Genomic DNA, 115343 nt, shown 5'->3' on the forward strand with positions numbered 1-115343 from the left:
TATGTCCGTCGTCGATCAGAATATTTGCGTGGGCAATAATGTCTCTTTTAATACAAAAAAAACTATTATTAATTATTTTTCTATTCCCTTTATTAAATGCGTGTGGTGGTGATGATACTGTCAAAGATACCGCGTTTGATGTGGATGAAGCTAACTTACTAATTTCTGTTAATGATGGTTTGAAAAAGCGCTTCGACAATGACTTAGTGACTATTAATATCCCCAAAAATGCGGTAAATACCGATACCAGTTTTGTATTTAGTAAATCAGCCCTAGATAATGAAAACAAAACGATTGGCATCACTTCGGCAATTTACATTTTCAGTCCGAGTGATTTAACGTTTAACACACCTATTACTTTATCGATCGTCGCTAAAAATCCAACAGACAACCAGATGTTTTCAATCGTGCAGCTGATTAATGGCCAATGGCAATCACTAGCCAGTACAACATCAGAAAATAACCTGATCAGCGCTCAAATTACAACGTTTGGTACTTTTGCTATTAAATCGCGAACAGAAATGCCTATTGCTAAAACAATTGGCCCAAGCTGCCCAAGCACAAACACCGAACAAAAAATACGCTTTATCCATGTAGCTGACTTACATGCTCGGTTTGGTTTTAAGGAGCATTATTTTAGTCGTATTAAAGGCTATTACGAGCAAGCCATAGAGGAGCAACCCTTCACTGTTTTTACTAATGGTGGTGATGATTATGAAAAAGGCACTGTAGCTGAGCAAACATCAAAGGGCTGGGCTACCGTAGAGGCAATAAAAGCAATGAAATTCGATGTTCGTGTTGTTGGTAACCATGACTATGCATGGGGAGCAGAGCAGTTACTCGAGTACGTAAATGATCAGCATGCAATTGTATTAGCTAGCAATACTCGCTATGCAGGTGACAATACACAAGGCTTTGACGGTGTTGATTTCTCTATTGTGCAAGTTGGTTGTCTTAAAGTAGGTTTTTTCGGTATGACCTCTGTACCATGGAATGAGCTGGATGAGCCAATTGAAACAGACCCAATTCCTGACTTCATTGCTAATTTCAAAATGAATTGGCAATGGCAAGAAGTAGCTCAAAATATTGTCGATCAATATCGCCAAGATGTCGATTATATGGTGATGTTAAGTCATTTAGGGGAAGGTACCGACACCCGTATCGCTGAGAATGTCGAAGGCATTGATCTGGTCCTTGGTGGGCATACTCATGGTGGAGAAAGTTACCAGCAACTTAATAATGGCAGTGTTGTGATCCAGCCAAATTTCTTTGCCCAAGGTCTTACTGACTTGACCCTTACTTTTAATGTAGCAACAAAAACACTGAGTAATATTGACTATAACACTGTTGCAACTAGTACAATTAGCACTACAGACGTAGAAACCCAGCAACAAATTGATTTAATTATGGGTAAATATGCGCCAGATGCACAAACTGAAATAGCCCTTTCGCAAAATTACCCTACAGTTAAAGAACTTAGCAAAATAACCGCGCTTGCCACTGTACACCAATTTCAAAATGTTGATGCAGTATTATTTGACGCAAGCCAAGTTCAAGAGCGCTGGACACCAGGCACGCTAACCCAAGAAGATTTCCACAACGCATACCAAGTCGAAAGGCAACCGTCTAATACCGCAGGTTTTAACGCAATTTATCAAGTATCCGTTACGGGAGCTGAACTCAAAGCAATGACAGCAAGCCAACCTAACTGGGTATATATTGCACCTAGTGATATCTTAGAATCGCAGACATACACGGTTGCTTTACAAAAAGGACCAGCATTTAATAGCGAACTATTTTTTAATAATGTGAACTTAAATACCCCAACCCTACTAGCAGAAGCATGGGCAATACTGGATAACTATGCCCGCTTTCGTACCAGTCAATGCCTATACATAGATACCGACAGTCAGCTTAATGTATGTAAAGTAGATGACGGAATTACCGTGTGGAATTTTAATGATGCCAATACTCCTTTTAAAGCCGATAGCGGCCCAGCAACATTAACTTATTTTGATCCTGAAGATAAAAACTGGGGGGATGAAAAAACACAATTTAAAACAACTACGGAGTTAAATATTAGTGATTTAAGTAATGGCTCCTCAGGTGTAATGGCTTTTTCACGCCACAGCCCTGTAGAAGGGATAACTTTAAACACCAATGTGCCCCCTAATGGCGACTTTGCAGATCAAAATTTAATTTCAGATTATACCTTAGTTATGGATGTTTTATGGCCGACTGATAGTACTCAAAGCTGGCGAGCATTATTGCAAACAGACTTGACTAACCTTACTGATGCTGAACTTTATTACAATACCGATAATGGCATAGGAATAGCAACTTCTGATAGTGGTTACTTTGGTAATTTAGCAAGTAATGAATGGCACCGTATTGCATTTGTATTTTATGCAGCCCCTAGTAACGGCGTACTTAAAATATATTTAAATGGTGATCTCATTGGCATAAAAGATGAAGGGGAAATTGATTCCCGCTGGGCTATTGATAAAACCGCTCTATTGTTTACTGACAATGATTATGAAACCAAACCTGGTTATTTAAACGCAATGCTTTTTGCAGGACGCGCAATGACCGATAAAGAAATTGCATCACTTGGCTCTGCACAACAAACACTGTCTTTCACACCGACAATACGTGAACTAAACAAAGCAGTTGAGCGCCACTATAAAAGCGCACCAACCATTACTCCAAACCCTTGGTTACAAAAACGTAGCAAGTTTTTTAACAAACAAGCCTCTATCGTAAATAATTAATTACAGTCGCATCAGGTATTTTAGCATGAAAAGTACCTATTTTACTTATACCCTAAAAGGTAAATACATAATTATAACATGGACTTAATGTAACAAATTAGGAGCCATTTTTATCTATCCTTATTTCAAACACTGAATCATGGCTACTGGTTATAGAATTTATGAAAAACCGTCCCATTTAATTTACAAAGAGCCGTTTGCCTAAATAGCTATCGGCTCTTCCCCTGCCGCTAATTATGGTTAATTATCTGCGCATCAGACACAACAAGACGCAGTGTTTATTGCGGGAGAATTATAATGAGTGAAGTAACTAACCCTTTAGGTTTGGTAGGTATCGAGTTTACTGAATACGCTACACCTGATGCAGATTATATGGATAAAGTATTTACCGATTTTGGTTTTTCAAAGCTCAAAACATTTAAAGGTAAAGACATTGTTTATTACAACCAAAACGATATTCACTTTTTACTAAATAATGAACGTGGTGGTTTCTCTGCAGAATTTGCAAAAAGTCATGGTCCTGCAATTTGTTCTATGGGTTGGCGTGTAGAGAATGCTCAACAGGCATTTGACACCGCAGTAGCGCGTGGTGCAAAACCAGCGACTGATTCAACTCATAAAGACCTACCATACCCGGCAATTTACGGTATTGGTGACAGCTTAATTTATTTTATTGAGCAATTTGGTGACAAAGGTTCAATCTATGAGCAAGACTTTGAAGACTTAAGCGAACAAAACATTGTTGATGATAAAGGCTTTATTCGCATCGACCATTTAACTAATAACGTTTATAAAGGCACTATGGAAACATGGGCTAACTTTTATAAAGACGTCTTTGGTTTTACTGAGGTTCGTTACTTTGATATCAAAGGCCAAAAAACAGCCTTGATCTCTTATGCACTTAAATCACCGTGCGGCACCTTCTCGATTCCAATCAATGAAGGTAAAGGCAACGATAACAACCAAATCGATGAATACCTTGGTGAATACAATGGCCCAGGCGTGCAGCATTTAGCATTCTTAACAGATGACCTAGTAAGCTCACTAGATAAGCTTGATAAATCAACCATTGCCACGCTTGATATTATTCCTGAATACTACGATACAATTTTCGATCGTGTACCTTGGGTTGCAGAAGATAAAGAAAAGATCCGTGAACATCAGATCTTAGTCGATAGCCAAAGTGAAAATTGCTACTTATTGCAAATTTTCTCGAAAAACTTATTTGGCCCAATCTTTATCGAGATGATCCAGCGCGTTGATGACGGCGGTTTTGGAGAAGGTAACTTCCAAGCTCTGTTTGAATCAATCGAGCGCGACCAAGAGCGCCGCGGCGTTTTATAAGCACCGTATTGTAAATTTAAAAAGCAGCGTACTTCGCTGCTTTTTGTCGTTTCATCAATATTATAAATGACAATCTGAATTTCACTGTTTAAATCGCGCTATTCATCACCATATCCACTGTAAAGCGCGACTGACTAAACCAAAGGAAATGTAATGAGTTTAATTAACGAAACCCATGATATAAATTTAACTAGCTGGGTTGCCTCAGCGAACGTTGCAAATTGTGACTTCCCAATTCAAAACCTACCATTTGCAGAAGTACGTCGTAAGAACTCTGACGAAGCTTTTCGTGGTGCCGTTGCCATTGGCGACCAAGTTATCGACCTTGCCAAAGTAAACGAGTTAGCTATTTTCTCAGGCGATGCACAAACAGCCATAGCAGCAGCAAGCCAAGCTACATTAAATGAATTTATGGGTCTTGGTCAGCAATATTGGTCAGCGCTACGTTTAGCATTATCTAAAGCATTACGCGAAGGCGCCGCTGAACAAGCTAAGTTAAGCGACGCATTAATTGCCCAGGCGGACATTGAGTTTGCATTGCCCTGTCGTATTGGCGATTACACTGACTTTTACACATCTATCTATCATGCAACAGCAGTCGGTAGCTTATTCCGTCCTGACAACCCGTTACTGCCTAACTATAAATGGGTACCCATTGGTTACCATGGCCGTTCTTCATCAATTGATGTGTCAGGTCAAACCTTTCATCGCCCAAATGGTCAAACTAAGGCGCCAGACGCTGAAGTACCATCGCTTGGTCCGTGTAAACGTTTAGATTATGAGTTAGAGCTAGGCATTTATTTAGGTAAAGGTAATGAATTAGGTGATGCCATTGCTATCGAAAACGCTGAAAACCATGTATTTGGTTTTTGTGTATTCAATGACTGGTCAGCACGTGATTTACAGGCATGGGAATACCAACCATTAGGTCCATTCCTTGCGAAAAACTTTGCTTCAACTGTATCACCATGGATTGTAACCACCGAAGCATTAGCACCTTACAAAACATCGTGGACTCGTGATGAAAATGACCCTCAGCCACTAGATTATTTAGAATCAAGCCAAAACCGTGAGCTTGGCGCCTTTGATATAAAAATGGACGTGCAAATTGAGACCGCTAAAATGCGTGAACAAGGTGCTGCACCTTCATTAGTATCTAAATCAAGTTTCAAACATTCATACTGGACAGTGGCACAAATGGTGACTCATCACACAGTAAATGGTTGTAACTTTATGCCAGGTGATATGCTGGGTTCAGGTACGCAATCAGGTCCAACTCATGAAGAAGCCGGTTCATTACTTGAACTGTCTCGTGGTGGTAAAGAAAAAATCACCCTTAATAATGGTGAGCAGCGCAGCTTTTTAGAAGATGGCGACAACGTTATTATGCGTGGTTGGTGTGAAAAAGCCGGTTTTGCTCGTATCGGTTTTGGCTGCGTAGAAGGAACGGTTCTTCCTGCTAAGTAACTAAGTTGTAAACATTTATTAAATGTATTTATTATAAGGAGGCGACCAACGCCTCCTTTTTTAAGATTAATTACAATTTTTTACTGGCTTTTTCAGCTCAGATTGCTATCTTAATCCGGTTAATAGCCAGTGTTTATAAGCCATGTCAGCATTTATTAAGTCTTTTTATCACAAATTATTCCCAGCTAGACAGCTGTTGATCCGCCAAAATGGTGAGGTTAAACATGTGATATTAGCACCTTGGTTACAAATATCAGCTGTAGCGATTATTTTAATTGCTTTAGTATGGTTGGCTGTTTCGACCCTGCGAATATACTCTCAAACCAACAAGATTTCCGACATCGAACAAAGCCAATTATCAAAACAACAACAGTGGCAGCAACAAAGTAAAGAACAACAAGCACAATACGATAAACAGTTAGCCCAGCTTGCGGTGCTTGAGCAAAAGCATGCTTTACTGCAGAGTATGATCGATTCTTTACCTGAGTCGATGAGCAATCCCACACTGCCAGCAGCGCCGCCAGAAGGTGAACTCGGTGAGCAACAAGAAGAGTTCCACGAACCATTAGTTGATGAAAACCCTAACAACGCACACACTCTTTCACTCTCTGACTCTGTTAATATCGAGCAACGTTTTGCACTACTCGATAGCCAATACCAACACAGCTTTTTACAAATAGAGCAACAAATAGAACGCCGCCAGCACGATATTTTAGCGATGCTCAAAGGTGCAGGACTTGATACCGCCTTGGCGCGTCGTCTAGATGGTGATATGACAGAAACCGCGCAAGGTGGTCCGCTGGATTTATTTGATGAATCAAAGATCCCAGCTGAATTTTTAGTCATCGCAGATAAACTATTGGCGTTGAATAAGCTTGAAAATTTACTCAGTGAATTACCGCAAACTCTGCCTGCAGCAAATTACTATATTTCGAGTAGTTTTGGCCTGCGTAAAGATCCAGTGAATAACCGTCATGCTTATCATAAAGGTGTTGATTTAGCAGGTTGGCATAAAACCGAAATATTCGCCCCCGCTGATGGCACTGTATTACGCGCAGGACGCAACGGTGGTTATGGTAATTTTATCGAACTGCAACATAAAAACGGCTTTGTAACTCGGTTTGGTCACTTAAATAAAATCAACGTTAAAAAAGGCCAAACGGTAACCAAAAATGATGTTATCGGATTAATGGGCAGCACTGGCAGAAGTACTGGCACTCACCTACACTATGAAGTATTACTTAACGACAAACATGTCAATCCAGTCAAAATTACAAAGGCGCTTTCTCGTGTTCGGTAAAAAAAAATCAACAGTAAGTAGTTCTGCAAATTCTCAACTAAAAAGAACTAGCCACACTCCTTCGATCATTTCTGAAGATGTTCGCTTAACGGGCAGCCTAGTGAGTCAAGGTGAAGTACAGCTTGATGGTCGCATAGATGGTGATGTTCGTGTTAACCATTTAGTTATTGGTAATACCGGTTGTGTTGAAGGCTCAGTGGTCGCTGAAAGCGTGATTGTAAAAGGTAAAGTAATCGGCTCACTCAACGCCAGCAAAGTAGTTATTGAACGTTCAGCGCAAGTGCACGGGGATGTTTATCAAGATACTTTAAGTATTGATGCTGGTGCAATTATTGAAGGTAACTTAAAACAACGCCATGAAGCTGAAACGGTTGAATTAATTACCAATAACGCAGAATCAAAGCCGGAGCTTACATCTGCGCTCAGTGAAGGTGATAATGACTTGTCGTTTTTCAACAAACAAGCCGCAGAGAAAAAATAATCGCTTTATTTTTCTTTTACTTTTTCTTAGTAACGTACATCGTAATATCAGCAGTGAAGACCAATTCACTGCGAGTATTGTAAAGCTTCACTGGCACCACTAAATCCTCTTTATCTAGCCATTGTCTTGGCATTGCAATTTCTGCCACAGCTGTGACATCAGTATCAACCTTCGCTAAGTACTGCACCGTCATTCCTTTAGGGATCCAGCGATGAGTTTTATACGGCACGGTAGCATCAACCATCACACCGGCACATAACTCAGCTAAATTACATTGCGCAATAGCATGGATAGTCCCAATATGATTGTGCACACTCCGTCGGTTTTTAACCATTGCGCTGCAATGTCCGTCACGTAAATCTAAAACAGTGGGTTTCATTGAGCCAAAATAAGGGGCTTTAAAACACACGACTTTAGTAAATAACCAATTGCCAAATGGTAGACGCTTAAAACTATGCCATGCTGTTAAAACTGCAGATTTATTACTCATTATTATTTTCCATTGAATGTCGCTATTGCAAAATTAGCACATCAGACCAGTTAGCAAAAGTGCATTTATACTTATAATCTTACTAGCTATATTCTTATAGATGGGTCATATGCCCTTTCTTTTTTATCTTTGCAGACCTAAAATACGCGGCAAAAGGAGCACTCATGCCAACAACCGATCGCCGCAATCATCTTAGTGTTATTTTAATTCTCGCTCTTCTGGTTATATTCTGCCCATTAGCGATTGATATTTACTTACCCGCATTTCCTGATATAGCGCAAGCATTGGCTATTGATGAGCAGCAAGTGCAACTTACCGTCGCTATTTTTATGCTGACGGTTGGCTTAGGTCAGCTTATAGCAGGTCCTTTAGCCGACAAGTTTGGCCGCCGTCCAGTCGCACTATTTGGCATCACACTGTATGGATTTGCTGGGATGTTGGCTTTTTTAGCGCCTAATTTTAGCATTCTGATGCTTGCGCGTGCACTACAAGGTTTTGGGGCTTGTGCCACTTTTGTGGTTGCATTTGCGATTGTTCGTGATACCTACGGCAGTGCTAAAAGCGGCCAAATGATCACTTACCTAAATGGTATTGTGTGTTTTATTCCCGCGTTAGCGCCTATTTTAGGCGCTTGGCTGACTGTGCAATTTGGCTGGCGGATAAACTTTTTATTTTTGGCGGGGTTTGCTTGTGTTGGACTAATGATCACTGCCATATATTTTAAAGAAACACGCCCTGCGGATAGCCACTATGAGGGCCACATACTCGATTTACGTCGTTTTATACCAATCATTAGCACGCCTATTTTTCTTTTTAATAGCCTAATTTGTATGGTGGCAATGTCGGCTATTTTAGCTTTTGTAACATTAGCACCTGGATGGATCATGACCGAGTTAGGTGGATCGGTCAGCGATTTTACTTTTTGGTTTACTCTCAATGCCATTGTTAGCATTGTAGCCAGCTTTATTGCACCATTGTATATCAAACGCCATAGTCAAAAAGCGTTACGCATAGGTATGAGTTTATTAATTTTCTCTGGTGTACTGATTTTAATTCTCGGCCAGTTTAAAAGTGCCTTTGCTTTTATGCTACCAGTGTTGATTGCTGCGCTAGGCTTTGCACTTAGCTTAGGCTCAGCGGCTGGAATGGCATTGTCACATTTTGCTAAACAAGCAGGTACTGCATCTGCGTTAATCGGTTTAATGCAAATGAGCGGCGCTGGAGCATTGGTTATGCTCACCCAAGTGCTCCCTTTCAATGCGCCCGAGTTTATTGCTTTTCACTTATTATTATTGCTGCCACTGTGGGTTATACTGCTCAGTAATAAAGCACATGCTTATCACCCTAAAAACACATAAAAACAATGATCAATTTTGAATTTTTACTGTCATTTTTAGCCGCCAGTTTTTTAATCGCTGTTGCACCAGGTCCTTCCAATGCTTTTTTAATGGCGCAAACTTTTGCCAATGGCCGCGTAGCAGGCTTACAAAGCGCATTTGGTTTTGCTTTAGGCGGAGTGGCGCATACTTTATTTGCCGTTGTCGGTCTTACGGCTATCCTTAAAGCCTCAGAAGTGGCTTATACCAGCGTACAATACGCTGGTGCTGCCTACTTATGTTATTTAGGTGTAATGATGTTTAAAAGCACATTTATCCAGTCAGAGTGCAGTAGCGAAGATAAACCCCATGTAAGCACCAAGAAAAAAACTAATGTTATGTTTCAGGCTATGATGACTGAAGTGCTCAACCCTAAAGTAGCGTTATTTTTTATTGCGTTTATTCCGCAGTTTGTTGATCCAACCCTGTCATCATCAACTACATTTCAATTAGCTTTCTTTGGCTTACTGTATCCACTTTTTGCGTTTCCGATTGACTGCACGTATATTTACTTTGGCGATAAAATTGCAGGCTACTTTCGAGAGCACCCGCAAAGCCAAATTTGGATTGATCGTATAACAGGTGTAGTATTTGTAGTTCTTGCGGTTAATCTACTCATCTAAAAAAAAAAAGAGTCAACATGGAACAAAAACAGCAAACCCTTCCAGCGCAAAAAAATATTGCTTTAGTTGCACACGATGGTAAAAAAGCAGCCTTGCTAGCCTGGTGTAATAAACATCGCGATAACCTCAGTAAGCACACATTGTATGGCACAGGCACCACAGGTCATTTAATTGAGCGAAATACTGGACTTGAAGTTATCAAACTACTTAGTGGCCCTATGGGGGGCGATCAGCAGTTAGGCGCTAAAATTGCGGAGCATGAAATTCATGTGTTGATTTTCTTTTGGGACCCCCTTGCATCTCAACCTCATGATCCGGATGTTAAAGCATTATTACGCTTAGCTGCGGTATGGAATATTCCAGTGGCGTGTAATGAAGTCAGCGCAGATATGATTTTAAGCTCGCCTTTGATGCATAACGAGCTTGAACGGTCATTGCCAGATTACGAGAAATACCTCGCAACCCGACAAGTAATTCTATAAGCACCCTTTAACGATAAAGCATACTTGCCCATTTAGTGAGTCCGGCGGTTACACTACCAAAGTGATCGCCGTTTACCATTTTAATATCACCTAAGTGCTCAACTAATGCAGCTTTTATTAGTGGCGATTGCGCGCTGCCACCGGTAAGGTAAATCACATCAGGAACGGTCCCTGCATCTTTAATCGCTTGTTTTGCTAAACTTACTATTTGCATAATCGAATCATCAACCGCCACAGCTAAATCAGCTCGTGATAGCACTTTATGTAATTGCGGTGCTAAAAACCCTAATTCACAGTCATACTCAGTCACTGACGAAAGCGCAATTTTTGCCGCCTCCCCTTGCTGTACCAGCTGATGACCTTGCTTATTTTGCTGCAAATCGATCAGTCGTTGAAATAACTCAGGTGCTTGTACTTCACGTAACTGCGTAAGTAATTCTCGATGATGGCTTTGACTATAAAACTGGCTTTGTAAGTTCACATCGTTAATTTTACATGCTTGCCAAAATGCTTGATTAGGCAGTGGTAAACCTGATTTAAACTGACTGCCTAAACCAAGCAATGGCATTAATGCGTGATAGCTTAAAGCAATGTCTAAATCATTACCGCCAACACGTTTACCTGTATGCGCTAAAAAGTCATGATCTCGGTCACTACTATCACGAAAGCTAGGTCCCATTTGCACAAATGAGCAGTCACTGGTACCACCACCAATATCAATAACCAATACTTTTTGATCGTGATTTAAGTCACTTTCATAATCAATTCCCGCTGCGAGTGGTTCATATAAAAAAGCCACATCTTTAAAGCCAGCTCGTTTTGCTGCACGCTCTAAAATACCAATTGCTTGTTGGTTTGATTGCTCTCCACCCACGGCTTGGAAATTTACCGGGCGGCCAATAACCGTTTGTGTTAACTCTTTTTGTAGTGATGTTTCAGCACGCTGTTTGATTTTTAAAATCATCGCGGTGGCAATATCTTCAAAGAAGTTGATTTGCCCTTGCTTTAAACCTATTGCGCCAAAAAACGATTTAGGGGATTTAACAAAATAGCCTTCTTCAGGAAATTGCACATATTCGTTAATTGCTTCACGGCCAATAAAAAGACTTTCATCACCGGGGGCTAGATCTAAGTCAGACTTGATCCGCACCATACTATTGAGCAGGGCTTGGCGCTGGGTTTTAAAATCAGTTTCATAATTTGTACCTGTTAGATGCTGAGCAACAAAATCGACAACTAAAGCACTGTGATGTGTGTATAAGGTTGAAGGGAGGTAAAACTTACCTTGCTCTAGGGGCACCAGCTCAACAGTATTTTTAGCATTCATTACACCCATTGCGCAATTAGAACTACCATAATCAAAACCAACTACCATTACTTCACCACAACTAACATCAAAAGGCCGCGCAATTTAGCATACTTACGGCTTTTTTTAAATGTTAATCAGGATCGCGTTGACGTAAAAAACTAGCAAACCGTGGTAAACCGTTTTTAGTAAAACCATGGTATCGGTATGTCACCGTCGCTCCTATTGCGGGTGGATTTTGGCGCTGTGCGTTACTAAAGCCAGTACCAATTGAAAACTCTTTTCCTTGTGGTGTAACTACTTTTAACGCACCTAGCATGCCAGCAAATTTGCCTTTTCCTGGAAGATGAGCAATGACGACCGCTTCACTATCAAAATAAGGTTTTAACTTTAACAGCGCATCAGAACGGCCACTTTTATGCATTGCCGAGGCTAAATGCAGCATTACACCTTCACCACCTTGCTGAGTTACTTTATCAAAGTACGCAGATAATGCCTGCTCAGTGGTAAACTGATACTGCTGTACTGCTTGGATGTGAGGCTTATTTAATGTTTTTACTAAACGTAGATAATTTTCATAGCGTACTGCAAAGGGATTATGTTGATCTGGCATGTCAAATATCTGATAGGTGACTTTTTGCCAGTCACTATCCAACGGCTGTAAAGTGCGCACAATACCACTGAGGTCTGCAAAATCACCGCGCTTGGTCCACAACTCACCGTCTAACCTCAAATTAGGTAAATCAGCAATAAACCAGCCTGGCGCATGAATGGCATTGCCATTACGGGTTATCAACTGTGTTCCCGTCCAAATCGCACGGACCCCATCAAACTTCTCACTAACGAGATAGTTTTCAATGGCAAGCACTTGATCTTGTTGGTAAACCTTGGCAAGTTGGGCATCTGCGGTGATCTGTGTATCAGTTGCTAAGCAAGTAAAAGTACTGATCAGCAACCATAATACTGTTAGTCCTTTAAGCATATCGGTCTCCTTGTTTATCACCAAGCAGACTAAACTATAGCTTAGTTTGTACCCATTGCCATAGCTGCTGTAAATTATCCATGCGAGAAACAGCTAAACTTAAATCGTGGCCTAGGGTGTGTTTATTCGGTATTGCAACCACAGGTACGTTTGCATTAGTTGCTGCTGTAACGCCGGTGTGTGTATCTTCAACAGCAATTGCTTGCTCTGCAGAAATCCCTAATGTTGTCAGTGCAAGTAAATAAGGGTCTCCCGCAGGTTTTGGATTTTGCACGTCGTCTTTAGTCACTACGCAGTCAAACCATTCATAAAAGCCATAGCCTTTTAAGATAGGTAACGCCTCATGGCGTGAACTACCCGTCACTAATGCCATCTTAAGATCGCTTTGCTTCACTGCCTCTAATACCTCTTCGGCAAAAGGCATTAAAGGAGGTAAATTAGTAGTAACAAATTGCTCGAATGCATCATATTTAGCCTGCGCTAACCACTGCGGTGAAACCGATAAGTTATATTGCTCAACCACTTCAATTGCCGCATCTAAGGTCGGTCGACCTGAAAAACGTTGGCAAAAATCATCTTCTTCATAGCGCACGCCAAACGGTGCTAAAACATCATTCCAACAGTTAAAGTGGACACTTTCTGAATCAACTAAAGTGCCATCCATATCAAATAATACTGCTTTTAATGTCATCCTCATTCCTTTATTTTTCAGCAACAAAAAAGGCGCTCATAGCACCTTTTTGGTTTAATACTTATGCTGTTAAACCTGCTGGAGGCTCTGCAAATGCTTCTTCACCCGTTTCAACATCTACCAACTCGTAGCCACGTTCTTTTCTAACAACTTTTAGTACAGGTTTTTCAAATGCTGTTTTTAAACGCTCTGCGTCATCTCGTAACGCATCTAAGGTGTTGCCAAAAGGCGCTGCGCCCGTTTCTGACCAATTCGTTACTTTACCATTTAGGTTATATTCAACCTCATGTATTTGATATTGCGCCGCTTCATCTTTAGTTGCTTCACAAAAAATCACTCGGTAGTTCCAAAATCCAGCCATTGCTCTTCTCTTGTTAAATTTAATTGTCGCTACTTTAGCAGCTCTAATAAGGCTTTTCACTAGCGTAAAAAAAAAAGCCCGCAAATAATGCGGGCTTAAATCTACTTAACTAAAATGGAGTTTAGTAAAACTTCACTTTAAATTCTGCACCGATATAGCGTTCTTCATTTACCATACCAGTGTTATTATTGAAGTCGATTGCACCGATTACTTGTTGCTCGTCAAATAAGTTACGTACAAACGCAGATACTTCATACTCATAATCACCTTCAGCCCAGTTATAACCAGCACGTAGGCCAGTTTCTAATAGTGATTTACCTTCGAATTCAACTGACTCATACAAGAAGAAGTCAATTTCGCTGCGGTATGAAATATCGGTATAGGCGAAGAAGTCACCACCAGCTACTTCTTTAGTATAACGAAGCGTTAAATTAGAGATCCATTCCGGCGCATGCGGAAGGCTATTGCCATCCAAAATAGCGCGATCTTCAGGGCCAAATGCGCCAGGAACTTGGAATGTAGGATCTTTCACGGTGCACTGCGCACATACAGCAACAGCAAGGTCATTATCTTTAAGCTCAGTTTTGTTGTAGCTTAAGTTAAATGTGGCATTCAACTCATCAGTTAATACCCACTCAGTGTCTAGCTCAAAACCATAACCGGTCGTTTTATCAGCATTTACTAAACGGTTAAAATTAGCGCCACCACCTACAGCCGTTAACTGCTGGTCATCCATTTGATAGTAAAAAACAGTCGCATTTACACGGCCGCGGCCATCTAACACATCTGATTTGATACCTGTTTCGTATGATGTAACAGTCTCTGACTTAGCAATCGTTACTTCATCGCCAAATAGAATACGGCCCTGAATGCTTGGCGCTCGGAAGCTATTCGCAATACGTGCATACCAGTTAACATCGTCGTTAATTTTATAGCTTGATGAAATATCCCAGCTGATGTGATCATCACTAGGGTTTTCAGTTAAAAACAGTGCACCACCGCCAGCAGGACTTAATGTACGATTTGCAGAGAATTCTTTATCATCATCAGAATAACGAAGGCCAGCAGTCACTTTAAAGTCATCTGTTAGTGTGTAGTCAACCGAACCAAAGACTGCCCACGCTTTAGTGTCTTGCTGTTGAATAACATAACCATTTAGTGCTCCATTAGCAGCAGTATCATAGCTGTAGTTCTCAATGGTTAACGCTTCATCAAAGTAAAATACACCTACTTGATAATTTAAGTCACCAGTGAAGTTACTTGATAAACGAAGTTCTTGCGTATACTGGTCGTGCTCAGGAATACCATCAGCACTTTCTGAAGAAAATGGAATAAACCCAGGTCCCATTGCAACAGCTACGTCATTAATTGAATAACCACCGTAACCACCATCGATGTCTGCGCGAGAATAAATTTCTGCGCTTTCCCATGCTGAGATAGAGGTAATAGTATGGTTAGCCAAATCCCACTCAAGTTTTAGATTGGCACCTTGAGATTCAACCTGCTGTGTCGCACGAGAAGCTGCATCATGAAAAACTACATCATGATCATAGCCATCAACTAAATCATTACTGCCTTTTTTAATAACATTGGCACGAAAAGCAATTGGTGAACCGTCCATATCACGCACATGGTAGTTAAATAAACCGGTAAAATCATTGCCTTCATACAAGAATTGGATACGTGCGGCTTGGTCAGTGTAGCCACCCAGAGCATCTTTTTGTTCAAAGCCTGGCGCACGATTATCAATATAATCGTCTTTATCCTGCCAAAGTACTGATACACGTGTTGATAAACGGTCTGTTAATGCACCACCAACTGCACCTTCAAAGTCTACTGCACCTCGGCTGCCGTAAGATACAGAGCCATAGCCATCAAAATCTTGGCTTGGTTTAACTGTATCAAATTTAACTAAACCTGCCGGCGTATTACGACCAAACAAGGTGCCTTGTGGGCCACGTAATACTTCAACACGTGCCACATCAAATACAGGGAAGCCCTTTAAAATAGCATTTTCTTGTACTACTTCATCAACTACCAATGATACTGGTTGCGAGGCATTTAAATCAAAATCAGTATTACCTAAGCCACGAACATAAAAGCGTGGGAAAGAACGGCCAAATGAAGACTCAATCGATAAGCTTGGGATTTTCGCATTCATAAAGCGAATATCCATGCCAGCAGAGCTGTAAGCATCTAAATTATCGCCTTGCAATGCAGATACTGCGACAGGTACTTCCTGTGCATTTTCTACACGCTTGCGCGCAGTGATTTGAATAACTTCTAATTGCTTGCTTTGCGCAGTTGGAGCTTGTTCATCAGCAGCAAGAGTTGTAAATGAAGTACCTGCTACGGCAGAGAACAACGTTGCATTGATTAGGGTTGCTAACGTAGATCTTTTCATTGCTTTCATGTCGGGGTTTAACCTTTTTAGTGCACTCTTATTCAACGGTTGATGTGTTGCGCCAAATTCACTCGGCGGGCTCGGCCAATTTTTCGCGCCTTAAGTTAAGCTGCGCGGACCTCTTTGTCGAGAGTGCAAAACGAAGTAAAGAGGCTGAACGAACGCTGAAGATTATAGCATTGTGTGACACTTTTGCTGCATTAATATGTACAATAATATAAACTTTTTACAACAAATAACGGCACGATAAGCGAACTTGAGAGATTTTATGCAATTATATTTGTTTTATGCGGACATTTGTCCTGTCAATAAGATCGTTGTAAATGTATTGAGCATCACAAGTGGGAGCCGCTAAGTGACTATAATGCTCATTGAGTAAACCTAGCATAGCCAAATTTAATTCTGCTATACAATGCTTCTGCAAAGTTAATCGATATATTTTATTGATAAATCATACCTTATGCTAATGTATATAAACACGACAGAGCTAATCATTAAGGATTAAGATGGATCTAACCACCACACTTTCAAAAAACTGGTCAGTACTGTTAGTACGCGGCCTCATTGCAATTATTTTTGGCGTTATTACTTGGTTTGCACCCAATGCATCTCTGAGTATTATGTTGTTATTTTTTGCGGGCTATTTTTTATTTGATGGCATACTAAGAACATGGGTTGCTTGGAACTCTAAGCAACACAATCCCTATTGGCGCTGGTTATTGGCCGGTGGGGTGTTATCAATCATCGCAGGACTAGTTACCCTATTTGCACCAAACGTTACCGCGATACTATTACTTTATTATGTCGCTGCGTGGGCCATAGCGATTGGCGCTGTTGAAATTTTAATTGCGCTTAAATTAAGAGCGGAGATATCTAATGAGTGGATATTAATTATTACTGGGGCAATATCAGTATTGTTTGGTTTATATTTAATCTTTAATCCTAGCGCAGGGATCCATACTTTACTTTGGTTAGTCGCCACTTACGCCGTACTATTTGGTGCTTTAATTGTATTATTTTCATTAAAGCTAAGAAAGATGGCACAACAGCAATAACTCATCAATAAAAACGAAGTAATTTGCTACTCGTTGCAGCAAATTACTTCTGCAAGACGATACCGGTACCGCTGGATTTATTTCGTTGCTCGTCCCCGCCTTAATGCAATTTCACCATCAATATGTATATCACGTTGTGGGAAAGAAATAACGACATTATGCTCAGCAAATATTTTATATACGCTAAAACGAATATCACTGCGGACTTGGCGCAACATGGTTTCTGATTCAGCACAAACCCAAAAAATAGCATTGAACACTAAAGAGCTTTCTGCAAAATCATCAAATAACACTGAAGATGCCGGCGTCGGGAGTATTGCAGGATGTTCGCTCAACACTTGTTTGATCAGTTTTTCAACTAACAATACATCTGATCCATATGCCACACCAACACTGACAGACGAACGAGCATTGCGGTCAATCAAGGTCCAATTCGTCACTGTGTTTTCGAGTAGTTGACTGTTTGGTATAAGCATGTGTACACCATCGTTGCGACGAATGCGCGTGGAGCGAGTATTAATCGTTTCAACCACCCCTTTGGCGTTGCCCACTTCTAAGAAATCTCCAATACGAATTGGCCGCTCCCACATTAAAATCCAGCCACTAATAAAGTTATTAATGATATTTTGTGCCCCGAATCCTACACCAATAGCTATAGCGCCAGAAACAAAGGCAAATGCTGTTAACGGAATATTTAACACTTCAAGGGAGGTAAATATTAAAATTGCGATACTTAACACTAAATAAATACGGGTAAATAAATGCACCGCATCAGGGTTCATTTTACGTGCGAGCAGAGTTTTTCGTATTAATCGACCAATCCATGTAACCACAAACCACATGGCAAAGAGTATCAAAGGCACTTGAATAACTTTAGCTACAGTAATTTCGATATTGTTATAGCTAAAAATTACATACGATAAATAATGAGAGATTGACTCTAACGTCATACTTTTTCCAAAATTAATAAAACAAATAGCTATTCAGGGTTAAGTAAGTTTAGCACGCCATAATGGCATTTACGGAGAAGTTAAAGTTCAATATGTTTTTTATGAACAAATCATTAACATTTTCTTACAGGTAATGCTATATAAGTACTGTAAGCTTAAATAAAGCACGAGGAACGAATGATGTCACAACTGACCTTAAATCAAAAATTAGCCACGCTACAACCTTTAGTTGATTTGCAACTGTTTGAATCAAGTATTGAATACCGCAATAAAATTTTGTCTGTGCTTGCAGAGCAAGAACATACTCTTAATTGCATTAACAAAGAGTTTGGTCACCAGCAACCGGCAAGTTTTGGTAGCGAAAAAAAGTTTGTTTTAGGTTACAACTAATTTTGCTACTTCGCGCATGCAATATAAACCAAAATTCTCAATTAAGTACCAACCTGTAGTAGCTTTAATACGTCCTACTGTTTAAGGCTACTATTTCTCGATTTGCACTATTTTTACCTAAAAACACGTTTTTTGCGCTCAATCCCCACCTTAAACCGATAAACTTAGTTGTATATACATGAAAATTTGCTAAGTTATGGGTGTTTTATGTCTCGCCTGTTTTTCAAGGCTCACCTATTTTATGGAGTTCTCATGCGTAAGACCCTTATAGCAACTACAATTGCTAGTGCATTATTATTATCTGCTTGTAGTTCGCAAAACGATGCAGATACAAAAGAGCAAACGACTCAAGTACAAACAGCCAATGTAGACAACGTATTAATGAAACCAAGTCCATTACAATATATGGCACCAGAATTTGATAAATTTGGTACCAGTGATTATGAACCGGCATTTGATGCAGGTATTGCGCAGCAAAAAGCGCAAATCACGGCTATCGCTAACAACCCAGCTCCAGCTACATTTAAAAACACCTTAGTTGAATTAGAACTATCTGGCGAATTGCTTGATCGCGTTTCAACCGCTTTCTATAACTTATCTGGTTTGATCTCTAATGATGAGTATCAACGTATTGCAGCAAAAATGGCCCCAGTGTTATCTGCGCATTCTGATGACATTTATCTTAACAAAGCCTTATTTTCACGTGTTGAAACCATTAATGGCAATAAAGCGAAGTTAAATGCCGAAGATCAGCGTTTAGTTGAGTTTTACTACACTAAGTTTGTTAACGCAGGTGCAAAATTAGATGAAGCACAAAAAGCCAAAATGCGTGAAATCAACGCAGAGCTTGCTAAGTTATCAACAGCCTTCTCGCAAAACGTATTAAAATCGTTTAAAGAGGACGTTGTATTAGTAACCGATAAAAGCGAACTTGCTGGCCTTTCTGACGCTGAAATAGCAAGCCTTGCCGCTGCCGCTAAAAAAGCAGGTAAAGAAGGCTACATGATCACGTTGGTGAACACCACGCAACAGCCGATTCTCAGCAGCCTAGAAAACCGTAAGTTACGTGAACGTATTTTTAAAGCATCAACGACTCGTGCGCAAAATACCAATGGCCCTATCATTATCAAAGAAACCAATTTGCGCGCTCAAAAAGCAGCACTACTTGGCTACAAAAATTGGGCTTCATATGTAATGACCACACGTATGGCTAAAACCACTGAAAACGTTTATGGCATATTAGATGACTTAGCACCTAAAGCCGTAAATAAAGCAAAAGCTGAAGCTGCTGAAATTCAAAAAGTAATTGATGCATCAGGCGAAACGTTTACTGTACAACCATGGGACTGGGCATTCTATTCTGAAAAAGTGCGCCAAGCTAAGTACGACCTAGATCCTGCTTTAGTTAAGCCATACTTTGAAATGCAATCAGTGATCCATAACGGTTTATTCTTTGCGATGGAAAAACTATACGGCATTACTTTCAAAGAGCGTAAAGATTTACCACTTTATCACGAAGATGTAATGGCGTTTGAAGTGTTCAACGCCGATGGTAGTTCTATTGGTTTATTCTACATGGACCCTTATGCTCGTGAGGGTAAACGTGGCGGTGCTTGGATGAGTGCATATGTTAGCCAAAGTGGCTTAAAAGGCACAAAACCTGTAATTTATAACGCGCAAAACATTCCTAAACCTGCAGATGGTCAGCCAACACTGATGACTTTTGACGAAGTTACGACTATGTTCCATGAATTTGGTCATGCGGCACACGGTTTGTTCTCAGACGTAAAATACCCAAGCCTTGCAGGCACTGCAACAGCTCGTGACTTTGTTGAATTCCCGTCACAAGCGAACGAAGATTGGAACATCGAACCAACTGTACTTGCTAACTACGCGAAGCATTACAAGACGGGTGAACCAATTCCTAAAGAATTACTCGACAAAGTACTTGAGTCACAAAACTTCAACCAAGGTTTTGGTACCACTGAGTATTTAGCTGCAGCATTACTTGATATGGAATGGCATTCATTTGGTGTTGATAAGAAAATAACTGATGTACAAAAATTTGAGCATGACGCGTTAGAGAAACACGGCATTGCTTACTACCCAGTACCACCGCGTTATAAGTCTTGCTACTTTAGCCACACCTTTGCTGGTGGCTATTCAGCAGGTTACTATGCATACCTTTGGACTGAAGTATTTGCAGCTGATGCCTTTGCGCATATGACAAAGCAAGGCGGCTTAACTCGTGACAACGGTGATAGCTTCCGCAAAGAGATTTTATCAAAAGGTAACAGCCGCGACTTAATGCAAAGCTATATTGAGTTCCGTGGTCAAAAGCCAACTACCGACGCTCTACTTAAGCGCCGTGGTTTAGTTAAGTAAGCCAAACTAATTATAATGGGAGTCCGTAATGGGCTCTCATTTTTTATCGCCATTATTCATCCTAACCTTGTTACCTTCTAACTCAAATCAACACCTTACAGAAGATATATATGCTAATCTAAATAAAAAATTTAGGTTACACAATGCAAAATATACTTTTATTTTCAACTTGCTTACTACTGACTGCATGTGCTACAGGGCCAACTGAGCACGCCGATATAGTGATCGCTAATGCGACGATCATCGACGTAACAACCGGACAACTCAGCGTTGAACAATCCCTTGCTATTCGCGATGGTGTGATCATAAAGCGCGCTAACAACTCACTAAAAAATAACTACATTACTGATAATTACATTGATGCTAATGATCAATTTTTAATGCCAGGCCTTTGGGATATGCATGTCCATTTTGGCGGCGGTGAAGCGCTTATAGCCGAAAACAAAGCCCTGTTACCACTTTACCTCGCGTATGGCATTACTACAGTACGTGATGCTGCTGCTGATTTAAGTGAGTCAGTTTTAAGCTGGCGAGAGCAAATTAATAATAACCAATTAGTTGGCCCGACCATTTATACATCAGGGCCCAAACTCGAAGGTAAAGACTCTATTTGGCCTGGCGACTTAGAAGTTGAAACAGTCGAGGAAATGAATGCTGCTATTGATACGCTTGATGCTATGAATGTGGATTTTGTGAAAATCACCGATAGTGCATTAACACCTGAACTTTATTTAAAAGCAGTTAAAGAAGTGAAAAAACGTGGCTACCAAATATCTGGTCATATTCCGTTTTCGCTATCAGTTACAGATGTATCAAATGCAGGGTTAGATGCCATTGAGCATATGACCTACTTGTTAAAAGCCGCAGCAATTAATGAACCTGAAATATCAGCAAAAGTGGCTTCAGGTGAACTGAGTTACCGCAGTGCTTTGCCAATTATTACAGCAAATATTGATAACCAAACAGCTTTAAATAAATACGCCGTGTTAGCTCAAAATAACACGGCCGTAGTACCTACTTTAATTGGTGGTCAAATCACCGCTTATATTGATGAAGATAACCATCAAGATGATGAGTTTTTAAATTATTTAGGTAAAGGTCTTAAAGCCACTTACCAATGGCGTGTAGACAGAGCCAATAAAGATACCCAAGATCAAATCAAACAACGTAAAGAACGCTTTGTTAAAACAGCTCAATTACTACCTTTAGCACAACAGGCTGGCGTATCAATTATTGCTGGGACCGACGCTGGATTTTTAAATTCGTATATTTACCCAGGTTTATCTCTTCATCAAGAGCTGGCTATTTTTAGTGATTATGGCTTAACGCCATTACAAACATTGCAATCAGCAACACTTGCTGGACCACAGTTTTTAGGTAAAACGGCGCAGTTTGGAGAACTTACAGAAGGCAAAACCGCCGATATCATTTTCTTAACTGATAACCCATTAATTGATGTACGTAACACGCAAAAGCTCACTGGGGTTATTTCTCATAGTAGTTATTACAATCAAGCAGCACTTGAACAGCTAAAAGTAGATGCCAAGCAATTCGTTAGTTCACAACAGTAAATTAATCACCGGGCTCAGGTTACTTCACTGAGCCACTCCCTTTAATACTCTTTGTAGTATACACTCGCGCTTTTAGTTTGGAGTAAGCACTATGGGCTACTTATTTGCCGTCACTCTATTATGGGCGTTTTCATTTAGTTTAATTGGCGTATATTTAGCAGGTCAAGTTGATGCTTGGTTTAGTGTATTAATTCGCGTAGCCCTAGCCACACTGCTATTTTTACCGTTTTTAAAACGAACACCTCCCCAACTTGCTTGCAAACTCATGCTGATAGGCGCAGTACAACTCGGTATTATGTATAGCTTTTATTACCACTCATTTTTGTTCTTAAGTGTGCCTGAAGTACTGCTATTTACTGTAATGACCCCGCTTTACATCACGTTATTAAACGATGCGTGCAACAAGTATTTTAACCCACAGTTTTTTATAGTCGCTTTTATTGCCGTGCTGGGTGCAATTACTATTCGCTATGAAAACTTAGACAGTAACTTCTTAGTCGGATTATTACTGGTACAAGGCGCTAATATTAGTTTTGCTGTAGGACAAGTAACCTACAAACGTTTAATGCTAGGTAAGCAGCTTGATGATAAAACTGTATTTGGCTGGTTTTTTATTGGTGCACTGATTGTTGCAAGTAGCTGTTATGTCTTATTTGGTAACTCAAACAAATTACCAAGCACCTCAACACAATGGGGCATATTGATTTATTTAGGAGTTGTGGCATCTGGTGTTGGCTATTTTATGTGGAATAAAGGCGCCACGCTTGTCAATGTGGGCGCACTGGCGGTGATGAACAACTTGCTTATTCCTGCAGGCATTGTTGTTAATCTACTTATTTGGAATAGAGACGCGGACATACTCAGATTAAGTATTGGCGCGGGGGTTATGCTATTTGCCTTAGTGATAAACCAAATAATGGCTAAAAGAGTAAATTAGTTACCCTGTAGTTAAACTGTCACTAATAATTAGTAAGGTAGCGTCCACTTTGATTTTTAAGGACAAATAATGAAGCACACACCTTTACTAACTAGTTGTTTATTATTAATTACACTCGCTGGCTGCGATGACGATGTAGAAATAGTCGAAAAAGAAGTGGTTGTTACCAACACTGAGGTTGAAATTGTTAAAGTTCCTACCCCGGTTATTGTTGAAGTCGCGCAAGGTACGAATATTCAACTCGGTGCTCGCCCCGACTACTTAATTGACGATATGGCCACCAGCGCACTAAAAACAAAATTAGAATCGTGCAAAGACGGCCCTTTTTATCGTACTGATTTTTCAATTGGTCACCGCGGTGCACCTATGCAATACCCAGAGCACACTAAAGAATCTTACATTGCAGCAGCTCGTATGGGCGCTGGCATTGTCGAGTGCGATGTGACGTTTACAAATGATAAAGAGCTGGTATGCCGCCATTCACAATGCGATTTACATACCACCACTAATATTTTAGCGATCCCAGAACTTGCCGCTAAATGCAGTGTGCCATTTACGCCAGCGGATCCTAACAGTGGCACACCCGCTGCAGCTAAATGTTGCACCAGCGATATTAGCCTGGCGGAATTTTTAACCCTTGAGGGTAAAATGGATGGCGCGAACACCAATGCCACCAATGTTAACGATTATATGAATGGAACACCGAGTTGGCGCACTGATTTATACGCCACCTCAGGTACACTCATGACCCATAAACAAAGTATTGCGCTATTTAAAGAGCTGGGTGTAAAAATGACCCCGGAGCTGAAATCGCCTCAAGTGAGCATGCCTTTTAATGGTATGACTCAAGCGCAATATGCACAAAAGATGCTGGATGAATACACGCAAATGGACGTACCCGCAAACCATGTTTATCCGCAATCATTTAACCTAGCCGACGTAGAATATTGGATTAGCACTAATCCTGAATTTGCAGCGCAAAGTGTGTATTTGGATGGTCGCGACAGCAATGCAGGGTTTGATCCTAATAACGCAGCAACATGGCAGCCAAGCATGGCAGAGCTAGCTACTGATGGCGTTAAAATTATAGCGCCCCCTATTTGGATGCTGCTAACCATAGATAGCGACAGTAATATTGTACCCTCACAGTACGCTATAGATGCTAAGGCCGCAGGGCTTAATATTATTGCATGGAGCCTTGAACGCTCTGGCCCTCTAAATGAAGGCGGCGGTTATTATTATCAATCTATTAGTGATGTTATAGATAACGATGGCGACATGTTAACTGTGGTTGATGTTTTAGCACAAGAAGTGGGGGTCATGGGGATATTTTCCGATTGGCCAGCAACCGTAAGTTACTATGCTAGCTGTAATAAAATGCCTGCAAGTATTTAAACTTTAAGGCGTGTTTATTTTATCGCGCTCAGTTACCATATATTTTATATTATTTAACTGAGCGCTTTTATGATCATCCAACACCACCATGCAGACTTGCCTACCCCAACAGGTTTAATGCGCACCACGGTTTACCGCCCCGAAATGTCAGGGCAATTTCCCGCGATTATTTTTTATTCTGAAATATTTCAGCAAACCGCGCCTATTGCTCGCAGCGCTGCACTTTTAGCAAGCCATGGTTTTGTAGTACTTGTGCCAGAAGTGTTTCATGAGCTAAACCCTATCGGGACAGTGCTTGCTTATGATGATGCGGGTAAAGATAAAGGCAATAACGATAAGTGGGCAAAACCGCTTGAATCCCACGACAGCGATACCCAAGCGTTAATCGACTTTGTACAAACACAAGACTATTGCACCGGCTCTGTAGGTACTATGGGTGTCTGTATTGGCGGTCACTTAGCTTATAGAGCCGCATTAAACCCACACATAAAAGCCGCATTTTGCTTATATGCCACCGACATTCATAGCGATACACTCCCCGCACAAGCCGGTAATAACTCGTTTGAACGCATGGCTGATATACAAGGTGAGATTCACTTTATTTGGGGAAAGCAAGACCCCCATGTGCCACAACAAGGTCGCGACAAAATTTATCAACAAGCTGTTAGTACGGGTATTAATTACCAATGGCAAGAAGTTAACGCCCAACATGCCTTTATGCGTGATGAGGGTGAGCGATACGACGGCGCACTCGCAATCACCATGTACCAGCAAGCCGTTGCATTATTTAACCGTACTTTGTAAGCCATAAATTAGACATTTTTAAGCATACCCAATGCGGTATGCCTTTTTATGAAATAATCTTTTAAATAATCGATAAATAAGCGCAGCTTCTTAGAATCGGCGCCGCCGGGTGGAAATACGCCGTAAAGTTCTATATCTTTACTTTTATAGTCATCGAGTACAATTTCCAATAGCCCAGCTTGAACTTTTGGCCATGCATCGTAAAGTGGAATACGCCCGATGCCATGGCCTGCTTCAACAAAAGCAGTTCGCGCCGCAGCGTTATTAGTCCTTAAACCACCTTGCATAGTTAAGTTATGCTTTTTACCATCTTTTTGTAGCGTTAATGTTTTACTGCCGAGCTGATACACCACCCATTGATGTTCGCTTAATTGCGCTGGAGTTTTAGGTTTACCGTAATGGGCAAAATAATCTGGCGAGCCACAAATACAGGTACTCATAGTAGTGAGTTTAGTCGCTTGTAAATTGGAGTCACTAAGCGCCACACCGCGAATTGCAAAATCAAAGCCATTTTTAATAATATCAATCACTTCGTCACTTAACTGTAAATCAATATCGATTTTGGGATACTGACGTTTAAAATCATTGATTGCAGGCACAACTAACTGCATACCGACATTCACCGGGCAGCTAATTTTAAGTAAGCCTTGTGGTTCGCTTTTTATATTTTCTATTTGCTGTTTAGCCGCATTAGCTTGCTCAGTAATAATTCTGCAGCGCTCATAATAAGCAATCCCCGCTTCGGTAAGTGCCATAGTTCGCGTTGAACGATTAAGCAGCGTCACTTCCAGTTGGGTTTCTAATTTTTTTAAGTGATAACTTGCCACTGCACGAGTAAACCCCAATTGTTTGGCGGCCGCCGTTAAACTGCCCTGCTCTACAATTTGTGCAAATACCACCATACTTTTGAGTTGCTCAAACGATACCTTCATAAGATCTCCTATACTGACTTACTTTATTGTATCAATTATTAAACCAATAAAGTTGAATTTATCATCGTTGTTTAAAGTGACCTTAGTGCATATAGTAGTTAGTAAGATAAATTAAAAATTTAAATCATCAGAAGGAATATGGTTATGGCTAAAAAAATACTTATGGTTCTTACCTCTCATGCAGAGCTTGGCAATACCGGTCATAAAACGGGCTTTTGGGTCGAAGAATTTGCGGCTCCTTATTATGCATTTATTGATGCCGGTGCTGAGGTTACACTCGCATCAGTAAAAGGCGGGCAACCACCGATTGATCCAAATAGCGCCGCACCTGATGCCGCAACAGATGCTACAAAACGTTTTGATAACGACAGTGCAGCACAAACATTGATGGCCAATACAAAAGCGCTTGGTGATGTAAATGCCAGCGACTTTGACGCCGTATTTTACCCAGGCGGTCATGGCCCATTATGGGACTTAGTTGACAATACAGACTCAATTTCATTGATTGAAGACTTTATCAAAACAGAAAAGCCTGTTGCAGCTGTTTGCCACGCAAGTGCCGTGTTTTTAAATGCTAAAAATTCAGATGGCAGTGCATTGGTTGCAGGTAAGAAAGTAACTGGCTTTAGCAATAGTGAAGAAGCCGCAGTGCAACTTACTGACATTGTTCCATTGTTGGTAGAAGATGAGCTAATCAAAAAAGGCGGTGATTACCAAAAAACGGATGATTGGGGTGTGCTCGCATTAGTCGATGGCTTATTGATCACCGGTCAAAATCCTGCCAGTTCTGAGCTTGCAGCGCAAAAACTGCTAACCCAATTAGGCTAATTCTTTAATATTGTATCTAAAGCCTTGCTTAACCCAGCAAGGCTTTTCAATTAAGCATCAGGATAGGTATACTCAGTCAAACATATTTAAAATTAAGTGATGTATGGCAAACCCAAAAAGCTCTTTGAGCATTCCTCCTCTAGTCAGTAAACGCTTTACGCTTATTGGTATTATTTTATTGTGTGTTTTACTGCAAATTATTAATAGCTTACCAGGCGTTAACTTAAATGGATTAGGTATTTACCCTCGCAGTCTAAGTGGCTTAACGGGTATTTTTTTCGCGCCTTTTTTACATGGCGGCTGGGCACATTTACTTAGTAACTTAATCCCATTTGCAGTGCTTGGCTGGCTAGTCTGCCAATATAGCGTCAAACGGTTTTGGGCTGTATTTATCTTTACGGCTGTGGTTGGAGGATTACTGGTTTGGCTATTTGGTCGCGCTAATATTCACGTTGGCCTGAGCGGTGTACTTTATGGCTTGTGGGGCTTTTTAATTTGCTACGGCATTATGCATCGGTCATTTAAGGCCATTGCTATTAGTGTCGCGGTGGTATTTTTATATAGTGGTTTAATTTGGGGCGTTTTGCCACAGCGTCCCCATGTGTCATTTGAAAGCCACCTGTTTGGCGCACTCGCTGGTATTCTTATTGGCTATTATTTAGCAAAACAAGATAAGAAAAGCGCAAGTTACAAGCTTTAAAGTTAGCAAGGTTAAAGATAAAATATTAACCGTCATTATCTCGGATTAATTCAATTTGCGCTTTCTCAATTTCGGTTAGCGCTTTATATCCAAAAGGATAAGGCCAACCATAACCCCATCTAAATGTTGTTGGAGAATATGGACTACCGCCAACACGCACACCGCGAGCATGAGTTGTGCTATTTACGCCTCGCTTACTTCAGCTACACATTCACGAAGTCCATTATCAACAATATGCCTTTGCTCATACGTACCATCTTGGCAATAACTATAATCGTGGGCGGTACAGCAAAATAACCATAATTATTGCTGAGCAGGTAACAAACTTCGAGTAAATTAGGGGCGATCAATCGATATGGAACCAACTTTAGCTGCAGGTTTGTTTTATCCAGGGTCTGAAACCGCAATCTTGTATTAGTGATTTCAGCATTTTGCTAGCTATTAATCAGATATTGATACTGCTAAATTATTATACTTTGCCAATAATGTTGAGCCTTTTTAATGATTAAGCTACTTAAATTTACTTAATAACTAACTACACTCGGTTATAGAACCTATAATTAAAGCAATACCTTAACAAGAAACTATTTCTTCGTGTATAACTCTCAAAGTATGATTATGAATCGAAGCTGCTATTTTCCTAGCGTAAACGATGGCTCAACAGGTAAATAACTACAATCAAGAGTAGCTATTAGCTGATTATTACTCTTTTTAAGAATTATTTAGCCATAAAACATAGTAGATCGGAGTCCTATTTTTGACAAAGATAATTAAACACCTGAGCATAGTTTTGTTAGCACTCATATTTGCAATGTCATTTGCTTTTGCTAACGCGCCATCAGTTCATTTTGAACGTCTATCTATCAAAGATGGCTTACCTCAAAGCAGCGCGAAAGCGGTGTTACAAGATCGTAAAGGGTTTTTATGGGTTGGTACTGAAGAAGGTTTGGCCCGTTATGATGGTTATGAGTTTAAAGTTTTCAAAAATAGTTTAGATAATCTCCACTCACTCTCAAATAATTATGTAACTGTTCTTTTTGAAGATCAACAGAGCGATCTTTGGATCGGCACCAGAGGTGGTGGCCTAAATCGCTTTAGCTCTACAACTGAACAATTTACGCATTATCGCCATCAAGCAACAAATCTAAACAGTTTAAGTAATGATACCGTGCATGCTGTTACGCAAGATAAACAGGGAAATATTTGGGTGGGGACAGACGGTGGAGGCCTTAACCGTTTTAATCCTGTCACCGAACAATTTACTCATTATCGTCATCAGCAAGCAAACTCTGCAAGCTTAAGTGATGATGCTGTTAGTGTTATTACTGAAGATCAACAAGGAAACCTATGGGTAGGCACGTGGAGTGGCGGCTTAAATCGTTTTAATCCTATCACTGAACAATTTACTCATTACAAACACCAAGCAACAAACCCTAATAGTATAAGTAATAATGCTGTAAGTGCCATTCTTGAAGATAAACAAGGTAACCTATGGGTAGGAACAAAGGGTGGCGGCCTTAATTATTTTAATATCACTTACGATAAATTTACTCGCTATATCCATAATGCAACTGTGCCCAAGAGTCTGAGCCATAATGAAATAGCAGCCATTACCGCAGATCAAGAAGGTAACCTTTGGTTAGGAACTTTAGGTGGTGGACTCAATTATCTCAACTTAAAAACCCAAAAATTTACCCACTATCGCAATCAGACAACAAACCTAAATAGTTTAAGTAATGACAATATTCGAGCCATCACTTATGACCAACAGGGTAATCTTTGGATAGGAACCGATGGCGGCGGACTTAATCGCTTAAACTCACTTACTAAACAATTTGCTCACTACCATCATCAAGCTAATAAACCCAACAGTTTAAGTAATAATATAATACGCGCTATTACCGAAGACAGTCGAGGCATACTGTGGGTAGGAACTTGGGGAGGCGGTTTGAATCGCTTTGATTCCGTCACCGAGCAGTTCTCTCATTACCGTTATAATGAAGATGATCCCAACAGTTTGAGCGACGATAAAGTCTATGCCATCACTGAAGATCGCCAAAATAATCTTTGGATAGGCACTGATGGTAATGCCCTTAATCGTTTTAATCCAATGACAGGGGAATTTACTCACTATCGTCATGATCCTAGCAATGTTAACAGCCTAAGTGATAATGCGGTTAGTGCCATTACTGAAGACCAGCATGGCGATCTTTGGTTTGCCACGTGGAAAGGTCTTAATCGCTTTAATCCAATTACGGAGCAATTTACTCATTATCGCTATCAAGCAGATAACCCTAATAGTATAAGTAATGACAGTATTCGGGTGATCACTGAAGATCAACAAGGTGATCTTTTGCTAGGGACTTGGAAGGGCCTTAATGTTTTTAATCCAAACACCGAAAAATTTATTAATTACAAACATCAGCCAACAGATCCTAGCAGCTTAAGTAATGACACTGTCTACGCGATTACCGAAGATCGAAAGGGAAATATTTGGATAGGTACCGCCAGTGGCCTTAACTTATTCAACAAAACTACCGGTAAATTCACTCGTTTTCTGAAAAAAGATGGCCTACCTAATAACGTTATTTATAGGATTGAAGAAGACAATAAAGGCAGTCTTTGGCTGAGCACAAATCTTGGTTTATCTAACTTTGATTTTAATACAAAAACATTTAAAAATTACAATATGGATGATGGATTACAAAGTAACGAGTTTAATGCTGATGCATCATTTAAAAATAAACGCGGTGAATTATTTTTTGGCGGGATCAATGGTTTTAATCGTTTTTTCCCCGATAAAATAATCAGTGATACCCAACAACCAAAGGTTGTTATTACTGATATGTTACTATCTAACCAATCCGTACCTATCAGCAATGTAGTGCCATTAGATAAAAAATCAGACATAATTAAAAACACGCCTAATAGTAGCTATTCTTTAGAAAAACCAATTCACTCCACTTCTGCAATCACCTTAACTCATCAACAAAACCTTGTAACATTTGAATTTAGTACACTGCATTTTTCCAATCCCAAAAAGAATCAATATGCCTATAAAATGGAAGGTTTTAATGAAAAGTGGATCACAACTACTTATAAAAACCGCCGCGCAACATATACCAATTTACCAACCGGCAATTATATTTTACGCGTTAAAGCCAGCAATCCATATGGCATTTGGAACGAAAAAGGAGTAGCCCTTAAAGTCACTGTATTACCACCGCCATGGCTATCATGGTGGGCATACTCATTTTATTGCACGTTACTCCTGTTCATTATTTGGTTATTTGTGCGCGCACAACGCAAAAAAGTCATATTTATAAAGAAGCTAAATGAGCAATTAGAAATTAAAGTGGCTGAACGGACACTAGGTTTACAAAAAGCGAATGACGAATTAGCTAAAATTACTGTAACCGACGAACTCACAGGATTAAATAACAGACGATTCGTCGCTAATAATTTGCAAACAGACATTGACTTAGTGCTACGAAAATATCGCACTCATGATCAAAATAATGATATTGAAAATCATAGTGAATCAGACTTAATCTTTTTTATAATCGACCTAGATCACTTTAAACAAATAAATGATCTTTATGGTCATGCCGCAGGTGATAGCGTATTAATGCAAATTAAACCTATTTTAAAACACGTTTTTAGAAATACCGACTATCTTGTGAGGTGGGGAGGTGAAGAGTTTTTAGTAGTTGCCCGCTTTACCGACCGAAAAAATGCACCGCTACTTGCGGAAAGATTAAGAGCATCGTTTGAAATGCATAATTTTGTCATAGATGACGGAACTATTATCAAAAAAACATGCTCAATTGGCTATGCTAGTTTTCCTTTTTCAATAAATAATCCCGAAAGTTTAAATTGGGAACGAGTTGTAGATATTGCCGATCACTGTTTGTATGCAGCGAAAGAATCAACAAGAAATGCTTGGGTAGGACTAAGCGACATTGATTGTTACGATGATAATTTATTTGTAGCCATCACTGAAAAAACGCAGCAATTGATCAACCTCGAGCAAATAAAAGTAGAGTCTTCAATTCTTAAACCGGATAAAATAAAGTGGCATTAATACACTTTTGTTTACTCCATTAAATAGAGTTAAGTAGTTGCAGGTTTATCTTCTAATTATACAAAAAACACTTAAAAAATAGCCGCGATGTAAACCAATAAACACACGATATGCTTATTACGTGGCGTGGCAGTTTATATTATACCTTATGATCTCAGCGTCATTGTCACTAATACAACGGCGTGATCAGTGCTTTGGTGGTCATGCTCAATCAAGGGATGGTCGTAGTTGTACGAATGAGCTCTGCAGCTCTGCTTAGCTCATATTTAATAACATTACTCATTGATATGTGGTAACGCAATTGTCGTTCAAATTCATAGAAAGTATTCAGTGGCTCAAAGATTAAATGTCGTAATTTAAAGCTGAGTAACGGAGACAACATAAACATTGCATCATCTAAATGATCTTCATATTACTCATGAAAGTTATCTTTGCTTCCCTTGCTCTAAATGATCAACTAGGATGGGTTGTTCGTAACCTTAATTAAAGTAACCAACGTTTAAGGAGTTTTGATGAGTAACAGCGAAAACTATACCCCGCCTAAAGTATGGCAGTGGGACGCGGAAAGTGGCGGTGACTGGGCAAAAATAAATCGACCAATTGCAGGCGCTACGCACCAGCAAGATTTACCCGTTGGTGAGCACCCTCTTCAGCTTTACTCACTGGCAACCCCTAATGGCCAAAAAGTCACCATCATGCTTGAAGAACTGTTAGAGCTTGGTATCACTGAAGCCGAATATGATGCGTTTTTAATTAAAATCGGCGATGGCGATCAATTTGGCTCAGGCTTTGTGGGTGTTAACCCTAATTCAAAAATTCCAGCGCTGATGGATCACAGTACGACCCCTATAACGCGAGTGTTTGAGTCAGGTGCTATTTTACAATACTTAGCAGAGAAGTTTGATGCGCTAGTGCCAAGCGACCACACCAGTAAAACCGAATGCCGTAACTGGTTATTTTGGCAAATGGGATCAGCACCTTATTTAGGCGGTGGTTTTGGTCATTTCTATGCCTATGCACCACACAAAATGCAATATCCTATTGACCGATTTACGATGGAAGTTAAACGCCAGCTAGATGTATTAAACCGCCATTTAAGTGATCATGATTACATGGCTGGTAGTGACTATTCAATCGCAGATATTGCTATTTGGCCATGGTATGGCTCGCTGGTATTGGGATATTTATACGACGCCGCCGAGTTTTTAGATGTTGAATCATATACCCACGTGATGCGCTGGGCAAAACAGATTGAACGCCGCCCTGCAGTAAAGCGTGGTCGCAGAGTTAACCGGACTTGGGGCCCAGAAGATGAGCAACTAGCCGAGCGCCACAGTAAAAGCGACTTTTAACGAAAACCTAACAGCGCGATTAGTATGACTAACCGCGCTGTTACTTATGCTGGCTGTAAATCTATTTGGTTATCTCGCGCCTGCAGGATCTGTAAGCCGCGAGCTAAGAATATGCCACTTAAAATACCGTAAATCGCGCTGACAATAACCATAAATTCTGTACTTTGCGTAACTGCTAGTTGTATTGCCAACATCACTCCAACACAATATTTAGTAAAGAAAATGGCCATTATTAGTATAAATGGTACTTTGCTACCAGGTATATGAAACACATGCTGCTCACTTATGTAGCGCACTCCCTTTGGCAAACCGAATTGACGAGCGACTCCCCAACCAAGTACTAAACACACAAACCAAACAGCTAATGCAATTACACCAGAAAATGCGGAGTACACCCCAAAAACTGACAGGCCAGCCATTGTGACAGGTAACACACAAACACTGCGTAACGTGACCTCTCTTGCTCGGGTTTGTTTGACACCAAGCACAATCAGGCCGGCAAATAACGCGAACACCCACAGCGGTGTATGTTTAATTATATCAATCACTAAACTTCCTTTTTATTGTTGTTATTGCTTATTGTATTAGTGCCTTGAGCTTAATCTTATTTAAATAATTAATAAAGTTACAATTACATTTTTTTAACCTTTATATACGTAGCAAGCTTAATGGGCCATCTCGATGCTAACTTAGAGAATAGTAAAAGGCGACGACAAACAAATATCGCAGAGTGTAATCGCCATCATTTCAGTCGTAGCAAAACAACAGCGCAATTTGATAACCAAAAACCACTCAGCAGCAAACTAAAACATTCTCTTAAATCGAATGGTTAAGCCATTAAATTGCATTGTTAATTTGTAATATAAAAGGATATGCTCTTATTAGTAATTTACAATTAAAGGAACGGCTATGAAGAACGTATTATTAATCAACTCATCGCTCAACGGTGAAAACGGTAATTCACATCAGCTTAGTGAGCAGTTCATTGCTGAGCTTACACAAAAAACTGACATTACAGTGACTCGTCGTGATGTTGCCGAAAACCCATTACCACACCTAACTCAAGCTGAAATGGGCGCATGGATGACAGAGCCTTCAGAGCGTAGCGATGAGCAAAACAAACTGGCTGCTATTTCTGATGAGTTGGTCACTGAGCTGCAAAATAATAAACTCATCGTGATGGGCGTCCCTATGTATAACTTTGGTATTCCATCTACATTAAAAGCGTGGATCGATCGTGTTGCTCGCGCTGGCATTACGTTTAAATACACTGAAACAGGCCCAGTTGGGTTAGTTGAAAATACTAAAGTAGTTATTCTTGCTGCTCGTGGCGGTATGTACTTAGGTACTGATATGGACACGCAAACTAAGTATCTAAAAGACTTTTTTGCATTTTTAGGCATCAAAGATGTGGACTTTATTTATGCTGAAGGCCTAAATATGCCAGGTGGTGATGACAGCAAAAACGCCGCTAGTAAAGAAATTTCAGATTACGTATCGGCACTTTAATTTTTTGATAAACAAGCGGTCAGTAAGGATCGCTTTTTAGTTAGCCATGCTGATTTCATTTATTACACATTCTTATCGTCAGTGGATCCGTGTAACTCAACATTCAATACTTTTGTAAACTTGGTGCTTATGTTGCAACACTCTCTATAAACCGCCCATTTCGCTATGCAAAGGTGAAATCTTTTCACAGTTAGCGAAATTATTACAAAGGAGATGAGTATGACGATTAAGAAATCTGCACAATCACATTGGTCTGGCGATATTAAATCTGGTAAAGGTCAAATTAGCACCGAAAGCGGCGCTTTAGATAATCAGCCCTATGGTTTTAATACGCGCTTTGAAGATAAAGCGGGCACTAACCCAGAAGAACTAATAGCTGCGGCGCACAGTGCTTGCTTTAGTATGGCGCTATCACTTGCGTTAACTGAAGCAAATTACGTTGCTGATGATATCACCACCAGTGCAGTGGTTAGTTTAGATGAAGTGGATGATGGCTTTGAGGTTAGTCATATAGCCTTAAGTGTAGAGGCAAAAATTGCCGGTATTGCTGAATCAGAATTTAAAAAACTGTGCGAGCAAACCAAACAAGGCTGCCCTATCTCAAAATTAATGAATGCTGAGATATCTCTCACTATGGCACTCAACTAAGCTAAAAAATTAACCGTATATAAGCCAAGTAATTATTACTTGGCTTTTTACTGCACGGTTTTTACTATACGTAAAAGGTATAAACATAAAATAACGTAAAATTTCAGCTAAATCTCTGGCCTAGCCAAGCTAAATAAATCATGCGTTGTCGTAAAGTAATCTCCGCCCATTTTACCAACGGTATTTAAAGCTCTTGGGTCAATATAGCCGTTAACAAGTACACTTTCATCAATATAAATACCAACTACATTTAATAACAACATTTGCCCGCCACCTGCTTGTTCAGAAATAGTGACCACGTCACGTAAGCTACATTCATAACGAACCTTAGCTGCTGCCACCCCCAATGGAGTTACTGATTGACTTGCACATGATGCGATCCCCACAGCCGTAAATTCACTAGTTTGCGAAGAAAAATTACCGCAGCTTTGATTCATTTGCTCCACCAAATTATGACTGACCACATTGATAACGCACTCTTTTGTGGCCAGTAAATTGTTTAAGGTATCCTTGTTTTGATTCTCAGCTGGATTTACCTGAGTCACACTCAATACCGGTGGATTAACACTTGCCACGGTAAAAAATGAATACGGCGCAATATTCGCCACGCCATCACTACTTAACGTGCTTATCCACGCGATAGGCCTTGGCGTGATCCCACCAACCAATTTACTGTATGCCCCTTTTTGCTCGTCAGGATCAGTTAAATCAAAATACATCATCACCTCATTAAATTTAAACTCATTAAACTAAACGCCTTTTCACTTTGTTACGTATTAAAGACAAAGTAAATGAAAAAAACGCTTTATTACTATGACACACTCTTTGTACTGGTTTACTAACGATTTACGACTAAGCGATAACGCACTAATCTCTCTTGCTGCAAAGCAAGATACTGCACTTAGCTTTGTATATTGTGTTGACCCTCAATGGTTTAAAAGCAATCACCATGATTGCCAATCAATGGGACAACATCGCTGGCAGTTTTTAGCGCAATCTTTACAACAGTTAAACAATACTCTGAAAGACTATGGGCAACATTTAGTGATCTACCATCAAGCTGCTCATGAGGTGATTGAACATTATTATCACCATCACAACGTGCGTACTCTATATTGCAGTGAACAAATTGGTTACGATGAGCAGCAAACGCTACTCAATGTAGCGAAAAATCATGCTGATCTTGTTATTAAACAAGCTAATACATTTACCTTATATGACAACCAGCAACTTCCTTTTACTATTAATGAACTGCCAGCAACATTTAGTCAATTCAGAAAACTAATTGAGCAAACAACGCCCACTATCAATACACTTTTAGATCCTCCAGAGTACATAGCCAGACCTTTAATTGCTCCAATGCCTTGGCCAACTACATTGCCTAATGTCAGTAAAGAACGAGCGTTATTCGCAGGTGGTGAACAAAGTGCGACTGATCACCTAGCTGATTACTTTTCAAGTGCTAATCCATCTACCTACAAAGAAACTCGCAACGCTTTAGCTGGTATTGAAAACTCAACCAAGTTTTCTCCTTGGCTTGCTAATGGCTGCATTAGTGCTCGGCAAATAGTCAACGCTTTGCGTAATTATGAGCACATTCATGGCGCAAACGACTCAACTTACTGGATTTATTTTGAATTACTGTGGCGTGAATACTTTCAACTATACAGCCTGCGTTATGGCAATAAGTTATTTTCTTTTGCCGGAATTACAAAGCGTAAGCCACTAACCAGTTTTTACCCACAGCGATTTAAGCAATGGTGCACAGGCACAACACCGTATCCCATTGTCAATGCATGTATGAAACAGCTGAATAAAACCGGCTATATGTCAAATCGTGGCCGGCAATTAGTTGCAAGCTGCTTGGTAAACGAGCTCAAGCTAGATTGGCGCTTTGGCGCTGCTTATTTTGAACAACAACTGATTGATTACGACGTGGCATCTAATTGGGGAAATTGGCAATACCTTGCAGGTGTTGGCGCGGATCCTCGTTCGGGTAGGCATTTCAATTTAGTAAAGCAAACCCAAACCTACGATGCTAATAATCAATTTATTAATCACTGGCAAGGTGATGAGGTACACGCCATAGACTCGTTAGATGCCGCAGATTGGCCGTTAAGCAGTTAATAATGCTTAAAGAATAGCGGTGGTGAGAATAAAAGTTGTAGCACACAAAACCGAGCCTTTAAGACTCGGTTTTGTGCATTTTAGCAAGGTGCAACATTATTAAATGTTCTAATTTTTGTTTTTAAATCAAATGCTGCATAACCAGCCACAATAATAAAACAGCCTGCTGGCACAATATAAGAAAAAGCGACACTGAAGGTATCAATAAATACAGCCTGTACCACGGGTACTATTGCTCCACCTAAAATAGCCATTACTAATCCGGCAGCACCTAACTTTGCATCATCACCTAAACCATGTAATGAAATTGCGTAAATAGTGGGAAACATTAACGATAAACAAGCCGATATACAAACTAAAGCCCAAACGCCACTTATAGTTGGCATTTGCACCATATATAAACATAATAGCGTCGCAATTACAGAGGTTGCCATTAATAGTTTTGCTGGTCTAATAAATCCCATAAGCCATGTCATCACAAACCGAGAGAACAGAAAAGTGATCATACTGTATTGCAAAAACGTTCCACCGGTCACTTCGTTTGTATCAAGTGCTTCCATAACGTATTGAATGGTAAAGGTCCATACACAGGTTTGCGCTGCAACATTAAAAAACTGCGCAATAACGCCAAAGCGATAATGTGTATTTTTAAATAATCGTTTAAAGGTTGCACGAAAATCGACATGCTTAGATACCTTTTTTTGCTTGCAAAAGTTAGGTGTTTTAGTAAATGCAATTGCCAGCCAAATAAGCACAAGTACGCAAGCCATACCCACATAAGGCACCATAACCGCATCTAGTTCAGCTTTTATTACCTGAGTTAGTTGCTCAGCGCTCATAGCTGCACGCTCATCTGAGGAAGCTATATTTAGGCTAGGTAAAATAAGGGTTGCGGCTAAAAACACACCGATATTAGTACCAACAGGATTGAAAGATTGCGCTAAATTTAATCTACGGGTTGCACTTTGCTGATTTCCCATTCCCATCACATAGGGGTTTGCTGAAGTTTCTAAAATAGATAGACCACCAGCTAACACAAATAAAGCGGCTAAAAAGAAGCCGTAAGTCATTGCTTGGCTTGCGGGATAAAACATAAATGCCCCCATCGCAGCCATGCCTAAGCCTGTCAATACTCCCGTTTTGTAAGAAAAGCGTTTATTTATATAAGCGGCAGGAATGGCTAAGCAAAAGTAGGCGCCATAGTAGCTAAACTGTACAAGTGCCGATTGCACTGAAGACATAGTAAATATTTTACTAAATACTTTAACTAACGGATCAGTCATATTTGCTGCAGCACCCCATGCTGCAAAGCAAAGTACAAGCAAAATAAAGGGAACCACCATCTCCTTAGAGACAAGAGGTGTTTTTGTATGTGTGTGTGTGGTCATTGCCATGTCTCAGTTGTTAACTTTGAGTAAAGCATTTAAACAGGTAAATATCACCTCGTCAATAAATCAACTATAGTTATTTATTACATTTAACAATACTTAATTGTACTCTGTCGTTAATTTAATATTAAATGATCAGCACAGTAATAAAACCAATGCTGTCGCCAAGTATGTCCGCTCAGTGTACAATTAGTTAAGTTATTCAAGACAATAACAGATTAGACAGGAATCATTATCAAAGCTAAAAACCCACGACTCGTCTCACAAGAAGGCCGAAGCCAATCCGGCTTGCGTGCTCACAATGAACGTCGAATTATGTCTTTAATTCGTCAACAAGGGAGTGCGCCAAAAGCCGAGATAGCACAAAAAACGGGTCTTTCTGCACAAGCCGTTACAGTTATTATCAATAGCTTAGAAGCCGAGTCGTTATTAATAAGAAAAGAGCCACAGCGTGGCCGTGTTGGCCAACCCACGATTCCGTTTGCCTTAAATCCTGATGGTGCTTTTGGCATCGGCTTAAAAGTTGGTCGCCGAAGTTATGATTTAACCTTAATTGACTTGGTCGGAAATATTCGCGCAACCTTAAATGAATACTGTGCCTACCCTACTGTAAATAGTCTGCTCACTTTTCTAGAAAAAGGTATCAGCGTACTTAAAATGAGCTTAAGTGACGAGTTAGCCGAGCGTATTCTAGGTATTGGTGTTGCAACTCCTTTTGAAATTTGGAATTGGACTGAAGAAGCTGGCGCACCAAAGAAAGTAATGAATGAGTGGAAGTCTTTCGATTTTAAACAAAGAATCAATCAGATCATCTCTCTTCCTGTCTATGTATGTAATGATGATACCGCAGCATGCTCAGCAGAGCTGAGCTTTGGCAACCCAGCTCGCTTTACTGATTTTTTATACATTTTTATTGGCACTTTTATTGGTGGTGGAGTCGTTATAAATGAAACCTTATTTACCGGTAAAAAAGGCAATGCGGGAGCTATTGGCTCATTACCAAGGCCTGTACTCAATAGTGAAGGCCAACTAACATCGCAACAGCTGATCATGCAGTCTTCGCTGTATATCCTTGAAAAAATGCTTAAAGATGATGGCTACAATACCGACATAGTGTGGAGTTCAAAAGAATATTGGGGAGATTTAGGCCCTGTTTTAGATAAATGGATAGATCAAGTTGCAGATGGCCTTGCCTATGCAGCACTGTGCTCACTGGCTATTTTTGATTTTGAAGCCATTGTGATTGATGGTGCAATCCCTATCAATGTAAGAGAGAAAATAGTATTAGCAACAAAGTCAAAATTAAGCCAAGCCGATCATCGTGGCATTTATCGCTGTGCCGTACAAAGCGGCTCTATTGGTGCTAAAGCTCAATCAATAGGTTGCGCTAACCTACCGTTAATTATAAACTTTTCTCAAGATAACGTCAGCCTTTCCCACAACTAGCTTCCAATAAATTTATCAAGCAGCCGGCGCTATTCGCCGGCGCTTTAATATCCTGGATTACCCGCAAATAAATTCAATTAAATAACTCCATAAACTTGTACAAAAAAATAAGTAATAATAGTTGATTTATTACTTTTAGTTCTCTACATTCTATTTACAAATTTGCCCAAACTGGTGAGGCGGGTTGATAAAACAGCAAGTTTTTAATCACACGCAACAAAAGCAAAAAATGGTTTAGGATTTGGGCACATAATCGTAACGGGTACATCTGCTCAAGAAAGAGTGAATCTATCAATGCCATTAACCCAGCTAAGTTAGCTGGCTTGATTCGAGAAGATACATAAAGCGACGTATTTTTTGACACCAAAATCAATAACTGTCTTGGTGGTCAAGGCTTAGATTTAACCAAAGGTATCGTTTAAAACGAGACGACACCCTGACAATTTTTATAGGAATAACGTAATGGAAGTAGTTGCAATTGGTGAAGCCTTAATTGATTTACTCTCAAATGATTGTATAGATAAAACAGTATTAAACAGCGAGCCAGGATTCACTCAATTTGCAGGAGGTGCGCCCGCAAATGTAGCTGTCGCCGTAGCAAAGTTAGGCGGTTTGAGCTCACTGCTTGGTAAGGTAGGCGATGATCCGTTTGGTCGTTTTTTAATAAAGGCACTCGATACACATAATGTTAAAACATCACATGTTAGCTTTTCTAAAAAGGGTAAAACAGCACTAGCCTTTGTCTCATTAGATGAAAGCGGTGAACGTACATTTGATTTTTACGATAAAGACGCCGCGCATTATGATTTGCAGATTTCCGATTTAACCCCCTCTTTATTTGCAGCCCCTAAAATAGTGAGCTTTTGCTCAGGCTCTTTAGCTAAGGCTCACATATTAAATACTACGTTAAATGCACTAAAACACTTTAAAGAAGCAGACTCGGTTACATGCTTTGATATTAATTTTCGACCTGCCTTTTGGGATGAACCACTTACAGCCCCATCCATTATTAATGATATAGCTAAAACGGTTGATGTTATTAAAGCAAGTAAAGATGAGCTGATAGCCCTGTATGGCATTGAGCATATTGAAACCACAATAAAAAGCTGGGTAGACAATGGCGTGTCATTGGTTTTAATGACTGATGGTGGCGAGCCAATTACATTTTCCTCATGCTCATTTAGTGGTACATATCCTTGTCCACCAGCGAATGTCGTAGATACCACAGCTGCCGGTGATGCTTTTGTAGGCGGTTTTTTATACCAAGTAGCTTCGCTAGTAAGTGATAAAAACGAATTTATTGATTGGGCCAATAATTTTGAAAAAGTATTAAAAGCAATCGACTTTGCAGCTAAGTGTGGCGCCTCAACTGTCGCAAAGTTTGGTGCATTCGACGCTTTACCAACGCAGCAAGACCTGTCTGCCTGAGCACTTACAATCAACCAGCCTATTTGTAACCTCTATTCTAACGACTAAAACTCATATTTTTAGTTTTAGTCGTCTAACAAAATCGCTTTTAAACTACTTTTACATTTAATACGTATAAAACTATTTATGCCTAATTATTTATAAACGATACGGTTTTGATATCACCAGTATGAAAGAAAAAATAAACATAGTCTGGTTTAAACGTGACTTACGCCTAAGCGATCATCAGCCTTTAAAAAATGCGTTTAGTAATGGCCTGCCCACACTATTAATTTATAACTTTGAACCTTTACTGCTTGCCGATGGGCATTACAACGAGCGGCATTGGCGCTTTGTCTATCAATCTATTGTTGATTTAAATACCCAACTAGCTCGCTATAATAGCCGCGTGTATATATTTAATGAAGACATGCAAACCCTACTTGAATCGCTTCACTCGCAGTTTGCAATCACAAACATGTTTAGCCATCAAGAAATAGGGCTAAACAACACTTTTGAACGTGATAAAACCATTAAAGCATGGTGCCAACACCATCATATTAACTGGTTAGAGTCGCCAACCGGGGCTGTGATACGTGGCAAAAAAAATCGCCACAATTGGAACGAACGCTGGCAACAAACCATGAAAGCACCTATTGCTATACCTAATTGGAAGCAAATAAAGCCACTCATCCTTACTGACTATAAAACCCCCAAGCTGCCTAGTGCCTATACGCAAGATAATGAACATTTTCAGCATGGGGGACCACGACTTGCCCGTGAAGTAATGCAAAGTTTTTTTGCTGAACGCGGTAAGGGTTATCAAAAAGGAATATCTAGCCCTAGTTTAAGCCGTACTCATTGCTCTAGACTATCGCCCTATTTAGCGTGGGGAAATATCAGCCTGAGGCAAGTGTATCAAATGGCGATTGACGCATACCATAGCACTTGTGCTGATAAAAAAGGTTGGCAGCGCCCGCTTGCTGCATTTGTATCTCGCCTGCACTGGCATTGCCATTTTATGCAAAAGTTTGAAAGCGAATGCAGCATGGAATTTAAAGCATTAAATCCGGGGTACCATGCATTTCCATATCGCGATGACGCACAAGTTACTAGCGATATTGAACGCTGGGCACAGGGGCAAACCGGTATTCCTATTATTGATGCCTGCATGCGCTGTTTAAAAGCCACCGGTTATATTAATTTTAGAATGCGCGCTATGTTAGTTAGTTTTGTTACGCATCATTTAAATATTAGCTGGCAACATGCAAGCCTGCCGTTGGCTAACTATTTTTTAGACTTTGAACCGGGGATCCACTACCCGCAAATACAAATGCAAGCATCGGTTACGGGCATTAATACTATTAGACATTACAACCCGATTAAACAATCTGAGGATCAAGACCCGAGCGGTGAATTTATAAAAAAATGGTGCCCAGAGCTTGAAAAGCTGCCTGTAGAATACTTGCATGAACCTTGGGAGCAAACACCCATGGAAGCATTATTTAACGACTTTAAACTAGGTGACGATTACCCTGCACCGATGATAGATTTAACCAAAGCGTCTAAAGAAGCGAGAGAACGGCTTTGGCAATATCGCGAACGTATTGAGGTTAAGCGCGCTATTCCTGCGATTTTAAAAAAGCATGTAAGCATCGCCCCTAGAACAAAAAGTACCAAGACAAACCATCACAATGGCTCATAAAAAACTAACTTTACCGCAAAAAACCTGCCCCACTTGCAAACGTGATTTTGCTTGGCGTAAAAAATGGCAGCGCGACTGGGATAACGTTATTTACTGCTCAGAGCGTTGCAAACGCAATAAAAACGAAGAGTCAACGCGCTAGCTAAAATTTGCAGTTAAACAGAACAAAGCTTTGTTATTGATTCTAAAAATACGGTAACATCATTGTTATTATTAATAATAAATAGCAATAATTAAGGGATACTATGAATTGTACAAGTTGTGGTAAAGGGTTACTTAAACCGAGTTTTATTGAAGGTCAATTTCGTTCGCACACATGCACGCACTGTAATGGCCACTGGATACTAATCGAAGACTTTGCAGCTTGGAAAGAGCGTAACCCAAACTTTGCATTTGCTGACAATATCTCATTCGAAGCCGACGCTAAAGACACTAAAAAAGCGTTAATTTGCCCAGTATCGGGGGTCATTATGCGTAAGTTTCGTATTTCATCATCAACTGACCACCGTATTGATTACAGCGCACCAGTAGGTGGGATCTGGTTAGATGCAGGTGAATGGGAATTACTAAAAGAAGAAGGCTTAGCTGGTACATTGAATGCAGTAGTAACACAGCAATGGCAAAACCAAATTAGAGAGCAAAGTACCAAGCAAAACTTTAGTGACATATATGCTGATAAATTCGGCGCAGACACTTATACAAAAGTGAAAGAACTCAAAACATGGCTTAATGCACAACCGCAAAAAGCAGATTTGAGAGCCTACCTAATGGCTGAAGACCCATATTCTGCAGAAAAGTAAGCTGCTAAAAAAGTGGGACTCGCTGTATCGAGTCCTTTCATCACAAAATACACCACAGTCATTGTACTTGTTTAATTTTCTTATTGCTGTGTTAACCGCATGCGCCACTGTTTTACTGTTATACTCAAATGCTAATACGCAGAAGCCAATCGCGGCGATGTCATATTTACTTTCAACTTGTCATTCTATGCAAGTTAACCACCTGATTTAAAACCGCTTTACATTAAAAATACTAATTTAGTAAATAACAAAACCCTTTACTGAGACCATTGTTTACAGTCAAGTGTTTCGCTTGCCTGAAAAACAGCCCACAGTTTGTTGGCGAAGTAGCATCATTCGTTTATGAACTCAGCATACTTTAAACAAGGCGATAGCATGAGTGAATTAACTATTGGCGTAATTGGTACGTCACGCAAGACAGATGAACGACGTTACCCTGTCCACCCAGACCACCTTAAGCGCATTCCAGAACAACTTAGAAAACAACTGATCTTTGAACAAGGCTACGGCGAAGCTTTTAATGTGAGCGATGCGCAAATAGCCGCATTAACCGGTGGTGTTGCAAGTCGCAGTGATATTTTAACCAAAATAGGCACCGTGATCATCGCCAAACCGGTGCTTGCTGATTTACAGGAGCTACGTGAAGGTGGAACCCTTTGGGGCTACGTACATTGCGTACAACAACGCGAAATAACCCAAGCTGCACTTGATAGAAAACTCACTCTCATTGCGTTTGAAGATATGTTTGTATGGTCGCCGCAAGGCAATGTTGGTCGTCATACTTTTTATAAAAATAACGAAATGGCCGGCTACTGTGCGGTGTTACACGCACTGCAGCTCAAAGGTATTGATGGACATTATGGTGATCAGCGTAAAACCATCATCTTTAGTTTTGGTGCTGTTAGTCGCGGTGCAATTTATGCACTCAAAGCCCATGGTTTTAGAGATATTACGATTTGCATCCAGCGCCCCGATCACGAAGTACGCGAAGAGATCCTCGACTGCCATTACGTTAAAGTTCGCCAAGGCCAACACGATGAAGCACGGATGATGGTGGTTGAACACGATGGTACGCAACGGCCACTAACGGAGCTCATTAGCGAAGCCGATATTATCGTCAATGGCACTTTTCAAGAAACTGCAAACCCAGTTAATTTTGTTATTGAATCTGAAGCGGACTGCCTAAAAGCAAATAGTTTAATTATAGATGTAAGCTGTGACGAAGGTATGGGGTTCTTTTTTGCTAAACCCACCACATTTGCAAATCCGATGTTTCGCTATAAAACCGTTGATTATTACGCGGTTGATCATACACCTAGTTATTTATGGGAAAGCGCAACACGTTCAATCTCAGCCGCCATGATTGTATACTTACCTACAGTATTAGCAGGCAAGGCACAATGGCAAAAAGATGAAACCATCCGTCGCGCGATTAATATTGAAGACGGTATAATCAAAAATACTGCGATTCTAGCGTTTCAAAAGCGCCAATTAAACCCGCCTTATAATGCACTTTAGTTAATAAACATAATTAGTTTTTCAAACATCAATAAACACGCCGAGCAGTTAATCCTGCTCGACGAGTTCAACTGTAAGAGTCATTGTTCTGATGTTGTTTGCTCACCAGCGACTTTTTCTCTCAGTTGCATCACCACTTGATCTGATATAGCTAAATCTCCTTGCTTGGCACTAAAGCTATGAACAACCCCGGCAGTGGTAGCAACCACTTCCAACACCACTTTATCAAAATCAACATCAAATAAAGTTTGGTCTCGTACTACGGCATCCCCCTCATTAACGTAAATTGCCGAAATCGTAGCCTTACCCATCATTCCTTGTAGTTCAGGTACTTTGATATCCATATTGCTTCCTTTGTGGTTAATTTAAATGCTATTTCGCGCCCCATGCAGCAATCAATTTTTCAAACTGAGCCTGCACATTGTTATTATTGATACCTTGAGTTTGTTGGTTAATTGCATTAACAAGCTCAGTAAATGACGTTTGGTTATTGTTACTGGTAACCGCTGCAGTTAGCGCATTCACAGCCTCTTTATTATCAAGGGCTGCAAGTTGCTCAATTAACGCCAGCAAGTGTGGCTGACAGTTATTACCAGCTATAGCACGGCTTAATTGCTCTAAACTTGCCATATAAGGCGTTTTCACAAAACCATTATCAAGCGATTGCGCTATGCTACTAATTGCTTGTTTATTATCTAAACCTTGAATATTCACACCAACACTTTGTAATAACTGGCTGTAATCGTGGCTTAGGTTGTTTTTACTGAGTTTACCGGCAATCTCTTCCAGTGATTGATGCAAATAGCCCATTTGCTCCACCGCCATCATCACCGGGCTGCCTGCGCCATCAAGTTTATTTAAACGTACAAAGTCACCTTTAATTTGACTAAAGCGCTGCTGCTGCTCTGCGCTTAAGGTGCCACGCAGTTCACCGAGTTTAAGTAAGTTCTCTTCAGAGCCTTTACTGAGTGTTTGCGCTTCACCACGATAATGGTCACAAATTAAGTTTTCTAGCTCTTCGTCATTCATGGCAGCAACGACTTTTTCTGCCATTTTATTCATATTACGGTAGCTGCCTTGCAATTTAAATGGCGGCTCTGTGCGATAATTATTATCTTGCGCGGCTGAGGCAATATACTGGGCGTTCACTTTTAGTACGGTATTACGAATAGTGATTAATCGGCTGAGTACCGCTTTAATTTCGTTAACTTCCGCTTGTGAATAGCCGTGTTCAAGCTCATTTAATGAAATATCTTCGCCTTGACACATCCGCACTAACTTATATAAATCTTCCATGTTACGGTTAGCCAATGGCGCTAATACTGCATTAGATGTTAGCGCATTTTCTATAAAGCTCATGGCAAACTCTTGCTCACACCCGGCTAAGGTATCGCCAAGATTATAAATATCGGCGCGGTTTGCCAACATATCAGGAATTTTAAAGCTCTCTCCAGATTCTGTATACGGGTTACCTGCCATCACTACGGCAAACTTTTTACCGCGTAAATCATAGGTTTTACTTTTACCGTTCCACACCCCGTCAATACGTCTTGAGCCATCACACAAAGAAATAAACTTTTGTAAAAACTCAGGGTTAGTATGCTGAATATCATCTAAATACAGCATCACGTTATTGCCCATTTCAAAGCTCTGATTGATTTTTGCAATCTCTTTTTCAGCAGTAGCATTAATGGCTTGAGCAGGATCGAGTGACACCTGATCGTGCCCTATCGACGGGCAATTTACTTTTACAAAAGTCAGCCCTAAACGGTTAGCAACGTATTCAACTAAGGTGGTTTTACCGTAACCTGGCGGCGAGATCAGTAATAGCATGCCCATTAAATCAGTGCGTTTGTTTTTACCTGCTGAGCCAATTTGTTTTGCTAAGTTATCACCAATAATTGGGAAGTACACTTTATTGATCAGCTGATTACGTACAAACGAGCTAAGTGGCCTGGCTTTAAATTCATCAAGTTGCAGACGCTCTTTTTGCGCCGCTAAAATATCACTGCGCAGTGCATGATACTGCTCAAAAGCCGGTACTTGCTCAGTGATGTATTTACGAGTTCTGGCATAAAACTCTGCATAATCAACATGTAAAGTTTGCTCTTGCACTCGTTTATGCTGCCCCATTAAACGCTCAACTTGGGTGTTTGGGGTGACGTCCAACACAGTGTATTTTAATGTTGTGGTGGCACTGAGATGCAAGTAGTTAGCCGCTTCCGCCTGCACCATCGCCGACACTTTAGGATTTTGCATGCAGTACGCATTAAGCCAACTTAAAAATAATAATGCCCGCTCATCAGTTTGCTTTACGTTTTCACAGGCCTGAGCAAGCTCGTTGCTATAACCTTTGGCTTTAGCGTCACTACTAAACTGTTCAGCTAAATTTTTAGCTTGCTGAGAAACGATAAATAACTGTTGCTCTGCCGTTTTTTGTTGCGCTAATTGTTGCACTAAATAAGCTGCGGCCAAGTCACTGGATAAATCAGCAAAACGTGCAGATAATTTGCTAACTTGAGTTAAAAAGACATTGATCTGTTCACTTAACTGCGCGGTTAACGTGCTGATAAAACTGGTTGCAGCAAAGTGTTTATCCATCAAAATAGCATTGCTCGCTTGATGGAAATATTCGTTCAGTTGTGCAGATGACAATTGCGCACTAAATAACTGCGCAATAATACGACAACTAGCCGGATAAATAAGTAAATCCAGACTATTTTTTTGCGTCAATAAGGTGTCAATAATCGCAGATGCGTCGTGATCGTGAATGCCTTTTTCATAACCTTCTTGATAGCGTGGTTCAGCAAATTTTTGCACCAGCTGCAATAACTGTTTATCTCGTTGTGCTTGCTCTAATTGCGCAAAAGTCAGCGAATGCTCACTGTTTTCACAAGCGAGCAATATTTGCGCCGCTAAATACTCACCACGATAAACCACCTCACTTTCCGAAACTAATGTTTGTTGCCACAAATGACGGCTTTGCTGTAACGTTTGTAAGCTTTTCTCATCTGTTATTGGCTCAAAATAATCAGTACCCGTTAAGTGCAGCATCAGCTGCTCGTCACGCGGCAATAAGGTTAAATCGAGTAATTGCTTATTAACACTAAAAGCGTGCTTACCAATACTGACTGTATTGCCGCCATCAGTGAAAATATCTTGTTTATCACGTAACGAACGTATGCCCTGATCTTTACTGGCTTTTAGCTTTGATTGGATATCATCGGCACGAATTTCATCGCCTAACTCTTTAAGCTCACTAGTCAATGCACGAAGCTTGCTGATCATAGGATCGGCGGCAAAATAAGTATTTAATGCATCAAGCTCAGTAAAGCTTTGCGCACGGCGGTTAACGCCTTGCAATATACGCTCGGCGGCATTGGCTAAATTCAATGCGCGGCGCTGACGGGTATCAATTAAGCTTTGTTTATGCGCTTCAAAGCTTTCATATACGTCATCACGTTTGGCAATGATCTCTGTAAGGTATTCGTCAAAATCACTAAATTGCGATTCCAGCTCTTCAAGCTGAATAAGCAAACGTGAAAGTTGCTCGTCACACGCCTCTGGGGTTTTAGCATTATTTAGTGCGTTGGTAATACTTTGCGAAAAAAGCTTAAAGCGTGCGGCAAATTCAGCTTTAGCTTCAACACTGCCAAGGCTCTTTTGGCGGATTTCAATACTCGCTTTAGCACGGTTAACCAACGCATAAACAGCACTGATATCTTCGAGGATTTGCGTGCGCACACGGCTGTCGTCGATGTCTAAATCAAGCATAGTGTGGTTAAGTAAATCCAGCTCTACACTTTGCGCATCTAACTGTGCGATATAGGTCTTCAGCTCGCTAACGCTTTCGCTTTTACTGCTTAGCTCTTCAAGCTCTTTAAGTTTTTCGTGGTACGGCGCCAGCGCGCTGTCTTGTTGTAAAAACGCAGCAGTTGCTTGGCTTACTTCCACCAACCGTGAATCAATCTCACTTTGTAAGTTATTCAGTGCAGCAATATCTATATATTTAATATCTTCAAGGCTTATTACTTGGCCTTTGAGCATTTTTAATGCATCAATACCTTGCACAAATTGCGGTGCGACTTTAAAGCTATCAGGACGTACTTCTCGGGTTACATCAGTGTATTGCTTATTAATATCCACCAAGGCTTGCTTGGCTTTGTTTTGAATCTCGGTGACTTTTTCAAACTCATCAAGTACTTGCTCAGCGGTTTCATTGATGCTGTGCAGGTTTTGTGCGATTTCCGCAAATTCGCTTTCGTTAAGCCAATGATAACGATCAAAGATATTCCGGCTAAGGGCAATTAAATCTTCGTAATGAAATAAAGTCGGGCTTTGCTCGCTAATGGCTTTACAGACACTGTATAAATCAGAAATACCGCGAACTAAATCGGGGTTACCTATTTTACCAAAAAAGCTAGTAAGTGGCGGTGCATTGGCTGCAAATTCAGCCGATACAAACGGGCTTTGCCAAATTTGAATCGGGTGTACTCGCTCCGCTTGGTCTTTATCGGCTTTAAAAGTCAGCGTTATACCATCGTTGTAAATAGCATAACCGTGACAATAAATTGGATTTTGCAGGTTTTTATCAATAATATTATAGGCAAATAGCGCGTAACGGCCTTCACTTGGCTCGTAAAACACGTATAAAACATCTTCGCCGTTCGGTGACTTTATATGTCGGTGAAATTCTAAATCTTCTATTTGCTCTTCAAACGAGCGTGCTTGCCCTGATTGTAAGTAGTAACCACCAGGAAAAATAATGCCGTGATCTTCAGGTAAAGTTACACATGCACTGCCGATTGCATCTTGGCGCATGACCTGCTGAGTGCGAGTGTTATAAATAAAGTAACGCCATGTTTTTTCGCGGTATGGGAGAATTTTTAGCAGCACTAAGTCGCCTACCAGCGCGTACTCAACTTCGCTGTCAGCAAGGGATTGGTTTTTATCATCAACAGCTTCTTGATAAATCCCTTCACCGGTGTCAGTGCTGTTTTCTATTTTAATGGTCAGTGAACCGCCTATGGTTTCAACAAACACTTGGTCGGCGATGTTGATATGAGCGTGGCGCCCTTCTATGTGGTTACTTCGGTCAGTTTTGAGCCATTCAAAATCATAGTCATGTGCGTGTTGAATATCACGCTCACCGCGGTTATCGATATAATTAATGGTGTTGTCTGGGTGAATTTCCCAGCGAAAAACCCGCACATCCGATAACTTGTCACCGATTTGGAATAGCGCAAATAGCTTGCCATTTTGTTGATATAAATGCTGTAGGCTGGTTTGTTTGTAGTAGGTATACAGTTCTTCAAAATCACGAATAAAACGACTATCGGTTAAAAAACGCGTTGTCTCTGGGTAAGGCTCAATTTCGTAATGGTCGTCTTGCTCCACCAACTTTTGTACACTAAATACATCACTGATTGCGGTTTCTTTTTTTAATCCCAGAAATACGTTGTAAGCAAAAATAACTTTATCGCCAATAATCACGATATCGCGCGGGGTACAATTTTGCTCCGTACGAACGCGAACACGCCCTTTTACTTGTAGATCAGTGCTACCAAACTCGTTAATACGCTGTGTATTTACATCATCTATTTGCGTTTTTAAACTAGCACCAAAATTATTTAAGCGGCGTTTAATTAAATCGTACGAGCCTTGTTCTAGCGCTTGTTGAGTTGCGTCCGTCATGAAACCTATCCTGAAATTTAATAGAAGTTAGCCGCAATAGTTAAACTATTGCGGCTACAACGAGAGAACTTAGAAATTAAGCTAGTCTTTTGGATCTAGTTTAATTTTCTCATCTAACCCACCACCTAAGTTACCGCCTAACATGCTTAGTAATTGGCTTTTTTCAGCCGCAGAGGTATTACTTAACTGCTTTAATAACTTACTCATGTTGAAGTTTTTAAGTGTTTCTGCTGAGCCATTCGCCCCAGCTAACACCCCTTTTAGGTCTTCAATTAAATTACGATCACCATTTAAGTGATCTTTAAATACGGTTTGTACGGTTTTACTTTCATCAACTAAGCCATCAATTGATTTACCTAAACTGATTGCACTCATAAATTGATTAAAGAACTGACCATCGCCGCCCATAATATTGATATCAGCATTACCTAAGGCTTTCGCCATAATGTGTGCTTGATGCTCGGCAATATCTTTGCTGGCTGAAATTTTTGCCAGTACTAGCTCTTTTTGTTGGTTAAGCTGCAGCGTAAAGCTTTCGTAATCGCGAGCATCTTGATCCATCGCATTCAAGGCTTGTAGCTTCTCTTCAAGGCCTTTTGCTTCGGCGCGCATCTTACGCTCTAGGTTAATCGCTTCCACTTCACCTTGTTTCTCATTCGCATCAGCCATGGCTGTTTGTACTTGCGCCTGAGATAAACCAATTTCACGGTTACCTTGTGCTTCAGCTTCAAGTTTTTGACGCATTACTTTAGCATCAGTTTCACCTTGAATTGCATTTGCTTGCGCCTTCGCTTTAATAACATCCGCTTCAGCAAGCCCTTTAGCAGCTGTTTCAACTTGTTGCGCATGCGCCAAAATCTTTTTCGATTCAGCTTGTTGATTAGCAATTCTAAGCTCTGCGTTGGCCATTGTTTCAAGCTCACGCGCTTTATATTCTGCGGCTTGCTCTTGCGCTTTTGCAGCTTCGATATCTTTTACTAATGACTGTTCGGCTTCGGCTTTGGCACGAATGATCATCGCACTCTTCTCGCGCTCTGCACCTGCGAGTACTTTCACATCTTTAATGCGCTCTTCTTCTTCAGCCACTGATTTTTCAACAATCACGCGATCACGCACTACATCGGCAATTTCTTTACGTTCTACTTCCAGTGCTTTTTCTTTATTGATGCGCAGGATTTCGGTTTCTCTTTCACGTTCGATCACTTCAATTTCACGTGAACGAGCAACTTTCTCTTCTTCAATACCCAAAACGCGTAATCGGTTTTGTTCGGCAATATCAAGCTCACGTTGCTTATTTTGCTCGCTAATGCCAATCGCTTCTTCTGTTTGAATGCGGGCCTGCTCTGATTTTAAGCGCTCTTCTTGGCGTACTTTTTCAGCTTCGGAATATTCGCGGGCTTTTACAGTTTCAATTTCGCGCACTTGACGTGACATGGCATCTTGCTTTTGGCGCTCAATTTCCAGTGACTTTTCGGTGGCTTCTTGATTTTGGATCTCAATTTTAGCGCGTTCATCACACTTCAATTGATTGGTAGATACATTTTGTACTGCGGTCATTTCAGTGATGCGGCGAATACCTTCGGCATCGAGAATATTTTGCGGATCGAGCTTATCAATTGACGTTTGTTCAAGGTAATCAATAGCAACATCTTCAAGTGAATAACCCGATAAATCTTGGCCAATCACTTCTTTAATATTATCGCGAAATTCATTTCGGTGAGTAAATAACTCAACAAAATCCATTCGCTTACCAACGGTTTTAAGTGCTTCTGAGAATTTCGCTTCAAACAATTCTTGCAATGTGGCGTGCTCTGATGCACGGGCGCAACCGACTTGCTTAGCAACGCGTAAAATATCTTCTTTGTTTTCGTTAACACGAATATAAAAAGTAATGGCGATATCTGCGCGAATATTATCTTTACAGATCAAACCGCCTTTATCTTTACGCTCAAGCACCATGCGCTTGGTTGAAATGTCCATCACTTCCATTTTATGGATCACAGGATAAACAATTCCGCCCGTAGTGGTGACATCGGGCTCGTTCTTCATTTTATTAATGATCAGTGCTTGGCCTTGCTCTACCTTGCGATAAAACTTGCCGATAATTAGCAAAATAGCAAAAATAACAGCGATTGCTATACCTACAAATGTCAATATAGGTATGAGATTATCTAAAAATTCCATGTTATGTCCTAACGTGATTATCGATTTATTATGTGTTACTTACCCCTAAATAAACTAGGGTATTACCAAGGTTTGGCGGTAATAATGTAACAGTGTTGCTCTTTGAGGTGTTCAAGCAACACCGCAGTGTCACCTGATGTAAATTGCTCGTCATTTTCAGCTCTAACTTCAAGTAACTGCTCAGTACCTTGAAATTTAACCCGTGCTTGGCCAAATGTATTGGTTACTTTGCCAGTGACAACAACACATTCTAAACCCAGTAAATCTGAACTTTGCGAGGTTTGTGCGCTGCTAAAAAAGCGCTGTAATGGCCGAGAAATAATGGCCGCAATTGGCATAGCTATCAGTAAACAAACGCCCTGCATTAGCACGCCAAAAATATAAAACCACATACCATCGCCTAACAAGTAGGCAAAAAACTTATGGGCATAGATGCTGATCAACCAGCTACTCATAACTACGAGACTAATAGATACAGTAATTGGGATGCCACCAAACCCCATGCTAAACCATGAACTCAAGCCTGAGCTTTGCGACGCATCGGCTTCAATTTCTAGATCTGATTCAAACATGTCAATATCAGCAAAGCCAATAAGGGTTATTAGCCAAAACAACATCACAACTAACAACAGGGCTGAAAAAATAACGGTGGGGAAAGTAAGCGCTAAGTTTAAAAATTCCATCATTACAACTATCCAATTTATTTTAAACGCAGTAGGCGATAAAACTTTTTATCATTTAGTCGCGTAAATGTTAAGTGTTTTATGGAAAATCAACGTTGTTAATATAAAAAATTGTAAATGAACGACTACTTTGAAACGTTAACTTAGCTTAATTAACGACTTAAGGGCTAAATTAATAGTCGAGTAGAACTAGCAATCAACATTAATTGGCTATAACATTCGCGCTTTATTTTTGTACCCATAGCAACGAAACTATATATAAATCGTCAAGAAAGGACACAAATGCGTTATTTTCTGCCTATTTCATTACTTGCGTTATCTTGCTCTGCCACTGTTAATGCGCAGCAGTCTGAAACTCGTCAATGGTTCAACTCAATTCAATACACAACCTTAGAAAATACAGGTTATGACTATGACACTATGTACTTATCGAGCCATTATTATTTTGCGCCGCAGCAAAACTCTGGCGTATGGGATGATTACGGCTACTTAGACACTGATTCAAATATCAAATTAGATTATTCCAATAATGATTTAGCCAACAGCTTTGGCGTATTTGGCGAAGGTTTTTACGGTAACTGGTTTGCAAACTTAGAATTTTCTGATTTGAGTGAAACAGATGATTACTCTGTAGGTGTTGGTTATTTATTTGCTGACGATCTAAAAGTATCTGTGCAAATGCAAGAGTTTGAAAATATCGACACGATCTATCGGTTTACAGCGCAATATAACTATCAACTTAATGATAGCGATTACCTAGGCCTTACAGCTAACACTGACGATGAATTAGAAATATGGAGCTTATCAACTCGCTATTTTGCACATCTTAATGCTGATAGTTATTTAGCTGTAGATGTTGCTTATCACTATAATAACTTTAATCCTTATATAACTAGCCTTGCAAATTATTATTTTAATCGCCATGTTGCGGTTGGTGCAGGTGTTGCTGATTCTAAATTATTACTTGAAGCTAAGTACTTCATTGATAGTCAATATTACTTCACTGCTAACTTTTTCGACAGAGCGGACGGTGAGGTATATAGCATTAAATTTGTCGCACAGTTTTAATAAGTAAAAAGTCAAAAACGCCGCTATTTAGCGGCGTTTTACTTTGTGTGTATGACAACCTAAGTTACATATTACCCAGCTTTATCATCATTGCTGTATACATTTTAAGGTTTAACTTAAGTTGCTCTAAGGTAATAAACTCATGCTCTGAGTGACCGGTGTAGCGCTTGCCTGGCATTGATGGCCCAAACGATACTGCATTATCAAATAGCTTGGCATTGGTACCGCCACCAATAGATACAAACCCAGCCTCTTGATCACCGGTAAAGTGTTTAAAAATATCTAACAATGCTTGTGCATGAGGTGCGCTGTCGAGCAACATTGGCGTGCCAATCACCACATCAACACCAGATAACTTTACGTTATTTCTCACCTGCCAATTACTCAGTGCGGTATCAATTTGCGTACGTAATACCGCTTCATCTTTACCCATTGGACGACGTAAATTCACTGCAAGTGTGAGTTCATTACCATCACGTTCAATAAGCGTTGGAGCTACTGTCATAGGTCCCATAAAGTCATGTTTATAAGCAATATCACCAAACTGTTTACCATGTATATCAAGACCAATTAGCTGATTAATAAACGCAATTGCTTGGCCATCACTGTTATTCTCAAGCTCAATACCTTTAAAAACTTCTGCTAAGTAAGCAATAGCGTTAACCCCAGATTCTGGCTCTGATGAATGAGCAGACAACCCTTTTACGCTGATAACAACACCATCAGCTTGCTCGCTAAAGTTAAATTCCACAGCGTTAAGAGCACTCGCTGCATGTTTAAGTTTGCTGACTAACGCAGTATCGGCGTTATGTAACACCACACTCGCATCTTCTGGTATTTGGCTTTTAAAAGCGCCGCCAGTAAGTTCACTTACATACACTCCTGTTTGTGCTGAGGTAGCATTAAACGTTGGTGCAATTAAGCTCCAACCTTTTTCCGCGACAACCACCGGGTATGACGCATCAATAGTAACCGCATATTTAGGCTGCTGATAGCTTTTCATAAACTCTTCAAGCGGACCCCAATCAGATTCTTCAGCTAAGTAAATCATCAACTCAATACGATTATTAAGTGTGATCTGTTGATCTTTTATAGCTTTCATTGCATATAAGGCGGTCGCGATAGCACCTTTATCATCTTCTGTTCCTCGCGCAATTAATTTACCTGGCTCTGAGGTACTATCTATTTCAAACGGGCTTTTTTTCCACTTACTTGCGTTGGCAGGTTGCACATCGCCATGGGTTACTATGGTTACTTTATCTGTTTGCTGACCCATACCAATTAACACTGTATAACCTAAATCTTGGTAATCAAAACCAAGTTCAGCAGCTTTCATTTTTAATAAAGCTTTAAAGCCAATAAAGTCGGTATTATCAGGAGTATTGATGCCGTCTTTATTAACCGTCGGGAATGATACTAAATTAGCTAAGGTATGAATTTGCGCACTTTGGTAGGTATTTACAGCATAATCAGCAACGCTGTCATTAATCTTATTTAATTTTGCATGTGCGTTAAAGGCCAATAAAGCGATACTAGCTAAAGCTAATTTTTTCAAAACAAGTCCCATTCAATTAACAACTAAGAACCACAATTATAACGCTCTGGCTTAATAACGAACAATGCTTTGCGATAGACCGACAACTTATTATTAATAAAACATAGAGCAAAGCAGCTAGGTAAAAAAAGACTGTAAGAAACTTAAGGTTTCATCTGATCAACCATTTCAACAAAACGTTTAACCCCTTGCGTAATTTCACTTAGCCCTTGAGATACTTCTAAAATACTTTCTTGCCCTTCGTTTGCAATACCAGTGACAGATCCTAAAAGTTCATCCATTTGACTTATCAACGCTTGAGTTTGCTCAACGACACGGCCTATCTCTGCTGTCGATTCTGCGGTATTACTTGCAAGTGTGCGCACCTCATCAGCAACGACAGCAAAGCCACGTCCAGCTTCACCAGCTCGAGCAGCTTCAATTGCAGCATTAAGTGCAAGTAAGTTTGTTTGATCTGCAATAGATCGAATAGTAACCACAATATCAACTATACTTTTAGACTGTATTTTAAGCTCTTTCCCTGTTGCCGTTGCATTATTAACTCGTTCAGCAATGTTTTTTGATGTTTCAACAGCTAAGCCTAAAATATTTACTGCATTGGAAGTTACTTGACTGGTTTCCTCTGAAATAGTCGCAGCTTGATCAATCGTGTTAAATGCTAAGTTAACGCGCTCTGTTATGTCTGATGCAAACTTAATAACTTTATATACTTTACCGTTTTCATCAAAGATTGGATTGTAAGTTGCCTCAAGCCACAAAATGCGACCATCTTTGCTAAATCTCTTAAAACGACCTGAATTAAATCGTCCCTTACTAAGGCTCTGCCAAAACTCTGGATTTTTAAGATAAAACTCTTTATCACAAAATATTTTATGATGTTTTCCTTTTACTTCTTCAAGTGAATAATGAACGGTTGATAAAAAGTTTTCATTAGCATCTAAAATATTCCCTTGTGTATCAAACTCAATGACTGCTAACGATAGATCTAACGCATTAAGAATTGCATCTTTGTTTTTCAACACATTATTTATAGTCGTGATGTCATTGGCAATTTTAATAACTTTACTTACGCTGCCATCATCTTCAACAACTGGAAAATAATTTGCTTCTAAATAAATAGGAACCTTAGTTTTTGTAAAACGTAAAAAAGTACCACCAAATGATTTACCCGCACTTAAATCTTGCCAGAAATGGCGATAGTCCTCAGAATTTACATAGTCTGAATCACAAAATATTTTATGATGTTGGCCAACAATCTCACTAAGCTTAAACCCCATTACATCTAAAAAATGTTTATTTGCATCAACAATGATGCCATCCACTGTAAAACTAATAAAAGCTATATTAGATTTAATTGCATTTAGCTCTTTTTGAGCCTGAGAGGTCATTGGGTCAGTTTGTTTAGGTTTATCTAAAACAGCATTCTTTGACTTAAAAAACATCATTTTATCCTTTGACTATATCATTCTTATTAGCTATTTAAATCATAGAATTAACAACACTACTCTTTAACAGCCACACTTTAATTGTGACTACTATTCACTACCATTTAGTAACAAAACTCAATAATATCTAATAGTTGAGAATTTTAAAAAGAGCAAGATTAGTCATCAAATTAGTAAGGGGTATTACAGAAAACGCAGGAGATATAAACGATAATATTATAGGGATAGTTGAGTTTCTAAAATAAATGAGCTATCAGTAAATCTTGTTACTTTTGAGCAACTAAATTTTTAATGTGTTAGAGCATTTAAAATGCCCACATAACAAACATTTTATAAATTTATTAGTCATATTTGCATACAACGAAGTATAATGCGCATCTTAAAATTATGGGGTCGATCATGAATCGCAGAAAGAAAATCGTTACAAAGTTTAATAACAAAGATAAGCGCGCAAATGCAAAATTACATAAAAGTAATAAGCCTGCTTATGTGTCTAAAGCTGAACGTGAAAAATTAGCATTACTGGCTCAAGAACAACAAATAGAGTCTATAAACGATGAAACATGTTTATAAATCAATAAAAACAAAAGCTTGGAATGAAAGTAAAATAAAAGTTAATAAATGGTTGCAAGTTGAGCACCTAACTGTAATATTGAATATTCAGCAACAATGCTGAAACACACCAATAATCACTTAGGAGGCATAAATGAACAAACTATTTATTATCACTCCTAGTGCTCCTCAAGAATGTTCTGTCAACTATCATTTAAGTGAATGGTTCGACGAATAAAAAAACCTGAATAATTTAAAAGCAATAATGCCTCGCAGTAGGAAGGCTTCTATGTAATTAAAATTCAGGTAACAATAATGAAAAGAAAACTCTCAATTCTTAATGGATCACTAGCCGCGTGCATGTTTTTTTCGTTTGCAAGTAATGCTTGTTTAACAAACGAAGTTGAATCAAACGACACTGAAAGCAATGCAAATACCCAACTTTGTAGTAATACCACCGTTGCAGGCTCGTTGAGTCGCAATGATACTGATTGGTTTAGATTCGAACTAACGCAAACCGGACCTATTGAGGTCAGCCTTGAGCACAATACTAACGATGATTTTGACTGGGCATTATACCAAGAAACAGGATCTGCTGTTGCCGAAGGGGCGACCAGTAATGTTCCAGAAACAGGCAGTTATAACGCGCAATCAACGGGTACTTATTATGTAAAAGTAACGCGTTACTCCGGTACAGGTTGGTACGATTTAACGGTCAATTTTGGTGAAGGTAGTAACACCGGTGGCGGAAGTGGCAGCGGTGATTGTGGCTATAGCTCTCGCCCTGCAAAGCCAGGTTCATTACAAGCATATTTACAAGGTGGCAGTGCTGATTCATGCAGCACATTAACAGCTGATCAAGGTGCTGTATTACTGATGGGTGGTGGCAGCGATGTTGATCAAGCATTTAGTAATCGCGTTGCTAACCATGTTGGCAGCGGTGCCGATGTTGTTGTGCTTAGAACCTCAGGTACTGACGCCTACAACGATTATTTACTGAACTTAATGAATGCCGACTCAGTAGAAACACTGATCATTGATACTCGCAACAAAGCGAATGATGACTATGTTGACTGGGCTATCCGCAGCGCCGAATTTGTATGGATTGCAGGCGGTGACCAATCAGATTATCTTAATCAATGGCAAGGTACAAAAGTACAAACCGCTGTGCAACACGTTTTTGATAAAGGCGGTGTCGTTGGCGGAACGTCTGCAGGCATGGCATTAATGGCAAACAGCGTGTACGACCCAGATGGCGTTGCTGGCGCAGTATCAGATGAAGTAGTCACTGACTTTTGCCACGAAACACTTAACTTCAGCAGTCGATTTATTGATGTGCCTGTATTAAACAACAGCTTAACCGATACGCACTTCCAAGAACGTAACAGAATGGGGCGCGCCATCGTGTCTTTAGGCCATCACAGCAATCAGTATTTTTCTATTGCAGCCAGTGAGGCAACCTCACTGTTCATCGATGCCTCTGGTACAGGTGTTGTTGACGGCAGCAATGAAGTTTACATCTTTAAAGAAACCGCTAATACGCAAAGAGTGACATTGCAATGTGGCAGTGCTGTTAACTATCAAAATATTAATAGAGTAAAACTACTACCTGGTGATAATTACAATGTGGTTAGCCACGCTCATAATGGTGTGCAACTAGACGTGAGCATTAATGGTAATAACAACAACTTCTATTCCCCTATCAATCCTTATTAATCCCCCAGTTAAGAGCCCTTTGGGCTCTTTTTTATTTAAAAAGCAACTTGAGCAATTTCAATCAGGCAGGCATTCTCTTACTTTGTCACACTGACGCCACTTCTGAATAAAAGCATAACGAGTAACTATGAAAAACACGCACCTACAGCGCATCCATCATGTCTGTGATTATATAAACCACCATATTGATGAGCCACTTACATTAGATAGTTTAAGTGCCGTTGCCTATTGTTCTAAATTTCATTTTCATCGTTTATTTATCTCAATAATGGGGGTAAGCGTTACTAAGTACACGCAATTTGCTCGCTTAAAGCGCGCCTCTTATCGGCTTGCTTTTGAGCATCACAAACGCATTATTGATATTGCATTAGAGGCAAGTTTTGAAAGTCCTGAAGCTTTTAGTCGTGCTTTCAAACGTGTTTTTGCTCAATCCCCAACTCAATTCAGAAGCACACCAAACTGGCCACATTGGCATGCGCAGTTTGACTTTAAAATACCTGAATTAAAGGTTAGTAATATGAAAGTAGAAATTGTTCACTTTGCACCGCAAGCTGTTGCGTTGCTTACCCACAACGGTTCGGCCACTAAGCTTATGGAAACAGCCGCGCAGTTTATTAAATGGCGAAAAGAGTCAGGCTTATCACCGGTAAAAACCAGTGATACTTATGGCATCCCTTATAGCGATCCTGCGGTGACTGACGACAACGATTTTCGCTTTGACTTCGCCGGCAGCGTCAAGCAACCAATTAGCGATAATCAATATGGCGTAAGAAATGGTGAGATCCCGGCAGGTCGCTGCGCTTTAGTCAAGCACTTTGGCAGTCATGACACTATCAGCGACACTGTTTATTATCTATATCGTCAATGGTTACCAAACAGCACTGAAGAAGTTAGAGATTTTCCGTGCTTCTTTCATTACTTAAATCTCATTCATGAAGTAGATGAGTGTGATTTAATAACTGATATTTACTTGCCGCTAAAATAATAATTAACCGCAGAGGCAAAATCTCATTATTGCCTCTTCGTTCTGTATTCATACTATTACAATTTCACACCTTCAAGCCGTTTAAAGCCAAGGAACTAAAATAATGCGTATAACGGATCGCTACATAGCCAACCACAGCGCTTGCTACTAGCAATTCAACTACCGCTAAATGATGTATTTGGTTTATAAACTGTACATCAACATTCATAGTTAGCATCCAATCCGCGAGTTTAAATAACGCCGTAGCACCAATGACCATGGGAAAGGTAAATGCAGCAAACCCAGGGCAAAACCTGCGGCGTAGTAATTTAAAAAATGCCGTATAAATAATTAATGTCATTAGTATGGCAATACCAAATAACCCTCCAATTATCACTGGCGACGGCTGGGTCACTACAGTGAAATACCCCGCCAACGATAAGCTTGCCGGCGCCGCTAATATAGCTAATGTGGGCTGTGCAGCATCAGGAATTTGCTCAGCAAATATTATCCGATAAATCATTAACGGCAACATAACTGCGTACATTAACATGCCAAAATAAAGTGCCCCTTGTGCTAAAAACATCAGTGCTGGGTTACCCGAGAACGCGACATCGGCAACAATAATACCCACAGGTGGTACAAACCAACTTGGCACCATGTGCTCAATTTTAAATTCACGAACACGATGAATAACAAAGCTCAATAAAAATCCTAAGTGCAATAAAAATGCGCCTACCCAAAGCACATCCCCTGCTAATGGATTACAGTGCCCTAACGAATTAGATACTACCAACGTTGCCATAGCAAAAGTAGGCACAACGCTACCTACAACAGGGTGCGCTAAATCGGCTTTTAGTAATTGCGGGTGCAGTAAAAATTTTAAGCCAAGTATTAATAATAATACGCTCGCAATTGCCGCCCCAGTGTATTGCGCTGCGCCATTTGCATTAAACATGTTTTCCCAAGCCCAACCAAGGCTGGCTATGCCTAATGCTAATCCACCCATTGGAGTAGGTGCGGTTATTACTTTGGCTTTTATATAATTAAACATGTTTATACTCCACACTCACTGTTTATCTTATAAAGAAGTTTAACCTTGCATTTTGTTTAGTTAAATCTAATTATATAGAACACATGTTCATAAAAACTAAACATAAAACTCATGAATATTTCTCTTAAACAACTTAAAGTGTTTGTAGGTATTACTCAGCATGCAACACTTACCGCAGCCTCAGAGCGGCTTTATCTATCTAAAGCGGCACTCAGTATGGCGCTTAGCGAGCTTGAAAAGCAGTTAGGTCACCCACTGTTTGACCGAGTAAATCATCGCTTAATTTTAAATCAAGAAGGGCAAAAATTACTGCCCTTAGCCGATGAATTACTGCACAGAGCAAATGATATTAATACGCTTTTTTCGCCCCAAGCAAAAGCCAGCGGCACCTTAAAAATAGGTGCCAGCGATACCATTGGTAATCATGTGTTGCCCTTTATACTCAGTGGATTTCGCCAACAACAGCAGCATTATTCACAGCAGGTTTTTATTTCAAATTCTGAACTTATTTGCCAAAAACTGCGCGATTTTGAGCTCGACATTGCACTAATAGAAGGCCAAGCCCAGCAAAGCGACTTAGTCTCAACCGTGTTTAGTCAAGACACCATGTGCATTATTGCACCGCTATCCCACCCTTTAGCTGCAAAATCACAGCTTAGTTTTAATGATTTAACAAACAGCGAATGGGTATTAAGGGAAGCTGGCTCTGGTTCACGCTCATTCTTTTTACAAAACCTTGCTACGCATATCGATAATTGGAGCCAAAGTTTTGAACTCAACACGACAGAAGCACTGATCAACAGCGTTGCTGAAGGGTTAGGGCTGGGGTGTTTATCGTCACTCGCGGCACAGTACGCTTTACAAGATGGCCGCGTTACGCAGCTTAACTTAAACCACCCCATGCAAAGGCAGTTTTGGTTGGTGATGCATAAAGACAAATACAAAAATCCGTTGTTAACGCAGTTTATAGATTTTTGTGTTCAGCTGTAATTTAGCCATGCTAAACATCATGGCTACATTTAGTTAATTTACTTAAAATGCGTAGCTGATACCGGCATTAACCGAGCGACCTTGTCCTGCTAATTGACTGAAGCCTTGGCTCATATCTGTTTTAAAATCAGCAATACTGACCCCACCTAAAGGCTGCTGGTAGTATTCGTCAAGTAAGTTAGTAATTGCCAACTTAACTGTTAGCTTATCCCATGTCGCCTTGGTTGCTAAATTCACTAAGCTATAGTTGGCTGATAGATTTTCAATACGACGTGGATCTACACGCGTTTTGCTATCTACCCACTCCCAGCTCAATGAGTTTTGCCATTTACCGAGTTGTTGCTCAAGGGCTATTTTGCTATGCAGTGGCATTATTTGATATAACGGCTCATCACTGTCATCACGCTCGCCATGGGTGCTAGTAAGCGCGGCGGTTAAATCCCATGTGCCTGCATTTTTACTATCAACAACACGGATAATACCTTCAAGCTTAGTGCCATAAAGTGTGGCGTCTAAATTGGTAAATTGCAGGGTATTACGCTCAGTTAATGCCTTATCTGTGCGGTTAGTACTGCCAACAACAGTAACATCAATATAATCATTTACTTGGGTATACCAAGCGTTAGCTGTTATTTGCCACTGACCATCTTCTGCCGATTTAGTGTAACTGGTGCTGATGGTATGCGCGGTTTCGGCTACTAAGTCTGGGTTACCAATATAACCATTACCATCACCAAACCAACCAATCATACTGGTCGACATTGTGCTGACACCCCAGCTATAACGTTCATATAAATTAGGCGCATGATTTTTACGTGCTAAGCCAAATTGTAGTTCATCTTCATTAGTAATTTGGTAGCGTAATAATAGGCTGGCATCCACAAGCGTGTCACTGCGCGCGCGATCCATGGCATTAAACTCTTTTGCAGCATCTTTATTTGGATCTGCCATATTCATTGCAGGCATACTTCCCATACCTGACATTCCATTCATGCCATCACCCATGTCTGAATATGGCTGCACTTCACCGGTATCCGTTTGCACATATTCAATACGCGTACCAGCAGAGACCCACCACTTGTTATTTAGCTGCTTTTGCAGCTCAGCAAAACCGGTGTAGCGGTCACGTTCACCGTCATTAATATTTACATAGTCGTTAGGCCCCATCATCATTGAGCCTTCAATCGCAGGCCACCAATCATCAATGCGGTAACCATAGTATTCTTGGCCGAGCAGTAATACAGTGTCAGCATCAAAGTCTAAACGCCAATTAAGTTGATAACTGATATCTTGCGCGTCGGTATTCATCGGCATCATGCCGGTTTTTTCAGCGCTGAAAAAACCCATTTCGTGCTTTACATCATTAAAGTTTATTTGCGCTCGAAACTCACCACTTTCAAGCTGGCGTTTATACTGAGTGACTATGCCATAACTGGTGTTATCCGTCATATCCATATATTGATTAGCAAAGCCCTGAAAGGGTATTTTTTGATGCGTTAATTTAACCACTAGCTGTTGTTTTTCATCTCGCAGCGCTGCAGTTAATGCATGATTTTGCACGCGATATAGAGTATCTAATACTAAATCACCATTACCATCGTCATAACTATCAGCGTCTTCAAAGGCACCTTGATAATTTAAACTAAAGCTGTCACTGGCAAGTCGTGCGCCAACACCAACCGCTTGCGCATTATTTACACTGCGATACTGCGCCGACACATAACCTGAATGCCACACTAACATATCACTCTCACCATATTGCGGAGCAATGGTGTTTACTACAATAACGCCGGCAATGTTATCTCCACCAGCGCTTACTGGCGAAATACCTGCAATCACTTGATAAGACGATAGCTGATTAGCCGAAATATAAGATAATGGTGGGTTCATCTGATTGCCACAGGCCGCAGTAATATCTGCGCCATCGACCAGTACTTTAACTCTATCGCCCATCATGCCATTTAATATAGGTAAACTAGAAATTCCACCTGCCGCAGAGAAATCCACCCCCAACTCAGTTAAAAGCTGTTCAGCAGAACCTAAATTTGCATGGCTGTTAACGTTTTGGCCCTGTACTTCAATCACTTCAATTGAATCATCAGCCAGTACATAAGGAGAGACTAAACTCGCAATGCAAAGTGCTAACGGAGAAAGTGCATAACGTGAATTGATAGGTGGATTGTGGTTGCTCATTTTATTCTTTAATTACAGCAGGTTTAAGATAAGCAAAGTATATAACTTGACGACAACACTGAACACGCGACAAATTGTCGCACCCCAAGCTCTGACTCGATGTTTATTGTTCTTATTTTAAACACGCTAATAACTTTTAAAAGGCTGTTAGAACACTAAAAACATAAAATAGCCACAACCACTGAAAATTTATTTTTCATCAGCATGCCGCTTAATAACCAAGGTGAATATATCAAGTCATTGAAAATTAGAACGTTCCTATTCAGCCAAAAACACTGCAATCTAAAATCGTATTTTCTGCTCTAAATACACTGTTTTTAGTGCAAGACGCTGACTTATTTTTATCATACAATCGCGGTTTAATTGGTTCTTCAAAATTGCAGTTTCCTGCTTTTTATTAAATAAATCATTCATATTTTGTCGTCAGTCTTTTTACAAGGGTTATCTATGTCACCTGAACCTAGCGTCGTGAACAATACGCTAAGCACTACCGCTATTTTGTTAGTACTTGCACTGGGTACTTTTATTTTAGGATTATCGGAATTTTCGATGATGCCGATGCTGCCATTGTTCAGCGAAACATTTGCCTCAACACCAGCACAAAGCGGTTATACCATTAGCGCCTATGCGATTGGCGTAGTGATCGGCGCACCGTTTTTTATGATCACCACAGCAAACATGCGCAAGCGTAATGCTTTGCTATTATTTGTGTCGATGATGTTTATATTTAACGGCTTAAGCGCATTTGCTAATTCGTTAGAGCAGCTTATATTATTTCGCTTTTTAAGTGGTTTACCCCACGGAGCTTATTTTGCTGTTGCCATTTTATTAGCCGCAGATATAGCACCTGCCAATAAACGCGCCAGCTTTATGTCTAAAGTATTTATGGGCCTTACCATAGCAACGATTGTTGGCGTACCTATGGTTACTTTAGTCGGTCAAAATTTTAGTTGGCGTTATTGTTTAGCGGGCACCGCAGTACTGGCACTTGTTGCGTTAATTCTAATTGTAAAGTTCATACCAAACACAAAAAATTCAGCCCCTTCGTCGTTATTAAGCGAGTTGAGCGTACTGAAAAATAAGCTGGTTTGGTCAATTTTAGGGATCATTATTGTTGGCTTTGGCGGGGTGTTTTGCATTTATACTTATATTGCCGATACAATTTTAGTGGTCACCCACACACCAGCCTACACTATATCAATTGCGATGGTTATGTTCGGTATTGGTTGTACGCTGGGCAACTATATTTTAGGTAAAGCGGCGGATCATTCGCCCCTTAAAACCACTGGTATAGCACTTGTTGGCGCAATCGTTTTTGCTACAACTTATGTAATGGCAAGCCATAACATTTGGTTACTTTATGCAGTTATATTTTTTATTGGTTTTAGTGTCGGACTTGGCACAGTTATCCAAACTATGTTGATGGATGTATCTCCGCATGGGCACGCAATGATTGGCGCACTTGTACAATGCGCATTCAATACTGCAAATGCAATAGGTCCTTGGGTTGGCGGCTTAGCAATTGCACAAGGCGCGCAACCTAATCAAACCGGCTATGTCGCCGCAGTGTTATTTGCTGGTGGATTTATTATGTGGTTACTGAGTGCATTGCAAATGGGTAAACAAAAACCGCAACTAGTTGCCCCATAAAACAGCACTACACTCTGCGTACTTTAAGCACGCAGAGTGTAGAATTTATACCTCTTCATCTTGAAAGATATCTTCAATTTTTAATTTAAATAAACGAGCTGCTTTAAACGCTAATGGTAAACTAGGATCGAACTTGCCTTTTTCGATAGCATTCACCGTTTGCCTTGATACATCAAGTAGCTCTGCTAATTTTGCCTGAGTAAGGTCATGCTCCGCGCGCAATACTTTAAGGCGGTTTTTCATTCTTCGTCCTCAGCGCCAAGTTGTTTATTCATCACTACCACAGACACTAAATAAGTTATCCCCATAAACATCACTAAATGGGAAATCCCTTGTCGAAACGAAATTACCCCGCTCGTTTGTAATACCGAGTATGCTAAACCAAATACTAAACTCCCTCCTAAGGTAATCGCCATCGCATTTAAATGTAACCGTTGCTGCAATTCATCTAAGCCAGCTAAATGGCGTTTATTTGCCATAATCATCATAATACCTGCGAAAACATTAACCATAATTGCCACTATACTAAGTAGCGTGTTCTGCTCGTCCCACAGCAACAATGGCCCGAATGACGCAAGCGCCAAAGTTAAAACCCACGCCAGAGTCCACTTTGCTAAATAAACAGTGTTTAGTTTGTTGCGTTGTTTGAATGTTAATCCTGTTTGTTGTTTCATGCTCTCGCCTTTTTAGTCAAGTAAACTTGACTAAGTATTGTTGAGGCTCACAGAAAAGTCAAGCAAGCTTTACATAAAGTAATGTATATCAGACATAGCTTGTACCGTGACTGTTTAATAAAGCTTTTTAACGTTTAACTCAGAATATTGTATTAACTTATTGCTTGCAGTAGGATAAAACAAAGCTGTTTAAAGCAACCTCAATTTTAACAATAACAATGATGAGCCCTGCATGCGTAAATCTGTTTTCTTTGTCGGTGAATGGCAAGTAACACCTGCCACCAATAGCTTACGACGAGGTGCGCAAGTCAAACAACTTGAGCCCAAAGCGATGGATGTTTTATTGTTATTATGCGAAAAACAAGGAGAATTAGTTAGCAGTGACGAGATCATTAACCATTGTTGGCGCACTGTTGCGGTGGGCGATAATCCATTGCACAAAGTTATCACGCAATTACGTAAAGCATTTGACGACAAAGCCAGTGATCCGCAATACATAGAGACAATCCGCAAGCGCGGCTACCGCGTTATCGCCAAAATAGAGCTGCCTCTCGATGAAGAACAAAAAGCCAGCCATATAAAATGGCAAGGCAGCTCACCCTTTGTTGGCTTAAGCGCGTTTACTCCCAATGAAGCCGATGTTTTTTTTGGCCGCAGCAAGCAAATAAACACACTATTACAACGGGTATCGGCACAAATAAGTTTTGGCCGTGCTTTTAGCTTATTGCTCGGCTCTAGCGGCTCAGGTAAATCATCTTTGGTCAATGCAGGTATATTACCGGCATTAATGAGTGAGTCAGGCTTTGATGGCTTTCGGGTTGAGTCATACTGCCAACTTGATTTTGCTGATATAACTAAAGATCGGTTATTTCTCGATTTAGCCTCTACCCTACTTGATTTAGAAATAAACGACGCCCCGGTACTTAGCGATATGAGTGCCGACACTTTGAGCGAGTTATTACAAAACGCGCCCGAGCAAGTTATTGAGCGTTGCCAAATGGCTTTAAAGCAAAGCCAAACACCCCATATAAAACCGTATTTATTTTTATTTATCGACCGCCTTGAAGTATTACTGTCGTCGCCAGTATTTAGCGAGCAAGAGCGCAGCCAGTTTTTAACAATTATAGAGTTACTGGCCACCAGTAACTGCATGATTATATTTAGCGCCTGTCGAAATGACTTTTATCCGCAAGTGGTTAATCAACCTAGCTTAATGGCGGGCAAAGCCAATGGCGCCCATTTTGACTTACTGCCGCCCACTCGCACTGAATTAAAACAGATGATCCGCCTGCCAGCTTTAGCCGCAGGGCTTAGTTGGCAGCTTGACCCTGAGCACCAAACCCCACTGGATGAAATGCTCTGTAACGACACCGCCAATAACCCCGATGCCCTGCCAATGCTGCAATACACGTTGCAACAACTGTACTTACAGCGCAGCGAAAACGATGAGCTATTAGTCTCACAATACCAAGCATTGGGCGGTATTGAAGGCGCGATTGGTAAAAAAGCCGAGCACGTTTTTACACAACAGCCCAAGCAACAACAATCCCAGCTGAGCTTGGTATTATCAAAACTCATTACCCTGCACGCTGATGGCGAAACCCTCACCAGCCGCGCAGCCCGTTGGGATGAACTCACCACCCCGGCACAAACACAACTTGCACAAGCGATGGTCGATAGCCGCTTATTTGTATCGCACCTTAAAAACGAGCAAGCCTGTTTTAGTTTGGCACACGAAGCGCTACTACGTCAGTGGCAACGCGCCATAGACTGGATAAACCAACACCAACAAAGCTTAGCCATTAAAAGTCGCTTACAAATCGCCACCGAGCGTTGGTTAAACGAGCAAAAACATGCCGACTTTTTATTAGCCCAGGGCAAGCCGTTACAAGAAGCACAAAGCCTGATAAATAACGCTATGTTTACCCTCAGCGCTGCTGAACTGAGCTTAATTAAAGCATCAAACCGCAGGGCAAAACGCAAAAAAAGAGTGTTACAAGCCACCGCGGTTGCACTTATTTTACTCAGTTTTATAGCCACCTTTATGAGCGTACGCAGCTACCACGCCGAGCAAGTCGCGCAGCAAAAACGCTTAGAAGCCGAAAGCCTACTTGGTTTTATGGTGGGTGAATTTGCCGATAAACTGCGTAGCGTTAAACGTATGGATTTGCTCGATGGTATTAGCAATAAAGCGCTGGAGTATTTTACTAATCAAGCTGATGAGGACAACTCTCTCTTTCGCTTTACAGACCAAAAAACCGAATTTAACAACCGCTTTCAATATGCACAAACCCTTGAGGCAATGGGAGAAGTGGCCTATTCCCGCGGTAAAACCGACGAAGCATTTACCGCGTTTGAGAGCGCCCGCACCCGACTTGAGGCATTATTAAAAACCCAACCTAGCAACTTAGAGTTACTTACGCTTGCGGGTGCCAATGCCTTTTGGTTAGGGCAGCTTCATTATGATAAAAGTGATTACGCTGCCACAGAGCCAATGTTTAAAAAATACCAAGCCTATAGTGAAACAATGTACTCCCTAGCACCCAATGACTTTAACTCCATTATGGAGTTGTCTTATTCACATAACTCTCTCGGCTCGTTATATTTAAAACAATTTAACTACACTGCTGCAAAACAAAGCTTCACAGAGTCGCTAAATCTTAAAAACAAAGCACTCGAGCTTAAACCCAACAATAAAAACTTATTACGTGATAAAACAGATACAATTAGCTGGCTTGCCAGTACAGAAGAAAATTTGGGTAATTTTAATACGGCATTAACAATGTTAGAAAATGCATCTAATGAATTGAATAATATTTTGGCACAATACCCCAATGATGCCAGTTTATTCAACAGTCTTGCTAACACTTATATACAACAGAGTTACTTGCTCAGCTATTTTCCTAATAAGCTACGTGCCTATATAAAGGCAAAACAAGCCACAGAGGTAATAAATAAAGCCCGGCTTCAGGATCCAAAAAATAATAAGTTTCAACGTATGTATCATCAATTTTTAGCGCATCAATTGTTACTATCTGATGATGTAAACATAGACATGCGGATTGAAGGCATTATTAACTTTATTAAGGAAAAAAGCTTGTCTGATAAAAAGATTGTAAATACACAGATTAGCCTTATTCACTATTTCATAAAAATAAAATCATGGCAAAAAGCACAAGAATTATTAGAAAAAATTGAAGGAAAAGTTGAAAATAAAATAGTTATAATAAATATAAGCTTAATAAAAGCAAAATTAGCTGTTAATAAAAATGCACAAGTAAAATTATGTGAACAAGCTATTACCATCATGTCCGAAATTACAAAAACAACCCAAAGCGTAAAAATCACTTACCCGCTTGTACAAGCATATACATGCTTAAACAAAGAAAACGAAATTTCAGAAATAAAAGCAAGCCTAGTAAACTTAGGCATTAACAATTTTCAACTATGAACATTAATAAAAAAGGAAATAATATGAATAACAATCAAGAGCTAATTCACTTTACAGTAAAAATTGAACTAGACAGTAACGACAGTGCCAATTTCACATACTTTAGAGATGGGAAAGAAGTATCTGGCGGTGGAGTTGTAAGAACTGAGACTGCAGGTATTTACACATTAGAACCAACGACTATTACTAGCGGCTTTTTATTTACCGGAGCCACTATCACCAATAAAAAAGGTGATTGTGCCGGCGACTTTAGCTATAAAGTGAGTGATGACAGCCAATCAATCATCATTATAGACAGCAATGAAAATAATGGCACAGTGTGCTTAATTTTTAACGTTGAGTGTAATGGCAAAGCGTACGAAAGCGCTGACCCTCAAGTTGAAAATGAAGATATATTTTAATTAACAACACCTAAACAATTACTACAATATACTTCGCAGACTCTTAAACTAGAGTCTGCGAATAAATAAAAACAATAAAAATCAACACCTTAAAACCAGAAGATTACCAGAAGGTTTGTTTGCACTTTTTTAAGTAAATTTATAGACACCAAAAACGTATAGCAAAGCGTAAGGATCAAACGTGTCTAAGCAAACAAATAATAATAACCAAGCACTTAATGCAAATAAGCAATCAACCGCTGCCGGTAAAACTCTGTCGACCTGCCTGTCACACATACAGTTTGGCGCATTAATAGAGCTATTTAATGGCACTGCTGAAGGCATTTTTGTTATTGATGAACAAGGCACGTTTGAGTTTGTTAACCCGATGGCGGCGCAGCTTTTAGGCGACTCACAACAATCGTTAATTGGCCAAAGCTTACTGCCGTTTTTGCACGAAACAGATCGTGACAAATACATGTATACGCTATTAAACTGGCTTGATATAAAAGACACTCGCCTTAACTTTGGCCCAAATGAAGTTAAAATAAATAAACTCGATGGCAGTATAATCGAAGCCGATTTATCTATTTCTAACATGCCACAAAGCATTGCCTGTGCACAAAAGCTATACGTTTGTATATTACATGATTTAAGCGCGCATAAAGCGATATTTAATCGATTAAAAATACAAGCCTCGACTGATCACTTAACCGGCCTTGCTAACCGTTTTACGCTTGATGAGTCATTAAATAAATTTTGGGCAGAGAGTATTCAAAGCCATCAGCCTTTAAGCACAATACTGATTGATGTCGATCATTTTAAGAGGTTCAACGATACCTACGGCCATATTAAAGGCGATAAGTGCTTACAAAAAATAGCCAAGGTTATTTTGCAATGTATACCGTCAAGAGATTGTTTAGCCGCTCGTTATGGCGGTGAAGAATTTGCTGTTATTCTGCCACGTTGCAACCGTGATAGTGCCGCCGTTGTTGCCAGACATATTCAACAACAAATTAATGCGATGTCATTTACTGACATTGGCCTACCGCCAGAAGTTAAAGTAAGTGTGAGCCAAGGTATTGCCTGCGAATTTGATAACCAATACCGCACCTGCGAAGCACTAATATGTGCCGCTGATACGGCTTTATATAGAGCAAAATCTGACGGCAGAAATAAAATTAGTATTAGTGCTTAATACGCTATAACGGTAAATAATTTGTCTATCAGTTACAGCTCGCTATTACTTTTTGCAGACAGAACTGCAACTTGTAAATAAAACACACTAACAGTTACATAAGACGCAAAATATTAACAATTAAGGTGCATTGCTACTATGGTATTCTGATCTATTCTTTGTTGAGTAAACATTTTATTAGTAAAATGTTGTTGGTTAAAATCAACATACTCAAGGGATTACTATATGGCTAACTTAAAAAAACTGCCCCTACATTTAGCAATATGCAGTACATTTGCTTTTCAAGTAAGTGCCATTGCAGCAGAGCAACCAACTAGCGAAAACGAAGTAAAAGATATTGAAGTTATTTCGGTCACCGGCACACGTCGTAGTTTACGCAGCCTGTCGGAAAGTACAGTTCCTGTAGACTTGCTAACCAGTCGTGATCTGGCAACCACAGGCCAGCTAGAAATAAGCCAAGTGCTTGCAGCCCAATTACCTAGCTTTAACTACCCAAGTGCCACTCTTGCCGATGGTACTGACCATGCAAAACCTGCAGTATTAAGAGGCCTAGCTCCCGATCACACCTTAGTACTTGTCAATGGTAAACGCCGTCATTCTGGTGCTTTATTAAACTTAGGCGGCACCGTTGGCCGTGGCTCTACGGCTGTTGATTTAAATAATATTCCAACCTCTGCGATTAAGCGCGTCGAAGTATTACGTGATGGTGCAGCGGCTCAATATGGCTCAGATGCCATTGCTGGTGTGATTAATATTGTACTCAAAGATGCCGATGAAGGCGGTAGTATAAGCTACACTTACGGTCAATATGATTCGCAAATGGCAGGCTCTGCACAGTTAAAAGAAACAATCATCGACTCGCAAGGTAAGCTTGGTTTTGTTAAAGGTGATGACCGCCGCGTTAACGATGGTATTACCCGAACTGCAAGTGCCAATGCGGGCTTTTCGCTTAGCGAGAATGGCTTTATCAATATCTCAATTGAAACCCGTAACAACGAGCCAACTAACCGCTCAGGTATTGATGAGCGAGAACAATATAATCGTGATGAAAACGGCGCGCTTGATCCAAAAGAGCTGACGTTTGACCGTTATAATCACCGCTTTGGTAAAGCCGATGTTGAAGATATCGCGCTATTTTATAATCTTGGCTACGACTTTAGTGATGACTTATCACTTTACTCTTTTGCCAGTTATTCAAATCGTAAAGGTAACTCAGGCGGTTTCTATCGTCGTGCCAAAGACAACCGTAATGTGCCAAGCGTTTATCCAGATGGGTTTTTACCAAACATTGACACTGATGTTGACGACTATTCGTTTGCTATCGGTTTAAATGGGGTTAGTAATGATTGGACATGGGATATCAGCACTAATTATGGTCGCAATGATTTTGCCTTAGGTGTTAGCAATAGCATCAATACCTCTATGGGTGCTAACAGTCCGACAGAGTTTGATAATGGCGCATTAGTGTATGAACAATTCCTTGTTAACATGGATGCCAGCAATAGCTTTGACTTAGGCTTGCCTGATGACGTGTTTGTTACCATTGGTACTGAATATCGCCATGAAAACTACCAAATCAAAGCCGGTGAACAAGCTTCTTATTTAACGGTACTTGATGCACAAGGCGTACCTGTTGCCGCCGGTGGCGCACAAGTTTTATCAGGTTTTTCACCGGATAGTGCAACTGATAAAAGCCGCCATAACATTGCCCTATTTGCTGAATTTGATACCTACCTCACTGAAAATTGGAATGCTGTGCTAGCGGGTCGATTTGAAGACTATAGTGACTTTGGCAGTACTTTTACAGCGAAACTTGCCAGCCGCTATAGCATTACTCCTTCATTATCGTTACGTGGTGCTATCAGTAGTGGTTTTAGAGCACCGTCTCTTGCACAAACGTCTTATAAATCAGTCAGCACTGTATTTGAAAATGGTGTACCTAGAGAAGTCGGATTATTTCCAAGTAGTGAGCCTGCTGCCAAAGCGCTTGGTGCAAAAGATTTAGACGCTGAAGAGTCTGTCAATATGACCGCTGGTTTTATCTTCACAGAAGGTAATTTTAGCTTCACGCTTGATGCTTATCGTATCGATATTGATGATCGCATTGTGCTCTCTGAAAACTTAGAAGGCCCTGCTGTTGAAGCTATTTTACAACAAGCCGCTGAGCTTAATACCCAAAGTGTGCGCTACTTTACCAATGCGATTGATTCGCGTACACAAGGGGTAGATATTGTTGCCACCTATTTACTTGGTTTAGCTGACTATGGTGACTTACGCTTAAGTGCCGCTGTAAACTTTAACGATACAGAAGTTACTCATGTGAAAGACAATCCACCGGAACTGGAAGCGTTAGGTGATGGATATCAATACTTTGCACGACGTGAAATTTCTCGATTCGAAAAAGGCACACCAGCAGATAAATGGAACCTGTCTGCAACATGGGATTATGAAAATATTCAAACCACGCTTCGTGCAACACGCTATGGTGAAGTAGTTGATACCTCAAGTAGTGCTGAGGGTGATGAACTTCTCAAAGCAAAGTGGCTCACCGATATTGAAGTAGCGTATCGTCCAACTGAGCAATGGAAACTTGCTTTAGGTGCTAATAATCTATTTGATCAGTACCCGCAAGATACGGTAAGTAATATTGGTTATAGTGATTTTAACCAAATTTTCACTTACACCGGGTTCACGCCATATAGTTTAGATGGCCGCTTTGTTTATGCGAATGTAGCGTTTAGCTTTTAATTAAACAAATAACTACGGCCCATATAAATATGGGCCGTCTTATCGAGGGTGCATAGTTACAATCGCTACAAAGTTAAGGCTTTAGCTAATTGTTCATAGACTATTTTATGGTTACGATTTAAGTCACTCACTTTAACCGCTTTAAACCACTTAATGGCCTGCTGATTATCTTTTGCTTGCCAGCATATTTCTGCCAGCCTTAATGTATGCGAAGCTTTGGTAATATCATCGCTGCCATCGACCATATAACTTAACGAGTCAACATAATACTTAATGGCAAGGTCATACTGTCCGAGCAATTGATATGTACGCGCTAAATTCCCTTGTGCAACAATAATTTTGCCTTGATGCTGAGTTGGAAGTATCCAATCGAGTGCTTTTTTTCTACTATCTCTGGCATTTTCTAAATCGCCAAAAGCATGATAAATATTTGCTTTATTGGAATGTAATTCAAAATTAAAAATTGGGTCTTTACTCTTGCCAAACTTTCGTTCGGTTTTGAGCAGCATTTGAAAAGCGGATTCTTTATTACCAAAAACATACTGCAAATTGGCTAACTCAAGCATTCGCATTGGATCTGCAAACGCGTCGTACATCAACTGTATATCTGTAAGAGCCTTATTAGCATATATTTTTGCACGCTCAATATCCCCATAATAACGTAAGGCTTTGGCGTAATAAAAGTAAGCTTGGACTTTAAATACTTCAGGTAGATCATCTCGTTCTGCGAATGGCTCTACAATGGTTTTTAAGGTTTCATAATCACTTTTATCGTAATAATAATCAAATAAGTAAGACTTGGCTTTATACCACCGAGTTGAATGAAGCTCTGATTTCTCTATACGTTCATTGATATAAACTAAGCAGTCTTTCTCTGGCTGCTGTAAGCAGAATTGTTCGTGATCACTAAAGTGTTCAGACGCATTAGCTAGCGTAGAGAAAATAAAGATAAAAATAGCGATTATTAAGTAATTTTTTATCATAAAATTTAAGCAAACGCTTAATGCTGTAAAGGATATACATAGATTAAAACATATTTGCATAAAATTATTAACAAATATTACGCACTAGCAGAGCATGATGAACAAAAAGTGGGATAAAAGACTGGCTTGGCAATTACAAAAATATTTTATAATCGCCTAAGCATTTGAAAAATATATTTATATACCTTTACTGATGGCACTAAATAACTAGCCGCACAGCAGTATTTTTGTATGCTAAATTAAGCTGCTTTTTTCAGCGCTTTTTTAAGCTTACCTATTTTGGCTTTTTGTTTTGCGACTTTATCTTTACGAGCGCTGATTTCTTTTTTAATCGATTTTACTTCTTTACTGATTGCTTTAGCTGGTTTCTTTGACATTGAGTATTTCCTTTTTAATTATGTAGCTCGCTACTGCGAGAGTTGTACTTTATGATAAAAAAGAACCAGATGATACGCGCCAACCAGTTCTTCACTAAAGATTCACATAACAGAAATAAAAATGAAATTAATTAAATGCCTGTAAAAAGTTATCATACTGCGTACACTAAAATACTAAAGTAGTAATAAACTACCTAACCCTAAGAAAGTGACAAAGCCAACGATATCGGTCACTGTTGTCAAGATTACTGAACCTGACAGTGCCGGGTCGATTTTCATTTTATCTAAAATCGAAGGGATCACCACGCCAGACAAAGAGGCTGCAATTAAATTAAGCAAAATAGCCACTGTAATAGTAATACTGAGCATTACATCACTAAACCAGAAATAGGTAAGCACACCAATTACCATAGCCCACACACAGCCATTTACAGCCCCTACCCTAAGCTCTTTTTTAAGTAACGCCTTACGGTTTGAGTCGGTTACCTGACCAAGCGCTAAACCGCGCACGATTACGGTAAGTGTTTGACTACCGGCAATACCGCCCATTGATGCAACTACCGGCATTAATACTGCCAATGCAACTACTTGCTCAATGGTTGCGCCAAATAAGCCAATAAACCAGGATGCTAAAAATGCGGTTGCTAAATTAATGCCTAACCAAATACCACGGTTTTTCGCACTTTTTCGTACGCTGGCAAATAGATCTTCATCTTCACGTAAACCACCCGCTTTTGCCGCCGCTTCATCGGTGACCTCTTGGCGTAATTCATAAGCTGAGGTAACTTTTAATCGCCCCAGTAACTTGTTATCGACATTGACAACAGGCATTGCCATTTTTTCACTGTGGATCACCACTTCCGCGGCTTCGTATAAATCATCGTCAGCATGCAGTGAGGTGATATCGTGATCAGCAAAACTTAATAAGGTATCTGAATCCTTAGCTTTAAATAACGTGTTAACCGATACCTCACCAATTAGCGTACCTTTGCGGCTTACTAAATAAATAACCTCAGTATATTGCGGTAAGCCTTTTTGCAGGATTTTTCGTGCGCCACCGACCGTTAGTTTGTCTGAAACCTTAAGTGAATCAAAATCAAGCCAATGACCCAATTGCTCAGGGTTATATTGCTGCGCTAATTCATATTGCTTGGTTTGTACTTCATCAAGTTGACGGCGAGCGTATTCAACAAAGCGCTCAGGGATCACTTCTTCAAGTTCAAGTAACTCAGCAACGCTTACTTCATCAAGTAATTTAAAACCGTCATCTTCATCGAGTGTTTGTAATAGCCAACGACAGCTATCGGCGCCTAAATTAATGAATATTTCGTGCTGGGTGTCTTCATCTAATAATTGCCAAATATCAATACGCTGATCTTTTGGTAAGGCTTCAAATAATAACGATAAATGTTCTGTCGAGAGTATTTCTTTGGCGTCAGCTAACAGCTTATTTTTACGCTCTGTAGTATCACATTGTAAAAGCTCATCAATAAGCTGTGGGAGTTGATCAATCGGGTATTCAATCATGTTGAAGCCTTTGAATTTAACTACTTTGTGTTTAGTTTACCTCAGCTTGAAAAAATAGTTTGAGAAATTTTGCATCGTATTTCGTATTCCCCACAGCCTAATTAGCTGTGGGGAAAGTTGTTTATTTAAACCAGCCTTGTACGCGCTCTACCAACATATAATTAACGGGCACCAGTAACAAGGTGATAAAGGTTGCAAAAATAATCCCAAAACCAAGGCTCACTGCCATGGGGATCAAAAATTGCGCTTGCGTTGCTTTTTCAAATAACAACGGCATTAAACCAATAAAAGTGGTGATACTGGTTAACATTACAGGGCGAAAACGTGACGCGCCTGCTTGTTTTACTGCCTCTAATAGTTCACCACCCTCGGCACGCTTTTTATTGATAAAATCAACCAGTACTAATGAGTCATTTACCACCACGCCAACTAAAGCCAGCATGCCGAGTAGGCTCATGATGCTCAAATCCATACCCATGATCCAATGCCCCATTACAGCGCCAATCATGCCAAACGGGATCACGCTCATAACAATAATTGGCTGCATATAAGACTTAAATGGAATAGCCAATAAGGCATAGATAATAAAGAACACAAACAGTAGTCCCCATGCGAGTGAACCAAAAGATTCTCTTTGCTCTTTGGCTTCACCTTCGAGTGAGTGAGTTACACCAGGATACTGCTGCACTAATTCATCAAGATATGCTTTAAGATCCGCTTGCAGTACTGTCATGTTGGTATTGCCTTTTTCAACGTCTGCGGTCACATTGAGCGTTCGATAACGGTCTATCCGATTGATTGTTGAGGGGCTTTTACCGGGTACTAACGTGGCTATATGCGACAGCGGCACAGTACCACCTGCTGGCGTTTTTATAAGAATATCTCTTAAATCGGCAACTGAGCGACGCTCCTCAATGGGCAAACGTACCATAACACGTACGTCGTCGCGCCCACGTTGGATACGCTGCACTTGCGCACCAAAAAATGAGTTACGCACTTGCTGCGATACATCAACTCTGTTTAAGCCAAGCGCAAGACCTTGATCGGTCAATTCTATTTCAAGCTCTTCTTTACCGTCTGACATGCTATCAGCAATTTCATACACTGTTGGGTAAGTCGCTAACCGTTGTTTTACTTTATCAGCTACTTTTTCTAAGGTGGCAATTGAGCTACCATTAAGCTGTACATCAATAGGACTTGAGGTACGACCAAATTCAGCTCTAAAGGTAACACTTTCAGCGCCAGGTATAATACCAATTAACTCTCGCCACTCACTTACCAACTCTTGAGAAGTGATACTTGAGTCCCGCGTTTCTGCCGGTGTAATTTCAAATCTTACGCTGCCTGAGTTTGACGAGCCCCCACGCCCCCCCGTGGTTGCCAAAATATTTAAAATTACACTTTGACCATCTTCATCACGGTATTTTTCTTTTAAATCCTTAGCTTTATCCGACATATCAATAATGTATTTATTAGTCACTTCAAAAGGAGTACCAGCAGGAAAGGTTAAAGTTGCACGTACTGTCTCGCTTGGAATGCGTGGGAAAAACACAAACTTAGTCCAACCACTGGTGATCAAGGTTAGAATAATTAAACAGACTCCAATAAAAAAACTAATAGTGGCTAACTTGTTACGCAGTGCTAGATTTAATAGTGGTTGATAATATTTTAATATCGCATGTTCAAAGCCGTCGGCAAACCTCTGCTGAAACCGCTCTAGTTTTGATGGGTCATTTTTTTCATTTCGTAATTTTAAATACTTTAAGTGTGCAGGTAGTACAAACTTTGATTCAATTAATGAGAACAATAATACAGGGATCACTACTACCGGAATTTGTGCGAATAAAGCTCCGCGCGGACCTTCAATAAATGCCAGCGGTAAAAATGCAGCTACCGTAGTTAACACACCAAAAGTAACCGGTGTGGCTACTTCTTCGGTGCCGCGAATAGCGGCTTGTTCGCCTGATTCGGCAGTTTTCATATGGGTATAGACGTTTTCACCGGTAACAATGGCATCATCCACCACGATCCCCAGCACTAAGATAAAGCCAAATAAACTCATTACGTTTAAGCTCACACCAAAAAATGGCATAGCTAAAAACGCGCCCATAAACGATACAGGAATACCTATAAACACCCAAAACGCAATGGCTGGTCGCAAAAATAACGTCAGTAAGGCTAAAACCAAAATTCCGCCTTGTAGTGCATTCGTAGATAGAGTCGCTATACGCGCTTTAACAAGTTCTGACTCATCATCCCAGTAGCTTAGTTCAAACCCTTCAGGAAGCGACTTTTGCTGAACATCAATATAGTTTTTAACGGCATCGGCAACATCAATAGCACTTTGTGGGCCGATACGATAAACATCAATAAATGCCGCTTGTTTGCCATTAAAGCGAGTGCGAACTGGCGTTTCTTCGAAGCCATCATTAATTGTCGCAATATCACCTAACCGAATAATCGAACCATCTGCTTGGTTTTTAATGACAATTTTAGCGAACTCATCTTTACGATAAGCTTGCCCTTTAGAGCGAATTAATACATCTCCACCTTCGGTTTTTAAATTACCTGCCGAAACATCAGAGCTTGAACTGGCAATTGCTGATGATATATCGGCTAAGCTTAAACTATATTGGCGCAACACGTCTTGGCTTACTTCGATAGATAGCTCATAGTCACGAACACCACTTAGCTCAACTTGGGTAATACTTGGATCCCTTAATAGTTCATCGCGTACCGTTTCTGCATAAGCGAGGGTTTCTTTCTCGCCATAGATACTCGATACGGTGACGGCGATCACTTCGCTTTTCCACTCAGCGAGCGATACGATTGGTTTTTCAGCATCCACAGGAAAGGTATTAATCGAATCAACTCGGCTTTTTATATCTGCAAGCAACTCTCGCGGATCATAACTATTTTCAATTTCGATACTTACCGATGATGAGCCCTCTGATGAACGGCTCGAAATACGTTTAACGCCTTCTAAGTCTTGTACCGCTTCTTCGATACGAATGGTCACGCCTTTCTCTACATCTTCAGGTGTAGAACCTCGCAGTGATACACTCACGTTCACCCGTTCAGTTTGAATCGTTGGAAACACTTCCAACGGGATCTGCGTGAATAAGCTAAACAATCCGGCTAATAATATACTGATCAATAGCAGGTTAGCTGCAACATGATTTTTGGTAAACCAAGCGATCATTGCTTCGCTCCTTGTTTAGCGCTGTTTGGCTTTTGACTGCCTCCATCAAGTATAGCTTGGTATTGCTCTTCGCTCATGACGCTTACTTTGGTGCCTGAACTCACTTGACCAAGCGGGGTTAATACAAGGTCATCACCATTATTTAAACCAGTAGCAATAATTGCTTTTTCTGCATTTTGCCAAGCTAGTGTAATGTCTTTACGATTTAAAACACCATTTTTTACTGTATACACATAGCTGCCTTGATAAATGGCGCTATTGGGAATTACGAGAGCATTGGGTAATATTTTACCGGTAATTTCAGCCTTGATATATTGGCCAATTTTGATCGGATACTGCTTATCTGCGGTGGCTTTATAAGGGTCATTTATTTTTGCGACTACATATAATTGTTGGGCGGTTTCATCAATAGCGCCCTCAGTGCGCACAACTTGTCCCTGCCAATGTTGATGACCAACAAGTTCTGACGTTAAGGCCACATCAGCACCCTGCTCAGTGTTATCTTTATCTCTAAATTGCATGGGTAAATTGATAAACCCTAAGTCTTTGTTTTTAATTGGCAAACGAATTTCGACACTGTCTATTGCATAAATAGACGCTAGTTCAGTGTTGTTACTCACAACTTGCCCTAAATCAACACTGCGACTGAGTACTCGCCCAGCGTAAGGTGCTCTGATCTTAGTACGTTCTAAATCAAGTTCTGCTTTTTCTAGTTGTGCCTGTGCTGATAAAACCTCAGCTTGCGCCGCAGCTAGTTGTGGTTTGCGCAGTACTAAAGAACTGGCTTGTTCGCCATTACCTAAGCGTTGCCAATCTGTTTGTGCTTGATTACCACGTGCTTGCTCTTCTAATAACGCTTGTTGGGCAGTCAATAAATTAGCTTGTGCAGACTTAACTTCAGCTCGGTGATCTCGGTCATCTAACTCTAGTAACACTTCACCTTTATCAAAAAAGCCACCGTCACGAAATTGATCGTTAACATTGATAATTTGCCCAGATGCTTGCGACACTAAGATGCTTTGCGTTCGCGGTTTTACCGTACCAAAGCTGTTAATCATAACTTGGTAAGGCTGTGCTTTTAGATGAGAAATAGCAACGGTAACATTTGCTTTAGGCGCAGAGCCAAAACGTTCGGTCTTTGGTGGGTTACCTTTAATGAAGACAATTAACACCACTGTCACTGCGATAACAATAGCCGGAATTAATAATTTACGAAGTTTACTGTTCATGATTATTGCTCTTCTGATTCTCGGTTAGGCTCGGAAAAATCGCCACCAAGGGCAACATGTAGCTTTATACGATTTAGAATTAACTGACTTTTAATATTGATCACTGAATTTTGCGCGCTAAAAGAGCGATCTTGTGCATCCAGTACGGTTGTGTAATTTACTAAACCACTTTGATATTGTTCAAACGATAACTTTTCAGCAGCAATAGCATTGGTTTGTGCTTCGAGTGTTGTTTTATAACGTTGCTGTAGGGATTGCTCTTGGGTAATGGCATTTTCTACATCAGTAAATGCATCATATAGTGACTCAAGATACGCCTGCTCTTGGCGTTTAACCGCTAGACTTGCTTGCTGTTCATTTGCAGCTAAACGACCACCATCAAAAACCGGCATAGCTATACTGCCAACTAAAGACCAAGCTAAACTTGAAGGGGAAAATAAATCACTGATTCTATCGGTACTATCACTTAGCGAAGCCGATAGGTTTAAGCTAGGAAAGCGCTGTTTATGAGCGTAAGCCAAGCCGGCATCCGTACTTAATAACTGATACCAACTCGCCATTAAGTTTGGTTTACGAGTAAGCAGCTCTGACGGCAAGCCTTTAGGAATTGGTTTATCAAGTAAAGGTAAGTCGGCATCAACACTTAAGGCACCTTTAGGATAGACACCAGTTAACCGCTCTAGAGTACGTATCGATTCTGTTAATGTGGCTTGCTGCTGAGCAATATTAGAGCGCTCAGTATTTAATTTATTACGGGTTAAATATACATCGAGTGCTTCACTCAACCCTTGGCGATAACCTGATTCAATAATAGCGAGATTCTGCTCAGCGATTTGTTCTCTTTGCTTATAAAGCGCTAATAACTGCTGCGCCGTTATTACATTAAACCAACCACTGACAACATCAGCTACCAATTGTTGGCGAGACTGTTCAAAGGTCGCTTTTTGCGCTAAATATTCTAAATTAGCTTGGCGCTCAGCCGCTGTAAGTTTACCCCATAAATCAACTTCATAACTTAAAGATAAGTCAGCTGAGCTGGTATTATTATAACTAACTGGGCGATTATTTTTACTGCGGTTTGTGCGCGCGGACAAATCGAGACTTGGCCAAAGCGCCGCCCCAGTTGCAATTAACTGCTGCTGTTTAATTGCAACATCATAGCCTGCTTGCAATATAGCCTGATTATGACGTAATGCTTGCCCCACCAGTGCGTACACTTGTGGGTTTTCAAGTTGCTGCAACCAATTATCAGCAACAGCTTCATCTAACTTTTGCGTGGAGTCTTGTTGCCAGCTAGTTGGCAGTGTATCGAGTTGTTGCACTCGCTCTTGCTGAGTCGGCTGTGTTGTACAAGCCCCAATGAACAACACAGATAATGCAACAATACTCGGCTTTAGTTGCCAGTTCATGTTTAACCCTGAATACATCAATTACTAATTGTAATTCAATCACTCAAGTCCTAATAGCTCAACTGACTTTACATAAAATTACAAATACTTAGGTGATACCGCGATAAAGCGCAGGTTTTGTGGGATTAAAGGTGCTAGGTGCTAGAATTAAAAAGCACAGCCATGTATTTGGCAAACTTTTTTAAAAAACAAAAAAGCCCCGCATTTTCATGCAGGGCTTTAATATAAATGGTGCCTCGACGCGGAATCGAACCACGGACACGAGGATTTTCAATCCTCTGCTCTACCGACTGAGCTATCGAGGCACTTAAACAGTGCTAATTAAATGTTTTAAAACATTTAATTTAAATAAATGGTGCCGACTAACCGAGTCGAACGGTTGACCTACTGATTACAAGTCAGTTGCTCTACCAGCTGAGCTAAGTCGGCACACTAAACTGTGTGCTAAGGCACGTTTCAATTTTAAAGATTGATAACTTTGGATAAATGGTGCCTCGACGCGGAATCGAACCACGGACACGAGGATTTTCAATCCTCTGCTCTACCGACTGAGCTATCGAGGCACTTAAACAGTGCTAATTAAATGTTTAAAACATTTAATTTAAATAAATGGTGCCGACTAACCGAGTCGAACGGTTGACCTACTGATTACAAGTCAGTTGCTCTACCAGCTGAGCTAAGTCGGCACACTAAACTGTGTGCTAAGGCACGCATAATAATGTTTTAATCATTTGATTTAAACACCATTATTTAAATAATGGTGCCCAGAGGCGGAATCGAACCACCGACACGAGGATTTTCAATCCTCTGCTCTACCGACTGAGCTATCTGGGCAATTTCAGTATTAATAAAAATCACAAAGGATTTTCAATGCAATTCCCACTTAGCTCTACTGACTGAGCTATCTGGGCAATTTCAGTTTTAATAAAAATCACAAAGGATTTTAAATACAATTCCCAATTAGCTCTACTGACTTAGCTATCTGGGCGATTTCAGCTTTAATAAAAATCACAAAGGATTTTTAATATAACTTCAGCTTAGCTCTACTGACTGAGCTATCTGCGTGTGCGGCGTATTAAACTGGTTTTGCCCTTTCAAGTCAACTTTTTTTTTATTCTTTATAACTGTTTGCACAGTTTTTCAACAAAGCGACTAATAAATGTAAAGTACGCTGTTTTTTTACAGCTATAACTCTTTAATTTATGTATTGGATAGGTATTTTAACTGCTTTGTGTACAACAGTCCTAAAAACGTAGTGAATTATTTCTGGTAAATGATAGGATTGATTTCCAGTACACAAGCGACTGTTTAGATTGCGGTTGATAATAGATAAGTTGGATAATAAATGCTGAGTAAATTTTCTTCTCCTGTAAAAGGACTATTACCTCTTTTTATACTAATAAACTTAGCCGTAACAGCACTCGCTGTGGTTGCTTATTCTTTTTACCCTAGCCACACTGAAGACTCAAAAGCACCACCAAGCTCACTAAGTTTAATGACATTAGCTGAGCAATTAGACACACCTTTAGTAAATGCATTAACTCGAACAGGACAAGATAATGCCACACAACTACTAAATTTAAGTGCTGCGCTTAATAATCAATTTGATTACTACTTATATCGATATACACCTACTGCACAAACACAATTGGTTTTTGCTAGTAATAAACCGGCAATTGCACCGCTAAAACTTGATCAATATTCAGTTGAGCAAGGTATTATTCACTATCAATTAAATTTAAATGATCAACCCGTTGGTGAATTGATCATTAAACAAAAAATAGCTGTAACCCCTCTACTGCCAAATTATTCCATCGGACTTGCATTGGCTATTGCAGGAATTGCTGGAGTAAGTTTATTTTTACTGGCGCTGTTTTTTAACGTTTATCTTAATACGCGGATCCGCAAAAGTAGTGACACTCTTGCGCATAAATTAGAAAGCATCACTAAATCTGGTAGTTACAATACACATATCGACGAACAATTAGATATCGGCCTTGGCGTTGTAGCTAAAAATATCAATCAACTATTGCAGCAAGTACAAGATGCCATCAATAGTAATGACGTAGCCCAAAAAGATTTGCATAAGCTGCAAAGCAGTCTGGAAACTGAAGTGCAAAACCGCACTTTAGCGCTTGAAAAAGCGAGCCATAGAGCTGAACAAGCAAGCGAAGCCAAAACCACGTTTTTAGCAACTATGAGCCATGAGATACGCACCCCAATGAATGGCGTAATTGGCACCATTGATTTACTAAGGCAAACAGATCTTAATGGCGCTCAGCATCGTCTAAGTACAATTATTCGTGAATCAGCCTTTTCACTACTGGGTATTCTGGATGATATTTTAGATTTCTCAAAAATTGAAGCGGGCAAACTAAATATCGATCCAACTCCTTTTTCGGTCTCGGATACTATTGAAGAAGTTGCCAGAGTATTGTCATCGGTTGCAAAAAAACGCCAGCTTGATTTAGAGCTTGCCATAGCCCCTGATGTACCAATTAATTTAATTGGTGATACTGTTCGCGTTCGCCAAGTACTTTATAACTTATGTAGTAATGCGATTAAATTTACAAGCACCGATGAAAATCGCCTAGGTCAGGTACGCATTGCTGTAGAAGTGGCACAAAATACTGCTGACCATTTTACTCTGCGTTTTAGCGTCAGCGACAATGGTAAAGGTATGAGCCAAGCTCAGCTGCGTGAAATATTCAATCCATTTATTCAAGCCGAAGGATCAATTACCCGTGAGTACGGTGGCACTGGCCTAGGTTTATCTATTTGTAAAAGTTTAACCGAGTTAATGTTAGGGTCGATTAGTGTTACCAGCGATATAGGTATTGGTAGTGACTTTGTGGTGGAATTGCCATTCAGTACTGAAAACACCATAAAGTATGCCCATAAAGGCGCCTTGAAAGATCATTCGGTGATACTCGTCACTGAGCATCAAAGCAGACAACAAACGCTTTCTCGTTATTTATCATTTATGGGAGCAAAAACAATTACAGTGCAAGCGGTGCAAGAAATTGAACAGTATCAAGACAACCCCGGTGTTATTTGGGTGCTTGATGGTATCGATTCAATGGATAGCATTAATTACTTACTACGCCGTTTACTGTATACCCTTGAAGATAATAACCAACAGGTGATCGTACTTAGTAAATTGGATGAAGCCGCAATAAATCACAAAAACATCTTTTACCTTAATGCGTCGCCATTATGTAAGTCAAACTTTATGATGTCGCTATTGGTTGCTGCGGGGCTGCATACACCAAGACAAGTTAAACCAGTTAAAACCCTTAATAATTATTTAAATATTGAACAAGCACGCGAAGAAAACAAACTCGTGCTACTTGTTGAAGACAATATTTTGAATCAACAAGTGCTTACCGATCAACTACATTTACTTGGGTTTGGCGTTGAGGTTGCTGAAAACGGCGAACAAGGTTTAAAAATGTGGCAAAGCGGTCGTTACCCATTAATTTTAACTGACTTACATATGCCTAAAATGTCAGGTTATGACATGGTTGAAAAAATTCGCGACGAAGCCGCGCAACTTGAAGACATCAACGCTCAGCCTTATGTTATTGCAGTAACGGCAAATGCCTTAAAGGGTGAAAAAGAACGCTGTTTAAATGCCGGTATTAACGATTTCATTACTAAACCCGTTGAATTAAATACACTAGAGGCAACACTTAATAGTTGGAGTGAAAGCAAACAAGAGTCGATTACGGCTTCTCCTAATAAGCCGTCAGCACCAATTAACTTTGAAATGCTCGCTAAATACATAAACAATGATGACGCAAAGCAGTTACGATTCTTTAAAATGTACTTAGAGCAAAGCCATACGTTAGCTAAAGACATTAATACGGGGGTAATGACCGGTGATAAAGAAATAATAATTGCAGCTTGCCATCAACTTAGATCTATATCGAAAACAATTGGCGCAGAAAAAGTAGCTGAACTGGCAGCTGACTTTGAAGATAACTGTAAAGAACAAGACTTAACCAGTGATCAACTAATCGAACTGCGTGATAATTTAGAGATTGAGTACTCCCGTGTTGCGCAGTTTTTAAAAGAGCAAGTTAGTAATGCCCAAGAGCAAGATGATCTGATTTAATTCAAGCGTTAAAAAAGGGCTTATTGCCCTTTTTATTCGCATGTGAAAATCATTTTTCTGGCGGACGGTAGCCTTCGATTTCTACATCTTTATCTTCAAACAAAAAGCCAACCATTTGCTCTTCTAAAAAAGTACGATGCTCTGGATCCATCATATTTAAATGCTTTTCATTGATCAGCATTGTTTGCTTGTGCTGCCACTGTGCAAATGCTTCTTTAGAAATATTATTAAAAATCCTTTCACCCAACTCACCAGGGTAAAGTTGGAAACCAAGCCCTTCGGCTTCTTTTTGTAACTTTTGACAAAATACAGTGCGTGCCATGATTGCTCTCTTGTGCTCTTAGAAACGATATCAGTTAGTGTAAACTATTGTCGCAATTTGTTTAACTAGCTTTTTAGTTGGAGCGGCTAAACCAACCTCTATGGACTGGTCCAACGGGTACCAAACTAGTTGTCGCTCATTCACCACATCAGGCACTTTATGCAAAGTGAGTACATGCGGATTAATAGTTAATTCAAAGTGCGAAAATATATGCGTAAAAGGCTCAATCGGCACAGTTGTAACGGCAAGCCCTTGCTGTGCTAAAAAAGTATCTAACTGAGATTTTTGCTCAAACTCAAAAAAACTAAATAAGCCGCCCCATATTCCTGAGTTAGGCCTTTTTTCCATCAATACTTGATCATTACATTGAATAATTAATTGATGACACACTTTCTTTGGCACTGCTTTTTTAGGTTTTGAATGAGGGAACTGTTTTACCTGCTCAGTCTTATACGCTCCACAACGCGAGCGCAACGGGCAAGGTTGGCAATCAAACTTGCTACGTGAGCAGAGGCTTGCTCCTAAATCCATCATTGCTTGGTTAAACTCAGTCACTTGTTTTGCTGGAGTTAACTGCTCTGATAGTTGCCATAATTGGTTTTCAACTTTTTTAACTCCGTACCAACCTTCAATCATAAAGAATCTGGCAAGCACGCGTTTTACATTACCATCTAATATAGGGTGATGCTGGCCAAGAGAAAGCGATAAAACAGCTCCTGCAGTCGAGCGCCCAATTCCTGGCAAAGCAACAACCTCGTCTAACGTTGTTGGAAACTCGCCTTTGTATTGATCTCGGATTATCTTTGCGGTTTTATGTAAATTGCGAGCTCGAGCGTAATAGCCCAATCCGGTCCAGTGATGCAGCACGTGATCTTCATCTGCATTTGCTAAAGCGATAATATCTGGAAAACTTTGCATAAACTTTTCAAAGTAAGGAATAACTGTGATTACCTGAGTTTGTTGCAACATCACTTCAGACACCCACACCTTGTAAGGTGTTTTATTTAATTGCCAAGGTAAGGTTTTACGCCCATGTAACTCATACCAATCGACTACTTGCTGAGAAAACCAGCTTGCTTCACTGTTGTTTAACTTCAAAATAACTACTTTTAAAACCCGACCCTTAATGGCGCTCAGTCTATTGCAGTGAGTTAAAATATCAAGTTATAAACATACACAAAAGATAAGGCCTTGTGATCAACGCCGTGGTCAGGGATAATACGCCACCATTTTAAGACATGTTGTTTTCATCAGGCCAAAATATATGAGTGATTCAAGTAACGATAACCTTGAGCAAGCGATGCAAGAAGGTAAATATATTCGTACCATTCGCAGTTTTGTTAAGCGCGAAGGTCGTTTAACCAAAGGACAAGCTGCGGCAATTGAAAAATGCTGGCCAACCATGGGGCTTGAACATCAACAAGGCATGCTTGATCTAGCCCAAGTATTTGGCAATGACAACGACGTTGTTTTAGAAATTGGTTTTGGTATGGGTAAATCATTGGTCGAAATGGCCAAGAGCGCACCACACCTTAACTTTATTGGTATTGAAGTACACCGCCCAGGTGTTGGCGCATGTTTAATGGATGCTGATGAAGCAGGCATTACAAACTTACGTATTTTTGAGCATGACGCTGTTGAAGTATTTGCTGATTGTATTGCTGAGGGCAGCATTACAACGGTGCAACTATTCTTCCCTGATCCATGGCATAAAAAACGTCACCATAAACGTCGTATTGTACAACCTGCATTTGTAGAGAGCTTACGTAGCAAATTAAAAATTGGCGGTGTATTCCATATGGCAACTGATTGGGAAAACTACGCAGAACATATGCTTGAAGTAATGCAAGCAGCGGAGCATTTTAAAAACCAATCAGAGACTAACGATTATGTGCCACGTCCTGATTTACGTCCCTTGACGAAATTTGAGCAACGCGGCCATCGTTTAGGTCATGGCGTTTGGGATTTAATGTTCGAGCGTATTAGCTAAATTAATCAAAACAACTTTAAAGGCAAAGCCATATATGAGCGCATTAACTAATCCAAGTTCACTTTTACTACGCAATAGTGCAAACCTAACGGCGGACTCTATTTTAGTAGTTAATTTTGTGCAAGATGGCTTTTTGTCACAACTGCGCCAGTTAAATCCAAACAGCAAGATCAGCGCTTTTAGCTACAACCATGCTAATGGCGAATTTGCTAAAAATATCAACACTATTGATGTTTGTGTTAGCCATGAGATAGCCGGTCAACACTTTGACCTCGTTATTTATTACTACCCAAAAGCAAAACCTGAAGCATTGATGACGTTGGACAATATTCGCGCGGTTATCAACCCAGACGCTGAGTTACTGGTGGTTGGTGAAAATAAAAGTGGTGTGAAATCGATCGAAAAGCAATTTAGTAGCCACTGTGAATACAGCAATAAAATCGACAGTGCCCGCCATTGTGCTTTGTATTTATTCACCGAGATAAAAACCTTAGCTGAGTTTGTTATTACTCGTTACCACAAACAATTTAATGTTGATGTGGCTGGCGTTAGTTTTAATGCCATTAGCGTACCTGGCGTATTTAATCACGGTGAACTTGATGGCGGTACTAAAATACTGTTAGAGAATGCACCTGAAATTAAATCTGGCAATGTGCTGGATTTTGGCTGTGGCGCGGGTCTTATTGCGACCTTCTTAGGTTTGAAAAATCCAGCTTTGAGTTTTACCTGTACGGATGTTAGTGCTCTTGCAGCTTATGCAACCACGCAAACATTGGCACTTAACGGTGTAAACGGTAGCGCTTTACTAAGTGATGGATTAGCAAATGTAACTGGAAAATTTGAGCTTATTATTTCAAATCCACCATTTCATACCGGTATTGCCACTGATTATACTGTTGCTGAACAGTTTTTAAGTGGTGCTAAACAGCACTTAACTAAGCAAGGCAAGTTAACTATTGTTGCAAACTGCTTCTTGAAATACCCGCCAATTCTAGAAACTCAGTTCGGTACTTATCAAGTAGTACACAAAACCAACAAATTTTCAGTGTATAGCAGTTAATTACAACTATTGCCTCACAAACGCTGCCAAATAATATAAATGGCAGCTTTTCAACAAAGTTATTATATTTTTTAGTCACTTTGATAGGTCTTTGCTAGACTTACAGCAACTCAATAAAAATTATATAACTGGGCCTTCATTACAATAATGCCTTTATCAACATCGCCAACAAGTATTCGCAAAGCCCTGATCAGTGCAGTCATGCTTGTTACTGCCTTGTGTTTATCGTTATCTATTTCTATTTCGACCTACCTTGATGTCAAAGAGCAAAAACAGTTAATCGTCAACAAGCTCAATATCCTTGCAGAAATTATCGCCTTTAATGCCCAAGTAACCGTACTATTTGATGATAGAAAAACCGAAGAACAACGTCTTAAATCTTTCGAAAAAATTCCACTCGTTAAAAATATACATATTTACGCAATTGACGAAATTTCAAATAAAGCGGTATTTTTTACCAGCTTTAATGCACGAAAAACGCCACCAGTGCCGCTTCGGGTTGATAGTATTGAACAACTCCAACAGCCTAGGATCACTGAAGACTACATAGAACTAATCAAGCCAATCACGTACGAAGGTGATATTAAGGGTTATGTGTATATTCGTGGCGGCCTAGAGCGCCTCAACGAGTATATTAACCAAAAAATTCTTATCGACATTCTTTTAACGTTATTCGTTTTAATACTGGTTTATTTTGTAGCAAAACGAATTCAAAAACGTATTGCCGACCCTATAGACCACTTAAGCAGATTACTGCAAGATGTCTCGAAAAATCATAATTACAACGCCCGAGCCCCAAAAACTAATATTACCGAAATCAACATGCTTTCGAACAGTTTAAACATCATGCTGACTCGCACGCAAAATCAAATAGAGCGCCATAAAAACGATAAGCAAGAAATTAAACAATTAAACCAAAGCTTAGAAGAAAAAGTAAACCAACGTACAATCGCGCTCAGAGAAGCAAATCAAGAGTTGCTAACAACCCTTGAACGGATGCATCAATACCAAAATCAGATTGTTGAAAGTGAAAAGATGGCCTCTTTAGGGCAAATGGTTGCAGGTGTTGCACATGAAGTAAATACACCTATTGGTTTAGGGATCACTGGCTCTACCCTGCTACGCGATAAACTGGCAGAAATAAGCCTAGGGTTTGAGCAAAAAACCTTAACCTCAAGTCAATTGAAACGTTTTATCGACAATGGTATAGAAAACTTAGATCTTATCTATCGGAATTTAAATCGCGCTGCGGAACTGGTATCCAGCTTTAAAAAAGTAGCGGTGAACCAAGATGGAGAGATTAATTCGCTGGTCAATATGCATGAGCTTATCACCAACGTGATGCTTTCAATGCGTACTGAATTAGAGAGCAAAGCTCCTAAAATCGTTATTCATTGTTCTGAACAATTGATGATCGAAAGTAAAGCAGGCCCGCTTCAGCAGATATTGCAGCAATTGTTAAGTAACTCGGTGATCCACGGCTTTAAAGATAATCAAAATAACGAAATCGAAATTACAGTGGAACGCAACGAAAGTAGCCTGAGCATTAACTATTATGATAATGGTATCGGGGTTGATAAAAGCGTTAAAAAACGCATTTTTGATCCCTTTGTTACCACTAAACGCGGCGAAGGTGGCAGTGGTTTAGGTATGCATCTAGTTTACAACTTAGTCACACAAGCCTTAGGTGGCAATGTTTATTTTGATGATCAAAATATAGAAGGCACACGCTTTATAATTACCTTGCCCTTAACTGAGGCAAGCAAATTATGAAACTAACGGGTTTATTACTGGCTCTGATGCTGCTGTTTCCAGCATTTTTACAGGCTAAATCACCTGAACAAGTCAAATCGGCATTTCTATTTCAGATTGCAAAATTCGTCGAGTTCCCGAAAGTTAACAATAAACAGGCTGTGACTTTTTGTTTTTATGACGTTGAACATGGAATTGGTGAGTTATTAAAGGATAATTCGAATCTTAAAATTAACGATATACCGATTGAAACAGTGTTAATTGATAAAAAACAGCAAATTTCTGAACTTTCTCGCTTTTGTGATATCACATACATTGATGAAACAATGGAAGATGATATAATTCCACTTTGGATCGATACCATTTCATTAAATACCTTAACAGTTGGTGAGAGTATCAATTTTTTAGAAAAAGGGGGCGTTGTCTCTTTGGTCCAAGAAGGGAATAAAATCCGACTGTATATCAATAAACAGCAGTTGTTGCGCAGCAGTTTTAAAGTGCAATCTCGGTTATTAGCTGTTTCTAAATTTCATCCGAATTGATTTTACTTGTTAACAATTGGATATACTCCTATAATCACTAGTATTCGGTTTTATAATACAATACCGAATTAATTGTAAATAAAATATTCCGAAAAAGGTTAATTAATAATGCAAACGCCAGTCATTCTGATTGTAGAGGATGAAGACGTAACTCGACTAAACCTCGTTAGTTTATTTGAAGCTGAAGGTTACAAAGTTATTGAAGCCATTGATGGCGATGACATGCATGACAAGCTTACAAATAATGATGATGTGAACCTTGTAGTTATGGACATCAACCTGCCAGGCAAAAACGGGCTAATATTAGCGCGTGAATTACGTCAAAAGCGTAACGTTGGACTTATTTTCCTAACCGGTCGTGATAATGATGTAGACCGTATTTTAGGCCTAGAAATTGGCGCGGACGACTATATTACTAAGCCGTTCAATCCTCGTGAATTAACTATTCGTGCTCGTAACTTGCTTTCACGTACTGCCCTTGGCGGTGAAGAATCAAGCCTTGAAACAAATGGTGTGATCACTTTCAATGGCTGGGAACTTGACGAAAATAGCCGCTGTTTAACATCACCAAATGGTGATGCCAAACGTTTACCTAAAGGTGAATACAGAGCACTACGTTTAATGCTTGACTCTCCAGGCCGTATTTTTAGTCGTGAGCAGCTAATCAAGCATATGACTGGTCGTGAGTTACGTGCAAATGACCGTACTGTTGATGTAACGATCCGTCGTATCAGAAAGCATTTTGAAAGTGATAACAGCACATCTGAGCTTATCAGCACCATCCATGGTGAAGGTTATCGTTTCATTGGTAAAATCGATAGTTAATATCCGTTCTACCAAGTAATGACAGCATTAACGTTCTAATTGCTGTAAGAATAAATGAAGGGCATGTTGCCCTTCATTTATTTTATCTGCCAATATTGTTAGCCAAGTATTTAATACTTCATCACTTTCTTCAATCGCACCATGTTCCATGATCTTAGCGTGTAACTGTACATCATTTAATCCAACTGAACCTGCAGCACCTTTAAGCTTATGTGCGACGGACTTATACTCTTCACGGTCACCGGCTGCTAGTGACGTTGCCAACTCTTGCTGATACTGTGGATTAAGCTTTTCAAATAAACTGCTGCTGCGCTTAAATGTAACTATGCCCATCGAATTAACAAAATCTTCTATGGTTTCAACATCAAGTAACTCTACATTGATATTTTCACTGGCTTCTTTGCTAACCGTCAGGCGTATTTCATCAGACTGTTGTAGATGTTTAATATCAAATAGTTCAGCCAACATTTTATCAAGCTTCGTGGTATTGATAGGTTTGGCTAATGCGCCTTGAATTGAGATACCTTGTAACTCTTCTTCGGCGCTACGCACATTAGCCGTAAGGGCTACAATAGGTAACTTATCAAAATGGCTATCGGCACGGATCTGTCTTGCTACTTCATCGCCATTAATATCTGGCAGCTGCATATCTAGCAGTACTAAATCCAGATCATCCTCAGTTTCAACAAACGACAATGCATCTTCACCGGTTTCAGCCCAGATAACTTCATGGCCGCGTTGCTCAAGTAAGTTAGTGGCGATTTCAGCATTAAGCGGCACATCTTCAACTAGCAAGATATTCAAACTACGGCCAACATAACTTTGTTCAGCCGGAGCAATACAAAGGGCCAGCGGTATTTCAACAACAAAACAACTGCCCTCCCCTTCGGTACTGCTCACATGTAACTGTCCTTTCATTGCAGTAACCAATGCCTTGGTGACAGCTAAACCGATACCTGATCCTATCGCATTAGTGCCATTTAAATCTGGCGCTTTATAATACATATCAAAAATACGATGTAATTGCTCTTGTGGAATACCCTGTCCAGTATCGGTAACTTTCATTACTAACCACGTACCATCCGCACGGTTTTCCCGAACACACGCTAATTGAACTTTACCTTGTTGGGTAAATTTAACCGCATTATTTATTAAATTCCACACCACTTGGCGTAATCGGGTCGGATCTAGTTGCGCATAAATATCCAACATACCTTTGCGCTTAATTTCAAACTCTAGGCCTTTTTGTTCAGCAATTAATCCAGCAAAGTTAACCACATCATTAATAAAGTCGGAAACATTTATTGAGTCGGTAACAATATCGAGTTGCTCGCGGTCTATTTTATCTAAATCTATAATATCATTAAAAATATTTCCTAATGTTTCAGCACTAGAAAATACTGTATTACACCAACTACGTTGCTGCTTATCCAAGTCGGTGTCTAGCAACATCCGGGTTAAACCCACAATACCATTGAGCGGAGTTCGTAATTCATGACTTAGGGTGGCAATAAATTTCCCCTTGTCTTTATAAGCGGTTTCAAGTGCTTGAGCTGCTTCTTTACGGCTGGTGATGTCGCGGCCAAACGCTAATAAACCAATGTAGTCACCGTCATCATTAATAAATGGGAGCTTGCGCATTTCAAACCAACGGTTTTCATTGCCTACAGGGTATTCAACATCAAGCGTTAATGCGGCGTGAGTTTTTTCGACTTTGTTATCAGTTAGTAATACTTCCGGTAAGAATTGCGTTGGATAAATTTCCTCTGCAGTTTTACCTATTAACTCGTCACTTGATTTACCCATCACCTCTTCAAACATTTTATTACAACCGGCAAAAACACCATTGTTATCACGGTAATAAAATAAATCAGGCGATGAATCAACAATAGAGCGCAATAACATGCCTTGTTGAGCAAGCTCTTGCTGGGTTTTTTTACGCTCGACGATTTCTCGTCTGAGTTCTTCGATTGCACGGTGTTTGGCATGAAATGCCATTTTACGTTCATCTATCTCTACATTTAAGCGATTGATATTATCTTTTAAAGTTTGATTTAATAATTTTTCTTGCTTGGTGGCACTATCTAAATACGCATAGGAAGCATCTAACTGGCGAATTGAATTGATCAACACACTGATAATAATGGGCGACACTACTGCAGTAAAAAACATTACGGCAAGCACATCAACGAGCATCACCTCGCCCACTGCAACATAATAAAACATACACGACAATATTAATGCCAAGACTAATAGTAATGCATAACAGATAGTTGCGGTTTTGAATTCACCGAATCGAGTAATTAAACTGGAAAGTGTTCGAGCCCATGGACTCAAAGAGGAATCGATCATATATAAATCTGTCTCTTAACTATACATATAAGTATATAAAAAATCAGCTGACTACACAGCTACAAAAAAACCACTAGTGCTAATATGTTAGCATTTTTGCATTAACTATTTTCATGTTCCGCGACGAAAACAGAAAATTTTCATCTACCACGTATTTTTTATTTATTTCGTGTAAAATATCGCGCTTTACAATTGCCAATAACGAGATTTTTCATGCAAAGCAACATGCCCGATATAGCAGATACGGCTCCCGCCTTACAAACAGGTAAATTAGACTGGGTTGGTATGGCTGATATTGAACTGCCTTTTTTATTTGAATCTCGTGATCTTGCGCCTATTAATGTCAACGCTAAAGCTCGTGCTTTTGTTAATCTTCACAAAGAAGACGCAAAAGGTATTCATATGTCGCGGTTATTTTTAGCGCTCGATACCTTATCAACTGAGCAGCAGGTAAACCCCACAACGATTGCCCAAGCACTAGATACTTTTATTTCCAGCCATGAAGGGTTATCGGATCAAGCTAAAATTGAATTTAAGTTTGAACTACCGCTGCGCAGAAAATCACTCCTTAGCGGCAAAGCGGGTTGGAAAAGCTACCCGTTAACCATAGTGGCAAAAATTGACCGCGGTGTACTTAGTTTTGAGTTAAGCCTTGATGTAACTTACTCATCAACTTGCCCATGCTCAGCGGCATTAGCTCGGCAACTTATTCAACAAGCCTTTGTTGAAAAGTTTCAGCAGCATCCCCTTAGCCATGAAGAAGTGATCAACTGGCTTGGCAGTACTGATGGCATTGTTGCAACTCCTCACTCGCAACGCTCTATCGCCAATGTAAAAGTCAAACTAGATAGCAGCATCCGTGAGTTTGATATTTTAAGCTTGATCAATACTCTTGAAGATGAACTTAAAACCCCAGTACAAGCGGCAGTTAAGCGTGAAGATGAGCAAGAATTTGCCCGTTTAAATGGTCAAAATCTGATGTTTTGTGAAGATGCTGCGCGTAAAATCAAAGCCGTGTTAGAAGATGCACAATACGCCGATTACTGGCTACAAATAAACCATTATGAATCTCTGCATGCCCATGATGCTGTAGCGATTGCAGTAAAAGGAATTGCTGGCGGATACCAGCCATAACTTAGCTGTTATAAAGTGTAACTTCACTACAACTGGGCACGTTAATTGCTAACAATATTACAGTGTCAATTTGTTGTTGTGGAGTTACCGTATGGAATTCGCTTTATTATCAATTCTAGTATTAGTCGTAGGGGCATCTGTTGTTGCGTCAAAGTTTACCGATGATGGCGGAAACCCTTACCCATTCACGCGTAAAACCAGTGTATTTACGCAAGTTGAAAGCTCATTCTTAAACCTTTTAGAACGTGCTGTAGGCGATCAATATAAAATTGTTAGCCGTGTAAAATTAATCGATATCATTGATTGTAAAAAAGGTTTATCTGCTAAAGCTAAACGTGCTGCAATCGCTAAAGCAAAAAACAAACAACTGGATTATGTGCTGATTGATAAAGAAAAGATGACGATTGTGGCAGCGGTTGACTTAGTAAACAACGCCAATAAAGATGGTCATAAAGCACAACGAGACTGGTTTGTTAATGGTGCACTTGAAGCTGCTGGCATTCCACATATCCGTATGAAAGTTAAATCTGGCTATCGGCCATCAGAAGTACGCGAAGCAATTATGTTTAAGCTTGGCAAGCCAACAGCACAAACTAGCCGCCCGACACGCAACCGTGTTACTAAGCCGGCGGTACTATCTCCTTCGCAAGCTAAAGCCCATTCCACAGCTTTAGCTGAAATATAAGTTTTCTTAAACGATAAAATGCGAGCTTTTAAGCTCGCATTTTTGTTTTTTATCGCTAACTTCACGTATAATCTAAACATCTAATTAGAGGAATTTAAAATTATGAATGTCGGTATTATTGGCGCGATGGAGCCAGAAGTTAAAATTTTGCGTGAAGCAATGCAAAATCCACAAATTCTAACTAAAGCAGGTTTCACTTTTTATACAGGTGAATTAGCTGGTAACACTGTGACTTTAGTGCAATCAGGTATTGGTAAAGTCGCCTCTAGTATTGCAACAACGTTATTGATTGATAATTTTCAACCAGACTGTGTGATCAACACAGGCTCTGCCGGTGGTTTTAATCCATCTCTGAGTGTTGGCGACGTGGTAATTTCATCTGAGGTACGTCATCATGATGTTGATGTAACCGCTTTTGGTTATGAAATTGGCCAAGTACCACAGATGCCTGCTGGTTTTGCCGCTCACCCTAAATTAATAGAGGCTGCACAACAAAGTGTTGAAAGCATAAGTGACGTGAAGACCCTGATCGGCTTAATTTGTACTGGCGATTCATTTATGTGTGATCCGGTACGTATTGATAAAGCCCGTGCGGACTTCCCTACTATGTTAGCTGTAGAAATGGAAGGCGCTGCCATTGCACAAGTATGCTTTTCACTAGCAACACCGTTTGTAGTGATCCGCTCAATGTCTGATATTGCAGGTAAAGAGTCACCACAGTCATTTGAAGAATACCTAGAAACCGCTTCAATAAACTCATCAAAAATGGTGATCGCATTACTAGAAAAGCTGACTACGGTAACGCTATAAGGTGTTACTCAATTTAGTTCAGCAACATTTGGACTTTATTGTATTTATATTAGCGCTCCTTGCTGAGCGCTTTTTACCTTTAGTAAGCTGGTATCACCCAAATACATTTTTAATTGCAGTATTTAGAGCACTTGGGAAACGCGTTTTTCGAAAGAGTGAACCTGCAAGTTACCAATATTTGTCATCTTCGTTATGTTTCACCTTTGTCATTTTAGTGATCATGACCTTGGTAATCTTACTGCTTGAATTTGCCTATTACCCTGAACTATTAGCAGGGTTAATTTTATACCTCAGCCTAGAGTGGCGAAGTGTAGAAAGTAAAGCGCTGCGCATTGCACGACTCGTTAAACAAAATCAAAAATCAACAGCCCGAGAGTTATTAAAACCACTACTTGCTCGCCAGGTTGATAAATTATCAGGCTCTGGTCTTTGCAAAGCCATTATGGAAACGCTGATCTTAAGAGTGGCTCGTCATTACTTTAGCGTTATTTTCTTTTATCTACTATTTGGCCCTATGGCTGCACTGGCTTATCGCTTACTGACTTTGATCCACCAAGCTTGGCGCAAAGATATTATGCCTAATAGCCCATTTTTAAAATCACTTAGTTGGCTATTATATATTCTTGAGTGGTTACCTACGCGGATATTGGCGCTGACTATTGCAGCAAGTAAAGCCAGTAAATTGAGCATTCATTATATTAAGCATTATGGACGACATTTTTATCAAATAAATAGTGGCTGGTTATTAAGTTGTTGTTCGGCCTCTGTTGGTGTGCAACTCGGTGGCCCTGCCATATACCAAAATACTCGATTTGATAAAATGCGTATTGGTACTGAGCGCTTACCACAGGCTGATGATATTGCTGTATTGATCAATCGGCTAAATCAAGCGCGTGGCTTTTGGTTACTGGTCATATTTGGCATCGAAATCATTAAAACAATGTTGTAATCACAAAGAGTAAAAAACCAGCCGAAGCTGGTTTTTAAAACTGAATTTTCATTCTTTACCTATTAAGCACAGGTAATATTTGCAAACTTACGTTTACCAACTTGATAAATAGCTGTGCTGCCTTTTGCAATTTCAAGCTTAGTATCAGTGACCTTTTCTTCGCCATTGATTTTAACTGCGCCTTGTTTGATCATTCGCATAGCTTCTGACGTACTCGCGACTAAGCCTGCTTCTTTAAGCAAGTTAGTAATAAATACGGTATCTTCATCAATCGTTACTGTCATATCTGGGATATCATCCGGTAACGCATTTTTTTGAAAACGTTTAATAAAATCTTCATGCGCACCAACAGCTGCTGCATCGCTGTGAAAACGAGCAATCATTTCTTTTGCTAAATCGATTTTAATATCACGCGGATTAGTACCTTGTGCAACCTTTTCTTTGAGCGCAGCAATTTCGTCAATTGATAAGCTACTTAGCAAATCATAATAACGCCACATCAGCTCATCACTAATAGACATGATTTTACCAAACATATCGTTAGGGGCATCAGTAATACCAATGTAGTTACCTAATGACTTAGACATTTTTTGCACACCGTCGGTGCCCTCAAGTAAAGGCATCATTAATACGGTTTGTGGTTTTTGCCCTTCGTCTTTTTGTAGCTCACGACCCATTAATAGATTAAAGCGTTGATCAGTACCACCGAGCTCAACATCAGCTTCAAGTGCCACTGAATCCCAACCTTGCACTAATGGATACAAAAACTCATGAATCGCAATTGATTGTCCGCCAGCATAACGCTTTTTAAAATCATCACGTTCTAGCATACGAGCAACAGTTTGACGTGCTGCTAGCTTGATCATCCCTGCAGCGCCTAAATTCTCCATCCAAGTTGAATTAAAAGCAACCGTGGTTTTAGCCGGATCCAGAATTTTAAATACTTGTTCTTTATATGTTTCAGCATTTGCCAAGACATCTTCACGGGTTAGTGGCTTACGAGTTACATTTTTACCCGTTGGGTCACCAATCATACCGGTGAAATCACCAATTAAGAAAATCACTTCATGACCTAAGTCTTGGAAGGTTTTCATTTTATTAATTAGCACAGTGTGACCTAAGTGTAAGTCAGGTGCAGTTGGATCAAAACCAGCTTTGATCTTTAGCTTTTTACCAGACTTTAGCTTTTCGACTAACTCGTCTTCAATTAATATTTCTTCAGCACCGCGTTTTATCTCTGCTAGAGCGGTTTGTAAGTCCACTATGTATTACTCCAAAAAATTCAGTCAATCTGGTGATTCTAGCGTAAATCCGCGCCAGTTTAAATCTACAAAACACTGGTATTAACGCTTTATTAAGTATATCCTGCAATATTAGTGATTAATTATCTTGACAGCAGGAAAAGGCACGTTATGGTTCGCGTTGTGCACACTCTCCCAAAAAAACACAAATTGCTTATTCTAGGCTTGGTTTCTGCTATTGCTGCTTTAACACTCATTCCTTCAGAAAAAGCCACCGCCTCTAAAGACAATAGCGCTGATGCGCTAGAAATTGGCAAGCGCTACGAATTACAAATTAAAGTTGATGATAACGAAAAATTAACTGAATTAAATTCGCAAGAAGATGCAGCAAAATTCCCAGAATACAATCTAGTCGATTTTGAAGTAAAGAACGGTGACAATTTAGCACTTATTTTCAAACGCGCCGGCTTTTCAGCGCAAACCGTTCATAAACTGCTTAATACCAATGCAGAAACACGTAAACTTAGTAAAATTCACCCTGGTGAAACATTAAGCTTTGCTACCGCCGAAGATGGTTCTTTGGCACAGTTACGTTATGTGATTTCAAAAACAGATACCCTATTCGTTACATTAAATGAAGAAGGTAACTACGATACGTCTATTGATAGTAAAGAAATTGAAACATTAACTAAATCAACAGGCGGAGAAATTACCAACAGCTTTTGGACCTCAGGTATTGCTGCTGGTTTAAGTGAACGGCAAATAATGAACTTTGCTGACATATTCGGTTGGGATGTGGATTTTGCCAATGATATCCGTAAAGGCGATCAATTTGGTTTAATCTATGAATCGCATTATGTTGATGGCGAGTTTATTGGCACAGGTAAAATTATAGCTGCTGAGTTTATTAACCAAGGTCAACGTTACGCGGCTATTCGTCACAGCGATGGTACTTTTTACACGCCTGAAGGGCGTAGTATGAAAAAAGCATTTTTACGTGCACCGGTTAACTTTAAATATATAAGCTCAAGCTTTAATCCACGTCGCTTACACCCTGTAACAGGACAAGTAAGAGCACACCGTGGCATTGACTACGCAGCTCGTACTGGAACGCCAGTAGTTGCCTCTGGTAATGGTAAAGTAATTAAAGCCGGTTACAGTAAGTATAATGGTAACTATATATTTATTAGTCACGGCACACAGTACGTCACTAAATACCTACACCTTAACAAGAAACTAGTTAAAACTGGTCAAAAAGTTAAGCAAGGTCAAAAAATTGGTACTGTCGGCTCCACCGGTCGTGTAACAGGCGCACACTTACACTACGAGTTTTTAGTTAATGGCGTTCACCGTAACCCTAAAACGGTTAAGTTACCGAAGTCAGAGCCACTGCCACGCGACGAGCTTGCTAAGTTTAAACCAATCGCAGATAACTTCTTAGCGCAGCTAGAGCGCAACCGAGAGCTACAGTTAGCGCTTAAGTAAGCGGTCAGCGAAAAATATAAGCCGTTGTTATGTAAATAGCAACGGCTTTTTGTTGAACTATTTGATGTGATGCGCTCCGGTTGTATTCGCAAATTAATGTTGCAATAGAACTTGCATGTGCTGCCTCATATCTACTTTTATAGTTTTGAAAGTTAAGCAAACGTCACCTGATAAACGGCTATGAGCGAAAATTGAATATTTTATTGATTGAAATTTAGCCATGCGATTATTAATATTGCAATTTTCTCCGATAACATTAGTGACCGCCGTTTTGGTGTGCTAAAAAACCACCAAAATGGGACAAATAGATTGTTACGTTTCAGAATGAGCATTGAAGATATAAACAAAAAAGCCAAATCATTAATAGATGAAACTTGGAAAGATAACTCCAAGTGGCATCAAAACTTTGATGAGGCAAAAAGCATTCTTGAGCAAGTCTTACATAACCATACTGATGATGAGCTAACTCTCATAAACTATGGAACTGTTCTATGTGATATGGGCAAACATCAAGAAGCGGCTGAATATTTTAAAAAAGCAATAGATCAAGGCAGTAATAACAAACATGCATTTTACAATTTAGGTGTAGCGCTTATGAATTGTTCAACTGACGAAAATGCAATGTTCTACATGAAAAAAGCAAAATCAAAACAAGCTTGTGCTCTAACCTGGGTGGCTTACTTTGATCCAATGGGGCACTAATAACTTAACAAGATGGGTTTATTATCCATACAAAGCGTTTAAACATCGTTCAGACCATGTGGCCTTCACGGGAAACCCAAAGCTGCGTGACTGTTGTGGGATCGCAGAGTAACGAGCATAGATAAATATTCAAAGATTGATGTCTACCGTTACAATTTTTTCGTTGTGTTTCTCGGTGCTCAACCCAACCTACACAGTCCATTTAAACACGAGCTTATCACTTACAACTTAAAGCTTACCGCTCCAGACCTTAAAACTGACAGCTACGCTCTACTTCACCAACACATAAATCAATTGCACAACCAATGAAATCATCACTAATGGCCAAATATATTTGGCGTATTTAGTCGCACCATCTAGGCCCATTTTAGACTGATACTTTTCAAGTAGTGGCACAAGAATGATTAATGCAACAAACAGTGAAATTAAAATCACGAAGATATTCATACCATTCCTATTTAATAAAATATCTATCGAGTATACCTAGGGTCTGTTTATCTTTCGAGGTTAAATTTGCAGCTGCGCGTTTGGTTTTTAGGCAAGGCAGAGCCTATGTAATGTGGTTATTCCCCATAAATAGGAGATAACGCGGCATAAATGCCAAACACGCGCTGCCCGAAGGGTTCTGCCTAGGGGCGATTAACTCTTTGTTGCTCGATTTTTACTTAGCCCACTAGGTTACAAATCTCGCGCCGTGATTAAATCGCCCCTAGTTTGAACAAATTTTAACCCTGAAAGGTCAACAGACCCTAAGCGCAAAAAAAAGCGCAGTAAATACTGCGCAGTCGGTTGGAAGTAAAAGTTACCTCACCATACTCAGCTCGCTGGGTATAGTTTAATGATTTATTTAACCTACCAGTGCTAACAAGATACCTGCAGCCACAGCACTACCCAGTACTCCCGCAACATTTGGTCCCATTGCATGCATTAATAAGAAATTATGCGGATTATTCTCCAGACCCACTTTATTAACTACGCGTGCAGCCATTGGCACAGCTGATACACCAGCCGCGCCGATGAGGGGATTGATTGGTGATTTAGAGAACTTGTTCATACCTTTTGCCATAAATACACCTGAAGCTGTACCAATTGCAAAAGCCAAGGCGCCGAGTACCAAAATACCAATTGTTTCTACGGTTAAAAACTTATCTGCAGCAAGCTTAGAGCCTACAGCTAAACCAAGGAAAATAGTGGTGATATTTATGATCTCGTTTTGTGCACTATTACTTAAACGGTCAACCACACCAGACTCTCGCATCAAGTTTCCTAAACAGAACATGCCTACCAGTGGCGTTGCTGCAGGTAAAAACAAAATCGTTAAACTCAATACCATTAACGGAAAAATAATTTTTTCCTTTTTTGATACGGTGCGTAACTGTGGCATTTGAATTTTACGTTCTTCTGGTGTGGTTAAAGCCCGCATAATTGGCGGCTGAATAATTGGCACTAACGCCATATATGAGTATGCAGCTACGGCGATAGCACCCAATAAATCAGGAGCAAGTTTTGAGGCTAAGAAGATTGCCGTCGGGCCATCTGCACCACCTATAATCGCAATTGCTGACGCATCTTGTAAAGAAAACTCAAAACCTGGTACATAGTTTAGTAAAATTGCGCCAAACAAGGTTGCAAAAATACCAAACTGAGCTGCAGCACCTAGCAATAACATACGAGGATTAGCTATCAAGGCACTAAAATCAGTGAGTGCACCAACACCCATAAATATTAATAATGGGAATACACCGGTATCAATCCCAATATGATAAACGTAATACAGCAAACCACCGGGGTCTGATAAGCCCGCTACGGGGATATTTGTTAATATTGCCCCAAAGCCAATTGGTAATAATAATAACGGCTCAAAGTTACGCGCAATTGCCAGATACAACAATAAACACCCTACTGCGATCATAATAAGCGCAGGAAATGTAAAATTAGCAATACCTGTTGCTTGCCAGAGGTTTAATAATGCTTCCATCCTCTGCGCTCCTAAGCTAGTGCTATCATAGCGTCACCCGTTGCCACTGAATCACCTTCAGCAACAAGAATTTCAGCAATAGTACCGGTGTGGGTTGCACGAATTTCAGTTTCCATTTTCATCGCTTCCATGATGATCACTACATCGCCTTCATTTACCGTTTGACCCGCTTTCACCTTGATTTTAAAGATGTTACCAGCAAGTGGAGCGTTAAGTGTTTCGCCGGAAGCAACTGACGCCGATTGTGGAATATGCTCACTATCTTTAAGTGTTACTTCTTTAAGCTCACCGCCTTGTGCAACCACCACATCATAAACTTTACCATCTACTTTTACGCTGTACTGCTCTGCTTTTACTGTGTTGCTGTTACTTTTTTTATTGCTAACTGGTTGTTCTTTATTAGCAGATTCAGCACTTGGCACAGCTTCGAAAGCATCTGGGTTATTACGATTTTTAATGAATTTCAACCCAATTTGTGGGAATAATGCATACGTTAACACGTCGTCAATCTGCTCATCCGCTAAGCTTAAACCTTGCTCTTGTGCTTCTTTTAATAACTCAGCTTGGAGTATTTCTAGTTCTGGTTGCAATAAATCAGCTGGGCGGCAAGTAATGACTTCTGCGCCATTAAGTACGCGCTCTTGTAATTCTTTATTCATCGGCGCAGGAGTTAAGCCATACTCACCTTTTAGCACTCCGGCAGTTTCTTTGGTGATAGTTTTATAACGCTCGCCCGTCAATACATTTAATACTGCTTGTGTACCCACAATTTGTGATGTTGGTGTAACTAACGGTAAATAACCTAAGTCTTCACGTACACGTGGGATCTCAAGTAATACTTCATTCAATTTATCCGCAGCACCTTGCTCTTTAAGCTGGTTTTCCATATTAGTTAACATGCCACCAGGCACTTGCGCTAATAAAATACGACCATCAACACCTTTTAAGCTGCCTTCAAACGCGGCATATTTTTTACGAACATCGCGGAAATAAGCCGCAATCTCTTCGAGTTGATTTAAATCCAGCTCAGTATCACGTTCAGTACCTTCAACAATCGATACAATCGTTTCAGTTGCGCTGTGCCCGTAAGTCATACTCATTGATGAAATTGCGGTATCAAGCATATCAATACCAGCATCAATCGCTTTTTGGTAAGTAGCAGTACTTAAACCTGTTGTGGCATGACACTGCATTGCAATTGGGATAGAGACTGTTTCTTTTAACGCTTTGATTAACTCTTCTGCATCGTATGGTTTAAGCAAACCGGCCATGTCTTTAATACAAATTGAATGACAGCCTAACTCTTCAAGCTGCTTGGCAAGCGTTAACCACATATCAAGTGTATGAACCGGGCTTACTGTGTACGAAATTGTACCTTGTGCATGTGCGCCAACTTTAATCGCAGCTTTAATAGCCGTTTCAAGATTACGAACATCGTTCATCGCATCAAAAATACGAAACACATCAACACCATTTTTGTGCGCTCGCTCTACAAATTTTTCAACAACATCATCGGCATAATGACGATAGCCTAAAAGGTTTTGACCACGTAATAACATTTGCTGTTTAGTATTTGGCATAGCTTTTTTAAGAGCACGAATACGCTCCCAAGGATCTTCACCCAAATAACGAATGCATGAATCAAAAGTAGCCCCACCCCATGATTCGATCGACCAGTAACCTGCATCATCTAATTTTTGTGCAATCGGTAGCATGTCATCCAAACGCATACGCGTTGCTAATAATGATTGATGCGCGTCCCTAAGTACTAATTCTGTTAATTTTAATTTAGCCACAAGTCACCCCTTATAGTTTTTGTTTATTTTTGTATTGAGCTATGGCTGCACTTATCGCAGCGATGTGTTCACTTGATACACCTGATGCTTTGATTGACGGTGTACGCGTTGGCGTTGCAACCGGCTGTTCAAAACGACTCGCTAATTTAGACATAATGGTAATTGCTGAAATCAACAACGAAAGAAAAACGAAAACGCCCACCATCCCGGTGATCATTAAGTTTGCTGCTGTAGCAAGTAACTGACCTATATCCATCCTGCTCCCCCCTGATTATTTCCACCCAGCCCCGCTAGGTAAAAAATCACTTTATTTAAATAATTATGCAACAATCATAACAAAGAAAAAGACCAAGTCCAACACTTTGTAAATTGGTAAAACCAATTAATACAAAGCTAACATATGCTCAGCAAAGTTAACACTCTACATTTTGCTATAATTTCATAGGATATAGATGATAAAAATACTGAATATAGCTATAACTTATAAGTAAAAGCTTATCCGCAGCTGGAAAACCTACCGACTGAACGACTGAACAACCGCTTGATTAAATACAAATGGCTCAAAAATGAAATTGGTCTTACCAAAAAACGACTAAAATATTGATTTTTAGAGCGTCGAGTATAAGTTACAGATAAAGCTGTAAATAATTCCCACCTAATTTATGAAGAGAAATGAAACAAACTTCTATGACATTGATAATAAAGGATTTAAATACATGGCATGTAACTAGCATTATTTACTCTGAACAAATTAACAAACCAAGGAGACGACAATGTTACGCTGGACAATTACATTTCTAGTTATTGCACTTATTGCTGCAGTGTTAGGTTTTGGTGGTATCGCAGGTGCCGCAGCAGGAATTGCTAAGATTATCTTTTTTATCTTTATTATATTGTTAGTTATTTCACTCGTTTCAGGTGCATTGCGCGGCAATGTCCCTAAGTGATAACAATTTATTTTAAATAACAACACATCTATTATTTTTACAAGGAATTACATTATGAAATCGACAACTATTAAAACCGCTGTGATCGCTTTATTCGCTAGTTTTTTTATCATGGGTTGTGAAGACAATCATGCAGAAGAGGCCGGTGAGCGCATCGATGAAGCTGTGACCGACGTACAAAACAAAGTAGAAGACGCCTGTGAAGAAGTAAAAGAAGGCGTTAACGCTAAAGAAACTAACTGTTAATCCAGTTAGATACAAATAATAAAAAACGACTCTTTTGAGTCGTTTTTTGCATTTTAAGAGAAGTTAAAATTAAGCTCTCGCTTCTAGCATTAGTCGCTTCATGTCACGTACTGCTTTATCTAATCCATCAATGGCTGCGCGCGCTATAATTGCGTGACCAATGTTTAATTCGTAAATTTCTTTCATAGCAGCAATCGGTTTCACGTTATGATAATGAAGACCGTGGCCGGCGTTTACTATCAAACCCAAACTTGCTGCATACTTTACGCCTTGATGAATATGCTCAAGTTGTTTTTGTATCTCGGTATCAGTTTGCGCATCCGCATAAGCGCCAGTATGAATTTCAACATAAGGGGCATTACAGGCTTTAGCTGCATCTAGTTGTGCTTTGTCTGCATCGATAAATAATGATACTTTAATACCGGCGTCAGTTAATTTTGCTGTCGCGGCTTTAATCTTATCTAGATTACCAACAACGTCTAAACCGCCTTCGGTGGTCAACTCTTCGCGTTTTTCTGGTACTAAGCAAACATAAGCTGGCTTAACATCTAAAGCAATATCAATCATTTCATCTGTAACCGCTATTTCAAGGTTCATTCGTGTTTGGATTGTTTTAGCCATCACATACACGTCACGATCTTGAATGTGACGACGGTCTTCACGTAAATGAATAGTGATCCCATCAGCGCCAGCATGCTCAGCAACACTCGCAGCATGTGCTGGATCTGGGTAATTTGTACCCCGAGCTTGGCGTAAGGTAGCAATATGATCAACGTTTATACCCAAAAGAATATCTTTCATTTTTTTACCTGTAAAAATAACGGTTAAAAATACCGTATTAAGATTGTTGGTGAATACCCAAACTATTTGGATATAAACAGCTCGCGACTTTTTAATGGTTTTTTGCCTAATAAAGGCTTCATTAAATGACGACTTAATTGTTTTGCCATATATAACACATCCGGCGCACTAAAGTCATGAGCTGCAATTGCATTTAACTGCGCGCCAGAAAAGCCACTGCCTTGATTTTCTTGGGCAACAAAGCCGTATTCAGCAAAGTAACTATACGTTTGCTCTGCCGAAATTGGATCGCCTGCGGCATCAAAACTAAAGTCAACGCCATAGCCTAATAATTCTAATAATTGAAATTCATAAGAACGTAATACAGCTTGTAAGTTAGGGTGCTGGTTAAGCTGTTGTAGGTGAGTTTTATACAATTGATAGGCATGATCAATTGGTTCATTAATTGGTACAATGCGGTTGGTTAATTCATTTAGATAAAACCCACAATAAAGCTGATCCCCAACTAGTGTGGATTGCGTGCCATGTAGTTCAAATCGTTGGATATATTTCAGGTCGTGTTTACCGGTATAATTTACCAGTAAGGCTTGGAAGGGTTGTAACTGAGCTTTGTATTTTGTTGCTTGGCGACCGCTAATTCGCGCCAGCATGCGCAACTGGCCAACGCCTTCTACTAACATATCAAGCATTACTTGTGAGTCACTAAAAGGACGTCGGTGTAATAAATATGCCGTGTAGAAGTCGCTATCCATAAATATCGCTTAGGCTATTAATCTTCACCATAGCCTAAACTGCGAAGTGCTCTCTCGTCGTCAGCCCAACCTGATTTAACCTTCACCCAAAGTTCTAAAAACACTTTATTATCAAGCATTTCTTCGAGATCTTTACGGGCTTCGCGGCCAATCACTTTAAGCTTTTCGCCTTTATTACCAATAACCATACGTTTTTGCGTTTCACGCTCAACTAAAATCAAGCCATTGATATGCCAAATGCCATTTTCTTGCCATTTAAACTGCTCAATTTCAACGGTAACTGAGTAAGGAAGCTCCTCACCCATAAAGCGCATCAACTTTTCACGGATCACTTCGGCTGCCATAAAGCGCATTGAACGATCTGTTACGTAATCTTCAGGGAAGTAAAATTCACACGGTGGTAAACGCTTAGTTACTTCATCTTTGATCAGGTTGATATTTTTACCTTGAGTCGCAGATACTGGCATAATGCCAACAAAATCAAACTTTTCGCCTAACCACTTCATATGCGGTAGCACAAGGTCACGGTCTTTTACTTGATCAATTTTGTTCATCACAAGTAATACTGGTTTGCCATTTTGCTTTACTTTGTTAAGCACCATTTCATCGTCAGCATTCCAATGAGTACCTTCAACAACAAAAATAACTAGCTCAACATCACCTAATGAACTTGAAGCAGCACGGTTCATTAAACGGTTAATGGCACGCTTTTCTTCAACATGCAGGCCTGGTGTATCAACATAAACGGCTTGGTGCTTACCTACAGTATGAATACCCATAATACGGTGGCGTGTGGTTTGCGGTTTACGCGAGGTAATACTTACTTTCTGCTCAATAATTTCATTAAGCAAGGTAGATTTACCAACGTTTGGGCGGCCAACAATAGCGACCATGCCACAAAAAGTATCTAAATCACGCGTGTGCGGTTGGATCAATGTATCAAGATTCATTTTTAAGTATCTTCAACGCTTTTTCAGCGGCTTTTTGTTCAGCTTTACGACGAGAACTGCCAACTGAGATGATGCTATCCATACCTTCAACAATACATTCAACCGTGAACGTTTGATTGTGTGCCTGACCTTTAGTATCAACTACAGTATAGCCTGGCAAAGGTAATTTGCGGGCTTGTAAGTATTCTTGTAGCAATGTTTTAGGATCTTTTTGGTTTAAACCTGGCGAAATGGCATCAAGGCGAGATTCATACCACGCTAAAATCAAGTCTCCACAAACATCAATGCCAGCATCTAAAAATACCGCACCAATAATTGCTTCAACCGCATCAGCTAAAGTTGATTCACGTCTAAAACCACCACTTTTAAGCTCACCCGGCCCTAAGCGTAAGTAATCACCTAGGCCAAACTCTAAACCAAATTCAGCTAAGGTTTGTCCACGCACAAGCGTTGAACGCATGCGGCTAAGATCGCCTTCACGCGCTTTGGGGAACTTACTATATAAAGCATTGGCAATGACAAAGCTTAAAATGGAATCGCCCAAAAACTCTAAGCGTTCATTGTGTTGTCCTTTATGGCTGCGATGGGTCATCGCCTGCTCAAGCAATACTTGATCAATAAAGGTATACCCTATTTTGCTATATAACTCTGTTACATTTTTTTTCATTGTTACTGAATATTACCTAGGCGTTCAAAACGAACACCAGTTGGAACCCAGCCTGGTAAAATGTCATCTGGGCCATTCTCAAATTCAAAACTCATCCATATAAAGACAGCTTTACCCACCAAGTTTTCTTTTGGCACAAAGCCCCATACGCGACTATCTTGGCTGTTATCGCGGTTATCACCCATCATAAAATAATGATCAGCCGGCACTACCCATTCATCAGAACGTGTACCCGGTTGTTGATAGTAACGCCCTTTCATTTCCAGCGCTTCAGGGTTAATTAAAATATTATGTTTTAGCGTAGTCAAATTTTCATCTAACCGAACTAAATCCATAGAGCCTTGCTTAAATTCATCGCGATTAATGATCTCCATATCAATTTTATTAAATTCATTACACAATAAGTCACCTTGTTGTGTTTGCCCTTGTTCGCAATTTGGCTGAATGTATAAACGCTTATCACGGTAAACGATTTTATCACCCGGTAAACCAATCGCACGTTTAATATAATCAATACTTTCATCTAATGGGTATTTAAATACCACAATATCACCACGTTCAGGCTCTGCCACATCAACTAATTGAGTACGCCAAACAGGGTCTTTCACGCCATACGAATATTTCTGTACTAAGATAAAATCGCCAACTAATAGTGTCGGCATCATTGAACCTGATGGTATTTGAAACGGCTCGAATATAAACGACCTAAAAATCGTAATAGCCGCAATCATCGGAAAAATTGATTTTGCCGTTTCAGTAATCGTCGGTTCTGGCGCAATTAGTGCTGCAGTTTCTTCATCGAGCTCACCGCCAGCAGAACTTTGCGCAAGAGCTAAGCGTTGCTGCCTTTTTGGTGCAAACATAAAATGGTCAATTAACCAAATTAAGCCTGAGCCTAAAGTTAACAACACTAAAAATATTGAAAAATAACCTGCCATGCATTAAATCCTTTATCTTACGTAATTTGGTTAAAAAACTTACTTACCAACTTTAAGAATAGCTAAAAATGCTTCTTGAGGCACTTCAACATTACCTAGTTGCTTCATACGTTTTTTACCATCTTTTTGCTTTTGAAGTAGCTTTTTCTTACGACTCACGTCGCCACCATAACACTTCGCGATTACGTTTTTACGTAACTGTTTAACAGTGGTACGGGCAATAACGTGTGCACCTATTGCCGCTTGAATCGCAATATCAAACATTTGACGAGGAATAAGCTCTTTCAATGCATCAGCTAGTTGACGACCACGCGATTGCGCACTCTCTCTGTGAACAATAATCGCAAGCGCATCAACACGCTCACCATTGATCAAAATATCAACACGTACCATGTCTGATGTTTGAAAGTGCTTAAAGTTATAATCAAGCGAGGCAAAACCACGACTGGTTGACTTTAACTTATCGAAAAAGTCCATCACCACTTCAGCCATTGGCAGTTCATAAGTAACTGCGACTTGTTTACCGTGATAGTTCATCTTGGTTTGCATACCACGCTTTTCAATACAAAGCGTAATAACACTGCCTAAATATTCTTGTGGTACAAGAATATTAGCTTCAACAACGGGCTCACGAATTTCTAAAATATCGTTTACAGCAGGTAAATCAGATGGGTTATCAATCTGAATCGTACCTTCCTTAGTTACAACTTCGTAAATTACCGTTGGTGCGGTGGTAATTAAGTCAATATCGTATTCACGCTCTAAACGCTCTTGAATGATTTCCATGTGCAACATGCCCAAGAAACCACAGCGAAAGCCAAAGCCAAGTGCTGTTGAATTTTCTGGTTCGAAGAATAACGACGCATCATTTAAGCTCAGTTTATTAAGCGCATCACGGAAAGATTCATACTCATCCGAGGCAATTGGAAACATACCGGCATAAACTTGTGGTTTAATTTTTTGAAAGCCCGGTAAGCGCTCAGGTGCTGCATTTTTTTGATGGGTAATAGTGTCACCTACTGGCGCACCATGTATTTCTTTAATACCCGCAATAACAAAACCTACTTCACCAGTTCTTAAAATACCGGTGTTGGTTTGCTTTGGTGTAAAAACACCAACCTGATCTGCAGTGTGTATATGCTCGTTCGACATAATTTTTATCTTGTCGCCCGTTCTTAATTCACCGTGCTTAATACGCACCAGCGATACTACACCTTGATACGGGTCAAACCATGAGTCGATGATAAGCGCCTGTAGCGGCTTGTCTTTATCACCCTCTGGTGGCGGTACGTCCTTAACAATCATTTCAAGAACTTCGGCAATACCCACACCTGTTTTAGCGCTACATTGCACGGCATCTAGGGCAT

The 115343-nt window shown here is 40.0% G+C and carries 92 protein-coding genes, 5 tRNA genes and 1 pseudogene (1 of these 98 cut by a window edge); 52 read left to right on the forward strand and 46 right to left on the reverse strand.

All coding sequences use genetic code 11. The features are described 5' to 3' along the window. Window positions 1-38: 38 nt before the first annotated feature. The 5 genes from PSR9079_RS06510 (at window position 39) to PSR9079_RS06530 (ending at window position 7363) form a co-directional block, all read left to right on the forward strand. Complete coding sequence (locus PSR9079_RS06510) at window positions 39-2771, forward strand: metallophosphoesterase (RefSeq protein ID WP_149980829.1); 2733 nt, start codon at window positions 39-41, stop codon at window positions 2769-2771. 297 nt (window positions 2772-3068) lie between these two features. Beyond that, window positions 3069-4115 (forward strand): 4-hydroxyphenylpyruvate dioxygenase, encoded by a 1047-nt coding sequence (gene hppD / locus PSR9079_RS06515; protein WP_149980830.1) that lies wholly within the window; start codon window positions 3069-3071, stop codon window positions 4113-4115. Between the two features lie 153 nt (window positions 4116-4268). Next, window positions 4269-5582, forward strand: coding sequence for a fumarylacetoacetase (fahA, locus tag PSR9079_RS06520; RefSeq protein ID WP_145237348.1), 1314 nt, complete (start codon window positions 4269-4271; stop codon window positions 5580-5582). A gap of 142 nt (window positions 5583-5724) precedes the next feature. Then, a complete protein-coding gene (locus PSR9079_RS06525) occupies window positions 5725-6882 on the forward strand; it encodes a M23 family metallopeptidase (protein WP_149980831.1) in 1158 nt (385 codons plus the stop codon). After that, on the forward strand, window positions 6872-7363 hold the full coding sequence (locus PSR9079_RS06530) for a bactofilin family protein (protein WP_145237352.1): 492 nt from the start codon (window positions 6872-6874) through the stop codon (window positions 7361-7363). The genes PSR9079_RS06525 and PSR9079_RS06530 overlap by 11 nt, the downstream gene beginning before the upstream one ends. Before the next feature lie 16 nt (window positions 7364-7379). On the opposite strand, the gene PSR9079_RS06535 is transcribed toward PSR9079_RS06530, so the two are convergent. Next, window positions 7380-7853: a hotdog fold domain-containing protein gene (locus PSR9079_RS06535; protein ID WP_145237355.1), complete on the reverse strand. Its 474-nt coding sequence runs from the start codon at window positions 7851-7853 to the stop codon at window positions 7380-7382. Between the two features lie 164 nt (window positions 7854-8017). Here PSR9079_RS06535 and PSR9079_RS06540 point away from each other — a divergent pair, with 164 nt between their 5' ends. The 3 genes from PSR9079_RS06540 to PSR9079_RS06550 are packed head-to-tail and all read left to right on the forward strand — an operon-like array spanning window position 8018 to window position 10334. After that, window positions 8018-9211: a multidrug effflux MFS transporter gene (locus PSR9079_RS06540; RefSeq protein WP_149980832.1), complete on the forward strand. Its 1194-nt coding sequence runs from the start codon at window positions 8018-8020 to the stop codon at window positions 9209-9211. A gap of 5 nt (window positions 9212-9216) precedes the next feature. Continuing rightward, the gene (locus tag PSR9079_RS06545; protein WP_149980833.1) at window positions 9217-9852 is read left to right on the forward strand and encodes a LysE family translocator; all 636 of its coding nucleotides are present in this window, start codon (window positions 9217-9219) and stop codon (window positions 9850-9852) included. A gap of 17 nt (window positions 9853-9869) precedes the next feature. Then, a complete protein-coding gene (locus PSR9079_RS06550) occupies window positions 9870-10334 on the forward strand; it encodes a methylglyoxal synthase (RefSeq protein WP_145237363.1) in 465 nt (154 codons plus the stop codon). 7 nt (window positions 10335-10341) lie between these two features. Here PSR9079_RS06550 and yegD read toward each other — a convergent pair whose 3' ends face one another. The 5 genes from yegD to PSR9079_RS06575 form a co-directional block, all read right to left on the reverse strand. After that, on the reverse strand, window positions 10342-11709 hold the full coding sequence (gene yegD, locus PSR9079_RS06555) for a molecular chaperone (protein ID WP_149980834.1): 1368 nt from the start codon (window positions 11707-11709) through the stop codon (window positions 10342-10344). Between the two features lie 64 nt (window positions 11710-11773). After that, entirely contained in the window at window positions 11774-12622 is an 849-nt protein-coding gene (locus PSR9079_RS06560) for a DNA ligase (protein ID WP_149980835.1), read from the reverse strand. A 34-nt stretch (window positions 12623-12656) separates the two neighbouring features. After that, window positions 12657-13313 (reverse strand): HAD family hydrolase, encoded by a 657-nt coding sequence (locus PSR9079_RS06565; protein WP_149980836.1) that lies wholly within the window; start codon window positions 13311-13313, stop codon window positions 12657-12659. A 61-nt stretch (window positions 13314-13374) separates the two neighbouring features. After that, a complete protein-coding gene (locus tag PSR9079_RS06570; RefSeq protein ID WP_145237374.1) occupies window positions 13375-13674 on the reverse strand; it encodes a hypothetical protein in 300 nt (99 codons plus the stop codon). 121 nt (window positions 13675-13795) lie between these two features. Further along, window positions 13796-16087: a TonB-dependent receptor gene (locus tag PSR9079_RS06575; protein ID WP_149980837.1), complete on the reverse strand. Its 2292-nt coding sequence runs from the start codon at window positions 16085-16087 to the stop codon at window positions 13796-13798. A gap of 497 nt (window positions 16088-16584) precedes the next feature. Here PSR9079_RS06575 and PSR9079_RS06580 point away from each other — a divergent pair, with 497 nt between their 5' ends. Then, window positions 16585-17133, forward strand: a complete 549-nt coding sequence (locus PSR9079_RS06580; protein WP_149980838.1) for an HdeD family acid-resistance protein — start codon at window positions 16585-16587, stop codon at window positions 17131-17133. Window positions 17134-17210: 77 nt separating this feature from the next. Here the strand turns inward: PSR9079_RS06580 and PSR9079_RS06585 are convergent, their stop codons facing one another. Beyond that, window positions 17211-18083: a mechanosensitive ion channel family protein gene (locus tag PSR9079_RS06585; RefSeq protein ID WP_145237382.1), complete on the reverse strand. Its 873-nt coding sequence runs from the start codon at window positions 18081-18083 to the stop codon at window positions 17211-17213. A gap of 180 nt (window positions 18084-18263) precedes the next feature. On the opposite strand from PSR9079_RS06585, the gene PSR9079_RS06590 reads away from it, so the two are divergent. The 6 genes from PSR9079_RS06590 (at window position 18264) to PSR9079_RS06615 (ending at window position 25565) form a co-directional block, all read left to right on the forward strand. Beyond that, window positions 18264-18473, forward strand: a complete 210-nt coding sequence (locus PSR9079_RS06590) for a hypothetical protein (protein ID WP_145237750.1) — start codon at window positions 18264-18266, stop codon at window positions 18471-18473. A 252-nt stretch (window positions 18474-18725) separates the two neighbouring features. After that, window positions 18726-20858 (forward strand): M3 family metallopeptidase, encoded by a 2133-nt coding sequence (locus PSR9079_RS06595; RefSeq protein ID WP_149980839.1) that lies wholly within the window; start codon window positions 18726-18728, stop codon window positions 20856-20858. Between the two features lie 143 nt (window positions 20859-21001). Further along, window positions 21002-22429, forward strand: coding sequence for an amidohydrolase family protein (locus PSR9079_RS06600; RefSeq protein ID WP_149980840.1), 1428 nt, complete (start codon window positions 21002-21004; stop codon window positions 22427-22429). 91 nt (window positions 22430-22520) lie between these two features. Continuing rightward, the gene (locus PSR9079_RS06605; RefSeq protein WP_149980841.1) at window positions 22521-23366 is read left to right on the forward strand and encodes a carboxylate/amino acid/amine transporter; all 846 of its coding nucleotides are present in this window, start codon (window positions 22521-22523) and stop codon (window positions 23364-23366) included. Window positions 23367-23435: 69 nt separating this feature from the next. After that, entirely contained in the window at window positions 23436-24761 is a 1326-nt protein-coding gene (locus PSR9079_RS06610; protein ID WP_149980842.1) for a glycerophosphodiester phosphodiesterase family protein, read from the forward strand. Between the two features lie 69 nt (window positions 24762-24830). Then, a complete protein-coding gene (locus PSR9079_RS06615; protein WP_149980843.1) occupies window positions 24831-25565 on the forward strand; it encodes a dienelactone hydrolase family protein in 735 nt (244 codons plus the stop codon). Window positions 25566-25573: 8 nt separating this feature from the next. On the opposite strand, the gene PSR9079_RS06620 is transcribed toward PSR9079_RS06615, so the two are convergent. Further along, complete coding sequence (locus PSR9079_RS06620; protein ID WP_149980844.1) at window positions 25574-26497, reverse strand: LysR family transcriptional regulator; 924 nt, start codon at window positions 26495-26497, stop codon at window positions 25574-25576. A 144-nt stretch (window positions 26498-26641) separates the two neighbouring features. On the opposite strand from PSR9079_RS06620, the gene PSR9079_RS06625 reads away from it, so the two are divergent. From PSR9079_RS06625 to yghU, 4 genes are all read left to right on the forward strand, one after another. Then, a complete protein-coding gene (locus tag PSR9079_RS06625) occupies window positions 26642-27325 on the forward strand; it encodes a type 1 glutamine amidotransferase domain-containing protein (protein WP_149980845.1) in 684 nt (227 codons plus the stop codon). A gap of 103 nt (window positions 27326-27428) precedes the next feature. Next, entirely contained in the window at window positions 27429-28025 is a 597-nt protein-coding gene (locus PSR9079_RS06630) for a rhomboid family intramembrane serine protease (protein ID WP_145237407.1), read from the forward strand. A 790-nt stretch (window positions 28026-28815) separates the two neighbouring features. Continuing rightward, window positions 28816-32109, forward strand: coding sequence for a ligand-binding sensor domain-containing diguanylate cyclase (locus PSR9079_RS06640; RefSeq protein ID WP_246175496.1), 3294 nt, complete (start codon window positions 28816-28818; stop codon window positions 32107-32109). A gap of 512 nt (window positions 32110-32621) precedes the next feature. Further along, entirely contained in the window at window positions 32622-33461 is an 840-nt protein-coding gene (yghU, locus tag PSR9079_RS06645; RefSeq protein ID WP_149980847.1) for a glutathione-dependent disulfide-bond oxidoreductase, read from the forward strand. A gap of 44 nt (window positions 33462-33505) precedes the next feature. Here yghU and PSR9079_RS06650 read toward each other — a convergent pair whose 3' ends face one another. Beyond that, complete coding sequence (locus PSR9079_RS06650) at window positions 33506-34009, reverse strand: DUF6622 family protein (RefSeq protein WP_149980848.1); 504 nt, start codon at window positions 34007-34009, stop codon at window positions 33506-33508. A 361-nt stretch (window positions 34010-34370) separates the two neighbouring features. Here PSR9079_RS06650 and PSR9079_RS06655 point away from each other — a divergent pair, with 361 nt between their 5' ends. Both PSR9079_RS06655 and PSR9079_RS06660 read left to right on the forward strand, forming a co-directional pair. Next, entirely contained in the window at window positions 34371-34970 is a 600-nt protein-coding gene (locus PSR9079_RS06655; RefSeq protein ID WP_149980849.1) for an FMN-dependent NADH-azoreductase, read from the forward strand. A 219-nt stretch (window positions 34971-35189) separates the two neighbouring features. Next, window positions 35190-35618, forward strand: coding sequence for an OsmC family protein (locus PSR9079_RS06660; RefSeq protein WP_145237444.1), 429 nt, complete (start codon window positions 35190-35192; stop codon window positions 35616-35618). A 107-nt stretch (window positions 35619-35725) separates the two neighbouring features. Here PSR9079_RS06660 and PSR9079_RS06665 read toward each other — a convergent pair whose 3' ends face one another. Then, window positions 35726-36337, reverse strand: coding sequence for a flavin reductase family protein (locus PSR9079_RS06665; protein WP_149980936.1), 612 nt, complete (start codon window positions 36335-36337; stop codon window positions 35726-35728). A gap of 94 nt (window positions 36338-36431) precedes the next feature. Here PSR9079_RS06665 and PSR9079_RS06670 point away from each other — a divergent pair, with 94 nt between their 5' ends. Continuing rightward, window positions 36432-37745, forward strand: coding sequence for a DASH family cryptochrome (locus tag PSR9079_RS06670; protein WP_149980850.1), 1314 nt, complete (start codon window positions 36432-36434; stop codon window positions 37743-37745). Between the two features lie 80 nt (window positions 37746-37825). Here the strand turns inward: PSR9079_RS06670 and fucP are convergent, their stop codons facing one another. Further along, complete coding sequence (gene fucP / locus PSR9079_RS06675) at window positions 37826-39133, reverse strand: L-fucose:H+ symporter permease (RefSeq protein ID WP_145237450.1); 1308 nt, start codon at window positions 39131-39133, stop codon at window positions 37826-37828. A 288-nt stretch (window positions 39134-39421) separates the two neighbouring features. Between fucP and PSR9079_RS06680 the strand changes: the two genes are divergently transcribed. The 6 genes from PSR9079_RS06680 to PSR9079_RS06705 all read left to right on the forward strand — a co-directional run bounded on the left by PSR9079_RS06680 (window position 39422) and on the right by PSR9079_RS06705 (window position 46009). After that, on the forward strand, window positions 39422-40579 hold the full coding sequence (locus tag PSR9079_RS06680; protein ID WP_220491209.1) for an ROK family transcriptional regulator: 1158 nt from the start codon (window positions 39422-39424) through the stop codon (window positions 40577-40579). A 462-nt stretch (window positions 40580-41041) separates the two neighbouring features. Next, window positions 41042-42007 (forward strand): carbohydrate kinase family protein, encoded by a 966-nt coding sequence (locus PSR9079_RS06685; protein ID WP_149980852.1) that lies wholly within the window; start codon window positions 41042-41044, stop codon window positions 42005-42007. 169 nt (window positions 42008-42176) lie between these two features. Continuing rightward, window positions 42177-43691, forward strand: coding sequence for a cryptochrome/deoxyribodipyrimidine photo-lyase family protein (locus PSR9079_RS06690; protein WP_149980853.1), 1515 nt, complete (start codon window positions 42177-42179; stop codon window positions 43689-43691). Beyond that, window positions 43681-43833 carry a DUF2256 domain-containing protein gene (locus tag PSR9079_RS06695; RefSeq protein ID WP_149980854.1) on the forward strand — a complete coding sequence of 51 codons (153 nt, stop codon included), beginning with the start codon at window positions 43681-43683 and terminating at the stop codon, window positions 43831-43833. Before PSR9079_RS06690 ends, PSR9079_RS06695 begins: the two co-directional genes overlap by 11 nt. A gap of 103 nt (window positions 43834-43936) precedes the next feature. After that, window positions 43937-44491 carry a TFIIB-type zinc ribbon-containing protein gene (locus tag PSR9079_RS06700; RefSeq protein ID WP_149980855.1) on the forward strand — a complete coding sequence of 185 codons (555 nt, stop codon included), beginning with the start codon at window positions 43937-43939 and terminating at the stop codon, window positions 44489-44491. 375 nt (window positions 44492-44866) lie between these two features. Continuing rightward, window positions 44867-46009, forward strand: a complete 1143-nt coding sequence (locus PSR9079_RS06705) for a N(5)-(carboxyethyl)ornithine synthase (RefSeq protein WP_149980856.1) — start codon at window positions 44867-44869, stop codon at window positions 46007-46009. Between the two features lie 80 nt (window positions 46010-46089). Here the strand turns inward: PSR9079_RS06705 and PSR9079_RS06710 are convergent, their stop codons facing one another. From PSR9079_RS06710 to PSR9079_RS06725, 4 genes are all read right to left on the reverse strand, one after another. Next, window positions 46090-46353, reverse strand: a complete 264-nt coding sequence (locus PSR9079_RS06710; RefSeq protein WP_149980857.1) for a biotin/lipoyl-containing protein — start codon at window positions 46351-46353, stop codon at window positions 46090-46092. A 28-nt stretch (window positions 46354-46381) separates the two neighbouring features. Further along, window positions 46382-51703, reverse strand: a complete 5322-nt coding sequence (locus PSR9079_RS06715; RefSeq protein WP_149980858.1) for a DNA repair ATPase — start codon at window positions 51701-51703, stop codon at window positions 46382-46384. A gap of 81 nt (window positions 51704-51784) precedes the next feature. Beyond that, window positions 51785-53887 carry a flotillin family protein gene (locus PSR9079_RS06720; protein WP_149980859.1) on the reverse strand — a complete coding sequence of 701 codons (2103 nt, stop codon included), beginning with the start codon at window positions 53885-53887 and terminating at the stop codon, window positions 51785-51787. Between the two features lie 62 nt (window positions 53888-53949). After that, entirely contained in the window at window positions 53950-54573 is a 624-nt protein-coding gene (locus tag PSR9079_RS06725; RefSeq protein ID WP_246175498.1) for an OB-fold-containig protein, read from the reverse strand. A gap of 279 nt (window positions 54574-54852) precedes the next feature. Between PSR9079_RS06725 and PSR9079_RS06730 the strand changes: the two genes are divergently transcribed. Continuing rightward, window positions 54853-55638 carry a putative porin gene (locus PSR9079_RS06730; RefSeq protein WP_149980860.1) on the forward strand — a complete coding sequence of 262 codons (786 nt, stop codon included), beginning with the start codon at window positions 54853-54855 and terminating at the stop codon, window positions 55636-55638. 64 nt (window positions 55639-55702) lie between these two features. On the opposite strand, the gene PSR9079_RS06735 is transcribed toward PSR9079_RS06730, so the two are convergent. Both PSR9079_RS06735 and PSR9079_RS24145 read right to left on the reverse strand, forming a co-directional pair. Beyond that, window positions 55703-57193, reverse strand: a complete 1491-nt coding sequence (locus tag PSR9079_RS06735; protein WP_149980861.1) for a dipeptidase — start codon at window positions 57191-57193, stop codon at window positions 55703-55705. Window positions 57194-57336: 143 nt separating this feature from the next. After that, window positions 57337-58566 (reverse strand): annotated as a pseudogene (locus PSR9079_RS24145) (methyl-accepting chemotaxis protein); the annotation flags it as partial. 471 nt (window positions 58567-59037) lie between these two features. On the opposite strand from PSR9079_RS24145, the gene PSR9079_RS06745 reads away from it, so the two are divergent. The 3 genes from PSR9079_RS06745 to PSR9079_RS06755 all read left to right on the forward strand — a co-directional run bounded on the left by PSR9079_RS06745 (window position 59038) and on the right by PSR9079_RS06755 (window position 61891). Then, window positions 59038-59211, forward strand: a complete 174-nt coding sequence (locus PSR9079_RS06745; RefSeq protein ID WP_149980863.1) for a DUF2986 domain-containing protein — start codon at window positions 59038-59040, stop codon at window positions 59209-59211. Between the two features lie 294 nt (window positions 59212-59505). Further along, entirely contained in the window at window positions 59506-60906 is a 1401-nt protein-coding gene (locus tag PSR9079_RS06750; RefSeq protein ID WP_149980864.1) for a pre-peptidase C-terminal domain-containing protein, read from the forward strand. Window positions 60907-61033: 127 nt separating this feature from the next. Beyond that, entirely contained in the window at window positions 61034-61891 is an 858-nt protein-coding gene (locus PSR9079_RS06755; RefSeq protein ID WP_149980865.1) for an AraC family transcriptional regulator, read from the forward strand. 64 nt (window positions 61892-61955) lie between these two features. Here PSR9079_RS06755 and PSR9079_RS06760 read toward each other — a convergent pair whose 3' ends face one another. Further along, on the reverse strand, window positions 61956-62924 hold the full coding sequence (locus tag PSR9079_RS06760) for a TDT family transporter (protein ID WP_149980866.1): 969 nt from the start codon (window positions 62922-62924) through the stop codon (window positions 61956-61958). 111 nt (window positions 62925-63035) lie between these two features. Here PSR9079_RS06760 and PSR9079_RS06765 point away from each other — a divergent pair, with 111 nt between their 5' ends. After that, window positions 63036-63914, forward strand: a complete 879-nt coding sequence (locus tag PSR9079_RS06765; RefSeq protein WP_149980867.1) for a LysR family transcriptional regulator — start codon at window positions 63036-63038, stop codon at window positions 63912-63914. A 42-nt stretch (window positions 63915-63956) separates the two neighbouring features. On the opposite strand, the gene PSR9079_RS06770 is transcribed toward PSR9079_RS06765, so the two are convergent. Next, on the reverse strand, window positions 63957-66107 hold the full coding sequence (locus PSR9079_RS06770) for a TonB-dependent receptor (protein ID WP_149980868.1): 2151 nt from the start codon (window positions 66105-66107) through the stop codon (window positions 63957-63959). Window positions 66108-66554: 447 nt separating this feature from the next. Here PSR9079_RS06770 and PSR9079_RS06775 point away from each other — a divergent pair, with 447 nt between their 5' ends. Continuing rightward, complete coding sequence (locus tag PSR9079_RS06775; protein ID WP_149980869.1) at window positions 66555-67757, forward strand: MFS transporter; 1203 nt, start codon at window positions 66555-66557, stop codon at window positions 67755-67757. A 45-nt stretch (window positions 67758-67802) separates the two neighbouring features. Here the strand turns inward: PSR9079_RS06775 and PSR9079_RS06780 are convergent, their stop codons facing one another. Next, a complete protein-coding gene (locus tag PSR9079_RS06780) occupies window positions 67803-68000 on the reverse strand; it encodes a helix-turn-helix transcriptional regulator (RefSeq protein WP_145237509.1) in 198 nt (65 codons plus the stop codon). Beyond that, window positions 67997-68431, reverse strand: a complete 435-nt coding sequence (locus tag PSR9079_RS06785; protein ID WP_149980870.1) for a hypothetical protein — start codon at window positions 68429-68431, stop codon at window positions 67997-67999. The genes PSR9079_RS06780 and PSR9079_RS06785 overlap by 4 nt, the downstream gene beginning before the upstream one ends. Before the next feature lie 232 nt (window positions 68432-68663). On the opposite strand from PSR9079_RS06785, the gene PSR9079_RS06790 reads away from it, so the two are divergent. From PSR9079_RS06790 to PSR9079_RS06805, 4 genes are all read left to right on the forward strand, one after another. Next, window positions 68664-71882, forward strand: coding sequence for an nSTAND1 domain-containing NTPase (locus PSR9079_RS06790; RefSeq protein WP_149980871.1), 3219 nt, complete (start codon window positions 68664-68666; stop codon window positions 71880-71882). 23 nt (window positions 71883-71905) lie between these two features. After that, the gene (locus PSR9079_RS06795) at window positions 71906-72283 is read left to right on the forward strand and encodes a DP-EP family protein (protein ID WP_149980872.1); all 378 of its coding nucleotides are present in this window, start codon (window positions 71906-71908) and stop codon (window positions 72281-72283) included. A gap of 181 nt (window positions 72284-72464) precedes the next feature. Further along, the gene (locus PSR9079_RS06800) at window positions 72465-73460 is read left to right on the forward strand and encodes a GGDEF domain-containing protein (protein WP_149980873.1); all 996 of its coding nucleotides are present in this window, start codon (window positions 72465-72467) and stop codon (window positions 73458-73460) included. A 225-nt stretch (window positions 73461-73685) separates the two neighbouring features. Further along, window positions 73686-76208, forward strand: a complete 2523-nt coding sequence (locus tag PSR9079_RS06805) for a TonB-dependent receptor plug domain-containing protein (protein ID WP_149980874.1) — start codon at window positions 73686-73688, stop codon at window positions 76206-76208. Between the two features lie 65 nt (window positions 76209-76273). On the opposite strand, the gene PSR9079_RS06810 is transcribed toward PSR9079_RS06805, so the two are convergent. From PSR9079_RS06810 to PSR9079_RS06855, 11 genes are all read right to left on the reverse strand, one after another. Further along, window positions 76274-77191 carry a tetratricopeptide repeat protein gene (locus PSR9079_RS06810; RefSeq protein WP_179959148.1) on the reverse strand — a complete coding sequence of 306 codons (918 nt, stop codon included), beginning with the start codon at window positions 77189-77191 and terminating at the stop codon, window positions 76274-76276. Between the two features lie 239 nt (window positions 77192-77430). Next, window positions 77431-77568: a hypothetical protein gene (locus PSR9079_RS23615; protein ID WP_169020715.1), complete on the reverse strand. Its 138-nt coding sequence runs from the start codon at window positions 77566-77568 to the stop codon at window positions 77431-77433. Window positions 77569-77742: 174 nt separating this feature from the next. Continuing rightward, the gene (locus PSR9079_RS06815; protein ID WP_149980876.1) at window positions 77743-79095 is read right to left on the reverse strand and encodes a magnesium transporter; all 1353 of its coding nucleotides are present in this window, start codon (window positions 79093-79095) and stop codon (window positions 77743-77745) included. A gap of 121 nt (window positions 79096-79216) precedes the next feature. Then, window positions 79217-82297 carry an efflux RND transporter permease subunit gene (locus PSR9079_RS06820; protein ID WP_149980877.1) on the reverse strand — a complete coding sequence of 1027 codons (3081 nt, stop codon included), beginning with the start codon at window positions 82295-82297 and terminating at the stop codon, window positions 79217-79219. Continuing rightward, window positions 82294-83526, reverse strand: coding sequence for an efflux RND transporter periplasmic adaptor subunit (locus tag PSR9079_RS06825; protein ID WP_149980878.1), 1233 nt, complete (start codon window positions 83524-83526; stop codon window positions 82294-82296). The genes PSR9079_RS06820 and PSR9079_RS06825 overlap by 4 nt, the downstream gene beginning before the upstream one ends. Before the next feature lie 2 nt (window positions 83527-83528). Next, complete coding sequence (locus PSR9079_RS06830) at window positions 83529-84935, reverse strand: TolC family protein (protein WP_149980879.1); 1407 nt, start codon at window positions 84933-84935, stop codon at window positions 83529-83531. A 229-nt stretch (window positions 84936-85164) separates the two neighbouring features. Then, window positions 85165-85240, reverse strand: a tRNA-Phe gene (locus PSR9079_RS06835). A gap of 48 nt (window positions 85241-85288) precedes the next feature. Further along, window positions 85289-85364 (reverse strand) — tRNA-Thr (locus PSR9079_RS06840). A gap of 58 nt (window positions 85365-85422) precedes the next feature. Continuing rightward, a tRNA-Phe gene (locus PSR9079_RS06845) sits at window positions 85423-85498 on the reverse strand. A 47-nt stretch (window positions 85499-85545) separates the two neighbouring features. After that, window positions 85546-85621 (reverse strand) — tRNA-Thr (locus PSR9079_RS06850). A gap of 72 nt (window positions 85622-85693) precedes the next feature. Further along, window positions 85694-85769, reverse strand: a tRNA-Phe gene (locus PSR9079_RS06855). A gap of 511 nt (window positions 85770-86280) precedes the next feature. Here PSR9079_RS06855 and PSR9079_RS06860 point away from each other — a divergent pair. Further along, window positions 86281-89052 (forward strand): hybrid sensor histidine kinase/response regulator, encoded by a 2772-nt coding sequence (locus PSR9079_RS06860; RefSeq protein WP_149980880.1) that lies wholly within the window; start codon window positions 86281-86283, stop codon window positions 89050-89052. Window positions 89053-89101: 49 nt separating this feature from the next. On the opposite strand, the gene PSR9079_RS06865 is transcribed toward PSR9079_RS06860, so the two are convergent. Next, on the reverse strand, window positions 89102-89374 hold the full coding sequence (locus PSR9079_RS06865; protein WP_145237543.1) for an oxidative damage protection protein: 273 nt from the start codon (window positions 89372-89374) through the stop codon (window positions 89102-89104). 30 nt (window positions 89375-89404) lie between these two features. After that, window positions 89405-90472 (reverse strand): A/G-specific adenine glycosylase, encoded by a 1068-nt coding sequence (gene mutY / locus PSR9079_RS06870; RefSeq protein WP_425468847.1) that lies wholly within the window; start codon window positions 90470-90472, stop codon window positions 89405-89407. 166 nt (window positions 90473-90638) lie between these two features. Between mutY and trmB the strand changes: the two genes are divergently transcribed. From trmB to arcA, 5 genes are all read left to right on the forward strand, one after another. Further along, window positions 90639-91364, forward strand: coding sequence for a tRNA (guanosine(46)-N7)-methyltransferase TrmB (gene trmB, locus PSR9079_RS06875; protein WP_145237549.1), 726 nt, complete (start codon window positions 90639-90641; stop codon window positions 91362-91364). 34 nt (window positions 91365-91398) lie between these two features. Further along, window positions 91399-92424: a 16S rRNA (guanine(1207)-N(2))-methyltransferase RsmC gene (rsmC, locus tag PSR9079_RS06880; RefSeq protein WP_149980882.1), complete on the forward strand. Its 1026-nt coding sequence runs from the start codon at window positions 91399-91401 to the stop codon at window positions 92422-92424. Between the two features lie 147 nt (window positions 92425-92571). Next, window positions 92572-94197 carry a sensor histidine kinase gene (locus PSR9079_RS06885; protein ID WP_149980883.1) on the forward strand — a complete coding sequence of 542 codons (1626 nt, stop codon included), beginning with the start codon at window positions 92572-92574 and terminating at the stop codon, window positions 94195-94197. Then, complete coding sequence (locus PSR9079_RS06890; RefSeq protein WP_149980884.1) at window positions 94194-94718, forward strand: YfiR family protein; 525 nt, start codon at window positions 94194-94196, stop codon at window positions 94716-94718. Before PSR9079_RS06885 ends, PSR9079_RS06890 begins: the two co-directional genes overlap by 4 nt. Window positions 94719-94826: 108 nt before the next feature. Next, a complete protein-coding gene (gene arcA / locus PSR9079_RS06895; RefSeq protein WP_016709833.1) occupies window positions 94827-95543 on the forward strand; it encodes a two-component system response regulator ArcA in 717 nt (238 codons plus the stop codon). 27 nt (window positions 95544-95570) lie between these two features. On the opposite strand, the gene arcB is transcribed toward arcA, so the two are convergent. Next, window positions 95571-97895 (reverse strand): aerobic respiration two-component sensor histidine kinase ArcB, encoded by a 2325-nt coding sequence (gene arcB / locus PSR9079_RS06900; protein WP_149980885.1) that lies wholly within the window; start codon window positions 97893-97895, stop codon window positions 95571-95573. A 213-nt stretch (window positions 97896-98108) separates the two neighbouring features. Here arcB and folE2 point away from each other — a divergent pair, with 213 nt between their 5' ends. The 4 genes from folE2 (at window position 98109) to PSR9079_RS06920 (ending at window position 101473) form a co-directional block, all read left to right on the forward strand. Further along, entirely contained in the window at window positions 98109-99029 is a 921-nt protein-coding gene (gene folE2, locus PSR9079_RS06905) for a GTP cyclohydrolase FolE2 (RefSeq protein ID WP_149980886.1), read from the forward strand. Window positions 99030-99120: 91 nt separating this feature from the next. After that, window positions 99121-99714, forward strand: coding sequence for a DUF2726 domain-containing protein (locus PSR9079_RS06910; RefSeq protein WP_149980887.1), 594 nt, complete (start codon window positions 99121-99123; stop codon window positions 99712-99714). 102 nt (window positions 99715-99816) lie between these two features. After that, entirely contained in the window at window positions 99817-100524 is a 708-nt protein-coding gene (gene mtnN, locus PSR9079_RS06915) for a 5'-methylthioadenosine/S-adenosylhomocysteine nucleosidase (RefSeq protein WP_149980888.1), read from the forward strand. 1 nt (window position 100525) lies between these two features. After that, window positions 100526-101473, forward strand: coding sequence for a cobalamin biosynthesis protein CobD/CbiB (locus PSR9079_RS06920; RefSeq protein ID WP_149980889.1), 948 nt, complete (start codon window positions 100526-100528; stop codon window positions 101471-101473). A 62-nt stretch (window positions 101474-101535) separates the two neighbouring features. Here PSR9079_RS06920 and tyrS read toward each other — a convergent pair whose 3' ends face one another. Beyond that, complete coding sequence (gene tyrS, locus PSR9079_RS06925) at window positions 101536-102735, reverse strand: tyrosine--tRNA ligase (RefSeq protein WP_145237578.1); 1200 nt, start codon at window positions 102733-102735, stop codon at window positions 101536-101538. A 150-nt stretch (window positions 102736-102885) separates the two neighbouring features. Here tyrS and PSR9079_RS06930 point away from each other — a divergent pair, with 150 nt between their 5' ends. After that, window positions 102886-104199: a peptidoglycan DD-metalloendopeptidase family protein gene (locus PSR9079_RS06930; protein ID WP_149980890.1), complete on the forward strand. Its 1314-nt coding sequence runs from the start codon at window positions 102886-102888 to the stop codon at window positions 104197-104199. Between the two features lie 207 nt (window positions 104200-104406). Then, window positions 104407-104901 (forward strand): tetratricopeptide repeat protein, encoded by a 495-nt coding sequence (locus tag PSR9079_RS06935; RefSeq protein WP_149980891.1) that lies wholly within the window; start codon window positions 104407-104409, stop codon window positions 104899-104901. Window positions 104902-105171: 270 nt separating this feature from the next. On the opposite strand, the gene PSR9079_RS23620 is transcribed toward PSR9079_RS06935, so the two are convergent. From PSR9079_RS23620 to PSR9079_RS06950, 4 genes are all read right to left on the reverse strand, one after another. After that, complete coding sequence (locus tag PSR9079_RS23620) at window positions 105172-105348, reverse strand: hypothetical protein (RefSeq protein WP_179959149.1); 177 nt, start codon at window positions 105346-105348, stop codon at window positions 105172-105174. Window positions 105349-105748: 400 nt separating this feature from the next. After that, a complete protein-coding gene (locus PSR9079_RS06940; RefSeq protein ID WP_145237582.1) occupies window positions 105749-106879 on the reverse strand; it encodes a sodium ion-translocating decarboxylase subunit beta in 1131 nt (376 codons plus the stop codon). Window positions 106880-106890: 11 nt separating this feature from the next. Beyond that, window positions 106891-108675 (reverse strand): sodium-extruding oxaloacetate decarboxylase subunit alpha, encoded by a 1785-nt coding sequence (gene oadA / locus PSR9079_RS06945; RefSeq protein ID WP_149980892.1) that lies wholly within the window; start codon window positions 108673-108675, stop codon window positions 106891-106893. A gap of 10 nt (window positions 108676-108685) precedes the next feature. After that, window positions 108686-108931 carry an OadG family protein gene (locus PSR9079_RS06950; protein WP_149980893.1) on the reverse strand — a complete coding sequence of 82 codons (246 nt, stop codon included), beginning with the start codon at window positions 108929-108931 and terminating at the stop codon, window positions 108686-108688. A 517-nt stretch (window positions 108932-109448) separates the two neighbouring features. Between PSR9079_RS06950 and PSR9079_RS06955 the strand changes: the two genes are divergently transcribed. Together PSR9079_RS06955 and PSR9079_RS06960 are read left to right on the forward strand one after the other, a co-directional pair. Next, window positions 109449-109622 carry a DUF1328 family protein gene (locus PSR9079_RS06955; protein WP_149980894.1) on the forward strand — a complete coding sequence of 58 codons (174 nt, stop codon included), beginning with the start codon at window positions 109449-109451 and terminating at the stop codon, window positions 109620-109622. 54 nt (window positions 109623-109676) lie between these two features. After that, window positions 109677-109868 (forward strand): hypothetical protein, encoded by a 192-nt coding sequence (locus PSR9079_RS06960; protein WP_149980895.1) that lies wholly within the window; start codon window positions 109677-109679, stop codon window positions 109866-109868. A gap of 69 nt (window positions 109869-109937) precedes the next feature. On the opposite strand, the gene pdxJ is transcribed toward PSR9079_RS06960, so the two are convergent. The 6 genes from pdxJ to lepA all read right to left on the reverse strand — a co-directional run. Beyond that, a complete protein-coding gene (gene pdxJ, locus PSR9079_RS06965) occupies window positions 109938-110669 on the reverse strand; it encodes a pyridoxine 5'-phosphate synthase (RefSeq protein WP_149980896.1) in 732 nt (243 codons plus the stop codon). Window positions 110670-110731: 62 nt separating this feature from the next. Beyond that, window positions 110732-111421: a DNA repair protein RecO gene (recO, locus tag PSR9079_RS06970; RefSeq protein WP_145237591.1), complete on the reverse strand. Its 690-nt coding sequence runs from the start codon at window positions 111419-111421 to the stop codon at window positions 110732-110734. A gap of 17 nt (window positions 111422-111438) precedes the next feature. Beyond that, window positions 111439-112371 (reverse strand): GTPase Era, encoded by a 933-nt coding sequence (gene era / locus PSR9079_RS06975; protein WP_145237593.1) that lies wholly within the window; start codon window positions 112369-112371, stop codon window positions 111439-111441. Beyond that, window positions 112361-113038 carry a ribonuclease III gene (gene rnc / locus PSR9079_RS06980; protein WP_145237595.1) on the reverse strand — a complete coding sequence of 226 codons (678 nt, stop codon included), beginning with the start codon at window positions 113036-113038 and terminating at the stop codon, window positions 112361-112363. The genes era and rnc overlap by 11 nt, the downstream gene beginning before the upstream one ends. A gap of 2 nt (window positions 113039-113040) precedes the next feature. Next, window positions 113041-113976 (reverse strand): signal peptidase I, encoded by a 936-nt coding sequence (gene lepB, locus PSR9079_RS06985; protein WP_149980897.1) that lies wholly within the window; start codon window positions 113974-113976, stop codon window positions 113041-113043. Window positions 113977-114015: 39 nt separating this feature from the next. Beyond that, window positions 114016-115343 carry the 3' portion of a translation elongation factor 4 gene (gene lepA, locus PSR9079_RS06990; RefSeq protein ID WP_149980898.1) on the reverse strand. Its footprint extends 460 nt past the window's final position, so 1328 of the gene's 1788 nt are visible here — the last part of the coding sequence; its start codon lies beyond the right edge, outside the window — the gene reads right to left on this strand; its stop codon occupies window positions 114016-114018.

The organism is Pseudoalteromonas rhizosphaerae (assembly GCF_902498845.1).
Classification (GTDB): domain Bacteria; phylum Pseudomonadota; class Gammaproteobacteria; order Enterobacterales; family Alteromonadaceae; genus Pseudoalteromonas; species Pseudoalteromonas rhizosphaerae.

What these genes read in the sequence shown, in the direction of transcription:
- PSR9079_RS06745 (WP_149980863.1), top strand. Translation starts at nt 59,038, where the DNA reads ATGAATCGCAGAAAGAAAATCGTTACAAAGTTTAATAACAAAGATAAG.
- PSR9079_RS06785 (WP_149980870.1), bottom strand. Translation starts at nt 68,431, where the DNA reads ATGAAACAACAAACAGGATTAACATTCAAACAACGCAACAAACTAAAC.
- PSR9079_RS06630 (WP_145237407.1), top strand. Translation starts at nt 27,429, where the DNA reads ATGGCAAACCCAAAAAGCTCTTTGAGCATTCCTCCTCTAGTCAGTAAA.
- era (WP_145237593.1), bottom strand. Translation starts at nt 112,371, where the DNA reads ATGAATCTTGATACATTGATCCAACCGCACACGCGTGATTTAGATACT.
- mtnN (WP_149980888.1), top strand. Translation starts at nt 99,817, where the DNA reads ATGAATGTCGGTATTATTGGCGCGATGGAGCCAGAAGTTAAAATTTTG.
- PSR9079_RS06930 (WP_149980890.1), top strand. Translation starts at nt 102,886, where the DNA reads ATGGTTCGCGTTGTGCACACTCTCCCAAAAAAACACAAATTGCTTATT.
- PSR9079_RS06910 (WP_149980887.1), top strand. Translation starts at nt 99,121, where the DNA reads ATGGAATTCGCTTTATTATCAATTCTAGTATTAGTCGTAGGGGCATCT.
- PSR9079_RS06565 (WP_149980836.1), bottom strand. Translation starts at nt 13,313, where the DNA reads ATGACATTAAAAGCAGTATTATTTGATATGGATGGCACTTTAGTTGAT.
- PSR9079_RS23615 (WP_169020715.1), bottom strand. Translation starts at nt 77,568, where the DNA reads ATGTCAAAGAAACCAGCTAAAGCAATCAGTAAAGAAGTAAAATCGATT.
- PSR9079_RS06830 (WP_149980879.1), bottom strand. Translation starts at nt 84,935, where the DNA reads ATGAACTGGCAACTAAAGCCGAGTATTGTTGCATTATCTGTGTTGTTC.
- PSR9079_RS06695 (WP_149980854.1), top strand. Translation starts at nt 43,681, where the DNA reads ATGGCTCATAAAAAACTAACTTTACCGCAAAAAACCTGCCCCACTTGC.
- PSR9079_RS06885 (WP_149980883.1), top strand. Translation starts at nt 92,572, where the DNA reads ATGCCTTTATCAACATCGCCAACAAGTATTCGCAAAGCCCTGATCAGT.
- PSR9079_RS06865 (WP_145237543.1), bottom strand. Translation starts at nt 89,374, where the DNA reads ATGGCACGCACTGTATTTTGTCAAAAGTTACAAAAAGAAGCCGAAGGG.
- PSR9079_RS06775 (WP_149980869.1), top strand. Translation starts at nt 66,555, where the DNA reads ATGTCACCTGAACCTAGCGTCGTGAACAATACGCTAAGCACTACCGCT.
- PSR9079_RS06665 (WP_149980936.1), bottom strand. Translation starts at nt 36,337, where the DNA reads ATGTATTTTGATTTAACTGATCCTGACGAGCAAAAAGGGGCATACAGT.
- PSR9079_RS06605 (WP_149980841.1), top strand. Translation starts at nt 22,521, where the DNA reads ATGGGCTACTTATTTGCCGTCACTCTATTATGGGCGTTTTCATTTAGT.
- PSR9079_RS06750 (WP_149980864.1), top strand. Translation starts at nt 59,506, where the DNA reads ATGAAAAGAAAACTCTCAATTCTTAATGGATCACTAGCCGCGTGCATG.
- PSR9079_RS06950 (WP_149980893.1), bottom strand. Translation starts at nt 108,931, where the DNA reads ATGGATATAGGTCAGTTACTTGCTACAGCAGCAAACTTAATGATCACC.
- PSR9079_RS06700 (WP_149980855.1), top strand. Translation starts at nt 43,937, where the DNA reads ATGAATTGTACAAGTTGTGGTAAAGGGTTACTTAAACCGAGTTTTATT.
- rsmC (WP_149980882.1), top strand. Translation starts at nt 91,399, where the DNA reads ATGAGCGCATTAACTAATCCAAGTTCACTTTTACTACGCAATAGTGCA.
- PSR9079_RS06585 (WP_145237382.1), bottom strand. Translation starts at nt 18,083, where the DNA reads ATGACGTTAGAGTCAATCTCTCATTATTTATCGTATGTAATTTTTAGC.
- PSR9079_RS23620 (WP_179959149.1), bottom strand. Translation starts at nt 105,348, where the DNA reads ATGAATATCTTCGTGATTTTAATTTCACTGTTTGTTGCATTAATCATT.
- rnc (WP_145237595.1), bottom strand. Translation starts at nt 113,038, where the DNA reads ATGAAAAAAAATGTAACAGAGTTATATAGCAAAATAGGGTATACCTTT.
- PSR9079_RS06655 (WP_149980849.1), top strand. Translation starts at nt 34,371, where the DNA reads ATGAAGAACGTATTATTAATCAACTCATCGCTCAACGGTGAAAACGGT.
- PSR9079_RS06760 (WP_149980866.1), bottom strand. Translation starts at nt 62,924, where the DNA reads ATGTTTAATTATATAAAAGCCAAAGTAATAACCGCACCTACTCCAATG.
- PSR9079_RS06725 (WP_246175498.1), bottom strand. Translation starts at nt 54,573, where the DNA reads ATGATGGAATTTTTAAACTTAGCGCTTACTTTCCCCACCGTTATTTTT.
- PSR9079_RS06620 (WP_149980844.1), bottom strand. Translation starts at nt 26,497, where the DNA reads ATGAAGGTATCGTTTGAGCAACTCAAAAGTATGGTGGTATTTGCACAA.
- PSR9079_RS06510 (WP_149980829.1), top strand. Translation starts at nt 39, where the DNA reads ATGTCTCTTTTAATACAAAAAAAACTATTATTAATTATTTTTCTATTC.
- PSR9079_RS06820 (WP_149980877.1), bottom strand. Translation starts at nt 82,297, where the DNA reads ATGATCGCTTGGTTTACCAAAAATCATGTTGCAGCTAACCTGCTATTG.
- PSR9079_RS06685 (WP_149980852.1), top strand. Translation starts at nt 41,042, where the DNA reads ATGGAAGTAGTTGCAATTGGTGAAGCCTTAATTGATTTACTCTCAAAT.
- PSR9079_RS06805 (WP_149980874.1), top strand. Translation starts at nt 73,686, where the DNA reads ATGGCTAACTTAAAAAAACTGCCCCTACATTTAGCAATATGCAGTACA.
- PSR9079_RS06590 (WP_145237750.1), top strand. Translation starts at nt 18,264, where the DNA reads ATGTCACAACTGACCTTAAATCAAAAATTAGCCACGCTACAACCTTTA.
- PSR9079_RS06625 (WP_149980845.1), top strand. Translation starts at nt 26,642, where the DNA reads ATGGCTAAAAAAATACTTATGGTTCTTACCTCTCATGCAGAGCTTGGC.
- yghU (WP_149980847.1), top strand. Translation starts at nt 32,622, where the DNA reads ATGAGTAACAGCGAAAACTATACCCCGCCTAAAGTATGGCAGTGGGAC.
- PSR9079_RS06765 (WP_149980867.1), top strand. Translation starts at nt 63,036, where the DNA reads ATGAATATTTCTCTTAAACAACTTAAAGTGTTTGTAGGTATTACTCAG.
- PSR9079_RS06730 (WP_149980860.1), top strand. Translation starts at nt 54,853, where the DNA reads ATGCGTTATTTTCTGCCTATTTCATTACTTGCGTTATCTTGCTCTGCC.
- PSR9079_RS06780 (WP_145237509.1), bottom strand. Translation starts at nt 68,000, where the DNA reads ATGAAAAACCGCCTTAAAGTATTGCGCGCGGAGCATGACCTTACTCAG.
- PSR9079_RS06705 (WP_149980856.1), top strand. Translation starts at nt 44,867, where the DNA reads ATGAGTGAATTAACTATTGGCGTAATTGGTACGTCACGCAAGACAGAT.
- folE2 (WP_149980886.1), top strand. Translation starts at nt 98,109, where the DNA reads ATGCAAAGCAACATGCCCGATATAGCAGATACGGCTCCCGCCTTACAA.
- PSR9079_RS06955 (WP_149980894.1), top strand. Translation starts at nt 109,449, where the DNA reads ATGTTACGCTGGACAATTACATTTCTAGTTATTGCACTTATTGCTGCA.
- PSR9079_RS06570 (WP_145237374.1), bottom strand. Translation starts at nt 13,674, where the DNA reads ATGGCTGGATTTTGGAACTACCGAGTGATTTTTTGTGAAGCAACTAAA.
- PSR9079_RS06600 (WP_149980840.1), top strand. Translation starts at nt 21,002, where the DNA reads ATGCAAAATATACTTTTATTTTCAACTTGCTTACTACTGACTGCATGT.
- PSR9079_RS06660 (WP_145237444.1), top strand. Translation starts at nt 35,190, where the DNA reads ATGACGATTAAGAAATCTGCACAATCACATTGGTCTGGCGATATTAAA.
- PSR9079_RS06535 (WP_145237355.1), bottom strand. Translation starts at nt 7,853, where the DNA reads ATGAGTAATAAATCTGCAGTTTTAACAGCATGGCATAGTTTTAAGCGT.
- PSR9079_RS06615 (WP_149980843.1), top strand. Translation starts at nt 24,831, where the DNA reads ATGATCATCCAACACCACCATGCAGACTTGCCTACCCCAACAGGTTTA.
- PSR9079_RS06580 (WP_149980838.1), top strand. Translation starts at nt 16,585, where the DNA reads ATGGATCTAACCACCACACTTTCAAAAAACTGGTCAGTACTGTTAGTA.
- fucP (WP_145237450.1), bottom strand. Translation starts at nt 39,133, where the DNA reads ATGACCACACACACACATACAAAAACACCTCTTGTCTCTAAGGAGATG.
- PSR9079_RS06795 (WP_149980872.1), top strand. Translation starts at nt 71,906, where the DNA reads ATGAATAACAATCAAGAGCTAATTCACTTTACAGTAAAAATTGAACTA.
- PSR9079_RS06770 (WP_149980868.1), bottom strand. Translation starts at nt 66,107, where the DNA reads ATGAGCAACCACAATCCACCTATCAATTCACGTTATGCACTTTCTCCG.
- arcA (WP_016709833.1), top strand. Translation starts at nt 94,827, where the DNA reads ATGCAAACGCCAGTCATTCTGATTGTAGAGGATGAAGACGTAACTCGA.
- PSR9079_RS06890 (WP_149980884.1), top strand. Translation starts at nt 94,194, where the DNA reads ATGAAACTAACGGGTTTATTACTGGCTCTGATGCTGCTGTTTCCAGCA.
- PSR9079_RS06545 (WP_149980833.1), top strand. Translation starts at nt 9,217, where the DNA reads ATGATCAATTTTGAATTTTTACTGTCATTTTTAGCCGCCAGTTTTTTA.
- PSR9079_RS06810 (WP_179959148.1), bottom strand. Translation starts at nt 77,191, where the DNA reads ATGATAAAAAATTACTTAATAATCGCTATTTTTATCTTTATTTTCTCT.
- PSR9079_RS06690 (WP_149980853.1), top strand. Translation starts at nt 42,177, where the DNA reads ATGAAAGAAAAAATAAACATAGTCTGGTTTAAACGTGACTTACGCCTA.
- PSR9079_RS06960 (WP_149980895.1), top strand. Translation starts at nt 109,677, where the DNA reads ATGAAATCGACAACTATTAAAACCGCTGTGATCGCTTTATTCGCTAGT.
- pdxJ (WP_149980896.1), bottom strand. Translation starts at nt 110,669, where the DNA reads ATGAAAGATATTCTTTTGGGTATAAACGTTGATCATATTGCTACCTTA.
- PSR9079_RS06525 (WP_149980831.1), top strand. Translation starts at nt 5,725, where the DNA reads ATGTCAGCATTTATTAAGTCTTTTTATCACAAATTATTCCCAGCTAGA.
- PSR9079_RS06575 (WP_149980837.1), bottom strand. Translation starts at nt 16,087, where the DNA reads ATGAAAGCAATGAAAAGATCTACGTTAGCAACCCTAATCAATGCAACG.
- PSR9079_RS06790 (WP_149980871.1), top strand. Translation starts at nt 68,664, where the DNA reads ATGCGTAAATCTGTTTTCTTTGTCGGTGAATGGCAAGTAACACCTGCC.
- PSR9079_RS06540 (WP_149980832.1), top strand. Translation starts at nt 8,018, where the DNA reads ATGCCAACAACCGATCGCCGCAATCATCTTAGTGTTATTTTAATTCTC.
- PSR9079_RS06755 (WP_149980865.1), top strand. Translation starts at nt 61,034, where the DNA reads ATGAAAAACACGCACCTACAGCGCATCCATCATGTCTGTGATTATATA.
- PSR9079_RS06940 (WP_145237582.1), bottom strand. Translation starts at nt 106,879, where the DNA reads ATGGAAGCATTATTAAACCTCTGGCAAGCAACAGGTATTGCTAATTTT.
- yegD (WP_149980834.1), bottom strand. Translation starts at nt 11,709, where the DNA reads ATGGTAGTTGGTTTTGATTATGGTAGTTCTAATTGCGCAATGGGTGTA.
- arcB (WP_149980885.1), bottom strand. Translation starts at nt 97,895, where the DNA reads ATGATCGATTCCTCTTTGAGTCCATGGGCTCGAACACTTTCCAGTTTA.
- PSR9079_RS06815 (WP_149980876.1), bottom strand. Translation starts at nt 79,095, where the DNA reads ATGATTGAATACCCGATTGATCAACTCCCACAGCTTATTGATGAGCTT.
- hppD (WP_149980830.1), top strand. Translation starts at nt 3,069, where the DNA reads ATGAGTGAAGTAACTAACCCTTTAGGTTTGGTAGGTATCGAGTTTACT.
- PSR9079_RS06610 (WP_149980842.1), top strand. Translation starts at nt 23,436, where the DNA reads ATGAAGCACACACCTTTACTAACTAGTTGTTTATTATTAATTACACTC.
- PSR9079_RS06550 (WP_145237363.1), top strand. Translation starts at nt 9,870, where the DNA reads ATGGAACAAAAACAGCAAACCCTTCCAGCGCAAAAAAATATTGCTTTA.
- PSR9079_RS06825 (WP_149980878.1), bottom strand. Translation starts at nt 83,526, where the DNA reads ATGAACAGTAAACTTCGTAAATTATTAATTCCGGCTATTGTTATCGCA.
- lepB (WP_149980897.1), bottom strand. Translation starts at nt 113,976, where the DNA reads ATGGCAGGTTATTTTTCAATATTTTTAGTGTTGTTAACTTTAGGCTCA.
- PSR9079_RS06670 (WP_149980850.1), top strand. Translation starts at nt 36,432, where the DNA reads ATGACACACTCTTTGTACTGGTTTACTAACGATTTACGACTAAGCGAT.
- PSR9079_RS06860 (WP_149980880.1), top strand. Translation starts at nt 86,281, where the DNA reads ATGCTGAGTAAATTTTCTTCTCCTGTAAAAGGACTATTACCTCTTTTT.
- fahA (WP_145237348.1), top strand. Translation starts at nt 4,269, where the DNA reads ATGAGTTTAATTAACGAAACCCATGATATAAATTTAACTAGCTGGGTT.
- PSR9079_RS06710 (WP_149980857.1), bottom strand. Translation starts at nt 46,353, where the DNA reads ATGGATATCAAAGTACCTGAACTACAAGGAATGATGGGTAAGGCTACG.
- PSR9079_RS06595 (WP_149980839.1), top strand. Translation starts at nt 18,726, where the DNA reads ATGCGTAAGACCCTTATAGCAACTACAATTGCTAGTGCATTATTATTA.
- trmB (WP_145237549.1), top strand. Translation starts at nt 90,639, where the DNA reads ATGAGTGATTCAAGTAACGATAACCTTGAGCAAGCGATGCAAGAAGGT.
- PSR9079_RS06560 (WP_149980835.1), bottom strand. Translation starts at nt 12,622, where the DNA reads ATGCTTAAAGGACTAACAGTATTATGGTTGCTGATCAGTACTTTTACT.
- recO (WP_145237591.1), bottom strand. Translation starts at nt 111,421, where the DNA reads ATGGATAGCGACTTCTACACGGCATATTTATTACACCGACGTCCTTTT.
- PSR9079_RS06715 (WP_149980858.1), bottom strand. Translation starts at nt 51,703, where the DNA reads ATGACGGACGCAACTCAACAAGCGCTAGAACAAGGCTCGTACGATTTA.
- PSR9079_RS06720 (WP_149980859.1), bottom strand. Translation starts at nt 53,887, where the DNA reads ATGGAATTTTTAGATAATCTCATACCTATATTGACATTTGTAGGTATA.